The following is a 115,343-nucleotide window of genomic DNA, read 5'->3' as shown; positions in this document are numbered from 1 at the left end:
ATCGCACCTGGGTGAAAAGCATTGATCTGGTTATTCGCAATATCAGTGGTAATAAACGCCTGAGCGGTAAAGCTGTCTTTGATCACCTTTATGTGGTCTGACGTAAGTCCGCGTTCAGCAAGATAGCGTTGATACGGCCCAAAATCCTCGCCAACGGTCGCCATAATGACCGGATCCCCACCCAGCAACTTAAGTGTGTATGCAATATTACCGGCGCATCCACCGTAAAAGCGGGTCAATTGAGGGACCAAAAATGACACATTCAGGATATGTGTCTGGTCTGGTAAAATGTGGTTCTTAAAATGATCTTCAAACACCATGATGGTGTCGAACGCCATGGAACCTGTTATCAAGGTTTTCAAAGATAACTCCTTTGAATTGATTCAGAGACGCCATGCCGAGCCAGTTAAGCTGACGCGGCATGGTCATTGAAGATAGATCTATCGATTTAGAGTGCGGCTAACGCAGCGTCGTAATCCGGCTCCTGCGTGATTTCAGGCACCAGCTGAGCATAGGTGACTTTGTTGTTTTCATCGAGCACTACCACGGCACGTGCGGTCAAACCAGCCAGCGGACCATCCGCCATCAGTACGCCATAATCGCTCGCAAATGTGGTGTTACGCATGGTCGACAGTGTGACCGTGTCCTGCGCCGAATTGGCTTCGCAGAAACGCCCCGCAGCAAACGGCAGATCGCCGGAGACAACCAGCAGCTGAACGTTCTCTTTGTCAGCAACCTGGGCGTTGAATTTCTGTGTTGATGTCGCGCACACGGCAGTATCCAGACTAGGCACAATGCTGATAACTTTCTTTTTACCCGCGTAGTCATCCAGCCCCACATCTGCCAAGCTGGCTGTGGTTAGGGTGAACGCAGGTGCGTCGCTGCCAACAGTCGGGAAGTCACCGGTTAGGTTAACCGCATTACCTTTTAACGTTACTTGCATGAAAAAGATCCTCTGTAAACAGCGTCCGCTGTTCTTATGTTTAGTGTTACGGGTTTAAACGGGCGACTTAGTCGTCCACTTGAGACAGGTAAGCCTCAGCCGACAACAAACCCTCAAGCTCGGATAAATCGCTGGCCTTGATGCGAAACATCCAACCGGATTCATAGGGCGACTCGTTTAACAACTCAGGCTCACCATCCAGTTCCTCATTGACGGCCACGATCTCACCACTAACTGGCGCATAGATATCGGATGCGGCTTTCACAGACTCAACTGCACAGCACTCTTCGCCGGCAGACACGTCACTGCCCACTTCGGGCAATTCGACATACACGACATCGCCCAGGGCTTCTTGTGCGTAGTCGGAAATGCCTACTTCCACTATATCGTCGTCTAATCGTCGCGCCCATTCGTGTGAAGAGGCGTACAATAAATCATCAGGTGTTTCGCTCATGGAATTCTCCAAACGTGTCAAGTTGGCGCGGGTATCCGGTGTGCGCGAATACGCGGAACGACTCTGTCCTGCGCCAAGGTTAATCAATCGCCACATTATACGGTAATCAAGGCGCGAAGTTGGCACCCAATTCGGGCCTTTTTTTGTCTCTAAACAGGGTATTATCTTGCAATCCCATCGCCGATGCATAAAAATGCGAATGATTCTCATTTATTCGCATTAAGTAGCCATTTCTTATGAAAAAACTTGTTTTAATTGCCCTAGCTGGCCTTCTGGTTTCTTGTTCCTCACCGACCCCAGAGGTAAATCTCTACTCCGCTCGCAAAGAGGCGCTGATCAAACCATTGCTGGACGCGTTCACCCAAGAAACCGGCATCAAGGTAAATATTATTTCCGCCAGCGCGGATGCCCTACTGGAGCGAATCAAAAGTGAGGGGATTAATAGCCCCGCTGATGTGCTACTGACTACCGATGCAGGTCGACTGCACCGAGCTAAACAGGCCTCTCTGTTCGCCCCCATTGATTCCGCGATTTTGCACAACAACATCCCGGCCAATTATCGCGATGGCGATAATACATGGTTTGGTTTATCACTGCGTGCGCGCCCAATCATGGTTACCGCTAAGGCACCGGAATCTACGCTCACCAGCTATGAAGACTTGGTTGCACCCGAGCTCGCTGGACAAATTTGCATTCGCTCGTCGGGCAATATTTATAACCAGTCATTGGTGGCATCCATGTTGGCTCACGCGTCGGCCAGCGACGTTGAAGCCTGGGCGAAGGGATTGGTTGCCAATATGGCTCGCGAGCCTCAAGGTGGTGATCGCGATCAGATTCGTGCTGCGGCCGCCGGCCAGTGTTCTGTGGTGGTCGCTAACACCTATTACCTTGCCAACATGCTGGCAGACAGCGCAACGGACGATGACCGCACAGCAGGTGAAGCGATCTCAGTAATTTGGCCGAATCAACAAGATCGCGGGACTCACGTCAACGTCAGTGGTGCAGGGTTGATCAAAAGCGCGCCAAACAGTGACAACGGCATCAAGCTGATCGAGTACCTCTCTAGCGATAAGGCACAACACCTGTACGCGAATGTCAACTTTGAATACCCGGTCAAACCGGGTGTAGACATACACCCGATTCTGGCAAAATGGGGCAAGTTCAAAGCCGACGCGCTACCGCTGGAAAAGCTCGGAGAAAATAATGCCGAAGCGGTAAAACTCATGGACCGCGCTGGTTGGAAATAAGTTTTTTCTATGTTCAGCGGTTTCAAATGGCAAGCAAGCAGTCTCGCAATCGCGAGTCTGGTGCTGTTACCGCTGATCGCGCTGCTGATTATCAGTAGCCAGGCCAATATGCAGCTCTGGCAACACCTCAGTAGCACGGTGCTGCCAGAGTATGTTCGCAACTCGATCCTGTTGATGCTCGGTGTATCCGCCATCACACTTACACTAGGCGTAGGCTCTGCATGGCTGGTCACGCAGTACCGTTTTCCTGGCATCCGTTTTTTTGACTGGGCGTTGTTACTACCCTTAGCCATGCCTGCCTACATCAGCGCGTATTCATACACCGGATTGCTCGACGTTGCGGGCCCAATCCAGACTTGGCTGCGGGACGTCTTTGGCTGGTCAGTCGGCGACTATTGGTTCCCGCCAATTCGCTCACTCAGCGGTGCGATGCTGGTCATGGGTTGCGTACTTTACCCTTATGTCTACCTATTAGCACGTTCTGCTTTTTTAAGTCAGTCGCAACACTTCCGCGATGTGGCTGCCCTGATGGGTTATACGCGTAGACAAGCCTTCCTGCGCATCACACTGCCCATCGCACGTCCCGCTGTCATCGCCGGCCTAAGCCTAGCCCTGATGGAAACACTGGCCGATTACGGTACGGTCGCGTATTTTGGAGTAAATACGTTTACTACTGGCATATTCCGTACCTGGTTTGGCATGGACAGCGTGAGCAATGCAGCGCAACTGGCGTTAGTGCTGCTAGGCTTCGTTGTTGTGCTACTGGTGATCGAACGACGTTCACGCCAGCAGGCACAGTACTACGATAAACGTAAAAGCTCCGCACCGTCTCCAAAACAACTGTACGGCGTTAAACGCGTTATCGCGGTGTGTTTGGTAAGCATCCCGATTGCACTCGGTTTTATTGTCCCTGTGTCACAACTTCTGATCTGGGCAATTCAATCGCACGCTCAGCTTTGGCAGTCGGAGTTTTGGCAGTTGGTATTTAACACCGTCAGCCTCGCCACCGTGACTGCGGTTTTGGCGGTCGCGCTTGGTTTGTTAGTTACGTATGCGGTCAGGACCACTCAGGCTCCCGTCACACGCTTCGCCAAACAAGTCGTTAGTTTAGGGTATGCCGTACCCGGTACCATCATCGCTGTCGCCACATTGGTGCCATTAGCGCGATTGGACAATCTGATAGATGCTTGGTTTCGCACGCAGTTTAACTTGTCCACCGGCCTGATTCTCAGCGGCACACTCGCCGCCCTGATCATCGCTTATCTGGTGCGCTTTATGGCGGTTGCTCTTGGGTCATTGGACGCGGGCTTACAGGCCATCGCGCCAACCATGGACCAGGCCGCAAAGTCGATGGGTAGCACGCCTTGGCAGGTGCTACAGCGAGTTCATATTCCGATGCTCAAAGGCAGTTTATTAACCGCCCTATTGCTTGTGTTTGTGGACGTGATGAAGGAACTGCCAGCGACACTGATAATGCGTCCATTTAATTTCAATACTTTGGCAGTTCGCGCGTACGAGTACGCGTCAGATGAACGTTTAGCTGATGCTTCCCTGGCATCGTTGGCGATTATCTGTGCTGGATTGATCCCGGTAATTCTGCTCACCAAAGCAATTCAACGCCACACGCACTAAGATTGACAGTTGGAACACATTCCGTACAAATACAAGGAATGATCTTCGAGCTTGAAATTATGCGCCTCGGCCGCGCGTTTCTGCCGCTCTTCGATCTCAGCATCGTAAAACTCGGTCACGGTATTGCACTTCACACAAACCATATGGTCATGATGCTCACCATCGTCCAACTCAAATACAGATCGACCACCTTCAAAGTTATGCCGCAGTACTAACCCCGCATTTTCAAACTGGGTCAGCACCCGGTATACCGTGGCAAACGCGATTTCTTCGCCGGCATCCAGCAAGGCCTTGTAGACATCTTCGGCAGTATAATGCCGCTGCTCGCCGTTCTCTAAAATAGATAAAATTCGCAGGCGTGGTAGCGTGGTTTTTAAACCTGCGTCTTTAAGTTCCTGGCTGGTAGACATGGTAGTTTCCAAAAGTTAGGGTTTGGCATATCGCGATGATCCACCAAAATTACGTGATGACTAAGTTTAGCAGTTTTTAAAACTCAGGTTAAAATAAACCCCGACTCATAATCCAGATTTCATGGCGCCACCTTGTTTCGTTTCCTGAAATTACTGATCATTGGACTGCTGATTTTCTACCCATACCGTGTAGCGCTGGGGTCGGAGCAGATCCCGCTGTATTTACCGTATCAGTCTTCGCAGTTTCCTGAGTTGTCGGTTCGATTCGACGCCGCGTTGGCCGCCGCCGGCCTGACACAGTTCGTCACAGTGACCACCGATTACTGGCATCCGTACCAACAGGGCATTCGTCAAGGCCGAACCGGTGTTTACTTGGCAGCTCCGCACTTCGTCGCTTGGGCGCATCATCAGCATAATTTTATCCCGTTTCTTAGATTATCCAGCCCATTACAATACGTGATCGCCACACGCCATGAAGATTCACAATATTTTGAATTGCGCGACCTAGCGGAAAAAAACGTGTGTTCAACCCGTGCGGTGAACCTTGATTTCCTTTTGGTAAAAGCCGCATTCCACGGTGTTTTAAAACCCGCAAACAACAAATTCGTGAACTCTGTTGCCAGTGCAATGGAATACGACAACCAAAACTGTGCGGCCTTTGTGGTGTCAGAGCAGGCATTCAAAGCCTTCAATGCGGAAGACCCGCAACGCTTTATCCGCTTATACCAAGGGCCGGAGTACCAGAATTATGCGTTCATTGTACACCCGGAGGTACCGCGTCAATTGGCACTGAAGTTAAAGAAGTTTCTACGCACTAGCACGGCGATGGAGGTGATCGCGCCAGTGCTATCTCAGTTTGCTTCCAAACCCGAACTAGTCCCAGTTAAACGTAAGGATTATCCGGGAACATACGCAGAAATACTGAAACCATACTGGCAAAGCAACCAACCACAGTCACGCTAAACACCAAGCGCCTGTCGGACCAACAACCGACGCATCCATGGCGATCGACTAATCAAATTCATCCCCGTGCCGCGCATCGTGCTCCAAATCGGCGAACTCGTTTGGTATGCCGCTCGGAGCAATGACATAGCACGATCAACCTGCTCATTCGCTGGTTTACGCCGACGCTGGTATTGCGACAAGGTGGTGGCACACGCAAGCTCTTCGCTCGCCGTAGAACTCAGCACACGTGACAAGCAGGCCACATCGTGCAGCCCCAGATTCACACCTTGCCCGGCCAAAGGATGGATCGAGTGCGCCGCATCCCCAATCAAGACTACGCACTGATCAAAATAACACTCAGCGCGTTGGCTTCGCAACCTAAAGGACTGACGGGGATCCAGCAGTTGCAGGGTACCAAGACGATTCTCAATAGACGAAGCCAGTTGGCGGGCGAACTCATCATCCTCACACGCCATCAATGGCGCCAATACGGCGCTGTCCACACTCCAGACGATGGAGCACTGATTGTCGGCAAGCGGTAAGAATGCCACCGGGCCGGTATCGAGGAAGCGCTGCCAAGCACAATTCTCATGCGATTTCTCACTCATGACTCGGGTGACGATACCCGTTTGCTGGTAGTCGATTTTATTGGTGAAAATACGCGCCTGGCGTCTTACCCAGGAATTCGCGCCATCCGCAGCCACCACCAGCCGCGCATTGATACGTCCTTGACTTGTCTCCAACCACGCCCCCTGCGACGTATTTTCCAGGGCGCGCAATTGTGTATCAAAATGACAGGTTATCTTCGGCGCGGCAATGCATCGCTGTTGCAACAAATAGTTGCAACGAATAGCGTCGACCATAAATCCCAGCTGCGGCTCGTTGACATCACTGGCCGCAAAATGCAACTGACCATGCGAAGCCGCATCCCAAACATGCATGGACTGGTAGGGGTACGCCTGTGAAGTCGACAGCTGCTGAAATACATCAAGCTCGGTTAATACGTTCCGCGCCTGTTGACCTAGCGCCACCACACGTTGGTTCGGGGTTGTCGTGCTAAGCAACATACTTGCCCGTTCCAGCAGGCAAATATTGAGAGATGATCGTGCCGACAGCCGTAATGCCAAAGCAGCACCGACCATACCCGCACCAACGATCACGACGTCGTAGTCAAATGACGAACGTGTTTGAGACTGGTTAGCGCGACGCATGAGGTTTAACCTGCCATCAGCGCTTCAATATCATCCACTGATTTGGGCGCCGCAGCGGTAAGGTTATCGAACCCGTCCCGCCGCACCAGCACGTTATCTTCAATACGAATACCAATGTGATGCCAGCGAGCATCCACACCACTCGCCGGGTTGACATAGATCCCTGGCTCAACGGTAAACACCATCCCAGGCTCAAGCTCACGCCAGCTACCCTCAACCTGATAATCACCGACGTCATGTACATCCATGCCCAACCAGTGACCGGTTCGGTGCATGTAAAACTGGGTATAAGACTGGGTTTCTAAGACCTCATCCAGAGATCCATGCAACAGACCTTCATCAATCAGCCCTTGGGCAATCACGCGCACCGCAGCATCATGATGCTCATTCCAGCCATGGCCTGCGGCACATTTTTCGAACGCTGATTGTTGTGCTGCTAATACAATCTCGTACAAAGTGCGTTGTTCGCCAGTGAATTTACCGTTAACGGGAAAAGTACGACTGATGTCCGACGCGTAACAATGATACTCGGCGCCAGCATCGATCAGCAATAAATCACCATCTTTGAGCACGTCCGTATTCTCAATATAGTGCAGAATACAGGCATTTTCCCCGCCAGCAACGATCGACGGGTAGGCGTTGTATTGGCTACCCGCTTTGCGAAACTCACATTCCAACTCAGCTTGAATCTGGTATTCATACATGCCTGGCTTACACACTTGCATGGCTCGCATGTGACCGGCCGCCGTCATACGACCAGCCTTGCGCATCAAACTTATTTCATCGGCGCGTTTAATCAGTCGTTGCTCGTGCAAGATATGGTTGAGGTCAACAAACTCATAAGGCGCATGCGTACTGCGCCGCGTATCTTCCTTAATTTTTTTCATCCAGCCGAGCAACTGGGCATCAAACTCCGGGTATCGACCAACGGTGGTAAATACTTTTTCCTTCTCTTCCATCATGCCAGGAAGAATGTCATTAATATCCTCGATTGGGAACGCATCGTCTGCACCAAAACGGGCAATTGCACCTTCCAGTCCAGAACGACGACCATCCCACATTTCGCGAACGGGATCTCGTTCACGACAAAACAACACGTATTGGCCACTCTCGCGGCCAGGACAGATCACCAACACCGCTTCCGGCTCGTCAAAACCACTAAGGTAGTAAAAATCACTGTCTGCCCTGAACTGATAAATCACGTCCCCGTTGCGCGGCTTCTCTGTTGCAGTTGGCACGATGACAATATCATTCTCGCCAATTTGGTTAATTAGTTCCGCGCGTCGACGCGCATATATCTCGGCCGGTGTTAGCGTCTCTCGTCGATGCTGCATATGTCCCATTTCGCCACGCACCGCTACTGCGACAATGTCGGCGCATCCGCCGCGCGTTCAGAGTAGATAAACTCAAATATGAGTTGCGAGCCCACTTTTAAATACTCTTCAAGCTCGGCCAAAGCCCATTCTTCTTCACGCTCACTATCGGTGCCAGAACCGGCTTCAGAAATCTCTATCATGTCGCGTGCGATTTCAGCACCACTCTCAGGTAACTGATCAATGCTAAACAAATCGTTGTACAGCAACCCTAACAAATACCCTTTACTCCAGCTTGCCAGGCCATCGACGCGCTGTTGCAATGGCGCGTCATCATCTGGCAATACCAACTCAAACCCTTCTTTACTGTCAAACAGGACCTCACTGGTCTCGCGATAGAGTTCGTACAACATTTCTGAGACCGGAGCAAAACGGCCATCATTCGCGTCCGCACCAGGCTCTATTAACTTCAACAAATCCGGCGTCATCCCGGTTCTCAAGTGATTGGCGATGGCGCCAACGATCGTGCCGTGCACCTCACTGGGAGTGAGGGCGTCCAACCCGGCTAGTGCCAGCGTGGATTCAATTTGTAAGTAGTAATCAGTTTGTTCAGACATGGTAAACATTAACGTAGTGTGTCGGCTTGTATTCTACCCCAAGCCCATCAAAGAAGGGCGACAAAAACCATGCAGCACAATGCTTTACGCCGCTTAGCTGGTTGACGCCACCACATCGCACGCCTAATATTAAGCAGTTTCTCACTTGAATTAATGGTACGCCTGTATGGAAGCCAATATTATCGGTCTCGAACAGCGAATCGAAACTCTGATCAGCGAATGTAAGCGGTTGAGTTCAGAAAATCGAAATTTGAAAACCGAACAAAATTCGTTGCTGGCTGAAAAAACTCAGCTGAAAGAAAAAAATCGTTTGGCCTGCAGTCGCCTCGAAAAAATCGTCGAGAAACTGCGTACTTTGGAAGATCAGTAGATCACTGACCTTTCGATAGTCACGAATTAATCAAATTTTAGGGGTAGCGCGTGAGTGCACCTTACTCCACACACAGGACAACTATGGCTGGCGCAGCACAAAATAGAGGCATCAATATCAGCATTATGGGTCGCGACTTCTCTGTCGCCTGCCCTCCTGAGGAACAAGAAGACTTACTGGAGGCCGCCCAATTTCTGGATAAAAACATGAAAGAAATCCAGAAAACCGGCAAAATCATCGGCGCTGAACGTTGCGCAATCATGGCCGCGTTAAACATCACAAATGACTTATTAAAGTTGCAGAAATCGACTGCCGGCCAAGACAAAGTTCAGGCTCGCCTCTCCAGCCTACAGGAGCGGATTGATGAGGTACTGCGTGACGCCGAATCGAGCTGATGCGACGAAACTGATCACGTAATTCTTGAAAGTTTTTACATTGACACACACCGAGGCTGTTATAATTTACGCCGGCGTTGCCTGTGGTGTTTGTAGACGCTTCAAATCCCTTAGAACCTAGTATTTTTTTCCGGGGACCGGACCACGCTGCTGTTGTGAGTGCTCGTCAGATTTGTGTCTTCACAGTCCACGAGCGCACCTGATGCGGCTTGTAGGTTCCCACTTGAACCGTTGGTTCAAGGCACCAAGCGTTTACGGCACTTATGGGTGACGCTCTTTTTATTCCCATTACGTTGTGGCTCGTGGTTTGTTGTTGCCACCAGCGCAACGTTGCACTGGAATGCAGCCGCCATGCCCGCTAAACCATCACCGCTAAACCGTCAATTACGCGCCACAATTCGAAACCGGCGCGCAGGATTGAGTCGCCACCAGCAGCAGGCAGCAGAATTGGCATTGGCAAGGCGCGCCCAGCGATGCTTTGCGATCCAAAACGCGAATCGTCTCGCCAGCTACCATCCGATACAAGGTGAGATCTCACCTGCCTCGGTCATGGTGCGTTCCAAGGTCGAGCTGTACTTTCCTAGAATTCAAAACTTTGTTCATCGTCGCATGCTGTTTCAACGCGCGCATTCACTTCGGCCCAACCGCTGGGGTATTTTGGAACCGGATATAGCTAACCGCATCGCCACACCGGCTGAGCTGGACGTTATTCTAATGCCATTGGTCGCGTTTGATCGAAGCGGACACCGAATCGGAATGGGTGCTGGGTTTTACGACCGCGCACTCGCACCACTTACCCATCAGCCCAGTACACGACCGCTTCTGGTCGGACTTGCCCATCATTTCCAAGAGGTTAATTCGATCTCAGCGGCACCATGGGACGTGCCGTTAGATGTTATAATCACTGATCGTGAATACATCACATGTGCGCCCGCCGCACCCTTGAACTCAAGTGAGCACTCATGAGTGTCAGCTCAGTTTCTCACCTGAATATGCAACCCTAGCTTAAATACAGCAAAGTTTGGTCCAGAATATGAAACGAGTGAATTCAAAACTTACTGCCATTATTTCCTTCTGCATCTTCGCGTTTCTGGCCGTTGGCTGCCAGGCCGAAAATGCCTCCTCAACATCCACTACGAATAACACCATGGTTACACTTAAAACTAGCGCCGGCGATATCACGCTCGAACTCAATGCCGAAAAGGCACCGATTACGGTTAAGAATTTCTTGTCGTACGTTGAGGCAGGGCACTATAACGGCGTGATTTTTCACCGCGTGATCCCCAACTTCATGATACAAGGTGGCGGATTTGAGCCCGGCATGCGGCAAAAAGCGACTGGTACGCCGATCAAAAATGAAGCCAACAACGGCCTGCTGAATGAGAAATACTCAGTCGCAATGGCTCGCACTGGAGACCCGCATTCTGCTAGCGCACAATTTTTTATCAACACGAAGGACAACGACTTTCTGAACTTCAGCAGCGAGACCACTCAAGGTTGGGGCTACGCCGTGTTTGGCAAAGTGGTCGAGGGTCACGACATCGTCGATGCCATCGAGCAAGTCGCCACCGGCAATGTCGGCCCATTTGGAGATGTCCCGCTGGAGGACGTAATCATTGAATCTATCGTCATCGGTGACTGAAATCGACATCAAAATTAGATCAGGCGGCACCCGTTGCCGCCTTGTATACCGCTGGGCACAGAAGCAAAAACATTAGGGAAAAAAGTAACTCCCCATCCGTGGGGAACATTCAAAAGGTAGAATGGTGTCCTTCTCGTTCGACTCATTCCTCACGCTTGACTCAGTAGCAGAGGAAGACTCACTATACTGCGCGGCAACGACCACGACCATCCCCCAAATAGGTGATATTGCGGTGCGTGCCCACCCTTACACCGACAGACTGATAATTTATTTATGAGCCAACAAACTAAACGAGTGCTTGTGACCGGTGCCACCGGCTTTACAGGCGGCGCACTGGCCAAAAAATTGATCGAGCGCGGCGATAAAGTCGTCGCTCTAGTGCGTAAGTCTGCCAATGTAAAACCACTTGAAGCCTTGGGTGCTGAATTGGTTTACGGCGATATAACCGATGCCGACGCAGTACAACGCGCCGCTCAGGGTACACAGATCATTTACCACATAGCCGCTGTGTATCGAACCGCAGGCCACCCGGATTCATACTATGAAGAGGTCAATATACAGGGCGTTCAACACGTCATTGATGCGGCACGCAAGCACGGAGTTGGCCGCACCGTACATTGCTCCACCATCGGCGTGCACGGCGATATTGAAGAAATTCCGTCCAACGAAGAATCGCCGTTTAATCCCGGCGATATTTATCAACGTACCAAATTAGCGGGCGAACAATTATTTGCTGAAGCGATGGCCAATGGACTGCCCGGCGCCATTTTCCGTCCGGGTGCAATCTACGGGCCCGGCGACTTGCGCTTACTCAAAATGTTTAAGCAGGTAAAGCGCGGCTTCTTCCCGTTGTTCGGTGGCGGAAAAAACCTTTATCATTTGTCCTACATCGACGACTTAACCGACGGCATCATCCTCTGTGGCGAGCACCCAAATGCCATTGGCGAACGCTTCATCTTGTGCTCCAATGAATACGATACCTTGAAGGCGCTCACCGCCACCATCGCTCGGCAACTGCAGGTCAAAGAGCCAACCCTCAGTCTGCCGGTGGCACCACTGATGGTAGCAGCCAAGATGTGCGAAGCGCTCTGTAAACCCTTCGGTATTGACCCGCCTTTGCACACCAGGCGAGTCGAATTTTTTGTAAAATCCAGAGCCTTCGACAACAGCAAAGCACGAAGACTTTTGGGTTACGAGCCTAAGATCGGTACCGACGAAGGCGTTAAACGAACCATCGCTTGGTATGAGGAAAATGACCTCCTTTGAACGCGACCCGCAGAAACTGAGCCAGGCGACCTACGACGTCGCCATTATTGGCGGCGGCATTTCCGGCGCTTGGCTTAGTCTACATTGTGCGCAAGCAGGTTTACGTACAGCGCTGATCGAGAAACAAGATTACGCCTCGCAAACCTCATCGTCGTCCTCCAAATTGCTGCATGGCGGCATCCGCTATCTACAGCAAATGCAGTTTGGCAAAGTTCGCGAATCAGCGATGGAGCGTGCGGAATATCTTTATGCCGCAGCACACCTCACTACCGCCGTGCCGTTTGTGGTTCCGACTTATCGGGATTTTCAGCGCAGCAAGTTCTTTCTCAATTGCGGCATGCTGGCTTATCGTGTGTTGACGTTGGGCGAGAACAGAATCATTGGCGATCCGGCGCATTTTTTACCTCCGATTAAATCGATTTCGGCCAACGAACTGAATACGATTTACGATTTACGTAATGAGGCGCACACTGGCGCAGTCGTGTTTTACGAACAGCATATGCTCGACAGTGAACGTATGGTACTGGCAATTTTGCAATCGGCCAGTGCAGCAGGCGCTGACATCGTTAATTACGTTGCCGCAGAATCGTATGACATCACTGACGGTGTTGTGCGTGGCATCCATGCTCGCGACCTGTTATCGGACACACCAATGACAATCGAATCTGAGCTGGTTATCAATGCCGCTGGCCCTTGGATCGATGGACTCAATGGGCGCCTACCCAACGCCGAATCGGCACCAAAAATTAACGGCTTTGCAGTCGGTTCGCATTTGGTTACGCGTCAGCTGTGTGATCATGCTATAGCGTTGACCACCAAGTTTCAGAGTGATGCCAAAATTGATCGAGGTGGTCGCCACGTATTCGTAATTCCCTGGCGGGGATACTCACTGATCGGCACCAGCTACGATGAAACGCAGCAACCTCAGCCAGACTTAACCCTACAAGCCGACCACGTTGACCAACTGCTCGGCGCGGTTAACGACGCCTTACCCAGCGCCAACTTAAGTCGTGATGATATTGTCTCTGGCTACTCGGGGCTGTACCCGTTACACACCGATAATATACAAAAGAGTGTGTATCAAGGCTCGGGCGAATACCAGATCATTGACCACGCTCATAGCAATCAAGTTCACGGCTTGATCACGTCGTTGGGCGCTAAGTACACCACTGGACGTAAGTTATCCGCCTTGACGATGAAGCTGGTACACAAAAAGCTCAAGCGGGCGAAGTCAGTGCAACGGGTTAAGCTACAATGCAGTCAGTACACCAGTTTGACGCGCTTTATCGACGCTAAGATAAAACAATACGCACCAATGCTCGATGCGGCAACCGTGCGCCACCTTGCCACACAGTACGGAAGCGACATCGACGCTTTTATGTCACGCATCCAGACAGAACCCAACCTTCTACAACCCATTGTTAGGGGGCAACATGACATTCTCGGCCAGGTAACCTGGGCAGTCGAACAAGAGCAAACCGTCAGCTTATACGACATGCTTTTTCATCGTTGCTCATTGGGCTTGCTCGGCATTCAACAAACCGAAATTGAAGCAATTGCTAAACACATGCAAATCTTGCTTAGCTGGAGTCCAATCGAACTTGAACAACAACTCCAGCGCGTCAGTCGACGCACCGCGGTCACACAATATGCCATTCACTCCGCACGCTAGAATGACTGCACGCCGCCACGTAATGCATCTTGCGCCAACGCCGTTCTTTGCGGATCGCGGATGCCACATCCGGATTGAAGGCATTGTACGCTGCCTCGACAAGCTCGGCTTTGACAGTACGGTTTGCACCTATCATCATGGTCGAGAAGTGCCGACTGTGGTCACTCGCCGCATTAAGCCAATCAAACAGTACACCCAAACCGAAGCAGGTCCCAGCAAATACAAGTTGTGGGCAGATTGGAAACTATTGTGGCTTGGCCTGAAAACCTATCGATCCCTGCGCCCGCAAGTCATTCACGCGCATTTGCATGAAGGGCTAATGATCGGCTTTATAATCAAGTTGTTCTTTTTTTGGCGTCATACACCTCTGATCGCCGACATGCAGGGCAGCTTGTATGGCGAGCTGGAAAGCCACGGCACCTTCGTAAAACGTCCATTGTTGCGTGCGCCAGTCAAATTAATCGAGCGAATTCTGATGTGGTGTGCGGACCATATTGTGTGCTCCTCAGTACATTCGTACCAAAAGATTCGTCAGGAATTTAACGTGCCCGAGCACAAAATAACGCTAGTACAAGACGGCGCCAACACGCCAGCCAAACTCGATACGACCCAACGGGCCGCGTTGATAGCTAACTGGAACCTGCCTGCCAATAAGACTCTGGCTGTTTATTCTGGCGCGTTACTGGAAGCGAAAGGTCTCGACAATCTGAGCACACTCATTCTACAGACTCAAGACATTTCCACGTTGCATTTTTTGATCATCGGTTACCCGACAGAAAAACTGCAGCAATTTCTAGATAAACACGCACTATCTGATCGCTGCACATTAACAGGGCAGGTCCCATTTGAGACCCTACCGGAGCTGCTGCAACTTGCCGACATTGCCATCGACCCGAAATCCGCAGACGCAGGTGAAGGCAGTGGGAAGATGCTCAATTACCTGGCAAATCGCTTACCGGTCTTGGCCTTTAATACCCAAAATAATCGTGACTTTCTGCCACCCAGTAACCCGCTTGCGGACTCGATCACCGCATTAATCGAGCAACTCAGAGCGCATTGCTACCAAGTCGAAGGGTTATCAACGATCGGGGAGGTCAACTTCAAACATTTTGTCGACCATTACTCATGGAGTGTGACCGAGGCACAATTGGGCACTGCGTATCGGCGTTATTTTTCTGAAATCACCTCGACAGTCTGACCAATACGCAACTCTCCCCGCCCCTGGTGAATCGCGTTCTGCCCGAAAAAAGTGTTACGGCCACGCCGACGATGCGCCATGAGCACTTGATTGACTGCCATTTGTTTTTCACCGCTATCGGGGTCAATGGACGGGATAATGCAGCGTGAACAAGGCTTAACCAAGTCGAATATCATGTCTCCGATTTTCAACTTTTGCCACTGATCTTCGGCATACGGCGCTGAGCCTGAAATCACGATATTTGGACGAAAGCGGCGCATATCGATGGGCGGCTTCAAATATTGGTTTAGATCATCTAATGACGCTTGAGAGGCAATCAAACAGGGATAACCATCTGCAAACCCAACAGTTTCCTCACCACTGCTGTATTGACGATCGACACGTCGTAGACTGTCTTGCGTCAACACCACAACCCGACTCATCACGCCTAAGTACTCGCTCATCCAATTCGCTGCGGTCGCACCACAATCGCCAGCGATCAGCGTATCGTCCCAAACAGTCACACTTTGTGACGACCCCGGTTGTCCAAGGTCTATTCTCGGCATCCCAGGCGCCTTCAAACTCAATCGACCCGCATGCAATACTGGCTCAATCAGACTCATCTTAGGATGATGTCGTTGACTTCGAAATTTACCGTTTTGGTCGACTACCATCCAATGACGATCGAATTGCGGGCCACGCGAATCGAAGTTTAACGCCTCGACTATCAGCGCCGCTGCGGACTTCAGCGGATGTAAATACAAGCCACTGATCGTAAGCTTATCCATGCTTATTCCTGAATATACACTGACGGCCAGTTGTCATTGCCACTGTGAAACGTCAGACGGGTTGCGGTGTCTGCATCACTGCCGCGACGCCACAGAAATATCTCGTAATCGGCCACGTCATGTTCATGTGCCGCTTTACCGCGGCTCGCCCCAAACACGATATAGCGTCCATCGTTGGATTCGAATGGCCAATACTCATGGCTGAACTCACCAGCCAAGTCAATTAATGTCGTCGGCTCAAGCGTGTCAGGCGACAAGCTCACAATGCGTAAATCATTGTCGCGCCCGCCTTTCGCCACCTGATACAAACCGCTACCATCCTGCCACCATCGCAGCTCACAACCTTCTAACACGGGCTGAATCGCACCTTGACGTGTCAAGGCGGTTCCCCAATGCCCATGCGGCGAACCAATCTCATTCTGCCGTCCCGTAAAACTGACTTCGCCCGACTGAGCATCGACATGCGGATTTTGCAGTTTGGCGCTGGTTGGTAAGCGATTATTAAGTCCCGGTACCAATACAGTGCTGGTTTGCCCGGTCGAGATATTGTGCCGGACCACATTCTGCCCATCGAGCAAATAGCTTACTTCATTCGTATTAATCCAATTTGGCGCCGTCGCTGCTTTGGCCAACTGCCGCTCCTCGCCTGTTTCAAGATCCAACAACATCACGTCCCAAGCCAGCGTATTGCGTTGAGACACCCAGATTTGGTGCGCGCGCGCAAACACCATTCGTGTTCCATCTGGTGATACCCGTGGATAGGTTTCGGTATGTGGATGCTCGGTTACTTTACTGAGGGAAAAATCCGCCAAATTTAGACGAAAGATGTCGTGGTTACCATCGCGATTGGAACTGAAGAGTACAAAACCGCGTAGCCCTTGCAACGACGCTAATGCCTGTTGCCGTTCGCTGCTTGCAGTTTGACTCTCTACCCCCGCTGCCGGCGGTGCCAACGCACCCAGTTTACTGGCTGCCCACAATTGATACGCAAGAAATCCCGAGCTGGTTAACAACACAAATCCCGCCAATACCAGCTTCAGCCCGGCTAACCAGCCGCCTCGCTCAGGCCGCTGATCGCCTGCTGCGCCGCGCCCACGAACAACCCAAACGAAGATGGCCAAAAATAGTCCACCGAGCAAATAGTCCATAACTTGACTCCAAATATGCACAGACAACATCGTAACGAATGCCGCAGCCTGATCTGCCACGCCCAGCAGTTGAAACACCAGCGTCGAACCCGCTTCGTAGGCACCAAAGCTCATGAAAGTCGGGATTGGCATACTGGCACCAATCTCACCACCAATCAGCGCGCCGATTACCTGTTCAGCTGGCAATTGCGCCAGCATCGAAAAACTCGGGCCGGCCACGGCGACAAACAATAAGTACATACCAGCATATTTGAGCAATCGAATAAGCAGTGACAAGCCCAACACCGTTGCGGAACGACCCGCACGTCGAACTGTTTGCAAGCTCACGGTTAAATCATTCGCCAGCTGCAGTACTTTTGCCAACAACGAGTCCGACTTTCGCGGTTGGATTCGCTGCAAGTAGCTATTTACCCATGGCGTAATAACGAATAATCCCATGATCGCTACGACCGACAACACAGCCGCAGTGATTAACGCACCCAAAGCCCAGCCCTGTACTTCGCCAACTATGAGCTGTTTTAGCAGTATGAGCAAGATCACCATCAGCACGGCAATAAAGTCGAACGCAATCGTTATCGACAGGGAGCTCACGCAATGTTGAATTTTAACGCCATAACCTCGATTCAGTAGACCGACATAACCAAGCTCCCCCAAGCGGCTTGGAAACATATCCACAATCATATTGCGGACACCCGTCACCAAAGCCATTTGCCGCAAATTTGGAACCGACTCTTCGCCGCTCATCTCGAGCAATAATTGATAACGTCGCGCCCGAACAACTAAAGCAATCAAGCCCAAGCAAAGGTAACTCAGAGCCAAGCTCAGGTTGGTGTTCTGCAACGCGGCTAGCACACTGGGGCGCTGATCCTCCGGCAGGCCCGAAGTGAGCAGCTGCAGCAGAAGCGCGAGGATGCCCATCGACACTGCGATCGACAAGCCAATCCGCCATAAATGTTTAATCATAGGGTGCACGGCAACATTTCAATAGTCACCACAGTGTAGCGCAGACCGGCTGCACTGGACGCATACAAAGGTGTAATCTTTAACCGACGCGCTTACTGGTCATTGCGTCGATTCTTCAGCACGCGCATTGGCACACCAGCAACGACGTCATAGTCTGCGACCGGTTTGTTCACCACCGTACTGGCGCCGACGATGCTGCCAGTGCCGATGGAGACGCCATCCAACACTTGCACGTGACTTCCAAACCAGACATTGTCAGCAATACTGATACCACCCAAAGGTTGCATGCCTTGCTTCTTGAACGGCAATTCGAGATCGTCTGTGACGTACGGACCACTGCCAATAAAGTAGCCGAAAGCACCGATCAGCACTTCGTCACCGATCGAAACATTACTGCCTTCCATTGCATGCACGAGCGTACTGATGCCGACTGTGCACCCTTGCCCAATATGAATATCGCCATTTTTACACGACAAGACTACGTTGCGGCTGATAATGGTGTTGGCCCCGACATGAATTCCCTGGTTAGAGCCACCCTTGGCATCCAGCACCGCGCCATCGTCGATGATGACGCCATCACCGATATGGATCTTCAGGCCATGGCGTATCGTGACACCTTGCCCAAACACCACGTTGCGCCCGACTGCGCCGAGCACTAACGGGTAGAGCACTTTGCGCAGAACCAGACCCAAAGCACCCGGCACCCAAGAACTGAATAACATAATCAGTTCGTACTTGAGCAAATACCAAATACTATCCGACCCTAAGGCCAGATCCTGATACCGCCCAAAGGCCGACTTACTGCTGTCCGTCAGTTGCTCGTGTAAGGTGCCTTCTGACAGGCCTGGTCGTGCGTGCTTGTCCATACGGAGACGAAGTAGTTAGTGCTGATGGCCACCAGGTCCGTGTACATGGCCATGCTCAACCTCTTCAGCCGAGGCGTCACGCACTGCAGAAATTGTGACATCAAAGTGCAATTGCTGCCCCGCCAATGGATGGTTGCCATCTACCGTGACCGTTGTGTCATCCATTCCAGTGACTACCACTGGAACTGGACCTTGCTCGGTTTCAGCTTGAAAACGCATACCAACTTCAACTTTATCAATTTCAGCTCCGAATGCTTCACGTGGCACGGTTTGAATCAATGCGTCCACTGGCATGCCATAGGCTTTTTCTGGTGCTACCACTGCATTAACCTGATCGCCGACTGTTTTACCTTCCAGCTGCTCTTCAAGTCCAATAATAATGTTGCCCGCGCCGTGCAAGTAGACCAATGGTTCCTGGTCTTTGGATGAATCCAGCACCTGACCCTCTGCATTTTTGAGTTCATAGTGCATGGTGACGACGGTATTTTGTTTAATCATGGAAATTCCTAATACTTTTCGTAAATTAGCCTCGACACCGCTCGGTGTGAGTACGAGTGTCGGATTATGCCCGTTGTGGACTGCAATTAAAAACATCAGACATAAAAAAACCTAACCCAAGGCACTCAAACTGAGCACCTTAAGGTTAGGCCTACCCCACCACAATGTCTTGAGCTTTGGACCCTACTCTACTAACTCAAGACCACAGAGTTCTTTACTACGCCGAGTAACTTACGTCGCGAGTCACTAAACGTCTTAGCCATGAATAACCGGCTTCTTGCATGAAGCCGGTTATCAGCTCCCGTGTTTCTAAATTCGATGTCGCCTGATAAATTTGAATCAGCTCAACCCCAACATCTTCAGAGATAAAATCATCCTCGGTTAGACTGTGCGCATGCTCCGGCTCTTTACTAATGATTTTCTGTAAAAGTCCAATCATTGTCTCATTGACCTTCATACCCAATCCCCACAATTAACCCGGTTGATAAAATCAAGCAAACCTACAAAGTTGCTTCCCTATCGAGGCGCTACCACTGCCTGCGATAGGTTAATTTATACTGACGATTAAGCTGTGAAACAAACGCTTTTTTGAAAAATGTTCCACACAGAAAAACAATCATAAGCCATTGATTATTATAAGTTTATTTCTGTGACAATTTGCGACATTTGGCACAAATTTGTGTCACCGGGTTGACAATCAGCGCACCGCCATGTCCGTTTTTTGTTCACCGATGACGTGCTTGTCGAGTTGAGTTGCTGCGTCGCGGCTGATGCTCACTGTAACCAGATTTATGCGTAATATTGTCGCCTGTGAGACACTTGGGTATCGACTTTAGTCCCGACTCACGGTGGTCTAAGGTAATATTCGCTTTGAGTGCCTCAGCGTCCACTGAGAGCCTTGAAACTGCTATATCGAACACCAAATCGAACAAGCGCAGCAACGAAATTTTATGAGTTTGTCCAGTCAACTCAAAAATCGCATCGGCCAGCATTAAAAATCGCTCAAATGGTGACGAACTCACGTCTAATATCAAGGGTAGAGAATGCGTAAAGCGCCCAGAATTGCCGATCAAACCCCAATAACGCGCAAATCTTGCCATGGTCTGCACATCGTCGAATGAAATATCCCGATTCGCCACGATGCTGTAGGGCGGGTTCGGATTAAAACGCAGCTCGTGTGACTCGGTATGGCGAATAATAGGCGACCCTTTCAAGCGTTTCAGAATGCCGACCTGAATTTCATGTGGTCGGAGCGCATACAAGGCATCGAAACTGCGGGCAAAACTACCACGATCCTCACCCGGTAGGCCAAAAATCAGATCTGCATGAATATAGGCATTCGTATGCTGCCGAATCCAAGCCAAGTTCTGCTTGGCTTTATCGTTATCCTGACGACGACTAATCAGACTCTGCACTTCGGGGTTAAAGGTTTGAATGCCGATCTCAAACTGCAGACTCCCCGCCGGGAACTGCTGAATCATGGACTTAAGAGCCTCCGGCAGGTGATCTGGAATCACTTCAAAGTGTAAAAACAAATCATCGCCCATGCGATCTAGAAAAAACTGCAGTATACGCAAGCTGTTCTTGATCTTGAGGTTGAAGGTGCGATCCACGAATTTAAAGTGGCGCGCGCCACGCTCGTACAACAAGGCCATCTGCAGCAAAAATTCGTCCAAATCAAATGGCCAAGCGGTTTTATCCAGCGCCGACAGACAGAACTCGCACTTGAACGGACAACCGCGAGAGGCCTCCACATAGAGAAGTCGGTGCTGAATGTCGTCGTCGCTGTACAAGTGATACGGCATGGTAATCGCATCCAGCTTGGGCTGTTCACCTTGAATCACCTTGGCCGAACGGCTCCGACCCGATAACAGATCACGCGCCAAACTCGCAAAACTGGTTTCGCCCCAGCCGGTAATCAGATAATCGCACGCAACAACAATCGGTTGTGATTCATATTCATAGCTGACTTCCGGGCCACCTAGAACCACGATGACATCCGGCGCCACGACTTTTAGCAAACTCACGACCTTTTCGGTTTGCACCACATTCCATATATAGACGCCAAAACCAACAATTTTAGGGTTCGATGCCAGAATCAACTCGACCACATCTTCCGGCCTGGCGTCGAGGGTAAATTCCTGAATTTCACACTGCGCACTCAACTCACCGAGATTCGCCTTTAGATAACGTAGACCAAACGACGCATGGATATAGCGTGCATTGAGTGTGCACAGAACAATTTCCGCCATGTTGTGCCTTGCCATTGAGTTAGTCGCCTTCATGCGCCAACGCATTCAATATATACCCGGCCGCAAGTAAACCGAACGTGGCGGTTACGTGCGTGATAGACCCCAATCCACCGGCACAGCTCAGAGCATTACTTTGACTACCGTCGCCCGATGGCAGAGGTCGTTGCAGACTCACACCGCCGGCGCCATCCGGGAACACCAGTTGTTCATCCGAATACACACAGGGTACGCCAAAGCTGCGTTTAGGGTTTCGTGGCAAACCATATGACTGGCGTAAAAGCTTGCGGGTTCTGGCTAACAGTACATCATGCTGGGTGCGTGATAAATCAGACTGTCGAATCTTGGTTGGGTCTATTTGCCCCCCAGCACCACCAACAGTGATGACCTTGATCTTTGCCACACGGCAATGCGCGATCAACGCGGCCTTACAACGAAAATCGTCAATACAGTCAACCACGTAGTCGAACCGAGAGCACAACAGGTCAGCGACGTTCTCGGGCCGGATAAAATCATCAACTAGCTCAACTGCACATTGCGGATTAATTTGCTTAACACGGTCCTGTAATACGCGAATTTTGTCGCGCCCCACTGTCTCGGAGGTCGCCAAAATCTGACGGTTCACATTCGACAGCGCCACCATGTCCATATCAATCAGCGTCAACCTACCAACAGCGCTGCGTGCCAGACTTTCGACCACCCATGACCCGACCCCACCGACACCAATCACACAGATATGCGCTTGACTAAGCCGTTGCAAGCCCGCATCACCATACAAACGTGCGATCCCACCAAACCGTCGCGCGTGATCGGCGTCCGGTGTTAATTCGCTGTGCATAAGTGGTTCGGGCATCATGGTTCCAAAATAGTTAAAGAGAGGGCATGCTCAGTTGCAGTATAAACGCCTTCATCGTCGCATCAAACCCGCAGCGCTTCGCGTAAATATTTGCGTTACACTTTACCAATGCCGAATACCGAACAGATGATCGATACACATTGCCACCTGGATTTTCCGGACTTTGATCCAGATCGTGGTGCGGTGCTTGAATCGTGCTGTCAGCATGGTGTTTTCGACATCATCGTACCCGCTGTGTCAGCAGACACTTGGCGTCGCACGAGAGAAATTTGCCAAGACAGACACACATCACTGGGGCAGCTCCGACTGCATTTAGCGCTCGGCCTGCATCCGCTGTTTATTGATCAACACCAGCCACAACACCTGAGCGAACTTGATCATCTAATCGCGCAACACCGACCGGTGGCGATTGGTGAGATCGGGCTGGATTTTCATCGCATTGGCAAGCGAGCGGTCAACGACCCGGATAAGCAACTGGCGTTTTTCGATAAGCAGTTAATGATCGCAAAACAACATGCATTGCCGGTCATCATTCACAATCGTAAAGCCCATGACCCCTGCTTGTCTTTGCTGGCACAAACCGGCTTAAGCGGCGGGATCATACACGCGTTCAATGGCAGTATTCAACAAGCGCAGCGTTATATTGATCTCGGTTTTTTGCTTGGTTTTGGTGGCATGCTGACATTCACTCGCTCTCGTAAACTGCGGGAACTGGCTCGGCAGCTCCCTCTGGACACGATTGTTCTGGAGACAGATGCGCCGGATATGACGGTGTCTGCACATCATGGTGAACGTAATAGCCCAGCGTACTTGCATTTCGTGCGCGATACGCTGGCCGAAATTAAGCAGGTATCGCCGGCAGAAGTTGCCCGAGTTACTACGAACAATGTGCGCCGCGTCTTTGCGCTTCACACCACTGACACGCCAACCGATTAACGTACCGACCATTGCAAGTTAAAACCCACGGACATGATTATGCAAAACACGCTTACTGCCGCCGTCCTGTTGATTGGTAACGAGCTGCTCTCAGGTAGCATCGAAGACCGAAATCTCGCGCACATTGCCAAAACATTGGAACCCAAAGGCATCCGGGTGCGAGAAACCCGCATCGTACCCGATATCGCAGACGAAATCGTCGCTGCGGTCAATGCGTTACGCATGCGCTATGACTATGTGTTCACTACTGGTGGCATCGGCCCAACACACGACGACATTACGTCCGACTCCATAGCCGCAGCATTTGGTGTGAACAACGTGGTGCAACCAGATGTGTTTGACATCATCGACAAGTACTTACACGCCAAGGGTGTGGAATTTACCCCAGCCGCGCAGCGCATGGCGCATGCACCCGAAGGCGCGCAGATGATCTACGCGGACCAGTCCATCATCCCTGGTTATCGTATCGAGAATGTGTTTGTCATGGCTGGAGTACCACGCATCATGCGCATCATGCTGGAGGGCATCGTCCGTCACCTCAACACCGGCGTCGAAATTCTGAACCAACAGGTACATGCGAATGTCACCGAAGGGGAGATTGCCGCCCGTCTCAGCGCTATACAAGCCACGCATCCGGAGATTGATATTGGCAGCTATCCACAAGACCCAGATTCGACGCTGTCGCAATTTCGCGTCATCTTTATTGTCAAAGGCACCGCGCGAGATGAAATCGCTCAAACCTGCCAGGAGATTGCTGAAGCGTGTAAGGCGCTGGGGTCGGGCGTCGAGATTGTCGACTGAGGCAACCTAAAAAATTAATTTAAACGCAACCGTTCTCAAAACAGTGCGTCTTACCTAAGGTATGCGCACTGAACACGAACTCATCAAATGTGCCCAGGCGGGCGAGATCCGGGCTTTTGAACAGCTTGTCGAATTAAACAGCGACAAATTGTTTGGTGTTGCCTACCGAATTGTGCAAGAGCAACAAGCGGCAGAGGATTGCGTACAAGAAGCGTTTCTCAAAGCGTATCTAAAACTCGAGACCTTTAAGCTTGAGTCCAAGTTCAGCACCTGGCTATACACAATCACCAGCAATGTGGCGCTCGACATGCTGCGCAAACGCGCAAAGCACCCGCACACTATTGAGCTCAATCCAGAATTGCAAGGGAGCTTGAGCGCACACCAATTTGAGTTTGATAACACGCCAGAGACACACGCGGTCAACAAGAATCTGGCCGGTTTGACACACGCTGCACTCTCGCATTTGAGCGCGGATGTCCGCGCGGCGTTTACCTTACGGCACTATGAAGAGTGCACTATCGAAGAAATAACCCAAATTTTGGGTATCAGCAAAAGCACGGCAAAGAGCCGTATATTCAGAGGTGTTGACCGCTTGCGACAACTGCTACAACCCAAGATTTCAACCTAGGTAGAGACATATGAGACATTGGAAAGATCAAGACTTAGTTCTTTACTATTATGGCGAGCTCGATGATTCATCCGCACTGGAATTGCGTCAAGCTCTGACGAATTCAAGCGACATACAAGCGCGTTATCACGGCATCGCAGATTTCCTCACCCAGCAAAACATTTACGAGCCCCCTCAACCTGATCACAATTTTAATCAGCGCATCATGGCGGGCATCCATCAAGAACATGCACGACAAAATCAGCCTGCGGCCACGCCAGTTAAGCCAAACTGGCTAAAACGACTAAGCATCGGTGTCCAGGATTCAGTATGGGCCAAAACCTTGACGACATCCTTGCTGGTCTTGGCAGTGACGACCGCGGTTTTCAACCTAGGGCGCTGGTCAGCTGAACCCAGCACGAGCAGTAGCTCGGAACACATTGTCCAGTCATCGGACCAATTCGATACTCAAACCAGTCAACGCGTGTTGTATGCCGGGATGCGCACGCACATGGAACATAGCCAGCGCTTATTAACTCGCGTCAGCAATGCCGACCCAGACCTGCAGCGCAACACAGGTGATCGCCAACAGGTAATGGAGGAGCTTATTGGGTTCAACCGGCTCTACCGCAGGTTAGCCGAACAAGCCGGAGATTATCCGTTGGCACGCGTGCTCGAACAGAATGAATCATTATTAATTGAACTCAACAATGTGATACCAGACTCTAACGATCAAACATGGCGATCATTGGAGCAGCGCGTTAATCAAAGCGACCTTGTGTTCAAACTCAAAGTCGCAAACCGCAAGCTAAGCGCAAAAATTTAACCCAGTTTTTTCGAACCAGATTCGATTTACGACGTCAAAGTAGTAAAGCAAGCAGGAGTAAAACTAATGAAATTCACGCCTAATAAAATCGCTGTAAGCACATTGATTGCCATCAGCTTGAGTTCAGCCTTGGCATTCGCCCAGTCAACGCTTTATGAGCAAGGCCAACGCGAACTGGACCAAAAGAACTATCGAGCTGCTGAGTCGACATTTTCTAAGCTCGTGGTCGACGATCCAGCGCGCCAGGACGCCGCACTCTACTGGCTTGCCTACACGCAACATAAACGCCGCCTAGATGACGCGGCACTTGCAACACTGGAAAAACTGATCGATTCCCTTCCAGAGAGCCCGTGGGTCGATGATGCGCTAGCCTTACAAATCGAGATATTGGACGAGCAGGGTGAAACCGGCGAGCTGAGCAGTGATGAGATGAAGCTTTATGCATTGAATTCACTGATGAGTTCGGGGTCAAACGAGTCTCTCGACACACTCAAACAGGTTTTAAACGGACAAAATTCACTGCAGGTCAAACAACGAGCCTTGTTTGTGTTGAGCCAGATAAACTCCCCGGAAGCCTTTGAAATTATCGTGAAGGTTGCACGCGATAGCACTCATACCACCTTGCAGGAGGACGCTATCAATGTACTGGGTGTGGCCGGTTCTGACGCCGCAGTACAACAACTTCATACGCTCTACAACCGCAGCAATGATGCCAAAATCAAATCCAAAGTCTTACAAAGTTTTATGATTTCTGGGGAGTCCGACACACTGGCTCAAATTGCGCGTACCGAGTCAAACAAGGAATTGAAAGCGGATGCAATACACTTGTTAGGCGTGTTATCAGATACCGACACACTGACTAAATTGTACGGTGAGACATCCGGAGTCGATGTAAAAAAACACATACTGGACGCACTTGCGATCGGCCAAAGCTCAGACGCACTCATTGCGGTCGCGAACACGGATACGGACACAGAACTGCAAATTCATGCCATCGAAAGGCTTGGGATTGTTAACGGGCAAACGTCCATTCAAGCCTTAGTGAAGCTGTACTCCGATGCCGAAAAGGATCGCATCAAAGAGACCGTGATCAAAGCGCTGTTTATCCAACAAAACGCAGCAGCCATAGTCAATATCATTGAACAGGAGACCAACTCCGAGCTCAAACGTGACGCCTTAAAATATCTCTCTCTGATGGACTCGGAGCAAAGCAAAACATTCTTCGACCGTATCTTAAAGGAGGCAGAGTAATCATGCACCAGATGAGTAAACACCGTGTCGCCACGCTCATTCTCACCTTCATATTCGCTCAAACCGCCAATGCGAAGACCAATGAATTGACCTCGCTCACCGCGGATGGCTGGTATCAATACCGAGTTCCGATCGCCGACAACGCCGGTTCGCCATGCTGTCAACACACTGGACAATCTGACTTTTGTCAGCTGACAGCGTCCTCACGAAACCTGACCATTAACACATCGCTTACCGCCAAAAACCTAGTGATATTGTTTAAACAGCGCAGCAATCAGATCGAAGACGTTGTGTTGATTGGGGATCACTGCCGGGTAGACTCCGGCGGCCATTCGGTCAAAGAACTGACAAGTGTCACGTCGCAACAAAGCCTCGACATGCTGCAAGCGCTAAGCACAAGCACGGATCACCATCTTGCAACGCTGGTGACCGCGGCGATCGCACTCCACCACGACGATGACGCAACGCAAAGATTAATCCGGATCGCGTTTGATAAGCAGCATGTTAGTCAGCACGATGCCATTTTTTGGCTCGGAGAAGCACGTCGGCACCAAGGTTTTCAGGCGTTGCTGGGACTCATCGAGAACACCGAGCTGCCGATGTCAGCACGTAAGCAGGCCGTCTTTGCACTGAGCTTGTACCAGCATGCCGACGCGGCGAACGCGTTGCAATCGTTGGCTCGAACGCACTCCAACCACCACATTCAGAAAGAGGCCATTTTCTGGGTCGCTGAAAGTAGCCAACACAACGCATTCACACTTTTAAATGACTTAACCGGACCAACGTATCCTCAGTCGATTCAGAAAGAGGCGGTGTTCGGGCTCTCTCGACTAAGCGGCAAACGTGCCACGCCCGCACTCATCAACTTGGTTCAACACGCCCGTAGCAAGGTCGTTAGAGAGGCCGCGCTGTTCTGGCTCGGCCAATCAGAAGACCCGGACGCTCGAGTGTTTCTCACGCAAATTCTAACCCGATGACTCTGCCGCTGGGCGCGACAAATATCACTACTCTAGCGCCCAGCCACCACTATGAGTAATCTATTAATTATTACTAATGGCATCGCCGATATAATTTGATATAGTCGGCATCAAGGCGCCGATTTGACTCCGATTGCGGGCGCGAGAATAAATGCAGCTAAAGTGAGCCCGTGCGAATGTTTTTCGCCCGGTGCTTTTCCTAGCTGTTTGAGTGTGTAGATCGAATTGCAATTGCAACCCAACTCCCTGCTTTATCTCTCGCCGTCGCAAGACGTTCCCCTCTGTCAGAGTCGCGTAATTCGGCCTAATAGTAATTGGTCTAACTTAATCTATTTATTGCGATGTTGATATCTTCACCCAGCGTAGTCCTAAAATTTGGCGGTTCCGTTCTGCACAGTCCAGCTGACTTTCCATCGGTTATGAGTGAAATCCAGGGCTATCTTGATCAAAACATTAAAGTGGTGGCGGTGGTGTCTGCGTTTTATGGTGTAACCGAAACGCTCATTGCGCGGGCCAGCGCCGAGAAAATCGCCGTAGGCAGTGTGCCATACGCTGACCTGGTCGCCAGCGGTGAAATGCGATCCGCACAGGAGCTGACACGCTATCTAATCAAACACGAACTCCCCGCGGCAGTGGCAACACCCAGAGAACTGGGCTTTACCGCGCAAGGCTCACGAACCAGTGCAACGCCAAAGGGTATTCATCCACAGGCCTTACAACAGGCGCTAACTGCCGCATCCGTCGTCGTGGTGCCGGGCTTTTCAGCCATCGATGACCAAGGTGACTGCGTACTGTTGGGACGTGGCGGCAGTGATATCAGCGCCGTTTGTTTGGCAGAAACATTAGGGCTACCAGCCGTGTGTCTACTAAAAGATGTGGACGGCTTGTACGATAGGGACCCGAACCGATTTACCGAAGCAAAACGCCTGACGCGCGTTGATTACGCCACGGCAAAACTATTGGGCGGCGAATTAATACAGCCAGAAGCGATTGAATTTGCGCAAAGTAAGAACATTTGCATCGAGATTGCTGCGATCGGCAAACCGGGGCGATCCGTGATCGGCAACGCAACCAGCGCGCAAACAACGGCATCAGCTCAGGTACCCGCTGACTACATGGTCGCCGATGAATTGATTGCGTGAGCCGAGTTCGCCGTTCAACGCGCAAAGTTTTGCACAACATCAGTAAAGTCGGTGAATAGTCCATCGATCTTGAGTTCATCGAACAAAGTAGATAATAAGTCTTCGACTTTGACACCATCTGGCAGCGCGTCGACTCGAAAAGTATAAGCGTGTACCGCCAGACCCGCAGCATGTGCGCGTGCCACCAGACCGGTTGGCTTACCCGAACCCGGATCAATCAAGTGCGGAATCCACGGACCAATACCCTCAGCGACTTGGGCGATACGCTTCAGCCCGTCGTCGGTTTGCAGCACGGTGTAGTCGGTGCTGGACTCGCCCCAAGTGTTCTCGCCAATCAATTGAATTAGCTTCACCTTGGCGTTTAGCTCAGTCCGCAAACGCTGTGTTTCGGCAAAATCAAAACACTGGACATAGATTTTCTTGGACGCATCATCCAATCCGTGCTGCCGTAGAATATTAAGCACGATTTTGCTGATGTCGGCACCTTGCACTCGATGCCAGGCCGGTGACTTGATCTCTGGGTAGTACCCGACCTGTTTGTCGAACTGGCGGTTGAGCTGCGCGATCAGTTCTAATTGCTCCTCAAAGGTAGCAATTTTAAATTCCGCCTCACCTTGATACCGATCCTTAAATACCTGGGTGCCGTCCAGTTGACGCCGCTCATGAACCGTCAATGTCTTGAGTTCAGCCAGTGTGAAATCAAAGGCATAGTAGCGTCCATCATCACGCCGACGGTCCGGAAAAAGCATGGCCACGTTGGTCACCGTATCCAGATGAATATCGTGCAACACCACGGGCACCAAATCGCGAGTCAGAACCAAATCCTGCTCCACATAGTCAGCGCCCTGAGCAAAGGCCAAGGTGGCAGCCTCCAGCGTATGCTCTGGCAGATAACCAGAGGCACCACGGTGCGCGATCACCTCTGGCTTAGCGTGTATCACCGGCACCAACAACACAACGAGTAAAGCGCATATAAAGGTTGGCATGGCGGCACGGTGCCTGCGCACCCAGCGAGCCTGGTGTTGTCCCATTTTGAGGTTCATATTTTATCCTTCTCCGATCTATCAACAATCTGAGGTCGCAAGTCTGCTCCATTCATCCTACCCGGTGATTGCGTTATATCGATGACAATCCACCGTGTGATCGACCACCATGCCGCACGCCTGCATAAAGGCGTAACAAATGGTGGAGCCCACAAACTTGTACCCTTGTTTCTTAAGCGCCTTGCTCATGGCGTCTGATGCGGCACTGGTGGCTGGCACGTCGGCCAGTGTTTTGGGTGAGTTAATCTGTGGCTTCCCATCCACAAACGACCACAGCCACTCTGAAAACGTCGGCCCCTCACCGGCTTCCGCGCGCGCTTGCATCGCCAAGTAACGCTGTGCGTTGACGATAAACGCGTTGACCTTCAACTTATTACGAATGATGCCGGGGTCGGCGAGCAGTTCGGTGCGCTTTGCTTCATCGTAGCGCGCTATTTTTTCAGGGTCGAATTGATCAAATGCCGCACGATACGTCTCCCGCTTTTTAAGAACGGTGATCCAACTTAAGCCCGCTTGCGCGCCTTCTAGGTTCAGCATTTCGAACAACTCTCGGTCGTCGTAGGTCGCCACGCCCCACTCCTCGTCATGGTACTTGCGATACAAGTCACTGCTCTCACACCATTGGCACCGTCTGATTTGCTCACTCACTTTTCTTCTCCACGTAAAGCCAGTACTTTTTCTTGTAATACCAGTCTGCTGGCATCCTGTGGCTCGATCGGGTCTCCGACCACCACGGTCAAACGTCGCATAAACGCTGTTGGCAGCCCTTTTAACGCCCGCCCTCGTTTACGAGACGACCACGTTCCCCACATTCCACGCAGCGCCATGGGCACAACGGGCACAGGAGAGCGCTTAAGAATGGTGTCGATGCCTGGTTGAAATTTGCTCATCTCACCATCCCGTGTAATCGTGCCCTCTGGGAACACCACCACTAGCCTGCCAGCTGCCAACTCTTCTGCTACACGATCAAACGCATGGTCGACGAGTTCCGGGCGCTCTCGACGATTGCCGATCGGTATCGATTTCAACCCTTTAAATAAATACGTGAATACAGGCGCTTCGTAAAAGCTATACCACATCACAAAACGTGCGGGTCTGGGTAACTCGCCGAGTAAAATCGCAGGATCAAAAAAGCTCACGTGATTGCACACTAACAACGCAGGCCCATCACGCGGTATTTTGTTTAAGCCTTGCGTATCAATGCGGTACACCAAGTGCATCAATATCCAGCTCAAGAGACGAAAAAAGTACTCTGGAATTTGATAAAAGATATAGCCAGCGACAATTAAATTCAGGATGGCTGCGATCAGGAAAATATCCAGCACGGTGAAGTCCAACGCCAGCAAGACTGCGCCGAGTGCACCAGCCACCACCATAAAGATCGAGTTGAAAATGTTATTCACCGCGATCACGCGAGAGCGCAGCTTCTCATCGCTGCGTGTCTGCATAAATGCGTACAGCGGCACAATGAATAATCCGGCGCTGAACGCAATCATGGTTAAATTGAAAATAACCCACCACGCGCCAGGCACATTCACCAGTTCCGTCAAGGTTCTCAACGTATCGGCACTTTCAATCGTTGTGCGACTCAACTGCCAAGTAAAAAAGCTAATACCCAGTGCGCCGAAAGGCACCAACCCCATTTCGACACGACCTCGTGAAAATAAGGCACAGGCGAACGAGCCCAGACCAATACCAACGGAAAACGTAGCCAATAATAGCGTGGCCACTTTGGCATCACCGGCCAACACCTCTTTGGCAAACACTGGAAACTGGGTCAGCACAATCGAACCAAAAAACCAAAACCAGGAGTTCGCAAGGATCGTCATAAACACCGGCTTATTGCGCCGTGTCATGCGAATAATGTCGATACTGCTAGACCAGACATTGAATGACAAATCGAGGTCCGGCGAGGCAGCTGGTGCATTCGGAATTGCGCGACTAGCCAGATAACCGAGAATAGCAAAGCCAATAATACTGGCCATCAACCAATACTGAAGGTCCAGATTGCTGGCTAGGGTACCCCCTAAAATCGTCCCTAGTAAGATGGCAATAAACGTACCCGACTCAACATAAGCGTTGGCATTGAGTATTTCATCATGCCCGACATGTTGAGGCAGAATACTGTATTTGATTGGCCCGAAAAACGCGGACTGAGCGCCGAGTGAAAACAGGACAAATAGCATCGCAGGTACATGCTGAAAATATAAGGCGACACTGCCAGCCAACATGATCACGATTTCAGCAAGTTTGATGCGCTGAATCAGATGTGCTTTTTCGAATTTATCGGCCAACTGACCGGCAATCGCACCAAACAGAAAGTACGGTAGGATAAATGCCACCAACGCGATATTGATAATGATGCCCTGATTCTCTTTGGCAAGAAAATAGGTGATCAGAATCGCGAACGCATTACGGTAAATATTGTCATTGAATGCGCCTAGAAACTGCGTACAAAAATACGGTAGAAACCGCCGAGAACGCACCAGATGTTGATCCATAGCCCCGCCTGTTCCTTACGAACTTGCCACTGCCAGTTGGTGGTAATTGTTATACTTATTATTCATTCAGGCAGACTATCACAAACCTCTGTCATTTAGATTAATCGTATTCGCTTATGTCTGCACCACAACTTGATTTTTTGATAGTCGGCCAAGGCTTGGCGGGGTCGATTCTGGCGCTCAATCTGCGACGACATGGCAAATCTGTGCTGGTGATTGATAACGATCACTGTGGTAGTGCAAGTCAAGTCGCGGCCGGTTTGATTAATCCGGTAACCGGGCATCGCCTGAATTTAACCGAGAACTTTGATCACTACTGGCCGGTGGCGAACGCCTTCTATCAATCGTTCGGCCAATTGACCGGCAGATCAGTGCATCGAGACGTCACTCAGTACCGTCGCATCAAACACCCTGGACAGCTGACTTACCTCAACAAGCGTTTGCAGCAACGAGAGTATCAATCACTGCTGTCGAGACACATCGACAGCCCATTTTTAGCGACGGAGCCACACAGCTGTATTGAAGTGCACCAGACCAGTGCCGTAGACACGCCTACCCTGCTATCGCAAACCAAGTCTATGCTGCTTGATCAGCGCGCTTATTCGGCAAGGAAGTTTAACTATCATGAGCTCTCCGTGAACCATGACGGCGTAAGTGCTCACGGAATTCGAGCGGGTACAGTTATCTTCTGCGAAGGCTATCAAGCGATCCACAACCCGTGGCTCTCAACCTTGCCTTTCAAACTTGCTAAAGGTGAGATTCTTGACGTCGAACTGTCCGCGCCGTTGCCGGGCATGTTGAGTTGGGGTAGTTGGTTGATACCAAGTTCGACTGACACTGTCAACGCGCGACTCGGGGCCAACTATGATTGGCAGGACTTGAGCCTTGATCCAACGCCCGAGATTGCTCAGAAACTGCAAACCAGCTTGCACCAGCACACCGGCCTGAAAGCACAGGTCACCGCACACCAAACTGGGATACGACCAACCACCAAACAACGTCGTCCATTCATAGGCCCTACTCGTTCGCTGGATCATGCCTATTGTTTCAATGGCTTTGGCAGCAAAGGTTGTTTGACCATTCCATACTACGCCAATTTATTGTGCGACCACCTAATCAGCGGCAAACCGTTGCCAGAGGAACTGACTGAATGGCTCTAACTCATCAAGCACATCAGGCGATTCGCACACATTTTCAAAACCGACCTCTCGATTACGCGGTCGACGCGACCTGCGGCAATGGTCACGACACCGTCTTTCTGGCCAGCCTTGCCCGCAAACAGGTCTGGGGATTTGACGTGCAGTCGGGCGCGATCGAGGCCACTCGAACCAAGCTGACAGCGGCAAACATCCAGCACGTAAACTTAATTCACGCGGGACACGAAACCATGCAGCAACATATCGATCAGCCAATCGACTGCATTATGTTCAACCTCGGCTATCTACCACGCAGTGATAAAACCATCACCACCGAAGCAGACTCAAGTCTGCTCGCCTTAAATCAATCAACGAAAATGCTGAACCCTGGCGGGTTGATTTCGCTCTTGTGCTACCCCGGGCACGACGCTGGCGCTGTTGAGACACATGCCGTTCAATCTTGGCTAAGCACGCTCGACCTGCAGCAGTGGTGTTGCCAACAACTCACCGCGCGCGAGCCTAAACCAACGTCGCCGATATTATATTTGCTCTATAAAAACGACGTTTAATCCTCATCCAGCAACAAGTAGATCACGGGAGACATATTGCTCTCCGTTACTTCTCTTGGCGGCAAACTCGGGGGAGTAACCGGCGGGGGACCAGGATTACCGGGATCTCCAACATCAGGCGTATCGACCACATTTCCGTCAAAATCTAACACGTTACCGGAAAGCACGTCTATGTAAGTCAGCGTACCGTCTGGCTGCTTCGCCTCAGTTTGGAATTGCGACAGAAAAGCGTCTGTAAACCCAGAAAGCTGCAGTTCAATGACTATCGGCGTGTGTTTTGCTGTAAACCGATCAGTTACCCAAACCACCACCTCAATCACCCAATCGCCATTCGGCTTTTGCAGAGCACCGTGCATTTCAAGTAACTTTTCAGCCGGCACATATCCGCCGTCGTCTAAAATATTAGTGGCAATTCCCTTATCGCTATTGTTGGTATATCCCAGTTCATAGTTCTCGATAAAATAAACACCGTTTTTTTGCGATAGCCAGACGTTTTCACCCAGCGCATAGTCCCCCATGCTATCGGTGATGGTGCCATCCACAAATACCTTATCGTCGTTGGGTGCCAAAGTTAGATCAGACTGCGCACTCAATACAATCTCAGGAGTCTGGTTTAGATTTACATCATTGGTGGTCTTAAAAGGATGATCGAACATTCGCCCATCGACTTCGGTACCATAAAATGGGGCCTTTAAATTCGTGTTGTTATTACTAAAAGACACGTTCACGTACTCACCCAGATTATTGAGACCAGTGTCATTGATGCCGGTTCTAAAATTTTCGATATGCACGTCAATGAGGGAGGTCCCCTCGGATTTCTTGGTCATTTTTACCGCAGAACCAGCGCCACTTTCCGACCCAATCAACAAAGAATCTTTGATAATGTAATCGGCTGTATACGAGAAAAAATCGATGGCATGGCCGGTAACTTGCCAAGCGGTAAAATCGACGATGTCACTGCGAACATCCGACGTTAACGAATAACCTCGTCGGTGCCCTGAATCTAAAGCGATGCCGACTGCAATCGCGGTATTCCCATGGAAACCAATAAGATTGCCGCTGGTACCCGCCGCAATTGGCAACAAAGGCGTTGGATTGAAGGGGTCTAGAGTACTGTCGAATCGGTCAAACGATGCAAGTTCTTGAAGCCCGGTAAATTTCCAGCCGTAGTTGGCGTTGGCGGCGATGTTATCCTTTTGCAATAACGAGCGTGCAGTGGATGAATACGCTTCACCCGAGTGTCCAAAGTCACCCAGTTTCTCATCACGATTCACAGTGGGGTTTTCACCATCCCCGTAGACGTCAGTGACTAAATTTCCGACCCATTGACCGGTTTCATTGCCATCCTCAGCAGCAATCCCTGCACCTTTGATATTGAACACGACATTATAGTCAATCGCTGCATGGGAACTATGATGGGTAATCCCCCAGCCCGGGTTGTCGTGAATAGAATTCCCATAAGCAACTGCCAGTGCGGCGTTTTCGCCCACACCCAACTCATGAAAATGAATGGAATAACGCCCAGAGATATTGTCACTGCCATCGAGCGCAATGCCATCTGCATCCAATGGAATACTTTTGTCTGTGCGCCCCAGTCCAGCGAACTCAGCAAACCGTATGTCGGTGTACTTATTCATGAACATAGCGTGCCCACGCGCGCCGCTGGGGTTTTCAGATGACAGTCTAATATTACGTGTGGTGTTAGCAACGTAAAGGTTGAGGTTCGAGTGACCAAGTGGCGTGATGTGATTGAACGTCAACGCAGCATCCAGCGTCGCCATACCATTAGCATCAATGCTTACGATCTGCCGCAGCTCGTCTTCCGCTTTAGATTCACCATTTGTGCCGACAATCAACAGCTCATCACCGATCTGCCAGGTAGACAGGTCACCGTTTAACTGAAGGGTATTGCTACCAGCCAGTGCCGGTGATTTCAAGGTGGTGTAAGGAAGCTTACTCGCGCCGTGGATTTGCACTTTGCCTGTCGCAACCAAGCCGTTACCAAACTGGCCGGGGTCAACCGTTTTGTTTATTGGCACATCAGCGAATATCAGTTCTGCCTTTTTATCTGGCTGAATCGGATTAGTAACCGTGCCGATCTCTAACTCTGATGCCATACTGGTGATCAAGGATTGCAGGACTAATTTTGTGTTGCTCGTGTGGTCAAAACTCAGCCTACCATCGACACGCACCACCGAGAGCGCCACACTTGAGTTCGCATCGTAGCGGATCAACCGTCCTTCCGGAATATACACATTGGCTTCGGCGCTAGGCACTGATCCCGATGACCAGACCTGCGGATCCGTCCAGTCGCCACTATTGATCGCCGTATGCGTTGCCTGCTCCGGCAACAAGAGTGCTAATACCGCTTCATGCTTTTGATGAAGTTCATTCGCCAGCACCGCTGATACATAGCTCGCACATATCAAACTCCCTGCGAGCACACATCTTTTCAACGCGAACCGTGCCCACTTAACGGTGCACGTTGCCTGCGGGGTATAATACACAAAGTACGAAAGTGATCCGCTGAGTCTAACCATTTCAATCTCCGTGATAGCTACTCTGAAAATGTTACCCCTCATTCCAATCTAGCACATGTTTGCTCGCACATACTTGATTTATATGCACTTAATCCTGTTTTCCAGAACAGAACCAGATATCCTTGCGCAGGGAAGCTAGGACGAAAATGCCGTCTGCGCCGCTCTCGGCATACTTTATCCGCTAGGTGACGGTTCCCGACCAGCAGACGTCTGACGCAACCCGCGCTCGCAAGCAAACATCCTGTTTGGCGTTTATGTTAGGGGCTTAACCCAACACCCATTGCGTTAGGGCAAGCGGCAACAAAACAAAGCTCAGATTAATCGTACCCCGTAGCCACCAAGGCCGAGTATGGTACCGAACCTCCACGGCCTCAGTGATCACCACCAACAACCCCATAAGAAAAAACCAAAAGCTAAAGAACACTGACACACGCCACTTAAGCAACATGATCGCCAAATCATGTAAAGCGCCACTCACAACAAAGGTCATCACGATCGCGACTGGGCTCGGGCAATAGGAACTGAGTGGACGCATTACATAGCGGGCTAAATAATAGCCCCAGATCGGATTCCAGTAGTGCCAAAACTCAGAGAACCTACCGGCCCCAAACGCTCGATACAACATCGCTTGGAGTGAGCCTTGCGCACCCAGGGCAAGGCCATTGCGGCGACGCACATACTCTGACAATGTGGTGACTCTTCTCATGTAAAAGTTCGTAGGGGGTTAATAGCCTGCGTAGGATACCAGTCAACAGCACAAACAAATCGATGACCGAATGGTACTATTTGCCACCGCACCAACGACGCTGAGTCTGTGAGTTTAAAATGAACTGGCCACAACGCATCATCTGCATGACCGAGGAAACGGTCGAAACCCTCTACCTACTCGGTGAACAAGACCGGATTGTTGGAATATCTGGCTTCACGGTACGACCGCCTGAAGCACGCAAAGAAAAACCCAAAGTCTCGGCCTTCACCAGCGCCAAAATTCCCAAAATCCTCGACCTGAAGCCAGACCTAGTGCTCGGTTTTTCAGACCTGCAAGCCGATATTGCTGCGGAGCTGATAAAACACGGCGTGGAGGTATATATTTTCAATCATCGAACCGTAGGCGGCATCCTGCGCATGATTCGAACCCTTGGCCGGTTGGTGGATGCAGCGGATGCGGCGGACTCATTAGCAAGAAGCTATGAGAAAAAAATTGAGACCATCAAGCAAGAAACAACACAGTGGAAGAATCGGCCCAAAGTATTCTTCGAAGAATGGTACAACCCGACTATCAGTGGAATCGGTTGGGTTAGCGAGCTGATCGAGATTTGCGGTGGCATAGATTGCTATGCAGAAAACGCCAAACACCAAGGCGGCAAAGACAGGATCATCGCTGATCCGATGGACGTCGTGGCCAAGGCACCAGATATTATTATCGGCTCATGGTGTGGCAGGCGCTTTCACCCAGAAAAAGTTGGCGAACGAGAAGGCTGGTCGCACGTTCCTGCGGTACGCAATCAAGAAGTCTACGAGATTAAGTCCGCCGTCATCTTACAACCTGGACCGGCGGCGTTGACTGAGGGTATAGATCAACTATTCACAATCATAGAAAATTGGCACAAAGCCCATTCTGAATAAGTCACGGATCGTTTGTTCACCCTGCGAATGCGACTAAGGTGACACAAAGCTAGTTAATCAATTAACCTACAACCATGAGCCAAATAACCTCACTTTACGTCCATAAAGTCCTCAGCCATGCCAGTGAGGGCGTGGAAACAGAGGACTTATTATTGCACTTGGGCTTAGCGCCAGACGGCACTGTAAACCCTAAACTTATGGTCCCAGCCGACACGTTTTATGATTTCTTTGCGACACTGGCTGGGCGCGATCCAGATGGAGTAACGCTGCCGCTGCGAATTGGCGCAACGATGCGAAGTGATGACTACGGCGCATTTGGTCTGGCCTGGAAGTCGGCACCAACATTGCGGGGTTCTTTCCACAGATCGGAACGCTATGGTCATGTGCTCGGTAGCGCCGAAACATATAGCTTGCAGGAAAGTAAAGATGGTTGGTATTTCAATCTCGAGAAAGCCGGAGATGGACGGCTCGGCATGCTGTTGTCCAATGAAGCGAGCATGTCTGCGGTGGACGTGATTTGTAACGAAGTGAGCGTCGCCGATTTCAAACCGTTGGCGGTGTTGTTCAAGCACTCGCCACGAGGTGATGTCGCAGTTTTTGAAGCACACTTTGGCTGCCCCGTGCATTTTGAGTCGGGTCGAGATGCCTTGCTACTAAGTGCAGAGAGCATCGACGCGCCCAACAAACTTGGCGATGAAACAATTGCAAAATTCTTCGACACGCATTTAGAGAAAGAACTTGCCGCGATAAAAAATAATGATGGGCTGGAACAACACGTACGTCGTGCAGTCGCACAATGTCTCAGTGAAGGTGTCCCAACCTTGTCACTTATCGCGTCGCAATTGGGGATGGGTAGCCGCACCCTGCAACGACGTTTGTCGGATGGTGGACATTCATTTCAGAGCGTGGTGGACATGGCTCGCAGAGACCTCGCAAAACGCTTATTGCGTGAAACAGGATACAGCCTTGCTGAAGTGGCTTTTTTGACCGGTTTCTCTGAGCAAAGTGCATTTACCAGAGCATTTAAACGTTGGGCGGGGCAGACCCCAAGGTCCTACAAATTAGGTGCGAGTCAGCGTTAAGACGTTAAATTGTCGTGATCTGTCAAAACTCTGGCATACCTGAGCAAGAACCATAAACGGTTTTTGCCTAAATTATGACTTGCAAAATCTAACCAGGGAGCAAGTCAATGACACCAACACCTCAACCACATAACCTGACGTTAGTGTTAGGCGGCACCGGTAAAACCGGGCGCCGTATAGTTGAACGCCTTAGAGACAAAGGTCTTCCCGTCCGTATCGGATCACGATCAACCGTACCAGCATTCGATTGGGACAAAGAAAAAAGCTGGGATGCCGCGCTTGATGGCGTGACAGCGGCGTATATCACGTACGCGCCGGATCTGGCCATGCCTGGCGCAGCTGACGCAATTCAGGCGTTTGTCGATCTCGCTAAACGGCGCGGTGTAAAACGACTCGTCCTATTGTCTGGTCGCGGTGAGGACGAGGCTCAGGCTTGCGAACGTATCGTGCGGAATGCCGGGCTCGATTGGACCATCGTGCGTGCCAGCTGGTTCAACCAAAACTTCTCTGAAGGCGCTTTCATCGACATGGTTCTCAACGGCACAATCACGCTGCCAGCGGGAAATCAGGTCGAGCCCTTCGTTGACGTAGACGACATCGCCGATGTGGCGGTTGCCGCGTTGAGCGAGGATCACCACAACCAACAGATTTACGAAGTCACCGGCCCGCGATTGATGACAATGGCCGATGTCGCAGCGGACTTGTCTCGAGCCACGGGCCTTGAAATTACCTACGTTGACGTGCCACATGAGACGTTTGTGGCTGAAGTCGCTGACTCTGGCGCGCCCAAAGATGTGGTATGGATGCTGGACTACCTTTTTTCCACCGTACTTGATGGTCGCAACGCACAATTGACCCATGGTGTGCAGTCGGCACTCGGGCGTCCACCGAAGGACTTTGCCGACTACGCACGCGACGTGGCGGCTACCGGAGTTTGGGGGGCCGTTGCATGACTCGGTTATTAACCAAATCACTCCTAGCAATATCGGGTGCATTACTTGGTGGCATTGGCGGATCATTGCTAATCGCACCACGCGCGTTTTTAGAGATGAGCCACATACACCTGGCGCCGGACCCCAGCCTGTTATCTGAAGTGAGCGCACCCGGCGGAATTCTAATTGTCACGGCAGTCCTGATGATTCTGGGGTCAATCAAAGCGCGGTTTACTAACCTAGCACTCGTTGCCGGGGCATTAGTGTACGGAAGCTACGGCATCAGTCGCTTGGTGAGCATGACGATAAACGGTTTGCCCACAGATTCTCTGATTGTCGCCACTGTCATCGAATTGAGCGTCGCTGTCATATTGGTTGCGCTCAAATTGAGGTCACCTCTGCGTCACAACGAAACAAAACCGGCCCGTGTCTCGTTGAATTACATGGAACGGTCAACATTCACACCAAGTGGTAGAGGTTAATCATGGCCCATTGCAATCGACTAATTCTCTCCCACTTTGCGATGCCTCACACCGAAACAGGTGACAAACTATGACTTACCAGTGGCCACTCTATTTTTGCCTTTTTCTTGCGCTTTGGAGCGCCGTTATTGGTGGCGTGTTCTCCGCGTTCTCCGAATTTATCATGTCCGCTTTAGCCCAGACCAAACCGATGGGCGCAATCGAAGCAATGCAACACATTAATGTGACTGTGATCAAAACGCAGTTCGTTGCGGGTATTTTATCGATCGCCGTATTTTCAGTTCTATTTGCAGCCTACAGTATGATCGTTTTTGAAGGCGCGGCGCTTGTCACTATCTTATTGGCCACACTTGTCTACCTACCATCGGTCTTCTTTATGACCATGCTCGGTAATGTGCCGATGAATAAAAAGCTCGAACAACTGGACCACACAACTGCCGAGGCAGAAACCTACTGGGCTGTCTATACCCGAACGTGGACGCGCCTGAACCATGCGCGTTCAATAGGCAGTATTTTAACGGCTGGTCTTTATATCATCGCCACAATCACACTCATTACCAGTGGCCAGGTGTGACCCTTTGGTTATCAAGAATGGTAAAAAGAACTCCCAATGATTAGCATGCTCGTCATGTCCGCTGTTGCATTCATCGCTATGCTAGCGTGGATTAGTACGGTGTTTCTGATAACAAGAGTTCGACCCGGCGACTGGCGACGGTATTGTAATCTTATTCACAGGAAGCAGATTACTCGCCACGGAACTAGCCGGAGAATGGGTGTTTTGGAAGACTCTAAAAATCGATAACCTTATGTTCCTCTTGTCGTTTGAGAGCATGGCATTCTGGATGGGCATTGGGCCACTCGTCATTATTGTGCTCACGATCACCTATGTGTGGCAAAGGAGAAAGTTGAAGACGGCTTAGTCAGGAAAACGTCAGACGATTCACAGCAAGCGCGCATCCACTTACTTGATGACCAACAAACTGTACCGTCAACATCGAGCCGAGGGCCACGGCTGCAAGGTATCCCGGTTGTGAGTTCAACTGGCGCAGCACGCAAGTACCGTGACCGTTTCAACGATAACTCAATAAAACCTTGACTTAGAGCTGGCTCTAAGTACTAAGCTTGGTTTACGCTGTTGTTCTAGAGGCTAAGCCAGCAATGAAATCACACAAGCAGAATACCAACTCCAGTCAAACCCAGCTGCGGATCGACGGGGCCAGTTGCGCCAGCTGCGTGGCCAAGATTGAGAACGCACTCTCCGCCGTGGCCGGTGTTGATGGGGCGCAGATGAACCTCGCCGATCGGGTAGCGACAGTTAACGGTTCGTCCGAGACTGAGCAGTTAATCAGTGCCGTGGAAGCGCTTGGCTACACCGCACACAGTCTTGAGAACACGTCAACACAACAGCTGATGGCCGACAATGAGGCTGCGGATAGCGCGCACTATCGTCAATTAGTGATCAATACTATCGTGGCGCTTGGTTTGGGGATACCGCTCATGATCTACGGTATGTTCATTGGCGAAATGACGGTCACCACCACCGGGGAACGCATCGGCTGGGGCCTGGTTGGACTGGCTACGCTAATCGTTATGGCCAGCGCTGGTCGGCACTTTTACATTGGTGGCTGGAAATCCATTTGGACACACGCAGCCAATATGGACACCCTGATCGCATTGGGGACCGGCGCAGCATGGCTCTATTCAATGCTCGTCGTGTTTGCGCCACATTGGCTACCCGAACTCGCTCGACACGTTTATTTTGAAGCAACGACCATGATCATCGGCCTGATTAATCTTGGACTCGCGCTGGAGATTAAAGCACGTGGCCGCACGTCTGAATCTATCAAACGTCTGATCGGGCTACAGTCGCGTTCGGCGCGCGTGATACGCAATGGGCAGGAGATCGACTTACCGATTGAGCACATCGTTACCGACGACTTGATTCGGGTTTTACCGGGCGACAAAATTCCGGTCGACGGTGAGGTGATTGAGGGCCAGACCAATATCGATGAGTCCATGCTCACAGGTGAACCAATGCCAGTGAGTAAACAAGCACAAGACACAGTCAGCGCGGGCACACTGAATACCACCGGCAGTATTGTGTTTCGCGCCACGCGTGTCGGGCATGAGACCAAATTGGCGCACATCATCGAGATGGTGAAGCACGCCCAGAATGCGAAACCTCCGATCGGTCGCTTGGCAGACAAAATTGCCGCTTACTTTGTACCAACAATCATGATCATCGCCGTGTTCACCGCACTGGTGTGGCTCAACGTGGGTCCCAGCCCTCGGATTGCCTTTGCCATGGTCTGTGCCATGACGGTGTTGATCATTGCCTGCCCTTGCGCATTAGGGTTAGCAACACCAATGTCGGTGATGGTCGGTGTCGGCAAAGCAGCCGAAGCTGGCGTGCTGATTCGTAATGGCGAAGCCTTACAGTCCGCATCACGGATCACAACCATGGTACTGGATAAAACCGGCACCATCACGGAAGGCAAACCGGCAGTGTCCGACATCGTACCAACCCCAGATACAGATCAAGACACACTCCTAATGCTGGCTGCCAGCCTGGAAGCAGGTTCAGAACACCCGTTAGCCTCAGCGCTTATGTCAGCGGCCCACGAGGCACGACTTGAATTAAAACCAGTCACTGAGTTTGCCGCCGTAGTCGGGCATGGTATTACCGGCAAGGTGGCCGATCACCAAGTTGTATTTGGTAACCAAAAGCTGATGCAGAAGCACCAGGTCGTGGTCGACAGTCTATTGCCAGATGCCCAGGCTTTGGCGGAAGCTGGGAAAACCCCCATGTTTCTCGCCGCTGACGGTACCCTTAAAGGCATTATTGCCGTCGCCGACCCAGTTAAGGCGGACTCTGTGGCCGCCATAAATCGTCTTAAACACCAGGGCATTCGTGTCATCATGCTTACCGGAGATAATCGCGCCACAGCCGCCGCGGTAGCGTTACAGGTTGGCGTGGATGAGTTTATGGCAGAAGTACTGCCCGAAGATAAGCTTGCTAAAATTCGTGCTTTGCAAGCAGAAGCCAACATCGTGGGCATGACCGGCGATGGCATCAACGATGCACCAGCATTGGCTCAGGCCAATGTGGGGTTTGCCATTGGCACCGGCACCGACGTAGCCATCGAAAGCGCCGACATCACGCTCATGCGGGGGTCATTACACGGCCTGGCTGACGCCATCGACGTCAGTAAAGCGACCCTGCGCAATATCAAACAAAACTTGCTTGGGGCATTTATCTATAACACCGCTGGTGTACCGGTGGCGGCCGGCATTCTGTATCCATTTACTGGCGTATTACTGAACCCGATTATTGCCGGTGGCGCGATGGCCTTGTCCTCGGTCACGGTGGTACTCAATGCAAACCGGTTACGCTGGTTTCGCGCTCAGGCGCAATAGGAGCGTGTGATGTTATATATCAATTTGATGGGTGCCGGTTTAATAGTATTGATCGCTTGGTGGTTCTGGTGGCGAACGCCGACAGTGCATCCGAGTCAGGAGGGCAAGATCGAAATTCGCGTCGCCAATGGCAGCTACACACCTGCGCATATTCAGGTTCCCGCGCACCAGTCTGTTACACTGACATTTATTCGCGACGATGCATCCCCCTGAGCCGAAATGGTTATGTTCCCCGAGCTGGACCTGCAAACCGAACTCGCAGTCCACCAGGCAACGATGATAACGATTCCGCCACAGGTACCCGGAGATTACGCGTTTCATTGTCAAATGCAGATGTATCGTGGCATCTTAAGCGTTGCATAATTGAGGAGCACACATGACAACGATCAGTGATGCAGCGAGCCAATTGGGGGTCAGTCCCCACACGCTGCGCTATTATGAAAAAATCAAACTTATTCCGCCAGTGGCAAAATCGGCGGCTGGACGTCGTAACTACAGCAACAATGATATAGTTCACATCCAGTTTATTAAGCGTGCGCAGCGTATGCAGTTCACGCTGGATGAGATCAAGCTGCTCCTTGATCTGGATCGCAGTAACGCAGCACCCAAACCCCCAGCGCGGGCATTGGTCGCTGAGAAGTTAACGGCCATTGAAGAAAACCTGCAGGAGTTAAAGCAACTCAAACGGGACCTGACCCAGATGCTCGATGCCTGTGTTCAGAGCAGCGAGTCTGAGGTCTGTCCTATCATTGAAGGCTTAAAACACGCTCCGAGTAAGGAGAAATCGAATGATCAAACACATAACTAACAAACCACTTATTTGCCTGGCACTCCTGTGTTGGGCCGTGAGCGCGCGACCCGTCCAGGCTGAACCCGATAAAATGACGGTGTATAAAACGCCGAGTTGCCAGTGTTGCAGCAAATGGGTTGACCACTTAACTGAGAACGAGTTAGCCAGCGATGTCATCGAACTTAACGATTTGTCGCCCATCAAATCGCAATATCAGATCGCGGGGCGCTATCGTTCGTGTCATACCGGTGTGGTGGTGGTTGAAGAGCAGAGCTATGTGTTCGAGGGTCATGTCCCAGCAGACTATGTAAAGCAATTTTTGGCGAGTCCACCGGCAGGTGCAATCGGCTTGTCGGTACCAGGCATGCCGATCGGCAGTCCCGGCATGGAAGTCGGTGATCGGCGTGACTATTATCAGGTCTTACAACTCAATGCAGATGGCAGTAGTGTAGTGTACGCACACGTCAACCAGCCTGAAACCAACTAATTCCACGTAACTCAACACGCACCTAACAACGGCATGCCGATTCGCACCAACTACCGCTTTCAGACCAGCATCGCACTGTTCGTGATGCTGTGTTATTTGGTGGCGACCAGCGTATCCACTGCGCATGCTTTCCCCATGCTCGCTAACGTCTCGAGTACGTTCACTGAGCCTGCTCACCTTGATACAACGCCATCAATGGCAGAGATGGACTGTCACCAAGCTGGACCAACGACATCCGCGTTAAGTAGTTGCGATGTTTTCTGTTCAGTGATGACCCAGGCCATTACCGGATCCGTGTTTGCGCTGGCACCAGACACTCAGCCAACGCAGACACGCGCCGAGGTCCATTCACAATTACGCTCTTTTTTAACCGTTCTGGAGCCGCATCCACCGAAGTGGTAATCCCTAAACCGAAATCCGTTAAACCGATTTATTAGGAGATACCATGAGTAACCCATTTTCATTATCCCGACGCCGATTCGTTACCGGAATCGCGTCGACCACCGCGTTAAGTATGTTGGGCAGTGGCCGCATTAGTTCGGCCGCCAGTCCAGCCGCACGATTTTACCAACCGGCGCCCGAACTGAACGGCTCACAATTCCAGTTGAACATCGGCTACCACCATGTCAACTTTACTGGCACCAACAAACAAGCAGTTGCGATAAACGACAGTATTCCGTCACCAATTCTACGCTGGAAGGAAGGCGACCGGGTAACGCTGGATGTGCGCAACAACTTGGCGGTCGACAGCTCAATCCATTGGCACGGAATCATCCTGCCGACCAATATGGATGGCGTGCCTGGACTCAGCTTCGGTGGTATTAAACCCGGCACCACGTTTCGCTACCAGTTCGACGTCAACCAAAGCGGTACCTACTGGTACCACAGCCATTCCGGATTTCAGGAACAACAAGGCATGTACGGGGCGATTATCATCGAACCACGCGAACCGGCACCGTACAGTTATGACCGCGAGCATGTGGTCGTGTTGTCTGATTGGAGTGATGCGGACCCAATGGACATCTACGCCAATCTTAAAAAAATGCCGCATATCTACAACATTGATGAGCGGACCTTATCGGACTTGGCTCAGGATGCACGCACCAAAGGACTGGCGGATGCGCTTCGCCAACGCGCTATGTGGAATGCAATGCGTATGTCCGATTCCGATCTATCGGATGTCACCGGCCGCACTTACACCTTCTTAATGAATGGTCAAACCCCGGCGTCCGGTTGGGTAGGCCAGTTCAAACCGGGTGAAAAAATTTTGCTGCGGGTTATTAATGCCGCCGCCATGACCTTTTTCGATGTGCGGATTCCAGGACTCAAAATGACCGTGGTTGCCTCTGATGGTCAATACGTTCAGCCAGTCAGCGTGGATGAATTTCGCATCGGTGTGGCTGAAACCTATGATGTGATTGTCGAGCCAGAGTCAGATCAGGCCTACACGCTGTTCTGCCAAGCCATCGACCGCTCGGGATACGCACGTGGCACACTGACGCCCAACCCCAACCTCATTCCTGAGGTGCCCGAGATGGATGACTCGCCACTATTGAGCCATGTAGACATGGGCATGACACACGGCAGCGGCCATCCCATGTCGGCCTCTGATTGCTCACCGGAACACGCTGCCATGGGCCATTGTGAGCTACCTGACACCAGCGGCATGCATACGATGCGTTGCACCGAGGAACACGCCGCGATGGGTCATTGTGAGATGCCGAAACCCGCATCCGCGTGCACGCCCGAGCACGCGGAAATGGGGCATTGCGAATTACTAGACACCAGTGGTCAACCACGCATCATTCAGGATTTTGCCACCGGTAAAGCAGGCTATGGCACCGCCAAGGCACCTAATTTCAAGCAGGTTAGATTGGGACCACACATCGACATGCTGGCCGAAGGCGCACAATATCGGCTGGATGATCCCGGCGTTGGATTACGTAACAATGGCCGCCGTGTTTTGACTTACGCCGACCTGGTGAACCTGAATCGAACCCCTGACCCGCGCGAACCAGCGCGCGAGATAGAGCTGCATCTAACTGGCAATATGAGCCGCTATATGTGGTCGATCAACGGCGTCAAATTTGCCGATGCAGAACCACTGCACCTCAAATACGGTGAGCGCGTACGCATCACGCTGATCAATAACACCATGATGAATCACCCGATGCATTTGCACGGCGTGTGGAGTGATTTGGAAACCGGCGATGCGCAATACATTCCGCGCAAGCACACCGTGATCGTGCAGCCGGGATCAAAAATCAGCTATCTGGTCACCGCCGACGCCATTGGCAAGTGGGCTTACCACTGCCACCTTCTTTACCATATGCCGAGCATGTTTCGTGCGGTACATATTAGTTAAGAGGGAATGAAAATGACACGTAAAATAAAAATCGGCCTCGCCCTATTGCTGTGTGTGGCGATGCCCAACGCTTCGCAGGCAATGTTTAACGATGATCCCTGGCTCACCAAGGTCATGTCCGAGTTTGAATACCTGAGCGAACACGGCAAAGGCGTGCTCGAGTGGGATATCGATGCCTGGCATGGCCGCGACCTGAGTAAGTTCTGGCTGAAAACCTCTGGTGAACTGGTCGACTCCGACGTTGAATCTGCGAACATCGAATTGGTCTACAGTCATGCTGTCAGTGCCTACTGGGACCAACAATTCGGAATTCGTCACGATCTCAAGCCTGACCCACTGGGCCGCGCTCGCAACTGGCTTTCGTATGGATTTATTGGCACCGCCCCTTACTTTATCGAGGTGGATGCGCGTGTGTTTGTCGGCGAAGAATCGAGCTCACAACTGCTCATCGAACTCGAACGCGAACTGATGCTCACCCAGGAATGGGTCTTAACGCCTGAACTGGATATCGTCGCCAATGGGCGCAGCAATGAAGTATACGGAGAGGGTTCCGGGTTAGCCGAAATCGAATTTGGCCTACGGCTAGGGTACGAACACAATGGCAATCGCAAGTTCCAACCCTTTGTTGGCATCACCGCCAAACAAAGCTTCGGCACGACCCGACAATACAAAAAATCCGAAGGCGAAGCGTCCAGCGATGTGTCGCTGATGCTGGGAATCCATTCCTGGTTTTAATTTACTTGAACGTATCGACAATGTCACAATATCGTCGGTACGCTTGAGTAACACACCCTGGTTTGACCGGTGGCTCAGTACTGCACCACAATACATCGCACAAATAACAGTTCATCACGCAGCATGTTACGGAAAATCGGCATTAGCTTAGCACTCGTCACCGCCGCAACAGCGATCGGTCTTTACATCATCAACCCCAGTAACACCGCCAGCAACGACCCTCGAGCTCGCATACTCGGGTTCGCGACCTACCGAATTCCAGCCCAAAGTATGGTACCAACCTTGCGTCCCGGTGACTATATCGTGGCAGGCACGTATGCCTATTGGAAGTCCGATCCCGCGGTTGGCGATGTCATTACATTTCGATACCCGCGTAAACCGGATCAAAACTACGTTAAGCGCGTGGTTGGCTTACCAGGCGATACGATTAGAATGGCGGGCACACAAGTTTGGCGGAATGGCGACTTGATCAATGAGCCTTACGTCCAATACCTGTCCGCAAATCGAGCTCGACGTGGTGGTCAATGGGTAGTGCCCGATGGCCATTATTTTGTACTTGGCGACAACCGGGACACGAGCGCGGATAGCCGGTACTGGGGTTTCCTGCCGCGCGGCCATATTATCGCGAAAGTGAATTACGTGTGGCTGTCAGACCAAGACAACACCGGCCCCGTGAAGCACGGCGAGTGACTTCCCTATTTGATGATTTTAATCGCCTGACCCGCCTGCGGCTCACCATTCGGGTAGAGGTTATTAATCAAGCGAATTTGCTCTACTGCATACTCATCCAGATTCGACTTGGCCGCTAACGATGCAATTGTATCGCCGCGTTTCGCCGTGATCAATTTGATCTCTCGACCTCTCGCCAATGGCTGTTCGGCCTTAGTTAAGCGTCGAATACTCTTGGTGACACTGAGAAACTCCTGATCCGGCAAATAAGTTTTGCCAGCTGCCGAGACCACGAACGCCTGTCCGCCACGCGTCACCAGCCCGACCAGCTGACTGCGTTGCTGACCGGTATTCGGGTCGGTCTGCGTGGCCACAGCGGCCACAGCCTGATCTTCGGATGTCGGCACGCTCTGGCTGTTACTCACGCTGCCGAACTTGCTTTGCAGATAACCACCCGCATTGACCGGCGGCGCAACACTGTCCATCTGCATTTGCACTACTTTAGTTCGGTCTGGCGAGACCGCACCCAACACTGCTTGCTGGTTTATGACTTGCCACCCAATTGGGAACTCCACATACAGATCGAGGTCTTTATGGTAGAACTTGTTACCTCGCACAATGCCCTGACTCTCACTCTGTCCATACGCCATGCCATTGGTCAAACGAAGGAACTCACCATCATCCGGCTCAGGGTTTGCGGTGTCCCGGTACTTGGCTGCTTCTCGAATCACCTGCTGTAAGCGCTGATCATTGCGCGGATGAGTCGAGAACAATCCATGATAACCCTGATACGCGATACCTTGCTCCTCGGCTTTTTGCCGCGCAAACAACTCCTGGTTCTTGAGAATACCAATCACATCGATCATGTCATCTGGGTTGTAGTTGGTTTTGGCGATGTACTCCGCCCCTAGGGCGTCAGATTCGAGTTCTTGATTACGTCCGTAGCCACTCATCAACGCACCGCCAAGCATCTGAGAAGCTTGCATTAAGTCACCACTTCCGGTCGCCACACCAACCACCAACGTCGCGCCGGCCACGATCGGCTGCTGCGCCGCACGTTCGGCCCCATGCAAACCCGAGACATGGCCAATCTCATGACCGATCACACCAGCCAGGTGCGATTCTTTGGTCATGTAGGCCATGATGCCACGTGTCACGTAGACATACCCGCCCGGCAAGGCGAAGGCATTTACTTCGGGGCTGTCCAGTAGTGTGAAAGTAAAATTCAGGTGTGAACGATGGCTCTGCTTAGCCAGTTTTTGGCCAATGCGATCCACATACGCTTGCAATTCCGGGTCTTCATAAACCTGGTACTGTTTGAGGATTTCCTGATGATAGCGCGCGCCTTGATCGATCTCCCAACTTTCAGAGCGCGCCAAGGTCGGCCGCCCGGTCACTGGGTCCGTTGCGCACCCGATCAGCAGTACACATGCGGTCAGTAACGATAAACCTCGGCAAGCATTACGTATAGTCATAAAAATCCTCTGCAATAATTAGATTGGTGAGTCACCAAGCGGGGTAGTTTAACGCGCACTAGCGGAACGGTGCCAATAACATTTGGTCCACGCGATCGCATTGGTCTTGGGGCGCGATTAAGCCAATAGGCATTTTCTCATGCCCTTCTTGCGGCGTCTGTGTGTAGGTGTTGAAAAGCTTATCCCACCAAATCAGGAAAAAGCCGTAGTTAGTATTTTGCTCTGCCACACTCGTAGAGTGATGTGCGCGATGTGTGTCTGGCGTTACAATCACCCAGCGCAGCATTCGATCGAGTAAGACGGGTAGACGCAAATTACTGTGGTTAAACGCGGGGCCAATGAACAGCAACAACTCAAACACCACGACGGCCAAAATAGGTGCGCCGAGCAGGACGATACCAACAGCCTTATACAACAACGACAAAACCAGCTCGAAGGGATGAAATCGAACTGCGGTTGTGACATCCATGTTGCGGTCCGCATGATGTACTTTATGCATGCGCCACAACAGCGTCCACCGGTGCGTCGCCACATGTTGCCAATAAATCATAAAATCCAGCACCACGACGCAAACCAGCACCACCATCCAACCTGGGGCTACTGCTCGATTGAACACTCCGATACTCTGCTCACTAGCCCAAATCGACACACCAATAAGCGTCAATGGAACCAGCACGCGGAGCACCACCAGATTGACAGCAAATAGCAGTATGTTTTGCACTAACCGACCCCAGCCGGTCTCAGCCAGCTCGCGACGAGGGAACAGTGATTGCATCACGAGCAGCACCAGAAAGGCCGCCAAAGGCAGCAGACTAACGAGCGATAAATTGGAGATAAATTCGTACACGGCCCCACCGTGAGGGTTTATTTCAAAACCCGCTTGCCTTCGACCCAGTTGATAATTGGTTCCCACTCCTTCATATCTGGCTTGACCTCGGCAATCGGCATCTCGAATATACCAACCCCAGTGTCAGCCGCTTTCACATAATTTTGTGAATTGCGAATAGTGCCCACAAACGGCACCTCCAGCGCTTTAAGAAAATCCAACAAGGCAGCATAGCTGTGGTAATTTTTTTGCGCACGATTAGCCACCACACCCAGAATGGCGTGCGAGTTATTGGCACGTACTTTTCCGACGATGTCGGCAATAAACTTGGCGGCCACGCGCATATCAATGGCACTTGGCATTACCGGAATAATCACTACGTCCACCAGCTTAATCAACCGTGCAACTTTGGCACTGTCAGTCCGCGCTGGACAATCATAGATCACACGCTCAGTGCCTTCTTCTGGGTAAATCTTGCCAGTTAGCCCGTTAAAACCCTGAATTGGGTTTTCCGAATCCGGCCGCGCTTTCACCCAATCCATGCTGGATTGCTGGGGATCCAAATCAACCAATGCGGTCGACATACCCCACACGGAGTAGTATGTTGCCAGATTGGTTGCGATGGTGGTTTTACCGCACCCGCCTTTCGGGTTTACGACTAAGATGGAACGCATAGTTCATCCTCTCAGGGAAGCTTTGCTAATTATTCGTGTCAGCATACTATTTTTTGAATTTCTTGCCAAACAGGGTCAAACCGAATAGCGTGTGGGCTGAGATCAAGAGAACGAGGATTCACGCTTGAATCAGACCATATTACTCGTGGAAGACGAGAAAGAAATTGCCGACACCCTGACCTACGCCTTGGCCTCGGAACAGTTCAATCCACTCTGGGTCGCCAACGGCCATGACGCCATGCAGGCATTGAGTGCACAAGCGATTGCGTTGTGTGTGTTGGATGTTGGTTTGCCCGACGCAAACGGTTTTGAGCTGCTCAAATCTATCCGACAATCGGATACCCAAAATCGCCAGGTACCGGTTATATTTCTCACTGCCCGCAGTGAAGAAATTGATCGCATCGTGGGCCTGGAAATTGGTGCCGACGATTACGTCTGCAAACCGTTCAGTCCACGCGAAGTGGTGGCACGGGTCAAGGTTGTCCTGAAACGGCTCGAACGTCAGCCCAGTGAGGTCGAACCGGCCCACCCGGAATTTGAACACAAAGAAACACAGCGCTCGATTTTGCACGCGGGCGTGGCATTGGATTTGACCCGAGCAGAATACGCGCTGATGGCAACCTTTCTGGCGCAACCCGGTCGCGTGTTCTCACGTCGTCAATTGATCGAACGGATCTGGTCCAGCAACCACCCGTCCGATGATCGTGCCATCGACACCCATATCAAAACGCTGCGCGCCAAACTCAAATCACTTAATCCTCACAAGGAGTTCATCGTGACGCACCGCGGGTTTGGCTACAGTTTAGAGGCTTAGCAACGTATTTAATCCAGCTATAGACTCTGTGAAATCACCTCTAAAAATAAGTTACGGACTGCGCGCATTTGGCATTTATTTTGTCATTCTTGGTAGCCTGATTTGGTTTACCCTGGATAACGCCATTGAACGTTTGAATGATGGTATGCGCCAGTCGGCAGAGAGCGTGCTGGTCGATCTGGCGCACGTTATCGCCAGCTTTGTTGAAGATCAAATTATCGAAACCCAAGCTGGCGAGGCCGACGCCAATCATCTAACCGCCGCAACCAAACAACTAGAACGCGTAAACAACCTATTAAAAAGCCGCGAGTTTGCCGCGCAGATTTATCGTGTCACCAAAACCACCGTGGATTCGCAGGTGTATATCACCGACGCCAAGGGCATCATCGTCTACGATTCGACCGGGCAAAATTTGGGGCAAGATTTTTCGCGCTGGCGAGATGTCCGTCTAACGCTGGAAGGTAAATACGGCGCACGCACGTCGTTTATGGACCGCCAATTCACCGAGCCAGACGATCCCAAAATCATGATTGTGGCGGCCCCCATTCAGTTGCACGATAAGACCCTCGGCGTGGTCAGCGTGGTTAAACCAATTGCGAGCCTGGAAGGACATCTGCTTACTGAGTCCAAACAGTTGCAACGTTATGCCTTTCTGTTACTCGGCCTGGCATTGGTGCTCGGCTACTTGCTGTCGCTGTGGTTCACGCGTTCCTTAAACAAGATTGCCGCCTATGCCAACAACATGGCCGATGGCAAACAAGTACAGCAGCCAGTATTGCGTGATGCGCGACTAACAGAACTGGCTAAAGCAATCTCTCACCTACGCAGTCAGTTAGATGGCAAGGAGTATGTTGAAAACTACATCCACAGCCTGACGCACGAATTAAAAACCCCCATCACCAGCATTCGTGGCGCCACCGAACTGTTACGTGAAGACATGCCGGAAGCCGACCGCGCCAACTTTTTACGGAACATCCAAAACTCCAACCAACGTATGTCGCGATTGGTGGATCGCATGTTGTCACTGGCAAAACTGGAGGGCCTAACAGAACTGGTTTCCACCGAAGAGTTTGATGCCATCCCCACCATTCAGCGCTTGCTACGCGAACGTGAAACCTTACTCGCCGAGAAAGACGTACGCATCCAGCTGGACACCTCCGCGCCGTTTCTTTGCACCGGCGACCGGGTGCTCATCGGGCAGGCAATCGCCAATTTACTCGACAACGCAATTGCCTTTAGCCATCCGTCCACGGCACTGACGATCACCTTAAGCCATTACAACGACCAGTACCGAATCGAAATACGCAATCAAGGCGACCCCATCCCTGACTTCGCCCTACCGAAGCTCTACGACCGCTTTTTCTCACTACCCCGCCCAAACCCCGAAAGCAGCGCCAGCAAAAGCACCGGCCTCGGTTTGAGCTTCGTCAAAGAAATTATGAAGCTGCACCACGGCGAGGTACAGGTGTTCAATGTGACTGGTGGTGTGACCGCAGTGTTGAGTTGGTAGAGATGAGATGAGGTTGTCAACACGGGCACCTCTGTACCCAAACCCCAGATTAAAAGTACGCACCTAACCATCGGTCATTCTGAGCACAGCGAAGAATCTCGAAGGCTCAAATTGGATTACCTGGCATGCAGCGTCTGTACGTGCAGCCAAAAGATAAAACCAATCTAGGTAAGCAAAAAGGTCGCCAGCGGTGTTGCACTAATCAATAAGGATCGTATAAAACCACCGCTTCTGATCCAAGGCCAGCACTCCGGTTTGGATCAACACGCTCTGCCTGTAGACCTCAAAATCCACCGAACTCAATTTGAAACTACATTGATCGTGGCCAGAGAAAGAACGTCCGGAATAAGTGCTGTAACTAATCGAGGTAGTGAACTGGCCTGATTCCTCCGACTTGCTGGCTGCTGTCTGTGTAATTTTTAACCCATCCACCCATGAGAAGACCAAATCGAACTCGCGCTCTGAGTTCGAATTTGTTTCGATCTTTCCAGCTAACATCACGTCCACAGAGGTGCACTTAGCAACCACGGAAGATGGTAACAATAGAAACAACCAGCCAAAGGATGTGACTAAGATATAAACTCGTCGTTGCCAGCCTCTGAAGTACATGAGCTATTGGTGACAATGCTCAGGCAATACGTTGCTTTCAACCACACCGAACCACTCGGTGATCTCAAAATAGACTACGATCTTGGTGCGGCCCTTCTCCAGGTAAATCTTGTCGTAGACGTTACCGTCTTGGTTAACCAAGGCTTGCCCGGCTTTACGGAACCCAGGGTAATTTCTTACCACCCAATCTTGTTCTCGAGTAATGCCTTCATACATATCGGCTACACAGTCAAACTTAACCGCATCAGCGATAGTCTGGCCAGGACCACCGGCATACTCGCTCGACGCCGTGGTTGCGCAGGCTGAGATATTCACAACAAAGAAAAGTGCAAGTAAGTAACGCGGTCCTGAGAATAAAATTCTCTTGAGTACCAACATACAGTTACACATTACCAGTCAATAATGTAATTACAAATACGGCGACAATGAAAACGGCTATGTAAGAAACCATCGCAATCGCCAGCGGTTTTAACCACCCATTTTTGTTATAGGTTCCCAGGTTTTGTTTTAGGTAGCTTGTTTGTTTTCGCTGGTAAGCGTAGTACCAGGTAATCAAGTAGACCAAACCAAGCAGGGGGATCACCGCTGACAAAAAGAACATCAGTACACTGACCCAAATCCAAATCGTACCAGTGCGTGCTTTATCCTCATCGCCTAGTTCACGCCAGTTACTGCGTACCAGAATTGAACCGAATATCGGCGAAAATAAGATACTCCAGGCCCCGGCCGCGTCTGGATTCCACAGACTGACATCCTGGTGTCTTGATTCGAGCTGAAGATCGGCTTCGGGTGGATTGTAGACAGTGCTTTCCATATTGATTTCTCCGTTTTTTGACTTTTAAATTGTAATTGCTTAAGCCCTGACAGGTTAACTCAAATCAAACCGAATAGTCGGTAAGAAGCGGCCAGGGATACTGCCCGACTCAGCCCGGCCAACGACGTTCGCGCCCATAGCGCGATAAAACCCTTCAGCATACGGGTCGCTTTGCGCTTCAACGTAGCGGGCACCAAATTGTTTAGCGGTATCAAGGGCATGCGTTAGTAAGGCCCGACCTACACCAGCACCAATGACGTTTGGATCCACGAACAGAGCGTCGAGCACAATCACATCTTTATTTAAGTCTTCCAACTTGTAGAAGCCGGTAACAACGCCATTGGCCTCTGCCAGTCGGTACACCACGGCGGCATCGTCAATCTGTATTGGCGTATGCGACAGCTCGTTGGCACAACTTGCCATAAACTGCTCGTCGTAACCCCAGTGCGCCTTGGAGCGAATAGCCAGCGCCGAAATGTGCGGGGCTTCGGATGGATCGACTTTTCGAATATTCATACGCTGATTGACGAAACTACGCTTCCTGTTCCAACTCCTTAAACATAACCAGGGCGTCTACGTAACCCAATTCTGGATGATTAAATGCGTTTGGTAATGTTCCGACTACATCAAAACCCAACTTCTGCCACAATCTGACCGCGACCTCATTGCTAGACACCACAAAGTTGAACTGCATCGCAAGGTAGCCGAGTTGTTTGGCGATGTGTTGGGAGTGCGCACAGAGTTTGCTTGCGATACCTTTACCCCGCACGGCCGGTGAAACCATGTACCCGCAATTACAAACATGGGCGCCACCGCCAGCATGATTAGTTTTCAGGTAATACGTACCCAATGCCTGATCGCCCTCTACGCAAACAAAAGTACGCCGAGGCAACGCTAGCCAAAGGTGCTTAGCGTCTTGCTCGGACATCGTTCGGTCATACGCGTAAGTCTTTCCTTCACGAACGATGGGTCGAATGACTGACCACAATTGTGACCAGTCCGAGTCTAAAGCTGGGCGTATTTGCATGGGTAAATTCTACAGGCAAACACAAGGTTAGTCAGTAAGGTAAAAAAGAGTGTGGTGAGAGTGTGGCGAGTCGGTTATTTCTCAAACGCAGGTACACCATAGAACAACTTAGTAGGGTTTTGGAGTTTGCAGGAAAGGTGTATTGAAGCTCTGAACTATACCCACGACAAGTGCCCAGATACAGACTAAGTTTTCGACTCTGCGCTTTGTTGCGCGCCACGCCAGTTTGACAATTTTGGGCACCGCTCCGTCATACCAAGACAAAACCTAGTGCGTCTCGCTTTCCTCACCGTTAATCAAACGGCGATGAGGAAAACAAGACGTATTTAAGTCATCGCTCCAATTCAAAGCGAAACATATATTGCTGTCCGGCTGTCGCCACCGGTTTGCCGTTCACGGTGCGTGCACGATAACGAAACTTTTTGATCGCGTTTAACGCGGCGCGGTCGAATACGGTGCCGGGCTCGGACTCAATCACATAGGCGTCAAACACTTCACCTGCAGGACTCACGCTAAAACCAACCACCGCATACCCTTCGGTGCCGCTTGTAATCGCTCGAGCTGGATACACGGGTGGAAAACCCATCGCCATGGTCAGCTGGTTAGACGCAGGAACATCGAGCGTACCTTTTGGTGGCGGCGGCACGTCAATCCAGGTTGGCGTAATATCATCAATATCCGCGTCTATCGGCCAATCTTTTTTTACCATCGGCGGAATGTCATCAATGAGCTCAGGCACCTTCGGTTTAACATGACGGAGATTGACCTCTGAGTCCTCGGGGATCGGCGTAAAGCGCAGTACTGGTGGCGTCTTAACAGGTAACAAAGTTGGACCATCAATGTGTACCAGTGAATACATGGCTGCTAACAAGCCCAGCGTAATGAACGTGGCATTTATAAAAGGCAAAGCAATCCTATGAAGTACCTGCATGGAAACCTCCGTGGTGCCGATTCGATCGGCCAAGTTAATGGGAATTAGAGAAGTGGCGTGACTAAGCCGTGAGTAGGCGGCGTCAGCCAGTGTCGGCAGAACGTCGCTGGTCGAGTGGTTCGCGTGAGGCTAATAGCAACAATTCAAGCGTACTTGGCAACTCGCAAGACAAACAAGTTTCACGCAGCCGCTGGTAGCGCTGCCGCGCGTCGTGCAATGCACCGCGTTGAATAAATTGACTCATATCATGCAACGCCAGCTGTACTTGTTCGGACGCTGCCTCGCGCTGTGATTGCAGATCAAATTGCATGGCAGCCAAGACCGTTTCGGTATCTGGTAATGGGTAGCTGGTCAGCACATCATCAGACTGCGCGCTGTGGTTAAGTAGAGGCGGCTCTGACAGAGTCGCTACTGTGCGATCCACGTCGTCAGATGACTGCGTCTGCGTTGGTGTGCTTACGTTGATCGGCAAGGTTTGACCCGTCAGAGGCGCCTCGGGCGCAGTTGGGGCGACCCAGGCACTCATGCCAACCAATAAGCCCACGGTCATTACCAATGCCAGACTCATTGCGGGCACCCAGGCATTACGACTCAAGAATGAGCGTTTGATCTGCTGTTTATGTGTGTATTGTTCTGCGGCAGCAAGAATCGTGCGATCTAACTCAGGGCTCGCATTGGGATGCGTGTCCTGATTCAGTAATCGGGTAATTTCGTTTAATTCACGTTCGGTCATGATGTCACTCCTGCGGTCACACGCATGCGCTGAGTTGCGTAGCGCAATCGGCTTTTAACCGTCTCTTGCTTGCTGTCCGTGATGGTGGCGATTTCGGCGTAGCTGAATCCGGCAGCACGCAAAAGCAAGGTTTCTGTTTGTTCCTCGGGCAGCTCGCTCAGCTTGGTTAATAACTGCGTTAATACCAAAGGCGAACTCACGTCACCCGGCGTTGAGCCTGTCTGCGCTGAATGGACTGTTTCATCTAACTCGATCATCAGCTGCCGCTTGCTGTAGCCATGACTGCGCCAATAATCGACCAATCGATTATGCGCGATACGAAACAGCCAAGTCCGAAACTTGGCAGACACTTGATAGGTCGACGCGGTTCGCACCACCGCCAGCCAGGTATCCTGCACCACCTCCTCACATTCAGCATCAATATCACATTGACGACGCACAAACTGATACAAAGCGTGCTTATGGCGGGCATACAGCGCCTCGAATGCGCGCATGTCACCATCCGCAAAGCGTCGCATCAGCGCCTCGTCTCGCATCAGTTTGGTGGTCCATCGCAGCATAAGTGGTCACGTTTTAGTTGGTGGTTATTACGTTAATCGTACGCAGCACAAAAAAGGGGTTAATTGATTGGGATTTTTTATCCATCTTCATCAATACCTCACAGCAGTCTTACGCCATGCACATGCAATACCCATAGCCGCTAAGTAAAGTACAGCAATGGAGGCATTGTGACATGGATGTCGCCCGCCGATTAACCGCCACAGCCAGGTTCATTAATCCTTATGTTACTACGTTCTCATTATCTCGAAGTCGCTTGCTTACAAGCGAGCGAGACTCAACTGAACCAACCTGTCCTTGCGTTCGACCTGCTGGCGATCCATGCTTGGCAGCTACTAATTTTGGTGCAGCGTTATAAATCAGTGTACACGGTATGCAAACACCTCTTTCTGGCACAAGTCAGCGGTTTACACTAAGCAAACCTGACCAAAGAATACTAACTGGCCACCACCACACCGATCCAGAGGATAGCGCCGACCCAACCATTATTCAGAAACGCTTGAAAACAGGGGCCTCGCTCACGATGGCGAATCAACCACTGCTGATACGCAAACAAGCCAGTTACCAGAAGGATACTGATCATAAAACTCAAAGACAGTCCTTGCAGCCACATGATCAACAACCAGAAAAACAGCACCACGACCTGCAATATGCCGAGTATCTGGCGGTCGTGCTCACCAAAGTAAATAGCTGAGGATTTAACTCCGATTTTCAGGTCGTCTTCGCGATCCGACATAGCATACGCGGTATCGTAGATCAGCACCCAAAGCATATTGGTCAGAATCAGTAGCCAGAAGGTCAAGTCAAAGGCATGACCGCACGCCACATACACCATTGGGATGCCGAATGAGAACGCCACGCCGAGCACCAACTGCGGCGCTTGGATTACGCGCTTCATAAACGGATACGCGATGGTCACCAACAGCGCTGGAATCGACCACGGCCATACAGCTGACGGCAACATGAGCAACAAGCCCAGTGCAATCAAACCGAGTACAACGAATAAACCAATCGCAGTGGTCACCGTGACATCGCCTGCCGCCAAAGGGCGTGACTCGGTACGCGCGACCAACGGATCGATCTTTCGATCCGCAATATCGTTAATCACGCAGCCCGCCGAACGCATCACGATCACGCCCGCGCTAAAAATCCAAAACAAGCGGCCACTTGGCTCGCCCTCACTCGCCAACCATAACGCAATCATGGTTGGCCACAGCAACAACAACCACCCAATGGGTTTATCAAATCGCATCAAAGCGAGCAAGTGGGGCAACTTTTCCATCATATTTTGCGTGGTTGACCTGACTCGAGGTTACCCCTCAAGCGTTAACGTAATCTTCTTTCGCCCCAACCCAACGATCGATCAGTGGCTCAATATTCTGCGGCGCCTGCGCGACCATTTGGTCGGCAATGCCCTCAATTTGCGGCAAGAGCGCCTGATCTCGGAGCAAGTCGGCGACCTTAAAGCTAATACTACCAGTTTGTCGCGTGCCAAGCAGTTCACCTGCACCACGAATCTCCAGGTCCTTCTCAGCAATCACAAAACCATCGTTGGTCTCACGCAAGGTTTGCAGGCGCGCTTTGGCATGCTGACTGAGCGGCTGCTGGTATAACAAAATACAATACGACTTCTCACTGCCACGACCGACACGCCCACGCAACTGATGGAGTTGCGCCAGGCCCATGCGTTCCGCATTCTCGATGACCATCAGGCTGGCTCGTGGCACATCCACACCGACCTCAATCACTGTGGTCGCCACCAGCACATCCACCTCCGCGTCACGAAACTGCGCCATCACGGTTTCTTTTTCTTTCGGCTTTAGTCGGCCGTGCACCAGGCCAACACGCAAGCCATCTAAACGCTCGCTTAGCTCTTCGGCAGTATCCGTGGCCGCCTGTGCTTCCAGTGCGTCGGATTCTTCAATCAATGGGCATACCCAGTAAACTTGCCGACCTTCTCCGCACACTTGTCGTACTCGCTCTATCACATCGTTCCGTTTTGATGCGGCCGGCATCACCACCGTCTCGACGGGCTTTCGGCCCGGTGGCAGTTCGTCAATACTGGAAACGTCCAAGTCAGCATAAATTGTCATCGCCAAGGTGCGCGGGATCGGCGTGGCGGTCATGGCAATATGGTGTGGCACGCGATCTGCTGGCGTCTTGGTGCGCAAGGCTAAGCGCTGTTCTACGCCAAAGCGATGCTGCTCGTCTATTACCACCAGCCCCAAATTCCGATATTCCACCGCCTCCTGAATTAAGGCATGTGTGCCGACCGCCAGCAATAGTTCGCCACTTACTAGCTGCTGCATCACCGCGCGCTTCTCGCGTGCTGGTGTTTTACTGGCCAACCAGCCGACCGAAATCCCTAGGGGTTCAAACCAAGCACGCAAATTAGCGTAGTGCTGCTCCGCGAGTAACTCGGTTGGCGCCATCATAACGGCCTGCACGCCCGCACTGACGGCTTGCAGCATTGCCAGCGCAGCCACCACAGTTTTGCCCGAACCGACATCACCTTGAATCAACCGCATTGCCGGCGTGTCGCTCGCCAAGTCTGTTGATACTTCCGCACTGACACGCTGTTGTGCCGACGTAAGTGTGAACCCGAGGTTCGCTAAAAAACGCCCTTCCAGCGTTTTGTCAGGCAGCATCACCGGTGCCGATTCGTGTGCGCGCAACGCTCGTGAACGCCGCAAACTAAAGTGATGCGCTAATAACTCCTCAACAATCAAACGTTGATGTGCCGCACTCGTCGCCTGTTGCATGGCCATGAGGTCCACACCCTTCTGCGGGCGATGCAAGGCGCTGAGCGCATCCTGCAAGGTGGAGGCCTGATAAGCGGACCGTAACGATTGCGGCAAACAGCGCGCATCAATCAGTTCAGCAACCTGCTGTAACCCTTGCTGTAGAACTTGATCAGTAATCTTGCGCCACAATAACTGGCTGACGCCTTCCGTGGTCGGGTAAACCGGGGTCAGGGTACTGTCGAAACCACCTTGCGGTCGCTCCGCCGAAATCCGATACTCAGGATGCACCATTTCGTAACCCTTAGGACCTGGCCGCACCTCACCAAAACATTTGACCCAAAGACCACGCCGAAAGCTTTTTTCCTGCGCGCGATTGAAGTAAAACAAACGAACCGTCAGGCTGCCGGTGCCATCGCTAATACGCACCACTAGGCTGCGGCGTCGACCGAACACCACTTGCGCTAACTCGATCTCGCCAATCACCACGGTCGACAAAGAGGGCAACAAGGCGCCCAAGTCGGTCACCTGCGTGCGGTCTTCATATCGTAGCGGTAGATGAAACAACACATCCTGCACGGTACGCACATGCACACGCGCAAGCTTGGCGGCCATCTGCGGCCCAACGCCTTTTAAGCTTGCGACAGGGTCAGAGAGCGCCAATGTCATCGGCAAATTCCGTTTGATCAGGGCTTATTGTGACTAATCCAAACACAGTACCGCATCGATCTCCACCAATGCGCCTTTAGGCAAGGCTGACACTTGGATGGCGGCCCGCGCTGGATAGGGTTCGACGCAGTACTCGCCCATTATCTCGTTAAGCTGTTGGAAATTCCCAAGATCGGTCACATAGACGGTGAGCTTTACTGCGTCGGCCAGACTGCCTCCGGCCGCATCGGCCACGGCCGCCAGATTCTTAAATACTTGATGTGCCTGAACCATAAACTCATCCCCAACCAGGGTCATCGATACAGGGTCAAGCGGTATTTGGCCCGACACATACACCGTATCATCGACCTTAACAGCTTGCGAATAGGCTCCGATTGCCGCTGGTGCGGCCTCGGTCTGAATAATTGTTTTCGTCATATTGGCATTTTGGCACTGGGTTCTGCGGAACACAACACCCGGCTCGTATTCCGACTAGGGAGCACGGGCAGCCCAACGCCAGCTAACCTTTATGACGCGTGACTTTATTAACGTGCCCGGACCGATAGATGGCTTTCATAATCCGAGCCAAATGAACTCGGTCTTTCACATCCACCACAAAGTCCATTTGCCGGATTTCACCAGAGCCATCGTGCAGGTCAACATGGTTAATATTGGAACCATTCTCGGCAATCGCCATCGCGACTTCGGCAAAAGCACCCGTGACGTGGTTGAGCTTGACCTGTAACTTAGCTTGAAAGAAACGATCAAGGTTTTCATCCCATTCGACCATTAAGCAGTTCTCTGGCTGCTTACGCAACTCTGCAATATTCGGGCAATCGGAGGTGTGCACCACCAAACCATGACCGGCGGTAAATGTACCAATAATTGAATCTCCGGGGACTGGGCTACAGCAACGTGAATAGGTTACCGGTAAGCCTTCTGAACCACGAATTACGAGGGCTTCTTGTCCTAAAACCTTGCCTTCAAGTTCGCCCTCTGACAGCTGTGCAATTTGCCGTGCGATCATATCCGGTAAACGCTTGCCAAGGCCCACGTCGATCAACAACTCAGACCAATTCTCAAGCCCTAATTCCTCAAGTAGTTTTTGGCGCACTGGCGCAGCAATTTTACGTCGCCCAAATAAGCGCTGCTTGGTAGCACCAGCCAACAATCGCTTACCGAGCTTGAGCGCGTCCTCTTTGGTTTGCTGTTTCAGATAATTTCGGATGTGCGTACGTGCTTTGGCGGTCACCGCGTAGTTGAGCCAAGCGGTCGTTGGCCAAGAACTCTTCGACGTGATAATTTCTACGCTGTCACCGTTGTTTAATAAGGTTGGTAGCGATGCTAGAGCACGGTTGATACGCGCGCCGGTACAGTGCGTCCCAACGTCAGTATGCACGGCATACGCGAAATCCAACGCGGTCGAGCCACGCGGCATTTTTTTAATGTCACCCTTGGGCGTGAATACGTATACCTCATCTGGGTACAAATCGGTTTTCAGATGCTCGAGAAACTCAACTGCATTGCCAGTCTGATGGGCCGGATCTAAGAGGTCGAGCAACCATTGCCGCGCCAGATGATTAGAGTTATCAGACTGGCTGTCGTCGGACTTATAAATCCAATGCGCCGCCACACCGGCTTCGGCAATGTGGTCCATCTCCTTGGTGCGAATTTGCACCTCAATATTATCGCCCAATGGACCAAACACGACGGTGTGCAAACTTTGATACCCATTCGCTTTGGGAATCGCCACATAATCTGCAAAGCGGCCGGGGATCGGCTTGTAGGCATTGTGCACAATACCCAGCACGCGATAACACTCGTCCACTGAGTTAACAATAATTCGGAAACCGTAGATGTCGTGCAGCTCCTCAAAAGAACGACGCTTTTTGATCATCTTTTTATAGATGCTGAACACCGTTTTGCGCCGACCTTTGATCGAAAAATCCAGCAAGTTGGCGTTCTCCAACGTGTCGTGCAGCGATTTCTGTAACTTCTCAACAATTAGCTTTCGATTCCCCTCCCGTTGCTCAATTGCTTTGCTGATGGCCGCATGACGCTTGGGATACATGTAGAGAAAACACAAATCCTGCAATTCGCGCGCCCAATGATACAAACCGAGGCGTTCCGCGATCGGCGCATAAATTTCCAACGTTTGTTTGGAGATGCGCTTTTGCTTGGTGGTCTCCATGCTCTCCAGCGTTCGCATGTTGTGTAATCGGTCCGCCAACTTGATGATCATGACGCGCACGTCTTCTGACATGGCCATGAGCATTTTCCGAAAGTTTTCGGCTTCGGCCTGCTCTCGCGTATCAAATTGAATCTGTCCAATTTTACTAACGCCATCCACCAACAAGGCGACGTCTTCGCCGAAGCGTTTGATGATCTCAGATTTGGTTGCCGGCGTGTCCTCGATAACGTCGTGCAGCAACGCTGCAATCAGCGTGCGCGAGTCCATTTGCAACTCGGCTAGCGTATCTGCAACTTCAATCGGATGGTGGATATAGTGTTCGCCAGATTTGCGCACCTGTCCGCGATGCGCTTGTTCGGCAAATAGAAAGGCCTGATAGATCTCGTCCAGCGCATCCTGCGACAAATAGGCGGCGAGCTTACCCTTGCAAAGGGTTCGAATGGCTTTCTCGGGAGACGGCGAGAAGAACCGTCGTCTGGAAATGGTCGGAGAACCGTTAATCATAAACCGAGGCCGCCGACGTTAACGCTGCTGACGGCCTGATAGTCTTGTCGAACTGCGCTTATTCAGACGCGCCGGCCAACTCCGCTTGCAATGCTGCGGTCAAGGCATCCAGCTCTGCTGGACCTTCTTCTGAAGGCTCTTCCTCAACAAATTCCAGCACTTCTTTTTCGATTGTGTCGTCCAAGATGTCGCGCGTCACATGGCCCTCTGCGATCTCACGCAGCGCAATCACCGTTGGTTTATCGTTCTCTTCCGCAACGAAAGGATCAGCACCCAATGAAATTTGGCGAGCACGTTTTGTTGCTACCAGCACCAGCTGAAAGCGGTTATCAACATTATTTAAGCAATCTTCGACCGTTACACGAGCCATGGTTTACTCCATACAATCATCTGTCATGCTCATCGCAGCAGAATCGGGATGAGCTGGTTTGACCTAGGAGCGGAGGCCGCTCCGGAAGGTCGGTTATCTGGTCTCAAACTGCGCTGTTTCGGACAAAGGACCGCAGTTCGATGCGATAGACGACCAACATTAACTCGCAGAATCCGCGAGCAATTGGTCTAAATCCACCGTAAGGGGCCGGATTCTATCACTTTCCCCGGCCAGTATCAGCGTTAAATCATTCAAAGCCTGATTAAAATCGTCATTCATAACGATAAAATCCGCCTCGCGGCAGTGCTGCATCTCATCCAACGCCTGACGCATTCGACTTTGTATCACATCTTCAGAATCACTACCGCGACTGCGCAACCGCCGCTCCAGTTCTTCTACTGACGGCGGCAAAATTGAAATACTGACGGCCTCGGGCATTTGTGCGCGGACTAAGCGTGCGCCCTGCCAATCGATATCCAACAACACATGCGTCTGTTCGTCTAGCATGGTCTGTACCGCGTGCCGCGATGTGCCGTAGTAATTGCCATACACCTCGGCGTATTCAAGAAATACGCCGTCGTCGGCCATCGACAAAAACTCGCTCTGCGTGACAAAGTAGTAGTCCACACCGTCGGTTTCACTTGCACGGCGTAACCGGGTGGTATGCGAGACTGACATACGGGCATTACCGGTATTGGCGATCAGTGCGCGCGCTAAGCTGGTTTTTCCAGCACCGGAAGGCGCCGAGATAATAAAAAGTTTGCCAGTCACAGGAACGAGTTGGGTCGTGGAACGTGTTGATTCGATTTTCGCAGGCGTATTCTACTCGAAACCACTAGCATGAATAAAGCAAACTCACTTGGTCATCGATCGCCTCTGCGGGTTTTCTGCTCATATTAGACTTCCGGCGAGGCACACAAACGCCCTAATGTTGCGAATGCGGCGTCCACCGCGTCCGACCAAGGCAGGCCATAACTGACACGCACGCAACGTTTGTAGCAGTTGCTGACCGAAAACAGAATGCCCGGTGTGACGGCAATATCATGCGCCAAAGCCACTTGGAACAAACGCCCGGAATCTTTACCCGCTGGCAGCTCGATCCACAGCACGCCGCCGCCCAATGGATCCGTTACCCGAGTTTCGGGTGGAAAATGCTGTTTGACTAAGGCAACCGCTCGATCTTTGTTGGCGCGCAGCACACGGCGCAAATTCAGCATTGCCCGGTCATAGTCACCGCTGGCCACAAACTCCGACAACGTCCATTGATTGAGCAGTGATGAGGAGCATGACATCGCTCGTTTCAAACGGCGCGCGTGATCGAGATACCGGTTCGATACCAGCCACCCGACGCGATAGCCCGGCGCGGCGGTTTTGGAGAAGGAAGCACAGGTGATAACCAAGCCTTTACGAGAATAAACCTGTGCTGGCGTGCCGCGGGCCTCGGTAAAATACAGGTCGCCGTAAACATCATCCTCAATCAGCGGGATGTCTCGCGACTCCAGCAGTGCCACCAATTGCGCGCGGCGCTCATCGGGCATAAACGACCCAAGTGGATTACTGATAGAGGTCGAAAAAATACACGCCTTTACCGGATGCGCATCCAGCGCCGTGCGCAAGTCTTCCAACCACAAGCCGTCGTCAGGACAAAGCGGTATTTCCAACGCCATCATCCCCAGGCTTTCGATCAATTCCAGCACACCGAAATACACCGGCGACTCAACCGCGATCACGTCACCGCGTTCAGCCACACACTGCAATGCAATAGCCAATGCTTCCTGCGCACCATTGGTGATCAACACTTCGTCCGGACTGACTTGTAAACCTTGATCCAAGTAGCGTAATGCAAGTTGCCGTTTTAACGGCGGAAACCCATCCATGGGGCAATAATTCAGCGAGTTAGCTCCGGATTTCGCAAGCACTTGACGCATGATCCGTGCCAGCGCTTTATCAGAAGGGAATGCCGCCGTAGGATTGGCAACACCAAGGGCTACCTGACCAGGTTGGTTCAGCGCGCCAAATACACTTGCAAACACATCTTCAATCAAATTCTGACGTTTGACCGGCATCGGCTTGCGCGCCAATCGCGCACGTTTTGGCTGTACAGCAGTCTGTTCTACACGCAAAAAATAGCCCGACTTCGGACGCGCTTCAATCACATCCAGTCGCTCCAACTCTACGTAGGCCTGACGAATCGTGGGAATACTCACCGATAGCTTGCGACTTAGTGCTCTGAGTGACGGTAGCCGGTCACCCGGACGCAAGGTACCGCTGGTTTGCATCTCACGGATTATGGCAATCACTTGCTGATAAAGAAATTCGGTGTTCTCGCGCTGTATGGCTATCGACATGACACACTCCGATCTGTACAGGTTAGATTTTATTGAATCTGTATCTGTTATGGTTTCTTTGAGAGTCTAAACTAGTTGCTGTGTAAAAGCGAAGCACGCACGCAGATGGCATTATCACCCGCGCTATCGTAATTGCGACCACGCTCTATCAACCCAGGACTACTGACAGGCATCGCCATGAAAAACGCTGTTCTTTACATTCTTACCGTGCTGATCTGGGGTTCCACCTGGTTGGCAATCGAATTTCAATTGGGCGAAGTCCATGTTATTACCTCTGTGGCTTACCGCTTTGTCATTGCGGCCGTATTAATGTGGCTGTTCTGCTGGTTGCGCGGTATTCCACTGCGTTATTCGCTGCACAATCATGCGTTTATGCTGCTCCTCGCCTTGTTCAATTTCAGCCTCAACTACGCGATTATTTACAGCAGTCAGGTCTACCTCAGCTCCGCCATGACGTCGGTGGCGTTTTCCACCATGTTATTGATGAATATCGTGAACACACGCCTCTTTTTCGGCAGCAAGATCAGCCCACGCGTATACATCGGAGCCATATTCGGCATCGGCGGTATTTTAACGTTGTTCTGGGAAGACCTGCATTTACACCAGAGCGACAATCAATTAATCGGTTTAAGCTTGGTACTACTGGCCGCGCTTACCGCATCCATCGGCAACATGGTCAGTGTGCGTAATTCACGTGCCGGCATGAATGTGTTTGCCGTTAACGCCTGGGGGATGCTGTATGGTGCGCTCATGCTGATTCTGGTGATTGCGGTCAGCGATATTGAGTTCGGGTTTTCAATGCAACCAGCCTACGTAATTTCACTCTTGTACTTGTCCGTGTTCGGCACCGTGATTGCCTTCGCAACTTACTATCTATTGCTCAATAGCATGGGACCGGAGAAAGCCAGCTACTCGATTGTGCTGTTCCCCGTGGTTGCAGTCATCTTAAGCAGTCTGTTTGAGGGGTTTGTCTGGACCGGTTACACCATCCTTGGGTTTTGCTTGGTTCTGCTTGGCAACGCAATTGTCCTCACGCCGGTCGATCGGTTGCGCCGCGGCATCACTAAAGCCACCGTCTAGTGGCGGTGGCTTTAGTCTATTGACGACACTTAGAACTGAAAACGCAGTCCAGCTTCAATGGTACGCCCTGGTGCTGGCGCGATGTCCTTCACAAAGGAAGTATGATGACGTTGCTCACGGTCCTGCAGATTCCGGCCATTCAAGAACATGACGATGTCGGTGCCTGACACAGTGAATCGATACGACAAGCTCGCACTCAGGTCTGTGTAACCTGCCGTTGGCAGCTCTGCCTGCGCGACTTTGTCTTGTGTGTCCACATCTTGGTAGTTGATCGATGCTCTTACGGCGTCGTTATGCCAGACCAAACCAACGCCGATGCGATCCGCAGGAATACGTGGAAGATAGCCATCGATCGGTCCAGTCAACTCCGCTTCCACCGTATCAAACATGCCGGTCAAGTCTAAGTCACCACCGGCAATCGCGCCGAGATGAAAGCCGACCTCAAGGTCCAGACCAACAAACCGAACATCACTTTGCGCATAAACTCGAACGGGTAACCCCTCATCCTCATCACCCGTGTCCGCTTGGTAGATGTAGTTATCGAACTCGGTACGGTACGCAGTTGCGCGCGCGTCGAACAAATCAGATTCATAATTTCCGCTAACGGTAAAACTCAGGCCTGACTCAACGTCTAAATCATCGCGCCCGACTTCAAATGATTGTGTCGCAAAGTGAGGCCCGAATGAGTAAAGCTCTTCAATACTCGGAGCGCGCTCTGAATAGTCGAACAAGACCGACCATGAGAACTGCTCAGTTTGCGGAATCACGAAGCCCAATGACGCACTGGCGACATCAAAATCGCGCACTGGCCCCAGGTCGGGCGTATGTTCTACTTGCTCAAGCCGGGCACCAAGTTCCAATGACGCTGCACCCAAAGGTCGCTCAGCGACCCAAAAGACGCCCGTGGTCTTTGACGTGACTGGCGGCACAAACGCTTCTTCCCCTAGGGCGCTAAAATCCCGATCACTTAGTTGCAAACCAAGCGTCCCTTCGAAGCCGGCAATCGCATGGTGATTCGCTTGTAGCCGCGCTTCCCATGCTTGATTGTCAAAAACGGTTGCCACTTCACCATTTGCCTCAATCTCTTTGTGCTCATAGTCGTTCAGACCAACACGCAAATTAATGTTCTCGATACCGGCAAACGGATCGTTAAGCTGCGCCTCGATATCGACGCGAGTTTGCGCCAGATCGATCATGCCTAGACCTTCTTCTTCGTCATGATCTTCGTCATGATCTTCGTCATGATCTTCGTCATGATCTTCGTCATGATCTTCGTCATGATCTTCGTCATGATCTTCGTCGTGATCTTCGTCATGATCTTCGTCATGATCTTCGTCGTGATCTTCGTCGTGATCTTCGTCGTGATCTTCGTCGTGATCGTGCTCATCGCCATGTTCGTGTGCGTGCGCTACGAGCAAACCATATTCCGCGTCAGTCTTGCTAACGGATATGCCAAACATTCCGCGCTCACCTACCCAACTGAAGCCTACTGAGCCACCAGCTGCATCAAAATAGCTGCCTTCGAGTAGCCCTGTTGAATCTTCCGCATGCGCTTCGTGCGCTTCCCCTTCGAACGCGCGCAGAATGGCAGACTCTGTTTCACCCGGAATCTCGTAATCGCCCGATTCTTTAATGAAGGCATCCAAATGCCATGCCAAAGAGCCAGTAGCACGACCGTCCAAACGAACCGCCCCGGCACGCCCATCACCATTGTCTGTTGCGCGTACCTCGGCACGGCCCGTTACGGTCTCTTCCGGCACACTGGTCGGCACCCGTCCGGTATGCGTATCGACCACGCCACCAATAGCACCTGAACCGTACAGTAAGGTACTAGCACCTTTGAGCACGGTGACTTGATCTGCGATGAAGGGTTCAACCGTGACCGCATGGTCACCACTGGTGACGGAAGCATCCATCGTATCAATTCGATCTTCAGTGGTCTTGACACGAGCACCACCCATGCCATGAATCACGGGGCGGCCAACCGCGCCACCAAAGCTAGCACTGCGCACACCGGGTAGGCTTGCCACGGTTTCCCCCAAGGAACTCTTAAGCTGTTCCGAGAGTTCATCACCACGCAACACAGTGGCCGCTTGCGACAGGCCGTTATCCGATAGCGGATGTGCTTTGACTACGATTTCTTCTAATTCCTGTGCCGGGACCTGACAGGCTACGCACAACGATACAACACCAATAATTTGTTTCACAACATCTACTCCAACGCATCGCTCGAAGCGGTGCGTCGTCTTCTTAAAACTTAATAAACACAACGCGGAACTCGATAGAAAGCTTAAGTTCACGCATCGAACCAGACTAAACAAAAATTGCTCAGCCAATTTGTATTAATTAGGAAATGAGAAGTGACGCCGGTGGGGCTCGCGCGGTTCGGTGGTGTCGACGCGGCGCAATTATCGACGTTGCCAACACCAATGTTGGCGGCATTGGGGTACCAGCAGGCACCACCGACAAGGCTGACGTGAGGAGAAATTTTGTCTGCTCAGCACCTTTGATGAGCTGACACAGTTCAGTGGAATCGTGCCATTCATGGTCAACCGCATGCACAGCCACCACAGATTGCGCCCAGAGCAAGAGCGCAAACGGTAAAATGCGTAAGACATAGCGGGGTCGACAGCGAATCATACGCGAACTATAAATGTTACTTAGTAACAATTCAAGCAGACCACGCACCGTCGCATGACTGGCCCATCGAGCTAAATCACTCGCCAGCGCGCCATCGTAACTTCTTTTCAATTGCCGCGATCACCGACTCCGCCACACGTTTGCGACCCTGCCGCTCAAACGGTTCGAAGTCCGGTGCAGCAACAACCCCGAGAAGCAACGTGCCCTCTTCGGTGCGAATCAAGTCAACCCGCGCAACGGACAAACTTAGCGCCTTAGTCGCTTTGGCGACCAGCGTCCGCTCGGCAGCCGTCAACTTGGCTGTGCCAACCACGGTCCCAACTTCAATCTGATCCGCACGTGTCTCGGCCTGATACGCCAACGTCGCCACCGGTTTCTGATTGACCACCAAACTGCGAATCGAGCGCCCCGACGCAGCGGCCATGTACTCCTGCACCAGCAGATTCTCATCTATTTGTCGCGCCGTGGTGATGAGCTGTTTGGCGGTCGGTAAATCATCGGCTTTCGCTGCCGAGCCGCCTGACCGCATCGCCACAGGTTTGATCAATACAGGTGTGCCGCCAACCATGTCGATCAACGCCTCGGCATCCGCCGGGGAATGGGCGAAACCAGAGGTTGGTATAGGGATACCGTGCTTAAGCATGGACTGCATCACCAACAGTCGATCTTGCGACTGGGCGATCGCGACCGCCGAGTTGATGGACAAAATCCCCATGCTTTCAAATTGTCGCACTAAGGCCGCGCCGTAGTAAGTGACCTGCGCTCTGACACGCGGAATCACGGCATCCAGATCTTCCGCCAAAGGAGACCCTCGAAAAAGCACTTCTGGCTCTAAGGCGTCCAACCTCATATGGCATTGACTAATATTTAAAAACACCATGTCGTGCCCGCGCGCCCGCCCAGCTTCCAACAAACGTCGATTGTTGTAGTCTTCCGGGTTACTCGCCAGCACAGCAATCCGCAAACCTTGACGCTCGGCGGCCGCGTGCTGGTACATGCTATTCAGTGCCGCGCTATTGTGGTCACCTAATGCGTTTTCCAGTGATGGATCTACCACCACGCGACCGTGCATGGCCTGGCGCCCGAGGAGCATACGAAACCCCATGGAATCGCGATTGGCCAACGTGAGGTCGACCTCCCATTGCTGATCGCCCATCCGCATCGCGGTACGGATAACATAGCGCGTCTCGGGCACGCCGCTGGAACTTTTCACCACCCGCATGTCGAGAAGCGGTTGCTCGCACTTAACCACCACCGTTCGATTTTTCTGCACCGGGTGTACATCAAAGCTGATCCACGCTTGTTTGCCTCGACGGAACCGGCGCACATTGAAAGCGTGCAAAGACGATGTTTTTGCACCCGAATCCACCCGAGCTTTCACGGCAGGAATGCCAAGCTCCGGAAACGCACACCATTCCTGGTTACCTACCACGGTTTTAGGGGATTGTTTGCTCATTGATTCGGGTCACTTAAAGTTACGTATTAGGCCGGATGATAACGCAAAATTGCGGCAAAACGAGCATTGCAGTGCACGCTGCCTACCACCAATGTCGAATAGCGCGGCTCGTACATCTGATCAATAATTTAGCCACCAAACAACATGTGTCGTCTGCACGGGTGCTAGACGGCTGCCCAAACCACGGCAATGATATGAACGCACACCTTCAGCGCCAGGCTGCGAAAAACAACTATCGCGCGGAATACACCAACTGGCAATCCAATCCTGAGCAGTTCTGGTTACAACAAGCTAACCAGTTAGACTGGTTTACTGCGCCGTCTATCGCAAACAAATCGGACAGTGGCGTGACGCACTGGTTCCCCGACGGGCAGATGAATACCTGTTACATGGCACTCGATTACCACGTTGAACATGGGCGAGGCGATCAGCTGGCCTTGATCTATGACTCCCCGGTCACCGGCGTCCAAACGACCTACACCTATCGAGAACTGACCGACCATGTGGCAAACATGGCTGGCGCACTGGCCAGACTGGGCGTCGCAAAGGGCGACACAGTGGTGATCTATATGCCAATGGTGCCGCAGGCGGCCATGGCCATGCTGGCTTGTGCCCGCATTGGTGCCATTCACTCAGTGGTGTTTGGCGGGTTTGCGGCACCAGAACTGGCAGCGCGAATTGATGATGCGAAGCCTAAGCTCATTCTAAGTGCGTCTTGCGGCATCGAAATCTCACGCACCATCGCCTACAAACCATTACTGGATGCCGCACTCGAACTAGCCCAACACCAGCCGGATCATTGTGTGGTTTTGCAACGGGAGCAATTACGCGCAGAGATGACACCGGGACGCGACATCGACTGGTTGAGTTGGCTGGCTGGCGCTCAACCGCACGCCCCGGTGTCCGTGTCAGGGGCAGACCCGCTGTATATTTTGTATACCTCTGGCACAACAGGCTCACCCAAAGGCGTAGTACGTGCCAATGGCGGTCATGCTGTGGCGCTCAAGTACAGTATGCATACTGTGTATAGCATGCAACCTGGCGATACGTTTTGGTCTGCATCGGATGTCGGTTGGGTTGTAGGCCACTCCTACATTGTGTATGGCCCCTTGCTGCATGGTTGCACCACTATCTTTTATGAGGGCAAACCTATTCTCACACCGGATGCTGGTGCCTTCTGGCGCGTTATCAACGACTATAACGTCAATGCCTTGTTCGCAGCACCGACCGCGTTTCGTGCGATCCGTGGCAGCGACGCCAATTGCGAGCTAATCAAACAGTATGACACCTCATCACTGCGAACCGTTTTCGCGGCTGGTGAGCGACTTGATCCGGCGACGTTGGAATGGATGCAAGCCCATATTGGCGTCGACATCATCGACAACTGGTGGCAAACCGAAACTGGTTGGCCGATTGTCGCGAACCCAGTTGGTCTGGAAAAATTACCGGTCAAAAGCGGTTCGGCTACCGTTCCTACACCTGGATTTGAAATACATATTCTGGATGAGCAAGGCAAACAACTTGGCGCTGGCGAACAAGGCAATGTGGCGATTAAACTACCGCTACCACCGGGCTGTCTGACCACTTTGTGGAACAATGATGCCCGGTTCAAACAAGCATACCTTAGCGATTACGATGGCTACTACACCACCGGCGATGGCGGCTACATCGACGAAGACGGTTACGTATTCATCATGGGACGCGTGGACGATGTGATTAACACCGCTGGACATCGTCTCTCCACTGGCGATATCGAAGAGGTGCTAAGCAAGCATCCTTGGGTGTCTGAGTGCGCGGTTGTGGCCCAGGCAGACGAACTTAAAGGCGAAGTACCGGTCGGATTTCTGGTCGCCGCCTTGCCTGAAGACCAGTCTCGTGAGCTTGCGGTGCAGCAATTAAACGAGGAACTGGTGGCCGCCGTTCGCAAAGAGATCGGACCACTTGCCTGCTATAAAACAAGCCATGTGGTGACCAAATTACCAAAGACGCGGTCCGGCAAAATTCTACGCAAAACGATCAAGCAAATCATGCACGGAGAATCGCCGACCACACCACCAACCATTGAAGACCCAAGCGCACTAGACGTTATTCAAGCGGCAATGCAGACGAACGCGTAGTTTACTTATGTGTGGATAGACCCAAACTATTCTGCCACGGCGAAATCCGGCACAGCAGAATCGAACTGTAACGAGTCGAGTAAGAGATCGAAACCCGACTCGGCTTTCGCGCGGTCTTCAGTCGCCACTTGGAAAACCAGGTAAGCGGTTTCACCGGCATGGTGGATTTCATAGAACTGTTGCCAGTGTGGTACCTTCAGGCCCAGCACTTCGAGGTCAAACTCATGCTGATATCCATTCAACTTCACCGACTGGCGAGATTTTGAAACGGTGGTCAATGGATTGCTAATTTCCAAACCAATGCCACTTGGGATTTGCTCAGCAAAGCTCTCTTTTGAGCGCTGCACAAAATCCTGCAGATTGAATTCATCATCTCGTAGATACAACTCAATTTTTGCGATAGCGTCACCCGGAGATTCGACCAAAATAAGTCGAAAGCCCGCGTCCGAATAATCTTCAGTAACCGACCAGTTACTAGGTAAACTGAATCGGACACCATCTCGATGATATTTCCGTGGCAAATCAACATCGGCAATTGGCTCACCGCAGGCAGACAATGCCAAACAAATAGCAATCGCATACCAGCGTGTTGGTTTTCGCATACCCATCCTTTAAACAGTTTATTCAGCGACCACCTCGATGAACGGATGGTCGCCGTGCCGGTAGCGTAGCAGGATTACAACTTCTTACCCAAGCGCTTTTCAACTTGTTTTTTCTCCCATTCAGGACCAAAAAAGTTGAACACCTCAAACACGCTAACACCGTGCGAAATGACACCGATGCCCCAGCCAAATGCGGTCCATTTAGCCCAGATATAACCCGGGTGTAAGATTAGATTCACGGCAAAAAGGCAGCCTATCACGATCACGTAGGTAATCAAGTGTGAGTAAAATCCTTTGATGTCGCGTACTTGTTCGATGGCACGCTGCTCTTCGTAAGTCGATACTTCTGTCGTAGTCATAGGGGTCTCCTGTTGCAATTCGGTTAGATCAATTTCAAACACAGCAGCGAGGGATTTTAAAGTCTCTAAACCCGGTGTTTGGCCACGCTCAATGCGTTGAATTGTGCGAACACTTAATCCGCTGAATTCAGCAAGCTGTTGTTGTGACCAACCACGTTTTATTCGGAGTTTTCTGACGACCATGTGTGTACCTCTCGTTGTGTGCTGAACAGTCTGCCCGAAAAGGCGACCCGACAACCACGACTGTCACCTGACAGCAAGGTGACAAAGCAATAAAATCAACGACATCCTACCCGATGCGTGACCGTTCCGCCAACGAATCGGAACATCTGTTGGGCAAAAGGAACACGATTACTGCTTCACGAACTTGTAGATAAACCGACTTGTTTTGCCACGGATTGCAGGGTCGAACACCAGCAGGTTTAAATCGTCATTTGGGTTCCGTAAGAAATACCCCTCTGCCTCTAGCTCGAACCCAGCTTTTTCAAGCTGATGTCGTACAATCGCCGGATCAATACGGTGCAGGTCATTCGCCGCCACATAACCACTGCCCGGATGCGCCAGGTGATCACTGATAATAAGTCGACCACGCGGCTTAAGCATTCGGCGAATATTTGCCAAAGCAGCCCGGTGATCGACCACGCCGTCACGCATCACCTGCCGCTTACCATTACGAACACGATGGGTAAAAAACAGATCATGATAGTTAATCGCCATAAACGCCAAGTCCACACTTTGGTCTGGCATGTCGATTGACGCTAAGGGCACTTTATCTATACGGATGACATTGGGCAGACGGGCATCCGCGGTTCGACGTATCAATTCTGCTTGCCCGAATCGCCAAGTCAGTGCGTCGTTGTGCGCATAAACCACACCATCCGGCCCAATGGCGCGCGCCATGATTTCGCTATACCAGCCACCGCCGGCGTACAAATCCAGCACGGTTTCCGCTGCAGCAAGATCGCTGAACGTCAACACGCGCGCAGGCTGTCGATCTGAATCACGACCACGGTCCGAATCCAATCGATCGGGGCTGGCTAAAACCTGCTGCAATCGAGCCTGTGAAATGGGTGTATTATCAGACGCGCCAACGGTATAACACGGGCTGAGCAGCACAATGGCAACGAGTTGGTGAATGAATAAACGAAAGAGAGAAGGTGTCATGGCTGGATTCCTAAGTTAAAAAATCCACCATAGTGAACGCGGCACCGAGCGTCGAAAATAGTCGACCAACCCGCGGTTAGGGTCGACCTAGCCCGAGTCGTGCATGAGCGTTTGTTCGAGAGCTGCTCGGTACCGCTCGCCGATTGGCAGCTCAATCTCACCAATCTCCACGTCATAGTTGGTGAAGGCGGTTACTTTGCGGCGATTGACGATGAAAGACTTATGGATACGTACGAATTCGCTACCGAGCTGCTCAGCGAAGGCCCCAATTCCAGACTTAATCACGTGCGAATCCGCGCTCATCACCACCTTTACATAGTCCTTCAAACCTTGTACATACAGAATATCTTGGAGCACCAGTTTGACTTGTTTGCGATCTTTGCGCACAAAGATCGTGGCGGGACCGGCAGAGTTAAGTTCGTTGCTTACCGCCGTTGACGTCTTGCCCGACAAGGTCGCTTTGTAGCGCTCGATGGCCCTAAAGAAGCGCGCGAAGACAACCGGCTTCAAGAGATAATCCACCGCATTCAACTCGAAACCATCGACCGCGTAATCCCGGTACGCAGTGGTGAAAATCACCTTGGGCTTGTTCGCCAGATTGGTATAAAAATCGGTCCCTTTCAACACCGGCATCTCGATATCCAGAAACATCAGGTCCACGGATTCAGACTGCAACACCTGACTGGCTTCTATGGCGCTAGCGCAACTGGCGACGACTTCAAAGCCATTCAATTGCTTCAGATGAGTCTCAATGAGTTCACGCGCTAGCGCTTCGTCATCCACAATCAGGCATCGTGTCAATGTTGTCGTCATGGTGTTGTCTGATCCGAAGTATTTGCAGGTAAGCTCAAGTTAATCGAAAACCAATCGTGCGTATCATCGACACGCAACTGATGGGTTCCTGGATACAACAGCGCTAACTGATGACGCAGGTTTTGCAGACCGATACTCCCCTCGTTGTTCGATGTATCTGACAGCGGGGCTTTCGTATTCTCTAATAGAATGTGCAGCGCCCCATTTTGTTCGGTCAAGCGCAACTTAATCTCGGCGCCCTTGAGCGCCTTCTCTGCACCATGTTTACAGGCATTTTCCAGCAATGTGAGTAAGATCAGTGGCGCAATTTTCACCCGTCGAGACACGTCTGCGTGCATGGTAAATTGCAGGCGGTGCCCGAATCGAAGTTGTACCAACGCCATGTAGTTTTTCACCAGTGCTAACTCGTCCTCTAAGGCGACGTACCGCTGATCACACCGGTAGACCACATAATCCAAAATTCCCGATAATTGCTCAATTGCGGCCGGTGTTTGATCTGATTTCTTCAGTGCCAGCGCGTAAATATTATTCAAGGTGTTGAAGATGAAGTGCGGGTTCAGCTGGCTTTTCAGCGCATTCAATTCAGCTGCGACTTTTTGCTCTTTAAGTTGCAATAAAGTTTGCTGTTTGGCATAGAAATTGTAGGCCGCAATCAACACAGCAGGAAACACAAACGCCGGGAGTTTAGTAAACAAGATATAGCGCATAGCCCAGCGTAAATCCATGCGCTCCAGTAAGCTCATGGCACCAAACATATCCAAGAATCGGGTGTAACTGTCCGGATACCGTACTTCCAGATACAGAACACGGATAACAATATTAATCTCAGACAAGGCAATAGTGACCAGTAACACCCAAACCACAAAACGGAATACTTGTTTGCGATCCAAAAAACGCGGCACCAAATACCGTAACACGATCCAAGCCATCAGCATTTGCAAACCCGTGACCAGACCCGCCGTTTCGATCAACTCCCTCGCCGACGAATAAATCTCCCAGTGCGGACCCGCATTCAACACAAACACCGCGCACCAAAAGATAGCTAACGCAATGTGGTATCGCCACAGTCGCTCCGGAGTTGAATATTCCTGCTGCATAGAGTTAAAAACGTGCGTGTACAAAGTGACCATTCACTATAACGTAAAGCCGCTTGCGCTTCGATTGTCGATCGAGCAACCTCCCACGCTGGTCGACCAAGTCGCCAACTGAGTCGACCAAACTGCTCTCAGCCAACAAACCCCATTCAACCACCAAACACGTGATTTGGTCGACTTTCGATCACACTCGGCCCGCGCTCGCATACGGTGTTTCAAAACAACCAAGGAGATTCCCTTATGCACGCTTTAAAATTTGTCACCGCAATACTTTTGATTTTTCTTGTCGGCATGAGCCACATTACTCAGGCCAATGAAACAGCAATGCCCCAGCAGGCAGTGCTCGTCACAGGCGCGAGTAGCGGCATTGGCAAACGCATTGCCGAAACTCTCGCGCAACGTGGCGTGTTTGTTTATGCCGGTGCGCGTAAAGAAAGAGACCTTGAGGTTCTTAACCAACAAAAAAACATGCAAGGCGTGCGCTTGGACGTGACGATGCCCGAGGACATTAACGCGGCAGTCGAGATGATCCAACAACAGGGCAAGCATCTGCATGGCATTGTGAACAACGCCGGCGTTTTTGCTTACGCGCCGATGATCGAAGTATCAGAAAGAGACTTGGCGTTTCAGTTCAATGTGAATGTCTACGGCCCTTATCGTATGAGCAAAGCCTTTGCGCCGCTGCTAATTAAGAATCAAGGTCGCATCGTGAATATCGGTTCCATCGCCGGCTTGCGTTCAAACAAAATGTTCGGCCCATATTCGATGAGTAAATTCGCGGTTGAAGCCATGACCGAAGCGATGGCGGCAGAACTCGCTAAATTTGATATGTCGGTCAGCGTGATCGAACCTGGCAACTTCAATTCGAACATTATGCAGAATATGAAAAAACGGCAAGCCGAACTCACACACAACGCCGACGCCACCTTATTCGCTGACGAATACCAAAGTATGCAAGGATTCACTAAGACTGATCGATCCACACACGCCGATCCTCAGCCAGTCGCCGACGCCGTGATCGATGCCCTATTCTCAGCGCAACCGAAACTACGATACCTGGTTACGCCGAATGACGGAGAAGCGCGCTATGCCGTCGGTTCAGTCATCGAGAAGCTGGTGCAGATTAATAACGACCACCGTCACACCATTGCAGATGCCGATTTGATCGCGATGCTCGAGGCTGAGCTCAAAAAGGCGAACGCCCACAATGCAAGCGAGGATAACTAAGTGTTTACGCTTACGATTCACCCGTTGCTTAAGCTGGTTCGCAAAATGGCCGGCGTACAGCCTAACGAATGGCGTGCCACGTTAACCTCGTTCAGCATCGCGTTTTTACTGATGAGTGCGTACTTTGTGTTACGCCCGGTGCGCGATGCGATGGCCAGTGATTGGAGTGACACTGAGGTCAGCATGCTGTGGAACATTCAGTTCTTTGTGAGCTTGGGCCTGATTGCGGCATACGGCTGGCTTACGAGCAAGGTGCCGTTCAAATTCGTCGTCCCCTTGGTGTATGCCCTATTTGCTGGCAGCTTCACGCTGTTCTTTTGGGTCAGTGGCGTTACCGAGAGCGCAATACTGATGAACAAAGTATTCTACGTTTGGGTCAGTGCCTTTAGCCTGTTGCACATTTCCCTATTTTGGAGTTTGATGAGCGACACGTTTTCTGCCGATCAGGGCAAGCGATTGTTTGCAATTATCGCCGCCGGTGCCAGCGCCGGCGCGATCATTGGACCACTTGTCCCAACCTTGTTTGCAACGCGCTTGGGGTTGGAGAGTCTGATGCTGATCGCTAGCTTAGGTTTACTCTTAGTACTGCCGTTGGTGTTCTACTTGCACCGGCTTAAGTCGAGTCAGTTGGCTACGGCAACACCGACCGGACGGTTCGACACTAAGGCTGACGGTATTGGTGCAAAGTGGCATGCCGGCTTTGGTGCACTGATCGCGACCCCATACTTATTGCGCATTGCCGCGTTCATTCTGGTCTACGTATTTTTGAGTTCGTTTATCTATTTTGAGCAAAAAAGTATTCTGGCCGACTATCCGCGAGCTGAACGGGCGCAACTGCTGGGGCTGATCGACTGGGCCGTTAATACACTGACCTTCGTCACTGCATTTTTTGTGACGGGTCGTATCGTAAATCGGCTTGGCATGGTTGTGGCGTTGACTTTGCTGCCTTTACTGTTAGTGGTCGGATTCATTCTGTTAGCCATCACACCAACGGTACTGGTTTTAGCTGGCGTGCAAATACTGCGACGCACCAGCAACTATGCCATCACCCGCCCGGCCCGAGAGATGCTTTTCTCACGCGTAAGCCAGCAAGCGCGCTACCAGGCCAAGCCGGTGATCGACGTCGCGGTGTATCGTGGCGGTGACGCCTTAAGTGGCACCCTGTTTGCCTTATTAAGTGAAGGACTGGGATTAGGTCTAGCAATGTTAGCCTGTGTTGGCGCTGCCCTCAGTGTGCTGTGGGCTCGACTCGGGCAGCGCCTTGGACAGGCATACGATGGCAGGCGGCTGGCACCCAGTTCGAATGAACTGCCAGAACCTCAAGCCGTAAAATAAATAGACTCAGATCAAGGTGATGCTTCCGGCACATCACGTACCAGCATCACCTTGGCCTGACCGGTTCGAAAGTTGGCATTTTGAATACCGTCAAGAAAATCGAACAACAGAGCAATATCATCACGACCACCCAAGGTGTCAATCTCAGCAGTCCAGTAAAAATTGTTGCGTGATTGCACGTTCGGAAACACCGTCAGATTAATGGATGGACTACGGCAACTGTAGTTTACCAAGCTGCGATATTCATTTACGTTGGGAATTCGCCAATCTCTATAATTAGCCCAGTCAGCATCGTCCGCAGCCTGCAGGGCAGCTTGCCAATCGAACTTAGCATCTTCGCCCGTCATGCAGTTGTTACCACTGCGACCGACAGTGCATCGGGCCCACATTAACCCAGTCAGCGTATCGGTGACCGTCGCATCATCGTGTACGACATAGCGCGCGTCCGGTACATCATTGAGTATGTAATCAAGACAAGTTTGTTGTGCTGCAACGTTGGTAACAGCCAATAGGCTCAAAAAATAAGACAAAATAAGTACACGCATTATGGCACCTCCGTTGCGATGTAAGCTTGATAATCATCGGTGCGCATGAGGCGCACGTGGTAGTGACTGAAGGTGCCCGAGCGATACCAAGAACGATCTACGCCATCCTGAAAACCGATCCGCCGCGCGCGCCCAATATCATCTCCAGACTCTGGGTGCCCGGGTGTCGAACTCCAGTAGTAATGACTCATAGTGTTCGGAAAGTAGTCGGTATCAATCGTGGGGCCGATGGACTTACCGCGATCAACCAGCGTCGACAACTCTTTAATGTGCGGAATACGCCAGTCGGAAAAACCGCATAATGCTTGTTCGTTCAAACTGGTTACTAGTGTATTCCAATCGTCGTAGTACTCACCATGCACACTAGCGACACCACGACCTTCCGCGCCGATTCCGCCCCAAAAGTAGGTGTTATCTTTGTCCTGTACACCGCCGTCATCGGTCTTCACCTCCCAAACAAATCCGGTGAGATTATCGCGCACGCATGACCAGACACTGGCGGACGCAGGTAGCGCCTCGCCACTGGCGGATAACTTGGTGTAGGAAAAGCCGGCTTTGCCATCACTGTCATCGGCTTGCGTAGCATCCAGGCCATGAGAACAACTCTGCTGCAGGATTATCGCACCACTACAATCGGCGTTAATACCGCTTGGATAGTTGCCGCCGACCAGCAAACCCGAATCGGGTAATCGAAAGCGAAATGGCGGTTGTGCTGTTGCCGACTCATCGTCCAGCAACAGCAGCAACATCACCGGTGTGATAGCAGACTGCTGAGCAAAGACTAAAGCAGGTAGAATAAGCGCCAGAAGCGAAGCGCCAGCGAGTGACCGACCTTGGAATAAATGAGTCGCATGGCATCGCGCTGATCGAGGCCTTGATAAATGGGTATTGGGCATGGTAAATCCATCACGTAGTGGTTGACGCCACCCTGACTCATCACAGAGCCACCTACCCGAGTGTCAAGACTATCAGATTAATATACAATTGACTAAATACTTCGGTAGTATTGTGAACACGTTAAATATGCTCGATTTCTAGGAGTCAGAACTTAAACTGGCGCGCTCTTTCTCCAACCGCTTGTCTAAGCGTTTGAGCACACCGGATGCATAATCTTGGCAAGCAGTGTTATCGACCAAACCATTCTTGCTGAGTAAACGTGTGCGCATTTTTGCGGCGGAAGGATGCGGCGCAAGCACGAGTTGACAGTCCAAGCTTGCTAGATTAGCGAGTCCACGTCGATAGGCCGCTAAGTATTCCAAATGATCGTTAAATCGATAATCATCGCGACTCACCGGCGATAGACTATCGGCGTACACAAGATTTACGCAGACCGACTGCTCACAGGATTGCCATTGCCAACTCAACGCGCCATGGGTATGCCCGGGTGTGGCGTGTGCTTGCAAGCGCAATGCACCCAGTATCACCGGCTTGGTCAGATCGACAATATCATCAACGTTGGCAGCCGGAAACGCATCATGCATGCCCGCCTGCGGATCGTTAGCCGCCACAATTCCGGAGGACAGCACCGGCGCTGCGGCTGCAGATGCTAACAAACGCGCACCGGAAATTTTTTGTAGTTCAGCAAGCCCTGCCACGTGATCAAAATGCTCATGACTGTGCAGCAACAACTCAATATCTCGCAGTTCAAATCCTAACGCCTGCACATTGGCGGCGATGACAGCAGCACCAGCCTCGGTGCCACCGTCAATCAAAATGTGTCCAGTTTCACCAGTAATCAATAACGCCGATATACCGCATGTGCCGACGTAATAGGTATTTCCGTAAACCTTAAACGGCGGACCAGGTTTGTCCCAATCATCCCAATCGTCGCAGGCCTCAACCCATGCATTCTGGTTGTGGGGCGTACTAATTGCCTCATCGGCCAATGCCGATTTTGGCGTATCGATGATAAGCGTGCATAGAAACAAAAGCGCAGTAAGTATTTTCATAGTGCGGCACCCATTGGGGAATCCTGGAGGTTGAGTCGGGTCGTCAATCAATCTAAATCGTGCCGTCAGTTTGCAGTGGAAATCCCATCTTATGAAAGAAAATTAAAAATAATAAATCCATTCGCAGCAGGTCGTGCATCAAAGCACAAACCTAACCAAATTCACACTGAAAATGAAATTCACTATCGTACTTTTACTGCTTGCCACGCCTGGCTTGGTCAAGGCTACCGATCAGGACCTGCATCAACAATTAGAACATATGGACGCGCTGCTGTTTGAAAATGCGTTCAATCAATGCGATCTGGACGTACTCGAACGTATCACACACACCGATTTCGAGTTCTACCACGATCAGGGCGGCGAACAGGATCGCGCTGAATTTTTTGCCGCTATACGGAAAAATATTTGCGGGAACCCTGATGCCAAACCAATTCGAAAACTCGCCCCAGGGACACTCACAGTATTTCCGATGTACGACGATGGTGAGTTGTACGCAGCCCTGCAATCGGGCGAACATGACTTCTACATTCGCGCTGCGGACCAGTCAATGGTCAAAACCGGCACGGCTCGGTTCACCAGCCTCTGGGCACTGCACAACACGCAATGGTTACTCAAACGTGTTCTCAGTTACGATCACCAACCCTCGACCATCGTCTACCCATCGCAAGCGGTAGAACGTGACATGGATGCGGGCTTTCGCCCTGCGTTGTTCGACACCGAGCGCCGTATCAGCGCCTTGCTCAAACAACACCACATTCCCTCGATCGGCATGGGTGTGATTGAAGGTGGTCGCCTGCAACAGCTTCGTATGTTCGCAGCCGAACAAGCACCACCACTCGATGCCATCTATAAAGTTGCCTCACTGACCAAACCGATTGCCGCGTTGGTCACGCTGAAGTTGGTTAACGAAGGACGTTGGGACTTAGACTCACCATTATCACGTTACTTTGTGGATCCGGATGTCGCCAAGTCTGCCGAGCTCCGATCACTGACCACACGTCACGTGTTGAGTCATCAATCTGGGTTTCCAAACTGGCGCTATCTGTCACCAAACAACACACTCAGGTTCGAATTCAAACCCGGCACCCGATATCAGTACTCCGGCGAGGGCTTTGAGTATCTGCGCAAAGCCATTGAGGCCAAACTCGGTCAACCTTTCGAAGACGTCGCGCAACAAACTTTATTCGAACCTCTCGCCATGCTGGACACGCATTTCTATTGGCATGACCAGGTGGACGCAAGGCGCTTTCAACCAGGCCATGACGCCGACGGTAAGAAACTGCCCGTAGCACGACACACCCGAGCCAATGCTGCCGCTAATCTGCTCACGACAGTCGAGGACTACGCCAAGTTTATGATCTATCTCAGCGCGGGCGCTGAACTGGATCCGTCGTTGTTTGCTGAAATGGTTAGGCCACACGTGGACGTCAGCCAGGCAAGCACCTTCGCTCTTGGCTGGCAACGGTTCGATATTGCCAGCACCGACAGCCAACCATCAGAGTATGTGTTGCAGCATACCGGTGGCGACCCAGGTGTAAAAACCATTGCCGTGTTAATGCCGCAATCACAGCGTGGACTAGTGTTACTCTCCAACTCAGAGAATGCGACCAAACTGTGGGGCAAAATAATTTCCGAACACTACGGTACACTCGGCATCTCATTGACCAACGCCAATTTTCAATAATATTGACTGACACAAGAGTAAATCACTATGCATGAGATCGTCGACCCGTTTGTCCCGTTCGCTGTTTTCCTCTCCATTATTGTGATCGTTGCCCTGGTATTACGCCACAAATACCGTTTGAAGAAACTGCAAACCGATGCGATTTTCAAAGCGCTGGACAACGCGGAATCCGTGAACGCGGAGATCATTCATGCTATCCGCCAACCCGAGTCGCCACTGGCGAAGGATTTACGCCGTGGTGTGCTACTTCTGGCATTCGCTGCTGCGCTCGCCGGATTTAGTCAATTTCTCAGTATTCTACGTTCCGATGAACTCAGTGAAGCTATATTGGGCCTGTCCTTGTTCCCAGCCGCAATGGGCTTAGTGTACCTAGTTTTCTACCTCGCATCGAAACGCCGCTAGTCAACTGAAATGACAAGCAAGTACGCGGCACTGCCAGAGGACAAACTGGTAGTGCTGGTTCAAACCACGCTTGATGGTGACGCCTTTTCCGCGCTGGTATCACCACTGGCTGGTGAATTGCAGGCGTTTTTGACACGCTTGACTGGCAATCCTACACGCGCCGAAGATTTGGGACAGAATACCCTGTGGAAAGCCTATCGAAAGATCGACAGGTTTGCCGGCAAATCCAGTTTTAAAACCTGGCTATTCAGCATCGCGTACCATGAATTTTTGCAAGCGCAACGCAAAACCAATAGCATTACCAGACTGATAAACGCGGTGTCTGAACGGGTCTGCGAATCAGCCGAATCCAATATTAGTCAACGACTCGACCTGCAACGTGCACTCGACGCGTTATCGATTGAGGAGCGTGCCGCCCTACTGCTGGCCGAAGCCTATGGTTTTAGCCACCCGGAGATTGCGTCGACGCTTGCTCTACCGCTTGGCACAGTGAAAACGCTGATCCGACGCGCGAAAAGTAAACTTGCCAAAAAGTCGCAATCCCACCAACATTGACATGGATACTATGACCACCAACGATCCAGATCAACAGACCACCGACCTGCTCGACGCGTTACGAACGCAACCGTCTAACCAAGCAACTGCCCCGAAAAACTCTAAGCTCGCACGTAGGTTGTCTTACCAACAATACCGTAAAGCTATTTGGCTGACCCTGGTGTTAGTCACCGTCGCCATCATCGTGAAACCGCTTGTTTCACCGTTAATTGACGCTGCGCTGAACGCACAAAACGGAATTATAATCGGCGTCTTGCTCATATTTTTTGTGGCGATAATCAGTATCCTTGTCAGCGAGACAGACACCACAGATTAGGATCCAACAAAAAATACCCCGACCTAAGCCGGGGTACTAAATAGCCTATCAGACTTGTTTTATGGCACGACCACAAAGTTTTCAGTCATTGGACACATGCCATCAACATCCACGGTGTAATCCCAGTCCGCAGTGGTGTCACCAAACGGCGGATTGCCGGTTTTCAAATACACTTGGGTGCGAGCGCAATGCTTGGGCGAGACATTGTAGCTACGACTACCACCCTTCGGGTTGTCGTAGTAATAAGTCTTAATAAAGAAGCCTTTACCAATGCCTGGACCACTGCCGCGATACTTGTTCGTAAAACACGCATTGCTCGACAAACAGGTTGAGTCATCAACACTGATCGATCCGCGATGCACATGGTGGTCGTAGCGTTTGGTTACGGTAAATCCCTCGAGCTTTTTGAGGTTTGATGACAACCAACCGAGCAAGTAGGTACCAGGATATGTGGCATTAAAATCACCCGTGTAGTATTGATTCGGATGCGTACAGTTTGCCCATTCCAACGTCTCGCGACATAAGTCCATCGCAATACTGATTTCGGCTTCACCGGTTCGACAAGCGGTCGGCGTGGTTTGACCAAACACGGCCCATGGGTCACAACGCTCTTTGTGTTGCACACTGATATCTAACCAACGCTTCATCTGTGCCAACGGTCCTTGATTGCCACGATAATCAGCAAATATCTGTTGATGGGTGTAAGCATTGTAGATCGTCGGACGCTGATAGTTATTCGTCGAGTGGTCAACCGCAGCCCAGTTCGCTGAAGTGGTGTCCTGTACAAACTGATTGTATTTGGTCATCACGTTGGCCGGTGTGATACTCGCCGCCAAACCCGCGGGGCCACCAACTTGATCGGCATTGATTTTGACATCCAATCGATCCAGAGTTTCGGTTAAAGACGACGACGAACCCGCTGCACCGCTGGCAGAAAAGAAATCACCAATGGTGGCACCGAGCTCTGCTTTTGCACTTTCGCGCTCCTCATAAGAGTACTTCTTGGAGTCAAAGTGGAACACCAGATACAAAGCCGACCCAAGATTCACGCTATTAATGTAATTGTCACCACAACGTTCACGGAAATCCGCTTTAGCCTGGTCGTCATTCGGAGACAATACTTGGTTCACCAGCTCTGGATAAATCGCGTTGGCGGGCGTGTTTAGCTTCCAGAATTCCCGGCGATTCTTAACCTTGACCACAAATCGGACAATCGTCTCGTCGGTCGCGGATTTTAAATAGCGTTCCTTCTCGCCAGATAACCCCAAGGTGAAATCATCGGAATTGAAACCAACTTCCGCGGATTGCGACACCTCCAATAGCTCTGCCAAGTGGCGGTTATCGTTAACATAGTCAATGCTGAAGGTGCTGGGCTGCAGAGGCGGTGTTTTGGTAATCGTAAAATTAGCATGATTCACATCCAAACACGTTTCTTTCAAGGTGCCACGAATCAAGTCGTAGCCATCACCCAGGTAAAAGCGACCATCGCTTGACGTGGTGCGGCCCGACACCGTGCCTTGACCGGCCATTTTGGCACGCGCCAGACTCGATTTCTTAACCCGATTATTGGCCTGAAAATACTGCGCATTTTTTTGATCCATCGCACTCATCGCCGACGGATACTTGGCATATAAATTGTTGGTCGAACGCGGATTGACCAAGGTATACCCAGAGCCAGTTCGATACGAGCCTGTATACCCGGTGTTTTTAGCGCGCACACGATATCGATATTTACCCTGCCCACGGTTGCTCAGATACGACGACGTGCCATACCCGTTATACACCCGACTCCACGAGCCACCGTTCTTACTCTCATACAACTCGTACTGCACCGGAAAGCCGTATCCATTACTGGCGCTCCACGACACACGCAAGGCATTGCTGTTGGTATAAGGGGCATAGCTAATTGATGTTGGCGTGCTTGGCGCTCGGTATGGACCTCCGCCACCACCCGGATCACACTCGTCAATCGGGATTACCGCTCTGTCCACATTCGCCCCCGGACTCTTTTGCAGTGGCTCTATACAGTCAATCGGTATTAATTGCGGACTGGCGGACGGTGTTAAAGTGGCTCGCGTATCAGTTTCACTGGCATGCAGGGTGCCAATACTGGCCAAGCTAAACGCCGCTGCTATGGGAATCGCTAAGTAAAGTTTACTCTGTTTCATGGTGACAAATCTCCTGTTGATGGAGACTTAATACTCACAGAAAGCAAGGTAATGAAGGTTATGGCGAGCTAAGTTCGACGTGATATTGATCTAATGGAAAAGTAATGGCGAAACAACCAGATATAGGGCAAAAGAGTGACAAGTGTCACGCAAAATACATCAAGCGATGGACGAATCACGCTGACTTCTGAGCGACTCCCCACCACAGGGAGCCGCTCCTGAATCGTATCAGTGACTGTTATTTAGCCGGTAGAATCGAACTTGATCAAAATCGTTACCGTTGCCGGTATTGTTTTGCGAGTAAGCGCCAGCTTTGAAGTACATCCACTCGTCGATCACGTCATAACCGGTACCGCCAGCAACCAAATTGTCCATATCAATTTCAAGCTGCCCGATGATCTCACCGTCGCGATCACCTCGGCGTATGACGACCTCGATTATTGCACCAACATTGTTGATCTCATAAGAGAACAATTCACCCAGCTCTATCCCCATGTCGATCGGGTCCGCCGCATTGCTGGCGCGACTGCCGATGATGTCAAAATTGATGTCATCACCGCCACGAACTTCATGCGCTGCATATATACTGCCCTTGGTATTGCCTGGCAGTTTACGATAGTACAAGCGCAGCGGCTCGTCGTCTTCGGCATGGATCTGACCGATGATCACTCGCCCAACCTGGCCCGAGGCGCCGGTACTGGTAACCTGGTCAATACTCAAGGTCGCCGTCAACCGACCACCACGTGCGCCAATATCTGGATTCGGCGGCTGGTGATCCAAGGCCCAGTTATTAGCGCCAACACCTTGTGTGCTGATGCTGTCATCGCCGGCGCGCAACATCTCGCGTAATTCGGACCGCACATAGCTGGTATTTTGTGAGGTTCTTGCTCCGGCTACCGTTGACTTAAAAACCATCGCGCCATCCGATCCGGTAAAAAAATATGGCTCCGAACCAGGAAACATCTCGCCAACCAGAAAATGAAAATCTTGTGTGCGCGCGGAGAATCCGTCACCGTTGCCAAATACGTTTCCGGCCGAACTTGTAATCGGACCATTGTCCGGATTCGGTGCATCCAGCGCCCAATCGGTCAGATCGAAGTTGAACCAAGGTTGCACATCTGGGTTGATACCAAAATGGAGCGCGTTTTTCTCCGCGTCTGTGTACTCAACCACAATTAGACGTTCTTCGATCACAGGCACCCAAAAGGTGATTCGAAACGTGCGACCAAAAATGCGAAACACCTTGGTCACCTCTTTCCAAACCAGTACATATTCTGTCTCAACTGGCTGTACAAACACACCGTCCGGTAAAGTTGGAATCAATTCGATATCTGGATGATCGCCGGTGGGCAGTTCAACCGGCGGCAAGTCGACGACCTCCGGACTAAAAAACGGCGTAAATCTGACGGCTACTTGCGTGATATCAATGCCATTGTCGTTCACCATGGCCGGATCAAGACCCGGGCTGTTTGACGACCCCACTGCATTTGAATTGGCGTAGAAAGCGAGCATTCCAAAATCAAATGACGCAGGGCTAGAGTCCGCCACACTGTAGGTGTTACCTAAGAAGTTAGCGGTAATTTCAAGGCCATCTGACGCAGTTCGAGTCAGCTGAAGGTCCACCGTATAGGTGGTCTCGGGTTGAATCGCATAACCAATATCGTCGCTATTGCCAAGCGCGGTAAAACCGCTGGATGTGGTTAGTAGTCGCCCAGTAGCAGATGGGTTCGATCGTCGGATATCTAAGTCGGTTGCAGAATCAGCATTCTCCACATCAAGCTCTAGATAGTATCCCGGTAACCCCGCAAAATCCGGGTTCGGGGACGCCGAACTAAAGCTGGTGTGTTGACCTAATTGATCCGGTCCAGTTCTGCCCAAGGTGTCGAAAATACCAATCCGTAGGTCTTCACCCGTCGCGGCGACGGTGGTCGGCGTCACAAACGAGACAGTCGCGTGCAGCACATCGCCGGCATTAGCCAGAGATTGACCATTAAACAGACCGTGAATTTGACGACCGGATGATCCGCTTACCAATCCGATAGAGTTGCTATTGATTTCGATGGCGTCAGCCGTGCTGGACGCAAAGTAGTCCATGTCGGTCACAGCGGTACCATTACTGGCAAGGTCATCGTCCACCACATTTGATCGGATAAACTCGACCCTTAGATTCGTGATGTCTAAACCATTGTCAGGCTGACCTGGGACGTTGCTGGTACCCATCGCATCCGAGGAAACATTGATCGCCAACATACCGAATTGGGTCGACAAAGGTGTGTCATCGGAAATCGTAAATGACCGCCCCAAAAAGTTTGCCGACACGTCCAAACCATCTTGTGTACGGACCGCAGTCAAATACACCGTGTAATGGGTATTCGGCAGTATGGTGTAGCCTATGTCTTCACCATTTTGTCGCGTAAATCCACCATTTGTATTTAGTAGACGCCCGGTTACCGTCGGATTTGAACGGCCTATCTCGAGGTCTGTGAGCGGGCTATATCGCTCGACATCGACCTCAACGTAGTACCCCGGAAGACCGGCATACAGTGGATTCGGATTACTTGAGCTGAAGGTGGTATTGGCACCCAACTCCGTGGCTGAATCACGACCAAGGTGGTCAAACAAACCGAAACGAATATCATCGCCACCAATCGACACCGTGTCTGGTGTCGTAAAGCTCAAAGTCGCGCGCAGCATATCGCCAACGCGCTCCAACGATTGAGTCGGAAACAAGCTGTGAATATGACGCCCGGACGGACCACTGACAACGCCCACCGAATTGTCGTTGAATTCGATCGCACTTGTACTGTTGGACGCGAAATAGCGGGAGCTCGCTCCAGCCGTGCCATTGCTTGCAAAATCGTCAGCAACCACCACAACAGACTCGTCGCTGCCACCATCGCCCGAACCGTTACCACCATCATCGCCGCCGCCGTCACCCGTGTCCTCGCTCGTAACCGATTCAACGACGAGACTAACAAGATCGATACCGTTATCGACCTCCCCAGCGACATTCGAAGTACCGAATGCGCCGGACGACGCATTGATCGCTAACATGCCAATATTGTACGAGGCCGGAAGTAAGTCTGTCGCCGTATAAGACGCGCCTGCAAAGTCGGCCTTGATTTCCAGCGTACCCGTTGCGGTGCGCGTCACCGTTAACACCACGGTGTACTGCGTGTCTGCCTGCAATGCGTACCCAACATCAGGGCCGTTTCCAATACTGGAAAAACCAGATGAGGTAGAAATAGAGCGCCCGGTCATGCTGGGATCTGAACGACGAATATCGAGGTCTGTGGTCGGATCCGCGCTTTCCACATCCAATTCTAGATAAAAGCCCGGCAACCCCTCAAACAGTGGATTCGGTGTGCTACTGCTGTAACTGGTGTTTTGCCCTAGTTCAGTATCCGTTGTTCGCTCTAGGTGATCAAACAAACCGATCCGCAGATCCTCATTCGTCGACCCCACAGTTGTCGGCGTCCTAAATGTAATCCTTGCCTCAACATAATCGCCTGGCGCAGCCAAAGTCTGCGTGTCGAACAAACTATGAATCTGTCGACTCGATGTGCCACTGACCAAGCCAATTGAGTCGGCATTCAATTCAATCGCAGCGGAACTGCTCGACGCAAAGTATTGCGCATCGGTATTCAACGGATCGGTACCATCAATGGCGAACACATCATTGACCACTTCCGCGAAGATGCCAGTGCCCGGTTCTCCACCAGGATCACCACCATCGCTTGGTGTGCCCGCAGTAAATGATACAGTGAAACGGGTAATATCCAGCCCATTGTCATTAATCGTATTGGGGTCCAGCCCTGGCGTATTACTTGAGCCCGCCGCGCCCGTAGAAGCGCCGATCGCCAACATGCCTAGGTGATAGGATGCTGGCGCCAAATCAAGCGAGGTGTGTGACTGACCATTAAACGTCGCCGTAATTTCCAACGCGCCTGAAATTGTACGCGTCACACTCAAGTACAACGTGTAGGCAGTATTTGCCGCAATCGTATAACCAAAATCTGGCCCACTTCCAAAGGCTGTGAAACCCGTCGATGTACCAAGCAAACGGCCGGTAGCCGAGGGATCAGAACGACGAATATCCAAGTCCGAGGTAGGATCCGCACTTTCGACATCTAGCTCGACGTAAAAACCCGGTAAGCCTGAGAAACTTGGGTTGGGCGACGCGCTACTGTAACTGGTATTTTGCGCCAGCTGGTCGGGCGTATTCCGCTCTAAGTGATCAAATAAACCAATGCGAATATCCTCATTGCTGGTTGCCACCGTCGTCGGCATTAAAAACGAGATTTCAGCCTCGAGCTTATCGCCGGGGTTGACCAGCTTTTGGGTTTCAAACAAAGCATGTAATTGACGACCTGAAGCGCCACTGACTAAGCCAATCGAATTGGTATTGATCTCGATGGCATCTGGTGTACTTGAGCCAAAATACCGGGCATCGGTCACGGCTGTACCATCTACCAAAAAGTCATCATTGACGACATCGACGGCGTTCGACGAACCCGCAAAGGCGAGCAGCAGTAGGGTAAAAATTATGCGTTGGGGCTTTATGTTCATGGACACTATTTCTATTCATTGAAATTCAAGACACATGGAAACTTACACGGCATTTTCCACTCGATGCACTTCCACGCGAGCATCCGCATGAGCATCACATTTTGCAGGAATCTCTAACGACAGAAATTCCTCCTCCGGTGGCAAATCCTTGCTGCGTTAACGCGCACGGCGATCAATACGCACCCATATTGTATGACCAAATATAGAAATATTGGTCTTACAATAAGAGGGCGCCACATCCACAGTTAAGCGTCTAGGACGACAGCAAGCGACTCGCTAACGGTCAGAGGCGTACAGATACAAAGCCAGTAGATAATTGCTATTTTGGATTATTGCTTTTTTTGTTTATCGCGCAAAAACCACCATCAATCTGCGTGAGAGCACATGGCGCGCACCCTTTTTTGATTGACAATCGACCTCTAACCAAAGCAGATTTAATATCAAAACAAGATAAGTGTCAAATAATATGGTCAGACACTTAAGAGAATAATTGTAATACACAAATGAAAACGTGCAGACGCCTGCGCCCCACAACCCGGAGGAATAAAGCGATTGTCCGCGCCCTAGCCAACTCCGACACTAGTCAGTAATTCAGTGCAGCAAACCAAGCAAGTAAGTAAGCTCGCAGGCGTTCTTGTCAACACATCTGGCTACCTGAAATACGCTAGAACCAACTCGATCTTCTCGCGCCGCAAGCTGCAGCGCGATTCATACGCCACAGTAACTAAACATGGAGAAACCATTCATACAGGCTTGCTGCTCATCCGTGGCAACGCTGAGCCGCGCCGGTGCGCTAAGGGCAAACAGATACGGGTTTGACACTGACTATGACACCACTTTCGCATTCCTTTGTGTGCCCTTGGCGCTGGCCACAGACTAGTGGAGAGGCCGCTCTTATAAAGGAGTAGGGTTTAGATTCCGCGCCGCCTCGCCCATCGAGACACTCAACATTACGCCCCTTTTTGAAGCACAAACATGTGATAAGCAAACTCACCAGGGTGATGCTCAAAAATCGCAATCTCTCGCTCCAGATCCCCAATTGCTGCTGAATCAGTCATGCTTGGCTTAAGCTCTAAAACGCGCGCCTTTAGGGGGCTGTAGTAATCCAACCCGGCTTGTTCACTCAGCGTAAAATGATCAACAACCTCAAAGCCAGCTACCTGCATTTGCGTCAAGCGCGTCGCCACTGTTTGCAGATCCGCGTATTCTTGCTGCCAAAATTTAATCGCCGCCGCGCTTGGATTATTGGTCAGCCAAACTAGATCACTGATCACCATGCAGCCATGGCGCTCAAGTAACGGTCGCCACTTTACGAGCGCTTGCTCAATACCCATGATGTAAGCGGACCCTTCTGACCATATGCAATCAAAACTGGCCGGTGAAAATGGTAGCGCCATCATACTTGCGCAACTCAGTGTAATACGCGCATCTAACTGTCGTTCTGCAAGGCGCTTTCCAAGTTCATCGAGCGCACTTTGCTGGTTGTCGACTGCCACGATGTGCGCGTCGGTATGCTGCGCCAGCAACTGAGTGGAAAAACCTTTACCACAGCCAATATCAAGGATGTTTCGCGGTGTGATTGGGAGTGACGACAACGCCTTGAGTGAGTCGGCGTCATTGCCAGGCCCCCAGCGCGCTAACGGTTGGTACACCTTCATAAAGTCGGCCATGTATTGATCGTGCTTGTTCATAACGTTTTCCAACCATTGCAAATCGAGGATTACTTTATAATTGATGCGTCGCGGTTGCGATCAACTCAGAAGGGCAGCTCCGAAGCAGTCCAGGACGACCCCAGCCTACTCCACCAAGGCGCCAGAGAATGCACGGTTTTCGCCATTCTTCAGATAGGTGAAAACTACTCAATATTCTGCACCTGCTCGCGCATTTGCTCGATAAAAACTTTCAAGTCTACGGACGCCTTCGTTAAGCGCGCGTCCTGTGCTTTAGAGCCGAGCGTGTTGGCTTCACGGTTGAGCTCTTGCATGAGAAAGTCGAGACGGCGACCAGCAGGCTCGGGCTTGGCGAGCACAGCAGTGACCTCGTCAATGTGCACGGTTAAACGATCCAGCTCTTCGGCGACATCGGTTTTTTGCAGAAAGAACACCATTTCTTGCTCTAGGCGAGCTGGATCCAGCTGATCTTGGATATCGGCCATCTTCTCTTCCAATCGTGCACGAAAATTGGTCGCGATCTCGGGCACAAACTCACCAACCTCGGCCACCACCTCACGCATGCTAGCGAGGCGTTGTAGAATCAGCTCAGCCATTTTGCGCCCTTCGGTGGCGCGCGAGACAATTAAGCCATCCAAGGCGTCATGCAACACCGTCATCAAATGGGCTTGCATTACCTCGGGAGCCACTTTCTTGGCTTGTAAAATGCCGGGCCAACGCAACACATCCACCGCGCGAATCGGCTGCATTTCCGGCACGTCTTTTTTGATCGCTTGGAGCAATGATTGCAAGTTACTTGCTGCGTCAGCATTGGGCTCCAAACCGCCAGCTTCATTTTCTTTGAGACGAATAAAGCAGTCGATGCGTCCGCGCGCGAGCTTGGCAGATATAGCCTCACGCAGCAGGCCCTCGTGCACACGCAGCTCTTCAGGCATGCGCGGGGCGATTTCCAAGTAGCGATGATTCACACTTCGCAGCTCGCAACTAAGTTCACCGAGTTCCGTTTCGACTGCCGCCTGGGCGTACGCGGTCATGCTTTGCGTCATAATTTCTCCTATGTGTTACGATTATGGAAAAACCGCAACCAATTGTGTTTCAAGCTATTTGTTGCGAACAAAAATTTTGTTGATTTTCGCAGCGAGCGACTATAATACCTGAATGAGCATCCTGAAACCTAAACCGCAAAATATTCCAGCCATGCCGCTGCGACCCGATACGATGGTCGAGCATTACAAAATTGGTAAGGTAATCGGCGTTGGCGGTTTTAGTGTGGTTTACAGTGCATTGGATACCAAGTCCAATACCGTGGTGGCGATTAAAGAATTCTACGCGACCAACTGCATGCGCCGCGCGCGCGACGGGTCACTGCATGTCTACCCTAAAGACCAGGAACACAAATATCACATCGGATTAAAGCGGTTTTTTGATGAAGGCCTGACGCTGTCACAGATTAATCATCCCAATATCGTCAACGTATCTAACTTTTTCCGTAGTAATAATACCGCGTATTTAGTGATGCGATTCGAGCACGGTAAAGATCTACGTTGGTTTATTAAGAATACCGAGTACGTGCCGGATGAAGAGTTTATTCTGAGTGTGTTCAGTATGGTGTTGGCTGGCCTCAAAGAGGTACACAAAAACCACTTTCTGCACCTGGACATCAAACCCAGTAACATTCTACTGCGCGCGAGCGGTGTACCGCTGATTCTGGATCTGGGCGCAGCCTATAAATTCCCGCAAAAAGAGCGCCACAAAGTACACACGCTAACGCATGGTTATTCCGCGCCAGAACAGCACGAAAAAGACAATCTTGATTTATGTTCTGACCTATATGCCATCGCCATGACCATGCGTGCCTGCATTACGCACAAATCGCCCCCGTCGGCGGTAAAGCGGCTGAAAAAAGACACACTAAGACCCTTGAAAGACACGCACGGTCGTCATTATCGTAAGAATTTGATTTTAGCGATTGATAAAGCCAGCAACCTCGATCCGAAACAACGTCCACAGTCAGTAGATGAGTTCGTGGAAATTATGACAACACGGTAGCTAAACACTGCTGGATTAAAACATGCATTATTCTCTCGCCCAACAAAGCCATCAGGGAGGTCGCGACTATAACGAGGATCGCACCGCGATCTACGAACGCGAAGACTGCGTATTGCTAGTTGTCGCTGACGGGCTTGGCGGGCATGCAGGCGGTGAAATCGCATCGCAAGCATTTGTGGATGCCATGGGTGACTCGTTTCGCAAAGCCACACCGCAGCAGCTGGCCAAGGCAGACAGCTTCCTAACCCTGTCGATCAACTACGCGCACCATACGATCCATCGTCGTGCAGTAAGTCAGGGCTTCAACGTTGAATCCCCGAAAACTACCTGCGTGGTGTGTCTGATTTACAAAGGTATTGCACACTGGGCACACTCAGGCGACAGTCGACTGTACCTAATTCGAAAGCGCAAAATCCGCGAAGCGACCGAGGATCACGTTTCGATTAAGCCAGGACGTGAGCACAACAGTCCAATCAATCGCTGCGTCGGTGGCTTAGAAAGCCCCCGCCCTGAAGTAAGTCAGCCGCACAAAATGAAAGACGGCGAGATCCTTTTTCTAGCTTCCGATGGTGCGTGGGCCTCCTTCAAACCAGAAGATCTTGACGACTATGTCGATCCGCAGCACCCAAGCCTGGGGCTCGACTCGCTACTACAGACCTTGGAAAATCGCAATAAGGCACCGAGTGACAACCTGTCGATCGTGATTCTGTTTTGGGGCGTCAAACAACTAGAGTCACCCAATTTCGACGAATTCGAAGAATCAAATTCGATTCAATTGTTGGATGAGTCAATTGCTGCCGCAAACCCCAAACCCGAAGAAAAAGCAGAAGCCGAACCGGCCAAGAAATTCGACATGAAAGACTTGGACAATGCGATTTACGAAATTGAGAGCTTCATTTCGGAACTAGACGAAAAGCTGTAATGCACTGGTGGTAAACTAACACCACCCTACTCTGACCCTTGGTGGTCAAAACCAATTTAGAATAAACAGTATGACGATTTCTCGCCCCAGCGGGCGCGCGGCCGATGAGCTGCGCCCGATAACCATCGAACGAAATTACACTGCACACGCCGAAGGCTCAGTATTGATCAGCTGCGGACAAACCAAGGTGTTGTGTACCGCCAGTGTCGAAACCCGCATTCCGCACTTTCTAAAAGGACAGGGTCAAGGGTGGATCACTGCTGAATATGGCATGTTACCCCGTTCAACCGGCACGCGAATGGGGCGCGAGGCTGCACGCGGCAAACAATCGGGTCGCACCCAAGAAATTCAACGTCTAATCGGCCGCTCATTACGCGCTGCCGTAGATTTAACGCAGTTGGGCGAACATTCAATCACCTTGGACTGCGATGTGATCCAAGCCGATGGCGGCACACGCACCGCTTCAATCACCGGCGCTTACGTGGCACTGAATGACGCGATAAATCACATGCTGAATAAAAAAATGATTAGCAAATCACCCATTGCTCGGCAAATAGCGTCGGTCTCGGTTGGCATTTATCAAGGCATGCCAGTCCTTGATCTGGACTATCCTGAAGACAGCACAGCTCATACCGACATGAATGTGATTATGGACATGAATGGCGCATTTATCGAAGTACAAGGTACGGCTGAGGGCGCACCGTTTACAGCCCAAGAAATGACCGACATGCTGGCGTTGGCCGACAAAGGCATTAAAGAACTCATCCAGTATCAAACACAGGCACTCGCGAGTTAGGCATGCAAAAGGTCGTCCTCGCCACCGGCAATGTCGGCAAAGTGGCCGAAATGCAATCCACGCTTGAGAGCCTGGGTTTCAGTATCGTTCCGCAGAGTGAATTTGATATTCCCGAGGCAGTCGAAGATGGCTTGACGTTTGTGGAAAATGCATTAAAAAAAGCCCGTCACGCCTGCGAGCTAACCGGCCTACCGGCAATCGCCGATGATTCTGGGCTAGAAGTACGCGCGCTGCACGGCGCTCCGGGGATTCACTCTTCACGTTACGCTGAAGGCCAAGGCGACGCGGCCAATAATGCAAAGCTGCTTGCGGCGCTTGCGGGCGTGAAAGACCGTCGCGCTCGTTTTCAATGCGTGATTGTTTACTTGCGACATGCGCTTGACCCAACCCCCATCATTTGCCAAGGTAGCTGGCAAGGTGAAATCACTGATGCACCATCCGGCAGCGCAGGGTTCGGGTACGATCCACTGTTCATGGTGCCCGAGCAAGGCTGCACTGCCGCGGCACTGCCACCCGAAACTAAAAGGACCTTGAGTCACCGTGCTCAAGCTCTAGCCCAACTCCAACAGGCATTAAATCACTTGTAACCCAGGTTGAGACACTCATGACTTTGTCTTTGAAAAAACACGCTAAATTCGCTGGTCGTAAAGGGCCTGTTGTTATTCTGGTCGCTGACGGCGTCGGCGTCGCACCGGCTGGACCTAGCAATGCTGTCACTGAAGCTCACACGCCGACCCTAGATAAGCTTGCCGCACAAACCCTTTACACCGAGCTAGCAGCGCATGGTACGGCGGTCGGTCTACCATCTGATGATGACATGGGAAACAGCGAGGTTGGTCACAACGCCTTAGGCGCAGGTCGAATTTTTGCGCAAGGTGCCAAGCTAGTAAACCAAGCACTCGACAGCGGTAAAGTATATGAAACTGATGTTTGGCAGGAGGCAATCGAACATGGTCGCAACAACACGCTGCACCTGCTGGGCTTGCACTCCGATGGCAACATTCATGCCCACACACAACACCTCTATGCACTGATGCGCAAAGCCGCCGAACAAGGTGTTAAGCAGTGCTGTATTCACATCCTACTGGATGGCCGTGACGTTGCTGCTCGGTCCGCATTAGTCTACATCGAGCAAACCGAAGCCTTAATCAACGAGCTCAACGCCCAATATGACAGCAATTTCCGCATTGCCAGTGGCGGCGGTCGAATGGAAATCACCATGGATCGTTACGAAGCGGACTGGGACATGGTCCGCCGCGGCTACCACTGCCATACGCACGGAATCGGCCAAACCTTTGGATGCGCAGCCGATGCGGTGGAAGCCATGTATGAAGCCACCGGTAAAGATGACCAATACCTGCCTGCCTTCGTGATTGCTAAAGACGGTGAACCGGTAGGCCGGATGCAGGATGGCGATGCCGTGATTCTGTTCAATTTTCGTGGCGACCGCGCAATCGAAATCTCGTTGGCGTACGAACGCGACCACTTTGACAAATTTGACCGCGACGAGCATCGCCCACATCCGAGCCTCTACTACGCGGGCATGCTGCAATATGACGGTGACGAGTTCATTCCAGCGCGTTATTTGGTCAACCCGCCGAATATCGACCGTACCATGGGGGAGTACCTGTGTGCTGAAGGTGTGAAACTGTTCGCAATCTCCGAGACCCAGAAATACGGTCACGTTACCTTTTTCTGGAATGGCAACCGCTCTGGTTACATCGATAAAGACTTGGAAACCTACATTGAGATTCCATCTGACAATATCGAATTCAATCAGGCGCCCGCTATGAAAGCGCGCGAGATCACTGAGAAAACGATTGCGTTGATTGAAAGTGGCGAATACCAGTTCGGACGACTTAATCTCGCGAATGGTGACATGGTTGGTCACACGGGTGACTTGGCTGCTGCCATTGAAGCGATGGAGGTGGTTGACGAATGCGTCGCCAAGCTGATTGATGCAATCGAGGCTGCTGGCGGCATTCTGCTCTACACCGCTGACCACGGCAACGCGGACATCATGTACACCGAAAAAAATGGCATTCGCACACCCAAGACCAGCCACACGCTGAGCCCGGTTCCCTTCGCCATCGTCGACCCGAATTACAATGGTGAATACCAACTCACACCGCCACCCGATGCTGGTTTGACCCATATTGCCGCCACAACCATCAACCTGCTTGGATTCGAGGCGCCCGACGACTATCAGCCGAGTTTGCTGACATTCAAATAGGATGGACCCAAACACGGATGCGCAATAAACTAATCCACAAGGGTAGCCTGATCGACTTACACAAAGAGCGGGTCGATTTTCCCAATGGAGGGCACACCTATTTCGATATTGTTAAGCATCCTGGTGGCGCCGTGATTGCAGCGATCAACGAAAAAGACGAAGTTTGTCTGCTGAAACAGTGGCGACATGCGGTTGGGCGCTTTATTTGGGAGTTTCCTGCTGGCTGCCTGGAACCCAATGAACCACCGTTGGAGACCGCCCGACGTGAACTGGAAGAGGAAGCTGGGGTAAAAGCCCACCGCTGGCGGGATTTGGGCAAGATCGTGTGCAGCCCGGGATTCAGCAATGAAGTTTTGTATCTATTCGAGGCGCGCGACCTCGCCGATGGTCAAGTAAACTTGGACGATGCCGAACAATTGGACGCACACTGGCTGCCGCTGAAGACAGTAAAAGCGATGTGCCTGAACGGTGAAATCGACGACGCGAAAACGCTCGCGCTGTTATTACGGCTCGAATCCGACCACCCGTTTCTTTAACACGGGATTACTGGTGCGCGGTTAAGCTCGACAGTAAAGCCACATTTCGAGCCAGCGCACCGCGATGCGCATCGATAAACGCGCGGCCTCGACGCCCCATTTCGTCACGAAAATTAGCGTTCGCCAGCAACTCTGCGACCGTTTCAGCCAGCGCCTGCTCACTGTGCACCATAACGCCGGCCCCTTCCTTGATTGTCCATCGACTGATATCAGGAAAATTAAACATGTGTTGTCCGAACACGACCGGCACGCCAAGCGCACACGGTTCGAGAATATTTTGACCACCTAGTGGCACTAGACTACCACCGACGAAAGCCACATCTGAACTGGCGTACAGCAGGGACAATTCCCCCATGGTGTCGCCCAAATACACGTCCACATCACTATCGATCTGCGGCAGTTGATCGGTGCGTCGCACACCGATAAGGCCACGTCGCTGCACTTTGCGCGCCACCGAATCAAAGCGCTCTGGGTGCCTTGGCACCAACACCAGCAACAAGCTGGGGAACCGCGATTTAAGTTCTTTGTAGACAGAGAGAATAATGCCCTCTTCGCCCTCACGCGTGCTGCCGGCAATCCAGATCAGGCGATCCTGCCCCAACTGCCGCCGCAATACTTCGGCCGACTCAAACAAACTTGGTGGTACCGCCACATCAAATTTGATACTGCCAGTAATGCTGATTTTGGCTTCAGGCACACCCAGCAAGGCTAAATGCTTGGCGTCTAAATCACCTTGCACCGCAAAATGATCCACATGACTGAGGGTCTGTGAAACCCAATTTGAGAATCGTGCATAGCCACGATAGGAGCGCTCTGACAAGCGCACATTGGTGTACACCAGTAAGGCATCGTGCTGCTTCACGATGGCTATCATTTCTGGCCAGATTTCGGTCTCCATAATCAACGCGATTCGAGGTCGCACCGCCACCACAAAGCGTCGCATCGCCCAACTCAAATCATACGGAAAATAACAATGGCGCACGCGATCCTGCAGCATCATTTGAACCATCGCCGAGCCGGTCGGTGTCGTGGTGGTCACCAGAATCTTGAGTTCGGGTTGCTCGCTTAGCAACTGTTTGACCAGTGGTGCCGCCGCGCGCGCTTCACCAACCGAGACCGCATGGATCCAGTAATCAAACGGGCCCGCATCGCGAACCTGGCGCGGCACTACACCGAAACGTTCTGGCCACCGACGCCAGTACTGTGGATTGCGAAACCCGCGCAACACCAGCCCGATCAAACCAAACGGGATAGCCAAATTTAGAATGAGGCGGTAAAGCCAAATCATGACAACCAATCTTGTGGCACAAGGTATCTGGACAACAATTCTGCCTCGGGTGTTCCAGGTTTGGGTTCTGCGCGATACGCCCAGGCCACCATGGGAGGCATCGATACTAAAATTGACTCCGTGCGCCCGCCAGACTGTAAACCAAATAATGTCCCGCGGTCGAATACGAGATTGAACTCCACGTAACGACCTCGGCGCAGCAACTGCCAGTCACGGTGTGCTTGCTCATAAGGCGTATCTTTGCGTCGCTCGAGGATCGGCAGGATCGCAGGCAGGTAGTGGTCACCTACGTTGCGCATAAGGCCAAAGCAGGCATCAAACCCCGGCGTATTGACGTCGTCAAAAAACAAGCCGCCAATGCCCCGCTGCTCTTGCCGGTGCGGCAAGTGGAAGTACTCATCGCACCAAGTTTTATAGTCTCGATACGTGCGCTCACCAAAGGGTTCGCACGCCGAGTAGGCAGTTTGATGCCAGTGGCGCGCATCCTCTTCAAATCCATAGTATGGTGTCAGATCAAAACCACCACCAAACCACCAAACTGGTGCGTCGGTGTCGGCACCTGCGACAAAGAATCGCACGTTCATATGCGACGTCGGGGCAAAAGGGTTGCGCGGATGAATAACCAACGATACCCCCATTGCCTCGAACGACTTACCTGCCAGCTCCGGTCGTTTGGCGCTTGCCGAAGCTGGCATTTTGTCGCCCATGATGTGCGAGAATAATACGCCACCTTTTTCGATCACGTTGCCATCCGCCAAAACGCGCGTGCGCCCCCCGCCCTGGCCGCTGTGGTGCGTCCAAGCGTCTTCTACAAAGTTCGAGCCATCTAACTGACTGAGCCCATCACAAATTGCGTCTTGCAGGGACTTGAGATACTGAACGACTTGGTCTCGCATGCGTCTAATAGAAGGTTGTTCAATTGGCGACCGATTATCGCAGGATTTGTCCGGTGATGGCATCCCGAATTGTCGAGGCAGACTCCGCACCACCGACCGGCGCATCCAAGACGAAATCCAACTCATCGCCCAACTCAGCCATCACCGTCTCAGTCGTTAGCAACGCTGGCTGGCCATGGCGATTGGCGCTAGTCGAGACGATGGCGTGCCCGTACTCTTGGCACAGCACACGACTAATAGGATGACCCGGAATACGCATGGCAATTGTGGTATGTTTGCCACGCACCCAAGCAGGGACGTGTGCTTTCGCCGGCAACAACCAAGTATTCGCTCCTGGCCAGCTAGCCTGAATCTGCTCAATCTTAGTCAGCCCAGCAAGCTCAGCATAGTCTTCGACCTGCGCGAGGTCACCGGCAATTAAAATGACACCTTGCGACGCATCACGTTGCTTTACCCGCAATAGTCGCTCGACGCTGCGTTGATTACGTGGATCGCAACCAAGACCAAAACAATACTCTGTTGGATACGCGATTACGCCACCGGCACGGAGCGTTTGCAACGCCTGACTGAGCTGTTGCTGAATTTGAGCTGAAACTGCGTGATCGTGAGCCATACACTAAGACTGAATGCGTACTTGGTTTTGAGACCATCGATTCTGCACCAAGCAACGCGCTGCAGACAAGGCTCAGGAGTCCGGTTTATTCAAATCCCAATCGTATTCAAATTCTGGACCACCGGCAGCACCGATGGCACCGGCGACTTCTGGACTCACGTGTTTACGCAGATACGCTAGCATACCCGCCTCATCGTCCGCAAAATCTTTGCCATACCAATCGAACAAAGAGGACAAAACTAATTGCCCATTCTCAATGCGCGCCGCACGAGGATGCTGCATAAACGCCTGTTCTGCGCCGTTCAGAAGAGCCTCGTTATTGTCACCATCGAACGCCGTTTTGAGCAAGTTCGGGCAGCCTAGACTGGCACAATTCAACACAAAGTGTAGACGATGGTCCTGCCAGTGTGGACGTAGAATGCCATGCTCAATATTGTCTAAACTCAGATCCTGCTGCGAAATCTTCACCGACTCGCGTTCCCAAGGACCCGCCGTAAAAACTCCAGAACGGATCTGACGAATACTACTAACCTCGTCGCCATTTTGGTAAGAACGGATCACGATCTCGACCGTTTTTGCGTTATACAAATTGATCCAATACGCCAACTGTTCACTGCGATTTAATTGGCGCGGTTCAAGTAATTGCAAATAGTCGAGATAGTCAGCAAGACGCTGCAGATCGACTTCGGTGACTCCCGCGTAATCAAACCGATTAATGCCACTTGGATGCGTGTCATCCAAATATCTATTTAGAATCGCTTGCCAAGGATCGTGATTCACATTAATCAGACTGCGTTCTTCGTAGTCATCCCAGAATTCAATACTTTTTGATTCCGGACCTGGTGCAGCCGAGACTAAGCCCGACACCAGTAATGCAACACTGCATGTCGCCCCGACAACCCATTTCCTCAACGCGTATAACACGCGCATCTCCTCAACCCAATAAAACATGGTTTCAACCTCATTGTCCGTTAGCCTTGGGGGATATTTGCTACGGCTATTTCGTGGAGGTGAACGCTTATTTTTCTGATGGGAATCTGCCCTACATGCTCCCTTTTATGGTAACGCTCACCATTAACCCCTGCGCCAATTATGGAACTTTTCCACCCATTTTAAAAGGGTTTGCGGCTGATGTGCTCGTTTCCAGTTCCCAGCAACGTATTTATTTGCCTCGGAAAAACTCGGATACAGGTGAATTGTGCCAAGTATTTTGTTCAAACCGATATTGTGTTTCATGGCTAAAACATACTCAGCAATCAGGTCACCAGCTTGATGACCAACAATAGTCACACCCAAAATTTTGTCTTTATTTCGCGGAGTGATGATCTTTACGAAGCCATGCGCCTCGCCGTCTGCAATCGCACGATCGAGATCATCGATACCGTATTTGGTAACCTCATAGTCGATATTCAGCTGCCTTGCATCTGCCTCACTCAACCCAACCCGTGCCACTTCTGGTGCGGTAAATGTGGCCCATGGAATCACTCGATAATCGACCTTAAACTTCTTCAAAAAGCCGAATAACGCGTTCACTGTGGCATACCAAGCCTGGTGTGAAGCCGCATGCGTAAACTGGTAAGGCCCAGTAATATCGCCGCATGCGAAGATATTCGGTACCGCCGTGCGCAGATATTGATCCGTGTCGATCGTACCGTTTTGGTTTAATTCAATTCCCAGAGAGTCCAAGGCCATTCCCTCGGTATTCGCTTTGCGTCCAACCGCCACCAACAATGCGTCAAAGGGGATTTCAATTTGCCCTTGCGCGGTGTCACAATGCAATAGTCGCTCGCGCCCATCACTTACCTTAACTGCCCTATGCCCGGTGAGAACGCGAATTCCGTCTTGAGCAAACCGCTTACTCACCACATCAACCACATCCCCATCTTCACGCCCCATGATCTGGTCGGCCATTTCGACGATGGTGACTTCAGAGCCAAGTTTGGAAAACGCCTGACTCAATTCGCACCCGATTGGTCCGCCACCCAAAACGACCAAGCGTTTTGGGCATTCATTTAACTGCCAAATATTGTCAGACGTGAGGTATTTGATTTTATCCAGCCCTTCGATCGGCGGAACAAACGGGCTGGCACCAGCCGCGATGATAATACTTTTAGTGGTAATTTCACGCTCACCAACACGCACCGTGTGCGGATCCACTATCTGCGCATCACCCTTTACGCACTCCACACCTAACTCGGTGTATCGTTCAACCGAATCATGCGGCTCAATCGCTGCCACCACATCCTGTACCCGCTGCATCACCTTCTTAAACACGGGCTTCACCGGCACCGACTCGATACCGAACTCGTCCGCTCGACGCATCAAGCTGGCCACTTTAGCGGAACGCAAGATCGCCTTACTTGGCACACACCCAGTATTCAAACAGTCGCCACCCATTTTGTGTCGCTCGATCAAAATGACCTTAGCCTTCACCGCAGCGGCGATATACGCACTAACCAAACCGGCTGAGCCCGCGCCGATAACCACTAAATTTGCTTCGTATTTAGGCATTCGTTTGCTCCTCATCCAGCGCGGTGTTGTCAGGTCGAATTAGTCGCAGTAACCGCTTGGCAATAAACGGGAAGACTGCCAACAGTAAAAATGACGCAATGATACGAATATCCACAATATCGCCCATGGTCTCGATCGTGGCCAGCTGGGTCCCAGCGTTCACATACACCGCCGTGCCAAGCAACATGCCTATTTGGCTGGCCCAGTAAAAGGTCACCGCCTTCAACTTGGTCAGCGCCAGTACAGAGTTGATCACAAAAAATGGAATAAATGGCACCAAGCGAAGACTGAACACATACATCGCGCCCTCGCGTTCGATTCCGGCATTCAGTTTGGCTAACTTGTCACCAAACTTGCGCTGCACTGCATCGTGAAACAGGTATCGGGTCAGCAGGAACGCGATCGTCGCACCCATGGTGCTGGCAAATGACACCAGAATAAATCCGGTCCAGAAACCAAAAATCGCGCCCGCGGCAACCGTCATAATCGCGGCGGCCGGCAGACCCATTCCAGCCACAGCGACGTATACCAAAAAAAACGCCGCGATGATCAGTAGCGTGTTGTTCGTATAATACTCACTCAATGCAGCTTGTTGTGCTTTCAAATTCTCTAAGGTGAATAACTGCCCGAGATCAAACGCAAAAAATGCCACGATCAACGCCACAAAAATGGCCGCTAGGATAAGTTTGGTTTTCATATTAGTATCGTATTCAATTGGTTACGGACGATTCCGTCACAACCGTGTGGCGATGATCTCGCTCACAAGTTTCATGCTCACTATTTAGACCTATCGTAACAGTGTTTGCTTTCCAAAAATTCAATTTTAGTTCACACCATGACTGAGCTGCTCGGCACCAACCTGACATGGCAGAGCATCGTGCATCCATCGGTTCCTAACTTAGAGGCCGACGAGCTGCATCTTTGGTGGCTACCGCTGTCACTGTCTGAACAACAACAAGGCGATGCACTCACACTACTGAGCGACATCCAGCGCGACCGGTACCTGCGTCGACGCGCAGGTGACGCGCAAGAGGCGTATCTTGCCGGGCGCTACTACTTGCTTAACCTGTTGGCCGCGTACACCACCACCACACCCAATGCCGTGCAGTTGAGCTACTCGTCAATGAATAAGCCATCCCTCAGCCATAAGGAGCACGATCTGCATTTTAATTTCACCGACACGCAGCATCAGAGTCAACGCCACGGCCTGTTCGCGTTCTGTCGTCGGCGGGAAGTCGGCGTGGACATTGAATCGTACGCTCGGAAAAATAATTTTGCGGCCATCGCAGCAGATCGATTTACTAACGCCGAACAGCAATTTGTGACGCGTAACGGCGATGTTGATGCACGACGCTTTCTGGCCATCTGGACCCGCAAAGAAGCGTTCGGCAAGGCCACTGGCAAGGGCATCAACTTCAAGATGAATGAGCAGGACTTAAGCAACGGTGACGCACAGGCGCTGAACTTTTTTGATCCGCAAAATCGAGCGTGGCGTTTACAGCAATTTGCGCTTGGCGATGATTTGATCTCGGCAGTGGTGCACGCCGGTCATACACCGTTACGTATCCGCGCATTCAATCAAATACGCGACCTCTAATTTATGCGTGCAAACCAACCACCGTAGTACTCGTGCAACGCCTTGGTCGACAGCAACAACGCCGACGCCGACGGCAACCATTCAAACAGGGTTGGATACGCCACCTCACGCACCAGCACATCGGCCGACGCGGGCGTCAAGCGTAAGGGTAAATCATCGAATAACACTTTGGCACGTGGCATGTGTAATGCAGACGTGACTAACAACGCTGATTTCAGCTCATACTGCTGAATGAGAGGACGCAGTCCATCGCGGTTTTGCTCTGTAGTTCGACTTTGCGTTTCAAGCACAATCGCGTCCACCGGAACGCCCCATTGCACGAGTAGATCTCGGGCATAGAACGCTTCCGGCTGCAATCCAGGCTGCGGATACACGTTACCACCCAGTAAAAAAACACGCGGCGCTTTGCCCGCTCGATACAACTGCGCGGCATACCATAATCGATCGGAACTCACACCCAGCTGGGGATGCATGGCTGGCGCAGTCGGAATTCGAATACCGCCGCCCAGAACCAAAATCGCATCATGATTGGCAATCAACTGTAGCGGTTGCTGCGGGTACTGACTTTCAAGCTTGCCTGCCAGCCACCGCGCCACCATCGGGTTGGATGAAAGTAGCAGGACCAGCACACTGAGTACAATACTGCAGCCTGCGATCCGGCGTCGCTGACGCCAACGCGCCAATAAGCCAAGCACCAACAGACTACAACTCAGACCCAGCGGGTAGAGCAAATTGGAGATCAGCTTAATCAGAATTACGGTGTCCATAGTCACGCCATGATCATGAGCAATCCAGTAACTTACATCATGCCGTCTAAGCGGCGCAAACAAAAACCCAAACCCAGCTGGTCAAACCGCTATCACTGTCTGGTTAATCCTTGCAGCCAGTGATACGATTAGCTGCCACACACCGATTCAACGATCACATGGATCTATTCAACTTTAGCGAAGGCCGTGAAGGCTATTATGGCCAATATGGCGGTACCTTCCTGCCCGAAATCTTACACAGCACCATTGAGGAGCTGAAAGCCGAATTCCGCAAAGCCCGTAACGACCCCAATTTTTGGTCGGAGTTTGTGGCATTAATGCAGGCTTATTCTGGTCGCCCAACTCCGGTTACCCATTTGGCCAACCTGTCGGCCAAACTTGGGGGCGCACAGATCTACGTCAAACGTGAAGACCTGAACCACACTGGCTCACACAAAATCAATAATGTGATGGGGCAAGGTCTGCTGGTTAAACGCATGGGCAAAACCCGCGTCATTGCCGAAACGGGTGCAGGACAACACGGCTATGCCACCGCGACCATGGCTGCTCGGTTTGGCTTTGAAAGTAAAATTTATATGGGCGCCGTGGATGTCGCACGACAACGCCCCAATGTTTTTTGGATGGAAAACATGGGTTCCGAAGTGGTGGCGGTCACAGATGGCCAACAAACGCTGAAAGACGCCATCAATGAATGTTTGCGTGACTGGGTGACCAACATGGACAACACGCACTATGTTCTTGGCACCGCGTGTGGACCGCACCCTTTCCCGGAAATGGTCAGCTGGTTTCAATCGATTATCGGCCATGAAGCGCGCGAGCAGATTATGGCTTCTGCTGGGCGCGTTCCCGATCGTGTCTTCGCCTGTGTTGGCGGCGGCTCAAATGCCATTGGCTTGTTCCAAGGTTTTATGGACGATGCCAACACAGAATTAGTCGGCTGCGAAGCCGGTGGTTTTGGCCCTGGTAAAGGCAACCACGCCGCAAGACTCGCGTACAAAGACGCCTCGGTAGGTGTTGCGCAGGGCATGAAAACCTACTTCCTGCAGAACGACGATGGCAATATGCTGCACACACATTCGGTAGCCGCCGGACTGGACTACATTGGGGTAAACCCAATCTTAGTGCACCTTTGGGAACAAAATCGGGTACGCTTCGAAGCGGTCACCGATGATCAAGTCACCGAGGCTTTGAAGCTCACCATGCGCACTGAAGGACTGATTCCGGCGTTAGAAAGCTCACACGGTTTTGCACAGGCAATTTTAGAAGCCGAATCGATGAGCCCGAACGACGTGGTGCTGATCAACATGTCAGGTCGGGGCGACAAAGACATTTTCACCATTGCCGACGCCTTGGGCGATAAGCACTGGAAACAATTCATACGACAGAAATCAAACGAATATGGAACTGAATAAGTATCTAGCTGAGCGCAAACAGCTGACTGACGGATCAAGCCGGCCCGCCATGGTCATGACGCACGTGGTGTGCGGATACCCATCGTTTGACGACAACTGGGCCGCGCTTGAAGTGATGGAATCGTTTGGCGTGGACCTGGTGGAACTGCAGTTTCCGTTTTCCGAGCCTTCGGCTGACGGGCCGCTATTTGTCAAAGCCAACCAGGAAGCCATCGCCAATGGCGTGCACGTCGATGATTGCTTCGCGTTCATGCGCAAAGTCACGGAACACTTTTCATTTAAGGTCGTGATGATGGGCTACTACAACACGGTGTTTAAAACGGGCCATCAAGCATTTCTCGCGCGCTTAAAAGACGCCGGTGCCGTCGGCTTTATCTTGCCTGACCTACCGGTAGAAGAAGCCGGTGAATTGCACGGCATTGCCGCCGAGCTGGGGCTTAGCCCAATTGTCCTCATGACACCGACCAACAGTGATGCTCGCTTAACGGAACTGGCGAAATCCGCCGATGGGTTTATATACACCGTCGCCCGCAAAGGTGTCACTGGCACACACACTGAGATGACTGGCGCCGTCGCTGAGTTTATCGATCGTTGCCGAGATTTTACCGATCTTCCCTTGGCAGTCGGCTTTGGTGTCAGCACTGCTGATGATGTGGCGTTTATTGGGCAGCACGCTGACATCGCCGTCATCGGCACCGCGGCGCTAAAAGCTTGGGAAAGCGGCGGTAAAACTGCCCTGACCCGATTCTTTGCGCAACTGCTGCCAGCCACCGACGCCGCTTAAGATGACACCCTATCAGCACCTATGGCGCGATGGTTCCGCCTGCGGTTTACCGAGCGGAAAAGCAGTCTGCGTGGGCAAAAACTACGCCGATCACATACAGGAAATGAACTCAAAGGTGCCACGCCAACCGGTCCTTTTTTTCAAACCACGCAGCGCGCTTTGTAGCACACAGCACGCGCTTGAGATCAGCCATTTATCACGCCTCGGCGCACTGCACCATGAGCTTGAAATCGCCCTACTGATCGGCGATACCCTGAATAGATTCAGTGATAATTTGCTGAGCGCAGTGGTTGGCGTCGGCTTAGGCATCGACTTAACATTGCGTGACGTGCAAGCTGAGTTAAAGCAGGAAGGTCTCCCTTGGGAACGCGCAAAAGCCTTCGACAACAGCTGCGTGCTCAGCCCTTTTTTACCCGTGGATAACGGCTGGCAACCCAACAACCTGGAACTTCGCCTCTGGGTTAATGAAGAACAGAAACAACACAGTAATAGTCAACTCATGCTGACACCCATGACTGATCTGTTGCTGGAAATAACTCAAGTTGTGACGCTTGAGCCCGGCGATGTCGTCCTCACGGGTACGCCGGCCGGAGTTGGCCCATTACAAGCAGGCGACAGCTTGCGCGGCGCACTGAATCAAGACATCTTGTTTGATAAGCTTTTGGTCAAATAGCGCACAACAAAGCAGGGACCGCGTGATCACTCTGTAACTACAAATAAAATGAGTTTTTGGTGTATTTTTTTTAATTTTTCTATTGATTCGACTTTATTCTGTCGGTTAGACTAAAGTCTGAACATTGAGGTTGCGCAGTAACCGTGGCCCCTACCCAACCCAATAACCCAACCACGGTTTCTACGCAACTTCTTTGTTCATACAATTTTTTTGAGGGTTCTAAGCCGGTAATGTCGCCTCAGCTATCTGTAGTCACTTAGCTACGCCTAGAATCAGGATTGAGTGAATAGTCCTTATTTATCAGACACTTCCGAATAAGTTTCTGATCAAAACAGAAAGACCACACCACCACTCTTCTGTAACCCTACACCCTACATGTTTTTCATTTTACGCCAGGGCATCCCTGGCGTTTCTTTTTTGTACTCAAGAAATCAATCGAACCGTATCAGACTAAGGTCTGAAATGCTTTCCATTCAGTCGGAACCATACCCCTTCGGATTGCGCGATTGCCAGCGCCAGTGATCTTGCATCATCTGCGGCAAGTCAAATTTAGCTTGCCATCCCAACTCTTTGCGACTTCGACTCACATCTGCATAACTGGTTGCTACATCACCAGGGCGACGCGCGACCACCTGATACGGAATTTCATGACCGCAGGCCACACTAAACGCACGGATAACTTCCAGTACCGAGTGCCCGTTACCGGTACCAATGTTAAACGCTCGACAACCATCCAGACCATCAAGTGCCCGCAAGGCGCTGAGATGCGCATCAGCCAGATCTTGCACATGGATATAATCGCGCACACCGGTCCCGTCGGGTGTGTCGTAGTCATCCCCAAAAACCGCCACGTGTTCACGACGTCCAACGGCAACTTGGGCCACGAATGGTACTAAATTATTGGGAATACCATTCGGGTCCTCGCCAATTAGGCCACTTTCGTGTGCTGCTACCGGATTAAAGTAGCGCAACAAGGCTACTCGCCACGTGGAATCAGCCGTACAGGTGTCACGCAGGATTTGCTCAATCATCAGTTTGGTCCAACCATACGGATTAGTTGCCTGTAACCCAGCCTGTTCGTTGATCGGCATGCTCAATGCATTCCCGTATACCGTCGCCGACGAACTAAACACCAATCGATGACAACCATGATTTGACATGACGTTGATGAGCTGCAACGCACCTTGAACATTATTGTCGTAATAACGGACCGGGTCAGCCACCGACTCACCGACCGCTTTTAACCCCGCGAAATGAATCACCGCTGCGATGTCATGCGCCTGAAATATCGCGTCGAGAGCGTTTGCATCACGTAAATCTGCGTCAACCAAGCCTGGCCGCTGACCACAAATCTGCGCGATACGGTCCAATACTCGTGGATGACTGTTACTAAAGTTATCCACTATCACCGTCTCGTAGCCCTGCTGCAACAACGCCACAACGGTGTGACTGCCGATATACCCTGCACCGCCTGTTACCAGAATTTTTTGCATAAAAATCGTCCGTTAACGTATCAAAATCCACTGCCTCGGCAGTGGTTGAATCCAATCAGACTATGATACTATTTAGCGCTGGTTGTCGCGACCGTATTGGGTGGTCAGACAAATACAGGTCATAGTCAATCGTGCGCTCGAGCAGTTAAGTTTGCGACGGAACGAAGGGTTGACCGTCGTGGCAGTAGGGCGAATTGATTGCGTCAGGGTCAGTATACAGGGTCTTTGGTACGTATCAGAGCACGCGTTAAATCGAGGATCATTGTACCAACCTTGAGTTAACCATCCGTCATTTACTAAACAACAATAATCGTGGTGTCCTTTAGAAAACCCGTCCGATGATCACACTTTGCTTTTCCCTCAGTATCGGCGCAAGCCTGCGTGACGTGTTAGCCACTCACAAACACCACGCTTAACGTCAACACCCGATTCGCCATGTACCAATTGTATCGTGACCGACCGCTGCTTGTGCTGCTGATGATTGCAGCCAACATCGCGCTGTCGGCCTGGTGCGTGTTTCTAGACCCAGTCATGAATAATGACGGCGTCACTTACTTGGCCATTGCCGAGATGATGCTGCGTGGAGACTGGTCTCAAGCCTTTGACTACTACAGTTGGCCCTATTACTCGGTTTTAATCGCTGGGGTCGCAAAACTATTGTCCATCGGTGTTGAGCCAG

General features: G+C 51.5%; 113 protein-coding genes, 1 other RNA gene and 1 pseudogene (2 of these 115 cut by a window edge). 55 read left to right on the top strand and 60 right to left on the bottom strand.

What is annotated here, in order from left to right; translation table 11 throughout:
* The 3 genes from IE055_RS05950 to gcvH form a co-directional block, all read right to left on the bottom strand.
* Nucleotides 1-362: the start of a carbohydrate kinase family protein gene (locus tag IE055_RS05950; protein ID WP_189399109.1), read on the bottom strand. Its footprint begins 568 nt before the window's first position; only the first 362 of its 930 coding nucleotides appear in the window; its start codon is at nucleotides 360-362; its stop codon lies off the left edge, out of view.
* Between the two features lie 86 nt (nucleotides 363-448).
* Nucleotides 449-943 (bottom strand): thiol peroxidase, encoded by a 495-nt coding sequence (gene tpx / locus IE055_RS05945; protein WP_189399108.1) that lies wholly within the window; start codon nucleotides 941-943, stop codon nucleotides 449-451.
* A gap of 67 nt (nucleotides 944-1,010) precedes the next feature.
* On the bottom strand, nucleotides 1,011-1,397 hold the full coding sequence (gcvH, locus tag IE055_RS05940; protein ID WP_189399107.1) for a glycine cleavage system protein GcvH: 387 nt from the start codon (nucleotides 1,395-1,397) through the stop codon (nucleotides 1,011-1,013).
* 236 nt (nucleotides 1,398-1,633) lie between these two features.
* Between gcvH and IE055_RS05935 the strand changes: the two genes are divergently transcribed.
* Complete coding sequence (locus IE055_RS05935) at nucleotides 1,634-2,644, top strand: Fe(3+) ABC transporter substrate-binding protein (RefSeq protein ID WP_189399106.1); 1,011 nt, start codon at nucleotides 1,634-1,636, stop codon at nucleotides 2,642-2,644.
* A gap of 9 nt (nucleotides 2,645-2,653) precedes the next feature.
* Nucleotides 2,654-4,276: an ABC transporter permease gene (locus tag IE055_RS05930; protein ID WP_189399105.1), complete on the top strand. Its 1,623-nt coding sequence runs from the start codon at nucleotides 2,654-2,656 to the stop codon at nucleotides 4,274-4,276.
* On the opposite strand, the gene fur is transcribed toward IE055_RS05930, so the two are convergent.
* Nucleotides 4,273-4,686, bottom strand: a complete 414-nt coding sequence (gene fur / locus IE055_RS05925; RefSeq protein ID WP_189399104.1) for a ferric iron uptake transcriptional regulator — start codon at nucleotides 4,684-4,686, stop codon at nucleotides 4,273-4,275. The genes IE055_RS05930 and fur overlap by 4 nt on opposite strands.
* A 132-nt stretch (nucleotides 4,687-4,818) precedes the next feature.
* Between fur and IE055_RS05920 the strand changes: the two genes are divergently transcribed.
* Nucleotides 4,819-5,649, top strand: a complete 831-nt coding sequence (locus IE055_RS05920; RefSeq protein ID WP_189399103.1) for a PhnD/SsuA/transferrin family substrate-binding protein — start codon at nucleotides 4,819-4,821, stop codon at nucleotides 5,647-5,649.
* Here the strand turns inward: IE055_RS05920 and IE055_RS05915 are convergent.
* The 3 genes from IE055_RS05915 to IE055_RS05905 are packed head-to-tail and all read right to left on the bottom strand — an operon-like array spanning nucleotide 5,646 to nucleotide 8,772.
* Nucleotides 5,646-6,842 (bottom strand): FAD-dependent oxidoreductase, encoded by a 1,197-nt coding sequence (locus IE055_RS05915; protein WP_189399102.1) that lies wholly within the window; start codon nucleotides 6,840-6,842, stop codon nucleotides 5,646-5,648. The genes IE055_RS05920 and IE055_RS05915 overlap by 4 nt on opposite strands.
* A 5-nt stretch (nucleotides 6,843-6,847) precedes the next feature.
* Entirely contained in the window at nucleotides 6,848-8,176 is a 1,329-nt protein-coding gene (locus IE055_RS05910) for an aminopeptidase P N-terminal domain-containing protein (protein ID WP_189399101.1), read from the bottom strand.
* A 23-nt stretch (nucleotides 8,177-8,199) separates the two neighbouring features.
* Nucleotides 8,200-8,772, bottom strand: a complete 573-nt coding sequence (locus IE055_RS05905) for a UPF0149 family protein (protein ID WP_189399100.1) — start codon at nucleotides 8,770-8,772, stop codon at nucleotides 8,200-8,202.
* A gap of 166 nt (nucleotides 8,773-8,938) precedes the next feature.
* On the opposite strand from IE055_RS05905, the gene IE055_RS05900 reads away from it, so the two are divergent.
* The 8 genes from IE055_RS05900 to IE055_RS05865 all read left to right on the top strand — a co-directional run bounded on the left by IE055_RS05900 (nucleotide 8,939) and on the right by IE055_RS05865 (nucleotide 15,315).
* Nucleotides 8,939-9,142, top strand: a complete 204-nt coding sequence (locus IE055_RS05900; protein ID WP_189399099.1) for a hypothetical protein — start codon at nucleotides 8,939-8,941, stop codon at nucleotides 9,140-9,142.
* An 83-nt stretch (nucleotides 9,143-9,225) separates the two neighbouring features.
* Nucleotides 9,226-9,537 (top strand): cell division protein ZapA, encoded by a 312-nt coding sequence (locus IE055_RS05895; protein ID WP_189399098.1) that lies wholly within the window; start codon nucleotides 9,226-9,228, stop codon nucleotides 9,535-9,537.
* Between the two features lie 75 nt (nucleotides 9,538-9,612).
* Nucleotides 9,613-9,811, top strand: a non-coding RNA gene (ssrS, locus tag IE055_RS05890) — 6S RNA.
* Nucleotides 9,812-9,888: 77 nt separating this feature from the next.
* On the top strand, nucleotides 9,889-10,503 hold the full coding sequence (locus tag IE055_RS05885) for a 5-formyltetrahydrofolate cyclo-ligase (protein ID WP_189399097.1): 615 nt from the start codon (nucleotides 9,889-9,891) through the stop codon (nucleotides 10,501-10,503).
* Nucleotides 10,504-10,684: 181 nt separating this feature from the next.
* A complete protein-coding gene (locus tag IE055_RS05880) occupies nucleotides 10,685-11,179 on the top strand; it encodes a peptidylprolyl isomerase (RefSeq protein ID WP_189400256.1) in 495 nt (164 codons plus the stop codon).
* A 273-nt stretch (nucleotides 11,180-11,452) separates the two neighbouring features.
* On the top strand, nucleotides 11,453-12,445 hold the full coding sequence (locus IE055_RS05875) for an NAD-dependent epimerase/dehydratase family protein (protein ID WP_189399096.1): 993 nt from the start codon (nucleotides 11,453-11,455) through the stop codon (nucleotides 12,443-12,445).
* Nucleotides 12,432-14,117 (top strand): glycerol-3-phosphate dehydrogenase/oxidase, encoded by a 1,686-nt coding sequence (locus IE055_RS05870; protein WP_189399095.1) that lies wholly within the window; start codon nucleotides 12,432-12,434, stop codon nucleotides 14,115-14,117. The genes IE055_RS05875 and IE055_RS05870 overlap by 14 nt, the downstream gene beginning before the upstream one ends.
* The gene (locus tag IE055_RS05865) at nucleotides 14,095-15,315 is read left to right on the top strand and encodes a glycosyltransferase family 4 protein (RefSeq protein WP_229794166.1); all 1,221 of its coding nucleotides are present in this window, start codon (nucleotides 14,095-14,097) and stop codon (nucleotides 15,313-15,315) included. Before IE055_RS05870 ends, IE055_RS05865 begins: the two co-directional genes overlap by 23 nt.
* Here the strand turns inward: IE055_RS05865 and IE055_RS05860 are convergent.
* The 7 genes from IE055_RS05860 to tcdA all read right to left on the bottom strand — a co-directional run bounded on the left by IE055_RS05860 (nucleotide 15,285) and on the right by tcdA (nucleotide 22,659).
* The gene (locus IE055_RS05860) at nucleotides 15,285-16,082 is read right to left on the bottom strand and encodes an MOSC domain-containing protein (protein ID WP_189399093.1); all 798 of its coding nucleotides are present in this window, start codon (nucleotides 16,080-16,082) and stop codon (nucleotides 15,285-15,287) included. The genes IE055_RS05865 and IE055_RS05860 overlap by 31 nt on opposite strands.
* A 2-nt stretch (nucleotides 16,083-16,084) precedes the next feature.
* Complete coding sequence (locus tag IE055_RS05855) at nucleotides 16,085-18,193, bottom strand: lysylphosphatidylglycerol synthase domain-containing protein (protein ID WP_189399092.1); 2,109 nt, start codon at nucleotides 18,191-18,193, stop codon at nucleotides 16,085-16,087.
* Between the two features lie 92 nt (nucleotides 18,194-18,285).
* Nucleotides 18,286-19,059 (bottom strand): acyltransferase, encoded by a 774-nt coding sequence (locus IE055_RS05850; protein ID WP_189399091.1) that lies wholly within the window; start codon nucleotides 19,057-19,059, stop codon nucleotides 18,286-18,288.
* Nucleotides 19,060-19,074: 15 nt separating this feature from the next.
* Entirely contained in the window at nucleotides 19,075-19,557 is a 483-nt protein-coding gene (locus IE055_RS05845; protein WP_189399090.1) for an FKBP-type peptidyl-prolyl cis-trans isomerase, read from the bottom strand.
* Between the two features lie 217 nt (nucleotides 19,558-19,774).
* Nucleotides 19,775-19,996: a hypothetical protein gene (locus IE055_RS05840; protein WP_229794165.1), complete on the bottom strand. Its 222-nt coding sequence runs from the start codon at nucleotides 19,994-19,996 to the stop codon at nucleotides 19,775-19,777.
* Nucleotides 19,997-20,282: 286 nt separating this feature from the next.
* Nucleotides 20,283-21,824, bottom strand: a complete 1,542-nt coding sequence (locus tag IE055_RS05835) for a B12-binding domain-containing radical SAM protein (RefSeq protein WP_229794164.1) — start codon at nucleotides 21,822-21,824, stop codon at nucleotides 20,283-20,285.
* A gap of 4 nt (nucleotides 21,825-21,828) precedes the next feature.
* Nucleotides 21,829-22,659, bottom strand: a complete 831-nt coding sequence (gene tcdA, locus IE055_RS05830) for a tRNA cyclic N6-threonylcarbamoyladenosine(37) synthase TcdA (RefSeq protein ID WP_229794163.1) — start codon at nucleotides 22,657-22,659, stop codon at nucleotides 21,829-21,831.
* Nucleotides 22,660-22,770: 111 nt separating this feature from the next.
* On the opposite strand from tcdA, the gene IE055_RS05825 reads away from it, so the two are divergent.
* The 7 genes from IE055_RS05825 to IE055_RS05795 all read left to right on the top strand — a co-directional run bounded on the left by IE055_RS05825 (nucleotide 22,771) and on the right by IE055_RS05795 (nucleotide 29,202).
* Complete coding sequence (locus tag IE055_RS05825) at nucleotides 22,771-23,598, top strand: TatD family hydrolase (protein WP_189399088.1); 828 nt, start codon at nucleotides 22,771-22,773, stop codon at nucleotides 23,596-23,598.
* 39 nt (nucleotides 23,599-23,637) lie between these two features.
* A complete protein-coding gene (locus IE055_RS05820; protein ID WP_189399087.1) occupies nucleotides 23,638-24,399 on the top strand; it encodes a competence/damage-inducible protein A in 762 nt (253 codons plus the stop codon).
* Nucleotides 24,400-24,460: 61 nt separating this feature from the next.
* The gene (locus IE055_RS05815) at nucleotides 24,461-25,027 is read left to right on the top strand and encodes an RNA polymerase sigma factor (protein ID WP_189399086.1); all 567 of its coding nucleotides are present in this window, start codon (nucleotides 24,461-24,463) and stop codon (nucleotides 25,025-25,027) included.
* 10 nt (nucleotides 25,028-25,037) lie between these two features.
* Nucleotides 25,038-25,832 (top strand): hypothetical protein, encoded by a 795-nt coding sequence (locus tag IE055_RS05810; protein ID WP_189399085.1) that lies wholly within the window; start codon nucleotides 25,038-25,040, stop codon nucleotides 25,830-25,832.
* Between the two features lie 66 nt (nucleotides 25,833-25,898).
* Nucleotides 25,899-27,083: a HEAT repeat domain-containing protein gene (locus IE055_RS05805; protein WP_189399084.1), complete on the top strand. Its 1,185-nt coding sequence runs from the start codon at nucleotides 25,899-25,901 to the stop codon at nucleotides 27,081-27,083.
* Nucleotides 27,084-27,085: 2 nt separating this feature from the next.
* On the top strand, nucleotides 27,086-28,060 hold the full coding sequence (locus tag IE055_RS05800; RefSeq protein ID WP_229794162.1) for a HEAT repeat domain-containing protein: 975 nt from the start codon (nucleotides 27,086-27,088) through the stop codon (nucleotides 28,058-28,060).
* Between the two features lie 341 nt (nucleotides 28,061-28,401).
* On the top strand, nucleotides 28,402-29,202 hold the full coding sequence (locus tag IE055_RS05795) for an amino acid kinase family protein (protein ID WP_189399082.1): 801 nt from the start codon (nucleotides 28,402-28,404) through the stop codon (nucleotides 29,200-29,202).
* A 14-nt stretch (nucleotides 29,203-29,216) separates the two neighbouring features.
* Here IE055_RS05795 and glpQ read toward each other — a convergent pair whose 3' ends face one another.
* From glpQ to IE055_RS05780, 3 genes are all read right to left on the bottom strand, one after another.
* Nucleotides 29,217-30,188, bottom strand: coding sequence for a glycerophosphodiester phosphodiesterase (gene glpQ / locus IE055_RS05790; protein WP_189400251.1), 972 nt, complete (start codon nucleotides 30,186-30,188; stop codon nucleotides 29,217-29,219).
* 114 nt (nucleotides 30,189-30,302) lie between these two features.
* Nucleotides 30,303-30,893 carry a DNA-3-methyladenine glycosylase I gene (locus tag IE055_RS05785; protein WP_229794160.1) on the bottom strand — a complete coding sequence of 197 codons (591 nt, stop codon included), beginning with the start codon at nucleotides 30,891-30,893 and terminating at the stop codon, nucleotides 30,303-30,305.
* Nucleotides 30,890-32,746, bottom strand: coding sequence for an MFS transporter (locus IE055_RS05780; RefSeq protein WP_189399081.1), 1,857 nt, complete (start codon nucleotides 32,744-32,746; stop codon nucleotides 30,890-30,892). The genes IE055_RS05785 and IE055_RS05780 overlap by 4 nt, the downstream gene beginning before the upstream one ends.
* A 116-nt stretch (nucleotides 32,747-32,862) precedes the next feature.
* Here IE055_RS05780 and IE055_RS05775 point away from each other — a divergent pair, with 116 nt between their 5' ends.
* A complete protein-coding gene (locus IE055_RS05775; protein WP_189399080.1) occupies nucleotides 32,863-33,906 on the top strand; it encodes an NAD(P)/FAD-dependent oxidoreductase in 1,044 nt (347 codons plus the stop codon).
* Nucleotides 33,897-34,451 carry a tRNA 5-(aminomethyl)-2-thiouridylate-methyltransferase MnmM gene (gene mnmM / locus IE055_RS05770; protein WP_189399079.1) on the top strand — a complete coding sequence of 185 codons (555 nt, stop codon included), beginning with the start codon at nucleotides 33,897-33,899 and terminating at the stop codon, nucleotides 34,449-34,451. The genes IE055_RS05775 and mnmM overlap by 10 nt, the downstream gene beginning before the upstream one ends.
* On the opposite strand, the gene IE055_RS05765 is transcribed toward mnmM, so the two are convergent.
* Both IE055_RS05765 and IE055_RS05760 read right to left on the bottom strand, forming a co-directional pair.
* Nucleotides 34,448-36,991 carry a G8 domain-containing protein gene (locus IE055_RS05765; protein ID WP_189399078.1) on the bottom strand — a complete coding sequence of 848 codons (2,544 nt, stop codon included), beginning with the start codon at nucleotides 36,989-36,991 and terminating at the stop codon, nucleotides 34,448-34,450. The two genes, mnmM and IE055_RS05765, sit on opposite strands and share 4 nt — an antisense overlap.
* 265 nt (nucleotides 36,992-37,256) lie before the next feature.
* A complete protein-coding gene (locus IE055_RS05760; RefSeq protein WP_189399077.1) occupies nucleotides 37,257-37,697 on the bottom strand; it encodes an MBOAT family O-acyltransferase in 441 nt (146 codons plus the stop codon).
* Between the two features lie 119 nt (nucleotides 37,698-37,816).
* Here IE055_RS05760 and IE055_RS05755 point away from each other — a divergent pair, with 119 nt between their 5' ends.
* The 13 genes and pseudogenes from IE055_RS05755 to lepB all read left to right on the top strand — a co-directional run bounded on the left by IE055_RS05755 (nucleotide 37,817) and on the right by lepB (nucleotide 49,597).
* The gene (locus tag IE055_RS05755) at nucleotides 37,817-38,617 is read left to right on the top strand and encodes a cobalamin-binding protein (RefSeq protein ID WP_189399076.1); all 801 of its coding nucleotides are present in this window, start codon (nucleotides 37,817-37,819) and stop codon (nucleotides 38,615-38,617) included.
* 74 nt (nucleotides 38,618-38,691) lie between these two features.
* A complete protein-coding gene (locus IE055_RS05750; RefSeq protein WP_189399075.1) occupies nucleotides 38,692-39,699 on the top strand; it encodes an AraC family transcriptional regulator in 1,008 nt (335 codons plus the stop codon).
* A gap of 107 nt (nucleotides 39,700-39,806) precedes the next feature.
* Nucleotides 39,807-40,652, top strand: coding sequence for an NAD(P)H-binding protein (locus tag IE055_RS05745; protein ID WP_189399074.1), 846 nt, complete (start codon nucleotides 39,807-39,809; stop codon nucleotides 40,650-40,652).
* Entirely contained in the window at nucleotides 40,649-41,113 is a 465-nt protein-coding gene (locus IE055_RS05740; protein WP_189399073.1) for a DUF4345 domain-containing protein, read from the top strand. The genes IE055_RS05745 and IE055_RS05740 overlap by 4 nt, the downstream gene beginning before the upstream one ends.
* A 70-nt stretch (nucleotides 41,114-41,183) precedes the next feature.
* On the top strand, nucleotides 41,184-41,687 hold the full coding sequence (locus IE055_RS05735) for an anthrone oxygenase family protein (protein WP_189399072.1): 504 nt from the start codon (nucleotides 41,184-41,186) through the stop codon (nucleotides 41,685-41,687).
* A 584-nt stretch (nucleotides 41,688-42,271) separates the two neighbouring features.
* Nucleotides 42,272-44,530: a heavy metal translocating P-type ATPase gene (locus IE055_RS05730; protein WP_189399071.1), complete on the top strand. Its 2,259-nt coding sequence runs from the start codon at nucleotides 42,272-42,274 to the stop codon at nucleotides 44,528-44,530.
* Nucleotides 44,531-44,539: 9 nt separating this feature from the next.
* Nucleotides 44,540-44,893, top strand: a pseudogene (locus tag IE055_RS05725) (cupredoxin domain-containing protein).
* Nucleotides 44,894-44,906: 13 nt separating this feature from the next.
* Nucleotides 44,907-45,338, top strand: coding sequence for a heavy metal-responsive transcriptional regulator (locus IE055_RS05720; RefSeq protein ID WP_189399070.1), 432 nt, complete (start codon nucleotides 44,907-44,909; stop codon nucleotides 45,336-45,338).
* Nucleotides 45,319-45,807, top strand: coding sequence for a DUF411 domain-containing protein (locus tag IE055_RS05715; RefSeq protein WP_229794159.1), 489 nt, complete (start codon nucleotides 45,319-45,321; stop codon nucleotides 45,805-45,807). The genes IE055_RS05720 and IE055_RS05715 overlap by 20 nt, the downstream gene beginning before the upstream one ends.
* A 33-nt stretch (nucleotides 45,808-45,840) precedes the next feature.
* Complete coding sequence (locus IE055_RS05710; RefSeq protein WP_189399069.1) at nucleotides 45,841-46,209, top strand: hypothetical protein; 369 nt, start codon at nucleotides 45,841-45,843, stop codon at nucleotides 46,207-46,209.
* Nucleotides 46,210-46,252: 43 nt separating this feature from the next.
* Entirely contained in the window at nucleotides 46,253-48,172 is a 1,920-nt protein-coding gene (locus tag IE055_RS05705) for a copper resistance system multicopper oxidase (RefSeq protein WP_189399068.1), read from the top strand.
* Nucleotides 48,173-48,184: 12 nt separating this feature from the next.
* A complete protein-coding gene (locus tag IE055_RS05700; RefSeq protein ID WP_189399067.1) occupies nucleotides 48,185-48,907 on the top strand; it encodes a copper resistance protein B in 723 nt (240 codons plus the stop codon).
* 123 nt (nucleotides 48,908-49,030) lie between these two features.
* Nucleotides 49,031-49,597 (top strand): signal peptidase I, encoded by a 567-nt coding sequence (gene lepB, locus IE055_RS05695; RefSeq protein WP_189399066.1) that lies wholly within the window; start codon nucleotides 49,031-49,033, stop codon nucleotides 49,595-49,597.
* A 5-nt stretch (nucleotides 49,598-49,602) separates the two neighbouring features.
* On the opposite strand, the gene IE055_RS05690 is transcribed toward lepB, so the two are convergent.
* Genes IE055_RS05690 through IE055_RS05680 form a run of 3 tightly spaced genes read right to left on the bottom strand, consistent with a single transcriptional unit; the run spans nucleotide 49,603 to nucleotide 52,551 of the window.
* Nucleotides 49,603-51,051 carry a M48 family metalloprotease gene (locus IE055_RS05690; RefSeq protein WP_189399065.1) on the bottom strand — a complete coding sequence of 483 codons (1,449 nt, stop codon included), beginning with the start codon at nucleotides 51,049-51,051 and terminating at the stop codon, nucleotides 49,603-49,605.
* A gap of 58 nt (nucleotides 51,052-51,109) precedes the next feature.
* A complete protein-coding gene (locus IE055_RS05685; RefSeq protein WP_189399064.1) occupies nucleotides 51,110-51,898 on the bottom strand; it encodes a sterol desaturase family protein in 789 nt (262 codons plus the stop codon).
* Nucleotides 51,899-51,915: 17 nt separating this feature from the next.
* Entirely contained in the window at nucleotides 51,916-52,551 is a 636-nt protein-coding gene (locus IE055_RS05680) for a nucleotide-binding protein (protein ID WP_189399063.1), read from the bottom strand.
* A 124-nt stretch (nucleotides 52,552-52,675) separates the two neighbouring features.
* Here IE055_RS05680 and creB point away from each other — a divergent pair, with 124 nt between their 5' ends.
* Nucleotides 52,676-53,365 carry a two-component system response regulator CreB gene (gene creB / locus IE055_RS05675; RefSeq protein WP_189399062.1) on the top strand — a complete coding sequence of 230 codons (690 nt, stop codon included), beginning with the start codon at nucleotides 52,676-52,678 and terminating at the stop codon, nucleotides 53,363-53,365.
* Between the two features lie 28 nt (nucleotides 53,366-53,393).
* Nucleotides 53,394-54,875 (top strand): two-component system sensor histidine kinase CreC, encoded by a 1,482-nt coding sequence (creC, locus tag IE055_RS05670; protein ID WP_189399061.1) that lies wholly within the window; start codon nucleotides 53,394-53,396, stop codon nucleotides 54,873-54,875.
* A gap of 198 nt (nucleotides 54,876-55,073) precedes the next feature.
* Here the strand turns inward: creC and IE055_RS05665 are convergent, their stop codons facing one another.
* The 8 genes from IE055_RS05665 to IE055_RS05630 form a co-directional block, all read right to left on the bottom strand.
* Nucleotides 55,074-55,373: a hypothetical protein gene (locus tag IE055_RS05665; protein ID WP_229794158.1), complete on the bottom strand. Its 300-nt coding sequence runs from the start codon at nucleotides 55,371-55,373 to the stop codon at nucleotides 55,074-55,076.
* A 114-nt stretch (nucleotides 55,374-55,487) separates the two neighbouring features.
* On the bottom strand, nucleotides 55,488-55,862 hold the full coding sequence (locus IE055_RS05660) for a hypothetical protein (protein ID WP_189399059.1): 375 nt from the start codon (nucleotides 55,860-55,862) through the stop codon (nucleotides 55,488-55,490).
* A gap of 4 nt (nucleotides 55,863-55,866) precedes the next feature.
* Nucleotides 55,867-56,298: a hypothetical protein gene (locus IE055_RS05655; protein ID WP_189399058.1), complete on the bottom strand. Its 432-nt coding sequence runs from the start codon at nucleotides 56,296-56,298 to the stop codon at nucleotides 55,867-55,869.
* 54 nt (nucleotides 56,299-56,352) lie between these two features.
* Nucleotides 56,353-56,814, bottom strand: a complete 462-nt coding sequence (locus IE055_RS05650) for a GNAT family N-acetyltransferase (RefSeq protein ID WP_189399057.1) — start codon at nucleotides 56,812-56,814, stop codon at nucleotides 56,353-56,355.
* A 16-nt stretch (nucleotides 56,815-56,830) separates the two neighbouring features.
* Nucleotides 56,831-57,325: a GNAT family N-acetyltransferase gene (locus IE055_RS05645; RefSeq protein WP_189399056.1), complete on the bottom strand. Its 495-nt coding sequence runs from the start codon at nucleotides 57,323-57,325 to the stop codon at nucleotides 56,831-56,833.
* A gap of 331 nt (nucleotides 57,326-57,656) precedes the next feature.
* A complete protein-coding gene (locus IE055_RS05640) occupies nucleotides 57,657-58,256 on the bottom strand; it encodes an energy transducer TonB (protein WP_189399055.1) in 600 nt (199 codons plus the stop codon).
* Between the two features lie 82 nt (nucleotides 58,257-58,338).
* The gene (locus IE055_RS05635; RefSeq protein ID WP_189399054.1) at nucleotides 58,339-58,989 is read right to left on the bottom strand and encodes a hypothetical protein; all 651 of its coding nucleotides are present in this window, start codon (nucleotides 58,987-58,989) and stop codon (nucleotides 58,339-58,341) included.
* Complete coding sequence (locus IE055_RS05630; RefSeq protein ID WP_189399053.1) at nucleotides 58,986-59,549, bottom strand: sigma-70 family RNA polymerase sigma factor; 564 nt, start codon at nucleotides 59,547-59,549, stop codon at nucleotides 58,986-58,988. The genes IE055_RS05635 and IE055_RS05630 overlap by 4 nt, the downstream gene beginning before the upstream one ends.
* A gap of 222 nt (nucleotides 59,550-59,771) precedes the next feature.
* Between IE055_RS05630 and IE055_RS05625 the strand changes: the two genes are divergently transcribed.
* Nucleotides 59,772-59,963 carry a hypothetical protein gene (locus tag IE055_RS05625; protein ID WP_189399052.1) on the top strand — a complete coding sequence of 64 codons (192 nt, stop codon included), beginning with the start codon at nucleotides 59,772-59,774 and terminating at the stop codon, nucleotides 59,961-59,963.
* Nucleotides 59,964-59,983: 20 nt separating this feature from the next.
* Here IE055_RS05625 and ubiA read toward each other — a convergent pair whose 3' ends face one another.
* The 7 genes from ubiA to IE055_RS05590 form a co-directional block, all read right to left on the bottom strand.
* A complete protein-coding gene (gene ubiA, locus IE055_RS05620; RefSeq protein WP_229794157.1) occupies nucleotides 59,984-60,829 on the bottom strand; it encodes a 4-hydroxybenzoate octaprenyltransferase in 846 nt (281 codons plus the stop codon).
* Between the two features lie 37 nt (nucleotides 60,830-60,866).
* Nucleotides 60,867-62,957 (bottom strand): ATP-dependent DNA helicase RecG, encoded by a 2,091-nt coding sequence (recG, locus tag IE055_RS05615; RefSeq protein WP_189399050.1) that lies wholly within the window; start codon nucleotides 62,955-62,957, stop codon nucleotides 60,867-60,869.
* A 33-nt stretch (nucleotides 62,958-62,990) separates the two neighbouring features.
* Nucleotides 62,991-63,374 (bottom strand): RidA family protein, encoded by a 384-nt coding sequence (locus IE055_RS05610; protein WP_189399049.1) that lies wholly within the window; start codon nucleotides 63,372-63,374, stop codon nucleotides 62,991-62,993.
* An 82-nt stretch (nucleotides 63,375-63,456) separates the two neighbouring features.
* Entirely contained in the window at nucleotides 63,457-65,631 is a 2,175-nt protein-coding gene (locus IE055_RS05605; RefSeq protein ID WP_189399048.1) for a RelA/SpoT family protein, read from the bottom strand.
* 58 nt (nucleotides 65,632-65,689) lie between these two features.
* The gene (gene rpoZ, locus IE055_RS05600) at nucleotides 65,690-66,001 is read right to left on the bottom strand and encodes a DNA-directed RNA polymerase subunit omega (protein WP_189399047.1); all 312 of its coding nucleotides are present in this window, start codon (nucleotides 65,999-66,001) and stop codon (nucleotides 65,690-65,692) included.
* Nucleotides 66,002-66,160: 159 nt separating this feature from the next.
* On the bottom strand, nucleotides 66,161-66,772 hold the full coding sequence (gene gmk, locus IE055_RS05595; protein WP_189399046.1) for a guanylate kinase: 612 nt from the start codon (nucleotides 66,770-66,772) through the stop codon (nucleotides 66,161-66,163).
* A gap of 125 nt (nucleotides 66,773-66,897) precedes the next feature.
* A complete protein-coding gene (locus tag IE055_RS05590) occupies nucleotides 66,898-68,349 on the bottom strand; it encodes an aminotransferase-like domain-containing protein (RefSeq protein WP_189399045.1) in 1,452 nt (483 codons plus the stop codon).
* A 177-nt stretch (nucleotides 68,350-68,526) separates the two neighbouring features.
* Here IE055_RS05590 and IE055_RS05585 point away from each other — a divergent pair, with 177 nt between their 5' ends.
* On the top strand, nucleotides 68,527-69,429 hold the full coding sequence (locus IE055_RS05585) for a DMT family transporter (RefSeq protein WP_189399044.1): 903 nt from the start codon (nucleotides 68,527-68,529) through the stop codon (nucleotides 69,427-69,429).
* A gap of 29 nt (nucleotides 69,430-69,458) precedes the next feature.
* On the opposite strand, the gene IE055_RS05580 is transcribed toward IE055_RS05585, so the two are convergent.
* From IE055_RS05580 to IE055_RS05570, 3 genes are all read right to left on the bottom strand, one after another.
* Nucleotides 69,459-71,636 carry a TonB-dependent receptor gene (locus IE055_RS05580; protein ID WP_189399043.1) on the bottom strand — a complete coding sequence of 726 codons (2,178 nt, stop codon included), beginning with the start codon at nucleotides 71,634-71,636 and terminating at the stop codon, nucleotides 69,459-69,461.
* 139 nt (nucleotides 71,637-71,775) lie between these two features.
* The gene (locus IE055_RS05575) at nucleotides 71,776-72,180 is read right to left on the bottom strand and encodes a hypothetical protein (RefSeq protein ID WP_189399042.1); all 405 of its coding nucleotides are present in this window, start codon (nucleotides 72,178-72,180) and stop codon (nucleotides 71,776-71,778) included.
* Nucleotides 72,146-73,525: a RimK family alpha-L-glutamate ligase gene (locus IE055_RS05570; protein ID WP_189399041.1), complete on the bottom strand. Its 1,380-nt coding sequence runs from the start codon at nucleotides 73,523-73,525 to the stop codon at nucleotides 72,146-72,148. The genes IE055_RS05575 and IE055_RS05570 overlap by 35 nt, the downstream gene beginning before the upstream one ends.
* A 194-nt stretch (nucleotides 73,526-73,719) precedes the next feature.
* Between IE055_RS05570 and IE055_RS05565 the strand changes: the two genes are divergently transcribed.
* The gene (locus IE055_RS05565; RefSeq protein ID WP_189399040.1) at nucleotides 73,720-75,642 is read left to right on the top strand and encodes a propionyl-CoA synthetase; all 1,923 of its coding nucleotides are present in this window, start codon (nucleotides 73,720-73,722) and stop codon (nucleotides 75,640-75,642) included.
* Nucleotides 75,643-75,668: 26 nt separating this feature from the next.
* Here the strand turns inward: IE055_RS05565 and IE055_RS05560 are convergent, their stop codons facing one another.
* From IE055_RS05560 to IE055_RS05540, 5 genes are all read right to left on the bottom strand, one after another.
* A complete protein-coding gene (locus IE055_RS05560) occupies nucleotides 75,669-76,244 on the bottom strand; it encodes a hypothetical protein (RefSeq protein WP_189399039.1) in 576 nt (191 codons plus the stop codon).
* A gap of 74 nt (nucleotides 76,245-76,318) precedes the next feature.
* Nucleotides 76,319-76,786 carry a 2TM domain-containing protein gene (locus tag IE055_RS05555; RefSeq protein WP_189399038.1) on the bottom strand — a complete coding sequence of 156 codons (468 nt, stop codon included), beginning with the start codon at nucleotides 76,784-76,786 and terminating at the stop codon, nucleotides 76,319-76,321.
* A gap of 168 nt (nucleotides 76,787-76,954) precedes the next feature.
* Complete coding sequence (locus IE055_RS05550) at nucleotides 76,955-77,767, bottom strand: class I SAM-dependent methyltransferase (RefSeq protein WP_189399037.1); 813 nt, start codon at nucleotides 77,765-77,767, stop codon at nucleotides 76,955-76,957.
* Between the two features lie 87 nt (nucleotides 77,768-77,854).
* Complete coding sequence (locus IE055_RS05545; RefSeq protein WP_189399036.1) at nucleotides 77,855-78,580, bottom strand: LytR/AlgR family response regulator transcription factor; 726 nt, start codon at nucleotides 78,578-78,580, stop codon at nucleotides 77,855-77,857.
* Nucleotides 78,577-79,677, bottom strand: coding sequence for a sensor histidine kinase (locus tag IE055_RS05540; protein WP_189399035.1), 1,101 nt, complete (start codon nucleotides 79,675-79,677; stop codon nucleotides 78,577-78,579). The genes IE055_RS05545 and IE055_RS05540 overlap by 4 nt, the downstream gene beginning before the upstream one ends.
* Before the next feature lie 237 nt (nucleotides 79,678-79,914).
* On the opposite strand from IE055_RS05540, the gene IE055_RS05535 reads away from it, so the two are divergent.
* Both IE055_RS05535 and IE055_RS05530 read left to right on the top strand, forming a co-directional pair.
* Nucleotides 79,915-80,901 carry an SDR family oxidoreductase gene (locus IE055_RS05535; protein ID WP_189399034.1) on the top strand — a complete coding sequence of 329 codons (987 nt, stop codon included), beginning with the start codon at nucleotides 79,915-79,917 and terminating at the stop codon, nucleotides 80,899-80,901.
* Entirely contained in the window at nucleotides 80,902-82,236 is a 1,335-nt protein-coding gene (locus IE055_RS05530) for an NTP/NDP exchange transporter (protein ID WP_229794156.1), read from the top strand.
* An 11-nt stretch (nucleotides 82,237-82,247) separates the two neighbouring features.
* On the opposite strand, the gene IE055_RS05525 is transcribed toward IE055_RS05530, so the two are convergent.
* The 3 genes from IE055_RS05525 to bla all read right to left on the bottom strand — a co-directional run bounded on the left by IE055_RS05525 (nucleotide 82,248) and on the right by bla (nucleotide 84,730).
* Entirely contained in the window at nucleotides 82,248-82,781 is a 534-nt protein-coding gene (locus IE055_RS05525) for an Lcl C-terminal domain-containing protein (RefSeq protein ID WP_189399033.1), read from the bottom strand.
* The gene (locus tag IE055_RS05520; RefSeq protein WP_189399032.1) at nucleotides 82,781-83,677 is read right to left on the bottom strand and encodes an Lcl C-terminal domain-containing protein; all 897 of its coding nucleotides are present in this window, start codon (nucleotides 83,675-83,677) and stop codon (nucleotides 82,781-82,783) included. The genes IE055_RS05525 and IE055_RS05520 overlap by 1 nt, the downstream gene beginning before the upstream one ends.
* 138 nt (nucleotides 83,678-83,815) lie before the next feature.
* A complete protein-coding gene (bla, locus tag IE055_RS05515; RefSeq protein WP_189399031.1) occupies nucleotides 83,816-84,730 on the bottom strand; it encodes a subclass B3 metallo-beta-lactamase in 915 nt (304 codons plus the stop codon).
* Between the two features lie 172 nt (nucleotides 84,731-84,902).
* Between bla and IE055_RS05510 the strand changes: the two genes are divergently transcribed.
* From IE055_RS05510 to IE055_RS05495, 4 genes are read left to right on the top strand one after another with little or no spacing between them, the layout of a single operon-like run.
* Nucleotides 84,903-86,414, top strand: coding sequence for a serine hydrolase domain-containing protein (locus IE055_RS05510; RefSeq protein WP_189399030.1), 1,512 nt, complete (start codon nucleotides 84,903-84,905; stop codon nucleotides 86,412-86,414).
* 27 nt (nucleotides 86,415-86,441) lie between these two features.
* A complete protein-coding gene (locus IE055_RS05505; RefSeq protein WP_189399029.1) occupies nucleotides 86,442-86,816 on the top strand; it encodes a DUF6249 domain-containing protein in 375 nt (124 codons plus the stop codon).
* 9 nt (nucleotides 86,817-86,825) lie between these two features.
* Nucleotides 86,826-87,371 carry an RNA polymerase sigma factor gene (locus IE055_RS05500; protein ID WP_189399028.1) on the top strand — a complete coding sequence of 182 codons (546 nt, stop codon included), beginning with the start codon at nucleotides 86,826-86,828 and terminating at the stop codon, nucleotides 87,369-87,371.
* Nucleotide 87,372: 1 nt separating this feature from the next.
* A complete protein-coding gene (locus IE055_RS05495) occupies nucleotides 87,373-87,687 on the top strand; it encodes a hypothetical protein (protein WP_189399027.1) in 315 nt (104 codons plus the stop codon).
* Between the two features lie 59 nt (nucleotides 87,688-87,746).
* On the opposite strand, the gene IE055_RS05490 is transcribed toward IE055_RS05495, so the two are convergent.
* The 4 genes from IE055_RS05490 to IE055_RS05475 all read right to left on the bottom strand — a co-directional run bounded on the left by IE055_RS05490 (nucleotide 87,747) and on the right by IE055_RS05475 (nucleotide 97,140).
* Nucleotides 87,747-89,855 (bottom strand): fibronectin type III domain-containing protein, encoded by a 2,109-nt coding sequence (locus IE055_RS05490; RefSeq protein ID WP_189399026.1) that lies wholly within the window; start codon nucleotides 89,853-89,855, stop codon nucleotides 87,747-87,749.
* Nucleotides 89,856-90,083: 228 nt separating this feature from the next.
* Nucleotides 90,084-94,424 carry a polysaccharide lyase family 7 protein gene (locus IE055_RS05485; protein WP_189399025.1) on the bottom strand — a complete coding sequence of 1,447 codons (4,341 nt, stop codon included), beginning with the start codon at nucleotides 94,422-94,424 and terminating at the stop codon, nucleotides 90,084-90,086.
* 950 nt (nucleotides 94,425-95,374) lie between these two features.
* Entirely contained in the window at nucleotides 95,375-96,115 is a 741-nt protein-coding gene (locus tag IE055_RS05480; protein WP_189399024.1) for a class I SAM-dependent methyltransferase, read from the bottom strand.
* Nucleotides 96,116-96,279: 164 nt separating this feature from the next.
* Nucleotides 96,280-97,140 (bottom strand): YicC/YloC family endoribonuclease, encoded by an 861-nt coding sequence (locus IE055_RS05475; protein ID WP_189399023.1) that lies wholly within the window; start codon nucleotides 97,138-97,140, stop codon nucleotides 96,280-96,282.
* Nucleotides 97,141-97,252: 112 nt separating this feature from the next.
* On the opposite strand from IE055_RS05475, the gene IE055_RS05470 reads away from it, so the two are divergent.
* From IE055_RS05470 to IE055_RS05445, 6 genes are all read left to right on the top strand, one after another.
* Nucleotides 97,253-98,143, top strand: coding sequence for a serine/threonine-protein kinase (locus IE055_RS05470; RefSeq protein WP_189399022.1), 891 nt, complete (start codon nucleotides 97,253-97,255; stop codon nucleotides 98,141-98,143).
* 22 nt (nucleotides 98,144-98,165) lie between these two features.
* Entirely contained in the window at nucleotides 98,166-99,065 is a 900-nt protein-coding gene (locus IE055_RS05465; protein ID WP_189399021.1) for a PP2C family protein-serine/threonine phosphatase, read from the top strand.
* A 70-nt stretch (nucleotides 99,066-99,135) separates the two neighbouring features.
* A complete protein-coding gene (gene rph, locus IE055_RS05460) occupies nucleotides 99,136-99,861 on the top strand; it encodes a ribonuclease PH (protein ID WP_189399020.1) in 726 nt (241 codons plus the stop codon).
* 2 nt (nucleotides 99,862-99,863) lie between these two features.
* Nucleotides 99,864-100,448, top strand: a complete 585-nt coding sequence (gene rdgB / locus IE055_RS05455) for an RdgB/HAM1 family non-canonical purine NTP pyrophosphatase (protein ID WP_189399019.1) — start codon at nucleotides 99,864-99,866, stop codon at nucleotides 100,446-100,448.
* 17 nt (nucleotides 100,449-100,465) lie between these two features.
* Nucleotides 100,466-102,094 carry a 2,3-bisphosphoglycerate-independent phosphoglycerate mutase gene (gene gpmI / locus IE055_RS05450; protein WP_189399018.1) on the top strand — a complete coding sequence of 543 codons (1,629 nt, stop codon included), beginning with the start codon at nucleotides 100,466-100,468 and terminating at the stop codon, nucleotides 102,092-102,094.
* A gap of 17 nt (nucleotides 102,095-102,111) precedes the next feature.
* Nucleotides 102,112-102,630 (top strand): NUDIX hydrolase, encoded by a 519-nt coding sequence (locus IE055_RS05445; protein ID WP_189399017.1) that lies wholly within the window; start codon nucleotides 102,112-102,114, stop codon nucleotides 102,628-102,630.
* A gap of 7 nt (nucleotides 102,631-102,637) precedes the next feature.
* Here IE055_RS05445 and waaA read toward each other — a convergent pair whose 3' ends face one another.
* From waaA to IE055_RS17800, 6 genes are all read right to left on the bottom strand, one after another.
* Complete coding sequence (gene waaA, locus IE055_RS05440; RefSeq protein WP_189399016.1) at nucleotides 102,638-103,918, bottom strand: lipid IV(A) 3-deoxy-D-manno-octulosonic acid transferase; 1,281 nt, start codon at nucleotides 103,916-103,918, stop codon at nucleotides 102,638-102,640.
* Nucleotides 103,915-104,814 (bottom strand): oxygen-dependent coproporphyrinogen oxidase, encoded by a 900-nt coding sequence (hemF, locus tag IE055_RS05435; protein WP_189399015.1) that lies wholly within the window; start codon nucleotides 104,812-104,814, stop codon nucleotides 103,915-103,917. Before hemF ends, waaA begins: the two co-directional genes overlap by 4 nt.
* 34 nt (nucleotides 104,815-104,848) lie before the next feature.
* Entirely contained in the window at nucleotides 104,849-105,427 is a 579-nt protein-coding gene (gene tsaC / locus IE055_RS05430; RefSeq protein ID WP_189399014.1) for an L-threonylcarbamoyladenylate synthase type 1 TsaC, read from the bottom strand.
* Nucleotides 105,428-105,499: 72 nt separating this feature from the next.
* Nucleotides 105,500-106,378: a DUF547 domain-containing protein gene (locus tag IE055_RS05425; protein ID WP_189399013.1), complete on the bottom strand. Its 879-nt coding sequence runs from the start codon at nucleotides 106,376-106,378 to the stop codon at nucleotides 105,500-105,502.
* A gap of 123 nt (nucleotides 106,379-106,501) precedes the next feature.
* Complete coding sequence (gene lpdA, locus IE055_RS05420; protein WP_229794155.1) at nucleotides 106,502-107,938, bottom strand: dihydrolipoyl dehydrogenase; 1,437 nt, start codon at nucleotides 107,936-107,938, stop codon at nucleotides 106,502-106,504.
* On the bottom strand, nucleotides 107,931-108,635 hold the full coding sequence (locus IE055_RS17800) for a TVP38/TMEM64 family protein (protein ID WP_229794154.1): 705 nt from the start codon (nucleotides 108,633-108,635) through the stop codon (nucleotides 107,931-107,933). Before IE055_RS17800 ends, lpdA begins: the two co-directional genes overlap by 8 nt.
* Nucleotides 108,636-108,773: 138 nt before the next feature.
* Between IE055_RS17800 and IE055_RS05415 the strand changes: the two genes are divergently transcribed.
* The gene (locus IE055_RS05415) at nucleotides 108,774-109,535 is read left to right on the top strand and encodes a 4'-phosphopantetheinyl transferase family protein (protein ID WP_189399012.1); all 762 of its coding nucleotides are present in this window, start codon (nucleotides 108,774-108,776) and stop codon (nucleotides 109,533-109,535) included.
* Here IE055_RS05415 and IE055_RS05410 read toward each other — a convergent pair.
* Nucleotides 109,532-110,302, bottom strand: a complete 771-nt coding sequence (locus IE055_RS05410) for a YdcF family protein (protein WP_189399011.1) — start codon at nucleotides 110,300-110,302, stop codon at nucleotides 109,532-109,534. The genes IE055_RS05415 and IE055_RS05410 overlap by 4 nt on opposite strands.
* A gap of 158 nt (nucleotides 110,303-110,460) precedes the next feature.
* On the opposite strand from IE055_RS05410, the gene trpB reads away from it, so the two are divergent.
* The 3 genes from trpB to IE055_RS05395 are packed head-to-tail and all read left to right on the top strand — an operon-like array spanning nucleotide 110,461 to nucleotide 113,171.
* Entirely contained in the window at nucleotides 110,461-111,714 is a 1,254-nt protein-coding gene (gene trpB / locus IE055_RS05405) for a tryptophan synthase subunit beta (protein WP_189399010.1), read from the top strand.
* The gene (gene trpA / locus IE055_RS05400) at nucleotides 111,701-112,498 is read left to right on the top strand and encodes a tryptophan synthase subunit alpha (RefSeq protein ID WP_189399009.1); all 798 of its coding nucleotides are present in this window, start codon (nucleotides 111,701-111,703) and stop codon (nucleotides 112,496-112,498) included. The genes trpB and trpA overlap by 14 nt, the downstream gene beginning before the upstream one ends.
* 1 nt (nucleotide 112,499) lies before the next feature.
* Complete coding sequence (locus IE055_RS05395) at nucleotides 112,500-113,171, top strand: fumarylacetoacetate hydrolase family protein (protein WP_189399008.1); 672 nt, start codon at nucleotides 112,500-112,502, stop codon at nucleotides 113,169-113,171.
* 473 nt (nucleotides 113,172-113,644) lie between these two features.
* Here the strand turns inward: IE055_RS05395 and galE are convergent, their stop codons facing one another.
* Nucleotides 113,645-114,664 carry a UDP-glucose 4-epimerase GalE gene (gene galE, locus IE055_RS05390; protein ID WP_189399007.1) on the bottom strand — a complete coding sequence of 340 codons (1,020 nt, stop codon included), beginning with the start codon at nucleotides 114,662-114,664 and terminating at the stop codon, nucleotides 113,645-113,647.
* A gap of 435 nt (nucleotides 114,665-115,099) precedes the next feature.
* On the opposite strand from galE, the gene IE055_RS05385 reads away from it, so the two are divergent.
* Nucleotides 115,100-115,343, top strand: partial view of an ArnT family glycosyltransferase gene (locus tag IE055_RS05385; RefSeq protein WP_189399006.1) — the start only. Its footprint extends 1,262 nt past the window's final position; only the first 244 of its 1,506 coding nucleotides appear in the window; its start codon is at nucleotides 115,100-115,102; the stop codon falls past the right edge of the window.

Origin of the sequence: Arenicella chitinivorans (assembly GCF_014651515.1) — a bacterium.
GTDB lineage: Bacteria > Pseudomonadota > Gammaproteobacteria > Arenicellales > Arenicellaceae > Arenicella > Arenicella chitinivorans.
This window is presented reverse-complemented; position numbering and strand designations above follow the sequence as displayed.

Bases quoted from the DNA above. Each gene is read 5' to 3' on its own strand.
- IE055_RS05885 (WP_189399097.1), top strand. From the start codon at position 9,889: ATGCCCGCTAAACCATCACCGCTAAACCGTCAATTACGCGCCACAATT.
- fur (WP_189399104.1), bottom strand. From the start codon at position 4,686: ATGTCTACCAGCCAGGAACTTAAAGACGCAGGTTTAAAAACCACGCTA.
- ubiA (WP_229794157.1), bottom strand. From the start codon at position 60,829: ATGGAAAAGTTGCCCCACTTGCTCGCTTTGATGCGATTTGATAAACCC.
- rdgB (WP_189399019.1), top strand. From the start codon at position 99,864: ATGCAAAAGGTCGTCCTCGCCACCGGCAATGTCGGCAAAGTGGCCGAA.
- IE055_RS05585 (WP_189399044.1), top strand. From the start codon at position 68,527: ATGAAAAACGCTGTTCTTTACATTCTTACCGTGCTGATCTGGGGTTCC.
- waaA (WP_189399016.1), bottom strand. From the start codon at position 103,918: ATGATTTGGCTTTACCGCCTCATTCTAAATTTGGCTATCCCGTTTGGT.
- IE055_RS05605 (WP_189399048.1), bottom strand. From the start codon at position 65,631: ATGATTAACGGTTCTCCGACCATTTCCAGACGACGGTTCTTCTCGCCG.
- galE (WP_189399007.1), bottom strand. From the start codon at position 114,664: ATGCAAAAAATTCTGGTAACAGGCGGTGCAGGGTATATCGGCAGTCAC.
- IE055_RS05655 (WP_189399058.1), bottom strand. From the start codon at position 56,298: ATGGAAAGCACTGTCTACAATCCACCCGAAGCCGATCTTCAGCTCGAA.
- IE055_RS05720 (WP_189399070.1), top strand. From the start codon at position 44,907: ATGACAACGATCAGTGATGCAGCGAGCCAATTGGGGGTCAGTCCCCAC.
- IE055_RS05500 (WP_189399028.1), top strand. From the start codon at position 86,826: ATGACAAGCAAGTACGCGGCACTGCCAGAGGACAAACTGGTAGTGCTG.
- IE055_RS05875 (WP_189399096.1), top strand. From the start codon at position 11,453: ATGAGCCAACAAACTAAACGAGTGCTTGTGACCGGTGCCACCGGCTTT.
- IE055_RS05855 (WP_189399092.1), bottom strand. From the start codon at position 18,193: ATGATTAAACATTTATGGCGGATTGGCTTGTCGATCGCAGTGTCGATG.
- IE055_RS05865 (WP_229794166.1), top strand. From the start codon at position 14,095: ATGCCATTCACTCCGCACGCTAGAATGACTGCACGCCGCCACGTAATG.
- IE055_RS05560 (WP_189399039.1), bottom strand. From the start codon at position 76,244: ATGCGAAAACCAACACGCTGGTATGCGATTGCTATTTGTTTGGCATTG.
- IE055_RS05540 (WP_189399035.1), bottom strand. From the start codon at position 79,677: ATGCAGCAGGAATATTCAACTCCGGAGCGACTGTGGCGATACCACATT.
- IE055_RS05850 (WP_189399091.1), bottom strand. From the start codon at position 19,059: ATGGACAAGCACGCACGACCAGGCCTGTCAGAAGGCACCTTACACGAG.
- IE055_RS05840 (WP_229794165.1), bottom strand. From the start codon at position 19,996: ATGATTGGACTTTTACAGAAAATCATTAGTAAAGAGCCGGAGCATGCG.
- tsaC (WP_189399014.1), bottom strand. From the start codon at position 105,427: ATGGCTCACGATCACGCAGTTTCAGCTCAAATTCAGCAACAGCTCAGT.
- IE055_RS05705 (WP_189399068.1), top strand. From the start codon at position 46,253: ATGAGTAACCCATTTTCATTATCCCGACGCCGATTCGTTACCGGAATC.
- IE055_RS05815 (WP_189399086.1), top strand. From the start codon at position 24,461: ATGCGCACTGAACACGAACTCATCAAATGTGCCCAGGCGGGCGAGATC.
- IE055_RS05635 (WP_189399054.1), bottom strand. From the start codon at position 58,989: ATGACCGAACGTGAATTAAACGAAATTACCCGATTACTGAATCAGGAC.
- IE055_RS05805 (WP_189399084.1), top strand. From the start codon at position 25,899: ATGAAATTCACGCCTAATAAAATCGCTGTAAGCACATTGATTGCCATC.
- IE055_RS05665 (WP_229794158.1), bottom strand. From the start codon at position 55,373: ATGTTAGCTGGAAAGATCGAAACAAATTCGAACTCAGAGCGCGAGTTC.
- IE055_RS05490 (WP_189399026.1), bottom strand. From the start codon at position 89,855: ATGAAACAGAGTAAACTTTACTTAGCGATTCCCATAGCAGCGGCGTTT.
- IE055_RS05730 (WP_189399071.1), top strand. From the start codon at position 42,272: ATGAAATCACACAAGCAGAATACCAACTCCAGTCAAACCCAGCTGCGG.
- lpdA (WP_229794155.1), bottom strand. From the start codon at position 107,938: ATGCCTAAATACGAAGCAAATTTAGTGGTTATCGGCGCGGGCTCAGCC.
- gpmI (WP_189399018.1), top strand. From the start codon at position 100,466: ATGACTTTGTCTTTGAAAAAACACGCTAAATTCGCTGGTCGTAAAGGG.
- IE055_RS05625 (WP_189399052.1), top strand. From the start codon at position 59,772: ATGTTACTACGTTCTCATTATCTCGAAGTCGCTTGCTTACAAGCGAGC.
- IE055_RS05510 (WP_189399030.1), top strand. From the start codon at position 84,903: ATGAAATTCACTATCGTACTTTTACTGCTTGCCACGCCTGGCTTGGTC.
- IE055_RS05860 (WP_189399093.1), bottom strand. From the start codon at position 16,082: ATGGATAAGCTTACGATCAGTGGCTTGTATTTACATCCGCTGAAGTCC.
- IE055_RS05535 (WP_189399034.1), top strand. From the start codon at position 79,915: ATGCACGCTTTAAAATTTGTCACCGCAATACTTTTGATTTTTCTTGTC.
- IE055_RS05700 (WP_189399067.1), top strand. From the start codon at position 48,185: ATGACACGTAAAATAAAAATCGGCCTCGCCCTATTGCTGTGTGTGGCG.
- IE055_RS05930 (WP_189399105.1), top strand. From the start codon at position 2,654: ATGTTCAGCGGTTTCAAATGGCAAGCAAGCAGTCTCGCAATCGCGAGT.
- IE055_RS05680 (WP_189399063.1), bottom strand. From the start codon at position 52,551: ATGCGTTCCATCTTAGTCGTAAACCCGAAAGGCGGGTGCGGTAAAACC.
- IE055_RS05735 (WP_189399072.1), top strand. From the start codon at position 41,184: ATGACTTACCAGTGGCCACTCTATTTTTGCCTTTTTCTTGCGCTTTGG.
- IE055_RS05640 (WP_189399055.1), bottom strand. From the start codon at position 58,256: ATGCAGGTACTTCATAGGATTGCTTTGCCTTTTATAAATGCCACGTTC.
- IE055_RS05480 (WP_189399024.1), bottom strand. From the start codon at position 96,115: ATGAACAAGCACGATCAATACATGGCCGACTTTATGAAGGTGTACCAA.
- IE055_RS05545 (WP_189399036.1), bottom strand. From the start codon at position 78,580: ATGACGACAACATTGACACGATGCCTGATTGTGGATGACGAAGCGCTA.
- IE055_RS05495 (WP_189399027.1), top strand. From the start codon at position 87,373: ATGGATACTATGACCACCAACGATCCAGATCAACAGACCACCGACCTG.
- IE055_RS05760 (WP_189399077.1), bottom strand. From the start codon at position 37,697: ATGAGAAGAGTCACCACATTGTCAGAGTATGTGCGTCGCCGCAATGGC.
- IE055_RS05485 (WP_189399025.1), bottom strand. From the start codon at position 94,424: ATGAACATAAAGCCCCAACGCATAATTTTTACCCTACTGCTGCTCGCC.
- IE055_RS05630 (WP_189399053.1), bottom strand. From the start codon at position 59,549: ATGCTGCGATGGACCACCAAACTGATGCGAGACGAGGCGCTGATGCGA.
- trpA (WP_189399009.1), top strand. From the start codon at position 111,701: ATGGAACTGAATAAGTATCTAGCTGAGCGCAAACAGCTGACTGACGGA.
- IE055_RS05895 (WP_189399098.1), top strand. From the start codon at position 9,226: ATGGCTGGCGCAGCACAAAATAGAGGCATCAATATCAGCATTATGGGT.
- IE055_RS05650 (WP_189399057.1), bottom strand. From the start codon at position 56,814: ATGAATATTCGAAAAGTCGATCCATCCGAAGCCCCGCACATTTCGGCG.
- IE055_RS05765 (WP_189399078.1), bottom strand. From the start codon at position 36,991: ATGGTTAGACTCAGCGGATCACTTTCGTACTTTGTGTATTATACCCCG.
- IE055_RS17800 (WP_229794154.1), bottom strand. From the start codon at position 108,635: ATGAAAACCAAACTTATCCTAGCGGCCATTTTTGTGGCGTTGATCGTG.
- IE055_RS05820 (WP_189399087.1), top strand. From the start codon at position 23,638: ATGCAAAACACGCTTACTGCCGCCGTCCTGTTGATTGGTAACGAGCTG.
- IE055_RS05445 (WP_189399017.1), top strand. From the start codon at position 102,112: ATGCGCAATAAACTAATCCACAAGGGTAGCCTGATCGACTTACACAAA.
- IE055_RS05915 (WP_189399102.1), bottom strand. From the start codon at position 6,842: ATGCGTCGCGCTAACCAGTCTCAAACACGTTCGTCATTTGACTACGAC.
- IE055_RS05845 (WP_189399090.1), bottom strand. From the start codon at position 19,557: ATGATTAAACAAAATACCGTCGTCACCATGCACTATGAACTCAAAAAT.
- IE055_RS05800 (WP_229794162.1), top strand. From the start codon at position 27,086: ATGCACCAGATGAGTAAACACCGTGTCGCCACGCTCATTCTCACCTTC.
- IE055_RS05475 (WP_189399023.1), bottom strand. From the start codon at position 97,140: ATGACGCAAAGCATGACCGCGTACGCCCAGGCGGCAGTCGAAACGGAA.
- IE055_RS05660 (WP_189399059.1), bottom strand. From the start codon at position 55,862: ATGTTGGTACTCAAGAGAATTTTATTCTCAGGACCGCGTTACTTACTT.
- IE055_RS05550 (WP_189399037.1), bottom strand. From the start codon at position 77,767: ATGACACCTTCTCTCTTTCGTTTATTCATTCACCAACTCGTTGCCATT.
- IE055_RS05880 (WP_189400256.1), top strand. From the start codon at position 10,685: ATGGTTACACTTAAAACTAGCGCCGGCGATATCACGCTCGAACTCAAT.
- IE055_RS05935 (WP_189399106.1), top strand. From the start codon at position 1,634: ATGAAAAAACTTGTTTTAATTGCCCTAGCTGGCCTTCTGGTTTCTTGT.
- IE055_RS05565 (WP_189399040.1), top strand. From the start codon at position 73,720: ATGAACGCACACCTTCAGCGCCAGGCTGCGAAAAACAACTATCGCGCG.
- IE055_RS05905 (WP_189399100.1), bottom strand. From the start codon at position 8,772: ATGTCTGAACAAACTGATTACTACTTACAAATTGAATCCACGCTGGCA.
- IE055_RS05825 (WP_189399088.1), top strand. From the start codon at position 22,771: ATGCCGAATACCGAACAGATGATCGATACACATTGCCACCTGGATTTT.
- IE055_RS05425 (WP_189399013.1), bottom strand. From the start codon at position 106,378: ATGTTTTATTGGGTTGAGGAGATGCGCGTGTTATACGCGTTGAGGAAA.
- IE055_RS05795 (WP_189399082.1), top strand. From the start codon at position 28,402: ATGTTGATATCTTCACCCAGCGTAGTCCTAAAATTTGGCGGTTCCGTT.
- IE055_RS05610 (WP_189399049.1), bottom strand. From the start codon at position 63,374: ATGACGAAAACAATTATTCAGACCGAGGCCGCACCAGCGGCAATCGGA.
- IE055_RS05740 (WP_189399073.1), top strand. From the start codon at position 40,649: ATGACTCGGTTATTAACCAAATCACTCCTAGCAATATCGGGTGCATTA.
- IE055_RS05590 (WP_189399045.1), bottom strand. From the start codon at position 68,349: ATGTCGATAGCCATACAGCGCGAGAACACCGAATTTCTTTATCAGCAA.
- gcvH (WP_189399107.1), bottom strand. From the start codon at position 1,397: ATGAGCGAAACACCTGATGATTTATTGTACGCCTCTTCACACGAATGG.
- IE055_RS05395 (WP_189399008.1), top strand. From the start codon at position 112,500: ATGACACCCTATCAGCACCTATGGCGCGATGGTTCCGCCTGCGGTTTA.
- IE055_RS05525 (WP_189399033.1), bottom strand. From the start codon at position 82,781: ATGCGTGTACTTATTTTGTCTTATTTTTTGAGCCTATTGGCTGTTACC.
- IE055_RS05780 (WP_189399081.1), bottom strand. From the start codon at position 32,746: ATGGATCAACATCTGGTGCGTTCTCGGCGGTTTCTACCGTATTTTTGT.
- IE055_RS05910 (WP_189399101.1), bottom strand. From the start codon at position 8,176: ATGCAGCATCGACGAGAGACGCTAACACCGGCCGAGATATATGCGCGT.
- IE055_RS05505 (WP_189399029.1), top strand. From the start codon at position 86,442: ATGCATGAGATCGTCGACCCGTTTGTCCCGTTCGCTGTTTTCCTCTCC.
- tcdA (WP_229794163.1), bottom strand. From the start codon at position 22,659: ATGCCCGAACCACTTATGCACAGCGAATTAACACCGGACGCCGATCAC.
- mnmM (WP_189399079.1), top strand. From the start codon at position 33,897: ATGGCTCTAACTCATCAAGCACATCAGGCGATTCGCACACATTTTCAA.
- IE055_RS05555 (WP_189399038.1), bottom strand. From the start codon at position 76,786: ATGGTCGTCAGAAAACTCCGAATAAAACGTGGTTGGTCACAACAACAG.
- glpQ (WP_189400251.1), bottom strand. From the start codon at position 30,188: ATGCCAACCTTTATATGCGCTTTACTCGTTGTGTTGTTGGTGCCGGTG.
- IE055_RS05520 (WP_189399032.1), bottom strand. From the start codon at position 83,677: ATGCCCAATACCCATTTATCAAGGCCTCGATCAGCGCGATGCCATGCG.
- trpB (WP_189399010.1), top strand. From the start codon at position 110,461: ATGGATCTATTCAACTTTAGCGAAGGCCGTGAAGGCTATTATGGCCAA.
- IE055_RS05645 (WP_189399056.1), bottom strand. From the start codon at position 57,325: ATGCAAATACGCCCAGCTTTAGACTCGGACTGGTCACAATTGTGGTCA.
- recG (WP_189399050.1), bottom strand. From the start codon at position 62,957: ATGACATTGGCGCTCTCTGACCCTGTCGCAAGCTTAAAAGGCGTTGGG.
- IE055_RS05410 (WP_189399011.1), bottom strand. From the start codon at position 110,302: ATGGACACCGTAATTCTGATTAAGCTGATCTCCAATTTGCTCTACCCG.
- lepB (WP_189399066.1), top strand. From the start codon at position 49,031: ATGTTACGGAAAATCGGCATTAGCTTAGCACTCGTCACCGCCGCAACA.
- bla (WP_189399031.1), bottom strand. From the start codon at position 84,730: ATGAAAATACTTACTGCGCTTTTGTTTCTATGCACGCTTATCATCGAT.
- IE055_RS05570 (WP_189399041.1), bottom strand. From the start codon at position 73,525: ATGAGCAAACAATCCCCTAAAACCGTGGTAGGTAACCAGGAATGGTGT.
- tpx (WP_189399108.1), bottom strand. From the start codon at position 943: ATGCAAGTAACGTTAAAAGGTAATGCGGTTAACCTAACCGGTGACTTC.
- IE055_RS05755 (WP_189399076.1), top strand. From the start codon at position 37,817: ATGAACTGGCCACAACGCATCATCTGCATGACCGAGGAAACGGTCGAA.
- IE055_RS05900 (WP_189399099.1), top strand. From the start codon at position 8,939: ATGGAAGCCAATATTATCGGTCTCGAACAGCGAATCGAAACTCTGATC.
- IE055_RS05835 (WP_229794164.1), bottom strand. From the start codon at position 21,824: ATGGCAAGGCACAACATGGCGGAAATTGTTCTGTGCACACTCAATGCA.
- IE055_RS05745 (WP_189399074.1), top strand. From the start codon at position 39,807: ATGACACCAACACCTCAACCACATAACCTGACGTTAGTGTTAGGCGGC.
- IE055_RS05870 (WP_189399095.1), top strand. From the start codon at position 12,432: ATGACCTCCTTTGAACGCGACCCGCAGAAACTGAGCCAGGCGACCTAC.
- IE055_RS05710 (WP_189399069.1), top strand. From the start codon at position 45,841: ATGCCGATTCGCACCAACTACCGCTTTCAGACCAGCATCGCACTGTTC.
- hemF (WP_189399015.1), bottom strand. From the start codon at position 104,814: ATGCGAGACCAAGTCGTTCAGTATCTCAAGTCCCTGCAAGACGCAATT.
- rph (WP_189399020.1), top strand. From the start codon at position 99,136: ATGACGATTTCTCGCCCCAGCGGGCGCGCGGCCGATGAGCTGCGCCCG.
- IE055_RS05415 (WP_189399012.1), top strand. From the start codon at position 108,774: ATGACTGAGCTGCTCGGCACCAACCTGACATGGCAGAGCATCGTGCAT.
- rpoZ (WP_189399047.1), bottom strand. From the start codon at position 66,001: ATGGCTCGTGTAACGGTCGAAGATTGCTTAAATAATGTTGATAACCGC.
- IE055_RS05690 (WP_189399065.1), bottom strand. From the start codon at position 51,051: ATGACTATACGTAATGCTTGCCGAGGTTTATCGTTACTGACCGCATGT.
- IE055_RS05810 (WP_189399085.1), top strand. From the start codon at position 25,038: ATGAGACATTGGAAAGATCAAGACTTAGTTCTTTACTATTATGGCGAG.
- IE055_RS05715 (WP_229794159.1), top strand. From the start codon at position 45,319: ATGATCAAACACATAACTAACAAACCACTTATTTGCCTGGCACTCCTG.
- IE055_RS05750 (WP_189399075.1), top strand. From the start codon at position 38,692: ATGAGCCAAATAACCTCACTTTACGTCCATAAAGTCCTCAGCCATGCC.
- IE055_RS05465 (WP_189399021.1), top strand. From the start codon at position 98,166: ATGCATTATTCTCTCGCCCAACAAAGCCATCAGGGAGGTCGCGACTAT.
- IE055_RS05775 (WP_189399080.1), top strand. From the start codon at position 32,863: ATGTCTGCACCACAACTTGATTTTTTGATAGTCGGCCAAGGCTTGGCG.
- IE055_RS05470 (WP_189399022.1), top strand. From the start codon at position 97,253: ATGAGCATCCTGAAACCTAAACCGCAAAATATTCCAGCCATGCCGCTG.